The organism is Vibrio cholerae (assembly GCF_008369605.1).
Taxonomy (GTDB): Bacteria; Pseudomonadota; Gammaproteobacteria; order Enterobacterales; family Vibrionaceae; genus Vibrio; species Vibrio cholerae.
Map to the genome: position 1 here is coordinate 818874 of NZ_CP043554.1, position 115343 is coordinate 934216.

The 115343-nt window shown below is 47.9% G+C and carries 108 protein-coding genes and 2 tRNA genes (2 of these 110 cut by a window edge); 70 read left to right on the forward strand and 40 right to left on the reverse strand.

All coding sequences use genetic code 11. The features are described from left to right. From F0316_RS03925 to F0316_RS03990, 14 genes are all read left to right on the forward strand, one after another. Positions 1-328, forward strand: partial view of a ParA family protein gene (locus tag F0316_RS03925; protein WP_000637668.1) — the 3' end only. 449 nt of this gene lie to the left of the window's left edge; the window shows 328 of its 777 coding nt (coding positions 450-777); its start codon lies beyond the left edge, outside the window; it ends in the stop codon at positions 326-328. Next, positions 321-1337 carry a chemotaxis protein CheW gene (locus F0316_RS03930; protein ID WP_000092962.1) on the forward strand — a complete coding sequence of 339 codons (1017 nt, stop codon included), beginning with the start codon at positions 321-323 and terminating at the stop codon, positions 1335-1337. The genes F0316_RS03925 and F0316_RS03930 overlap by 8 nt, the downstream gene beginning before the upstream one ends. Before the next feature lie 38 nt (positions 1338-1375). Then, on the forward strand, positions 1376-1870 hold the full coding sequence (locus tag F0316_RS03935) for a chemotaxis protein CheW (RefSeq protein ID WP_000075896.1): 495 nt from the start codon (positions 1376-1378) through the stop codon (positions 1868-1870). Next, the gene (gene flrD, locus F0316_RS03940; RefSeq protein WP_001881776.1) at positions 1846-2349 is read left to right on the forward strand and encodes a flagellar transcriptional regulator FlrD; all 504 of its coding nucleotides are present in this window, start codon (positions 1846-1848) and stop codon (positions 2347-2349) included. Before F0316_RS03935 ends, flrD begins: the two co-directional genes overlap by 25 nt. Positions 2350-2712: 363 nt before the next feature. Further along, positions 2713-3336: a cytochrome c biogenesis heme-transporting ATPase CcmA gene (ccmA, locus tag F0316_RS03945; protein WP_000895173.1), complete on the forward strand. Its 624-nt coding sequence runs from the start codon at positions 2713-2715 to the stop codon at positions 3334-3336. Continuing rightward, positions 3333-4001, forward strand: a complete 669-nt coding sequence (ccmB, locus tag F0316_RS03950; RefSeq protein ID WP_000986584.1) for a heme exporter protein CcmB — start codon at positions 3333-3335, stop codon at positions 3999-4001. The genes ccmA and ccmB overlap by 4 nt, the downstream gene beginning before the upstream one ends. 90 nt (positions 4002-4091) lie before the next feature. Continuing rightward, positions 4092-4844: a heme ABC transporter permease gene (locus F0316_RS03955; RefSeq protein WP_000266111.1), complete on the forward strand. Its 753-nt coding sequence runs from the start codon at positions 4092-4094 to the stop codon at positions 4842-4844. Continuing rightward, positions 4844-5050 (forward strand): heme exporter protein CcmD, encoded by a 207-nt coding sequence (ccmD, locus tag F0316_RS03960; protein ID WP_000545344.1) that lies wholly within the window; start codon positions 4844-4846, stop codon positions 5048-5050. The genes F0316_RS03955 and ccmD overlap by 1 nt, the downstream gene beginning before the upstream one ends. After that, positions 5047-5529: a cytochrome c maturation protein CcmE gene (gene ccmE / locus F0316_RS03965; RefSeq protein ID WP_001069621.1), complete on the forward strand. Its 483-nt coding sequence runs from the start codon at positions 5047-5049 to the stop codon at positions 5527-5529. The genes ccmD and ccmE overlap by 4 nt, the downstream gene beginning before the upstream one ends. Then, positions 5526-7481: a heme lyase CcmF/NrfE family subunit gene (locus tag F0316_RS03970; protein WP_149560227.1), complete on the forward strand. Its 1956-nt coding sequence runs from the start codon at positions 5526-5528 to the stop codon at positions 7479-7481. Before ccmE ends, F0316_RS03970 begins: the two co-directional genes overlap by 4 nt. After that, the gene (locus F0316_RS03975) at positions 7482-8036 is read left to right on the forward strand and encodes a DsbE family thiol:disulfide interchange protein (protein ID WP_001035062.1); all 555 of its coding nucleotides are present in this window, start codon (positions 7482-7484) and stop codon (positions 8034-8036) included. A 29-nt stretch (positions 8037-8065) separates the two neighbouring features. Then, positions 8066-8509 (forward strand): cytochrome c-type biogenesis protein, encoded by a 444-nt coding sequence (locus F0316_RS03980; RefSeq protein ID WP_002053208.1) that lies wholly within the window; start codon positions 8066-8068, stop codon positions 8507-8509. Between the two features lie 2 nt (positions 8510-8511). Next, positions 8512-9726: a c-type cytochrome biogenesis protein CcmI gene (gene ccmI, locus F0316_RS03985; RefSeq protein ID WP_057567925.1), complete on the forward strand. Its 1215-nt coding sequence runs from the start codon at positions 8512-8514 to the stop codon at positions 9724-9726. Between the two features lie 67 nt (positions 9727-9793). Next, positions 9794-10540, forward strand: a complete 747-nt coding sequence (locus F0316_RS03990; RefSeq protein WP_000233065.1) for an MlaA family lipoprotein — start codon at positions 9794-9796, stop codon at positions 10538-10540. A 12-nt stretch (positions 10541-10552) separates the two neighbouring features. Here F0316_RS03990 and F0316_RS03995 read toward each other — a convergent pair whose 3' ends face one another. From F0316_RS03995 to sodB, 3 genes are all read right to left on the reverse strand, one after another. Next, entirely contained in the window at positions 10553-11176 is a 624-nt protein-coding gene (locus F0316_RS03995; protein WP_233447423.1) for an SDR family oxidoreductase, read from the reverse strand. Between the two features lie 418 nt (positions 11177-11594). Beyond that, positions 11595-12098 carry a VC2046/SO_2500 family protein gene (locus tag F0316_RS04000; RefSeq protein WP_001196007.1) on the reverse strand — a complete coding sequence of 168 codons (504 nt, stop codon included), beginning with the start codon at positions 12096-12098 and terminating at the stop codon, positions 11595-11597. A gap of 114 nt (positions 12099-12212) precedes the next feature. Next, complete coding sequence (sodB, locus tag F0316_RS04005) at positions 12213-12797, reverse strand: superoxide dismutase [Fe] (protein ID WP_000863548.1); 585 nt, start codon at positions 12795-12797, stop codon at positions 12213-12215. 251 nt (positions 12798-13048) lie between these two features. On the opposite strand from sodB, the gene F0316_RS04010 reads away from it, so the two are divergent. The 3 genes from F0316_RS04010 to F0316_RS04020 all read left to right on the forward strand — a co-directional run bounded on the left by F0316_RS04010 (position 13049) and on the right by F0316_RS04020 (position 16350). After that, the gene (locus F0316_RS04010) at positions 13049-13381 is read left to right on the forward strand and encodes a Grx4 family monothiol glutaredoxin (protein ID WP_000447541.1); all 333 of its coding nucleotides are present in this window, start codon (positions 13049-13051) and stop codon (positions 13379-13381) included. 84 nt (positions 13382-13465) lie between these two features. Continuing rightward, positions 13466-15409 carry a DNA topoisomerase III gene (locus F0316_RS04015; RefSeq protein ID WP_149560229.1) on the forward strand — a complete coding sequence of 648 codons (1944 nt, stop codon included), beginning with the start codon at positions 13466-13468 and terminating at the stop codon, positions 15407-15409. A 20-nt stretch (positions 15410-15429) separates the two neighbouring features. Further along, positions 15430-16350, forward strand: a complete 921-nt coding sequence (locus F0316_RS04020) for a histone deacetylase family protein (RefSeq protein ID WP_114733015.1) — start codon at positions 15430-15432, stop codon at positions 16348-16350. Positions 16351-16412: 62 nt separating this feature from the next. On the opposite strand, the gene F0316_RS04025 is transcribed toward F0316_RS04020, so the two are convergent. From F0316_RS04025 to F0316_RS04040, 4 genes are all read right to left on the reverse strand, one after another. Then, a tRNA-Ser gene (locus F0316_RS04025) sits at positions 16413-16503 on the reverse strand. A gap of 164 nt (positions 16504-16667) precedes the next feature. Further along, positions 16668-16744: transfer RNA gene (locus F0316_RS04030), tRNA-Pro, on the reverse strand. 63 nt (positions 16745-16807) lie between these two features. Further along, positions 16808-18610: a DUF3413 domain-containing protein gene (locus F0316_RS04035; protein WP_000228449.1), complete on the reverse strand. Its 1803-nt coding sequence runs from the start codon at positions 18608-18610 to the stop codon at positions 16808-16810. A gap of 34 nt (positions 18611-18644) precedes the next feature. After that, on the reverse strand, positions 18645-18860 hold the full coding sequence (locus F0316_RS04040; RefSeq protein WP_001123168.1) for a YejL family protein: 216 nt from the start codon (positions 18858-18860) through the stop codon (positions 18645-18647). An 84-nt stretch (positions 18861-18944) separates the two neighbouring features. On the opposite strand from F0316_RS04040, the gene yejK reads away from it, so the two are divergent. Beyond that, positions 18945-19946 (forward strand): nucleoid-associated protein YejK, encoded by a 1002-nt coding sequence (gene yejK, locus F0316_RS04045; protein ID WP_001891948.1) that lies wholly within the window; start codon positions 18945-18947, stop codon positions 19944-19946. 162 nt (positions 19947-20108) lie between these two features. Beyond that, positions 20109-21314 carry an Hpt domain-containing protein gene (locus F0316_RS04050; protein WP_001891949.1) on the forward strand — a complete coding sequence of 402 codons (1206 nt, stop codon included), beginning with the start codon at positions 20109-20111 and terminating at the stop codon, positions 21312-21314. 34 nt (positions 21315-21348) lie between these two features. Here the strand turns inward: F0316_RS04050 and nhaC are convergent, their stop codons facing one another. Beyond that, the gene (gene nhaC / locus F0316_RS04055) at positions 21349-22794 is read right to left on the reverse strand and encodes a Na+/H+ antiporter NhaC (RefSeq protein ID WP_000938463.1); all 1446 of its coding nucleotides are present in this window, start codon (positions 22792-22794) and stop codon (positions 21349-21351) included. A gap of 424 nt (positions 22795-23218) precedes the next feature. Here nhaC and asd point away from each other — a divergent pair, with 424 nt between their 5' ends. Then, positions 23219-24331: an aspartate-semialdehyde dehydrogenase gene (gene asd, locus F0316_RS04060; RefSeq protein ID WP_001263690.1), complete on the forward strand. Its 1113-nt coding sequence runs from the start codon at positions 23219-23221 to the stop codon at positions 24329-24331. An 89-nt stretch (positions 24332-24420) separates the two neighbouring features. Here the strand turns inward: asd and F0316_RS04065 are convergent, their stop codons facing one another. After that, positions 24421-25059 carry a YchE family NAAT transporter gene (locus F0316_RS04065; protein WP_001190428.1) on the reverse strand — a complete coding sequence of 213 codons (639 nt, stop codon included), beginning with the start codon at positions 25057-25059 and terminating at the stop codon, positions 24421-24423. Positions 25060-25686: 627 nt separating this feature from the next. Between F0316_RS04065 and adhE the strand changes: the two genes are divergently transcribed. Then, entirely contained in the window at positions 25687-28371 is a 2685-nt protein-coding gene (gene adhE, locus F0316_RS04070; RefSeq protein ID WP_001145580.1) for a bifunctional acetaldehyde-CoA/alcohol dehydrogenase, read from the forward strand. Positions 28372-28479: 108 nt separating this feature from the next. Here the strand turns inward: adhE and F0316_RS04075 are convergent, their stop codons facing one another. Further along, entirely contained in the window at positions 28480-29355 is an 876-nt protein-coding gene (locus F0316_RS04075) for a DMT family transporter (RefSeq protein ID WP_142549203.1), read from the reverse strand. Between F0316_RS04075 and F0316_RS20335 the strand changes: the two genes are divergently transcribed. Next, positions 29336-29470 (forward strand): hypothetical protein, encoded by a 135-nt coding sequence (locus tag F0316_RS20335; RefSeq protein WP_079993767.1) that lies wholly within the window; start codon positions 29336-29338, stop codon positions 29468-29470. The genes F0316_RS04075 and F0316_RS20335 overlap by 20 nt on opposite strands. A 2-nt stretch (positions 29471-29472) precedes the next feature. Here the strand turns inward: F0316_RS20335 and F0316_RS04085 are convergent, their stop codons facing one another. Then, complete coding sequence (locus tag F0316_RS04085) at positions 29473-31032, reverse strand: SulP family inorganic anion transporter (protein ID WP_142549202.1); 1560 nt, start codon at positions 31030-31032, stop codon at positions 29473-29475. Positions 31033-31385: 353 nt separating this feature from the next. After that, positions 31386-34544, reverse strand: coding sequence for a ribonuclease E (gene rne / locus F0316_RS04090; RefSeq protein ID WP_142549201.1), 3159 nt, complete (start codon positions 34542-34544; stop codon positions 31386-31388). Positions 34545-35155: 611 nt separating this feature from the next. Here rne and rluC point away from each other — a divergent pair. Further along, on the forward strand, positions 35156-36103 hold the full coding sequence (gene rluC, locus F0316_RS04105) for a 23S rRNA pseudouridine(955/2504/2580) synthase RluC (protein ID WP_001002870.1): 948 nt from the start codon (positions 35156-35158) through the stop codon (positions 36101-36103). Between the two features lie 107 nt (positions 36104-36210). Here rluC and F0316_RS04110 read toward each other — a convergent pair whose 3' ends face one another. Further along, positions 36211-36792 (reverse strand): Maf family protein, encoded by a 582-nt coding sequence (locus F0316_RS04110; protein WP_001181928.1) that lies wholly within the window; start codon positions 36790-36792, stop codon positions 36211-36213. Positions 36793-36939: 147 nt separating this feature from the next. Here F0316_RS04110 and yceD point away from each other — a divergent pair, with 147 nt between their 5' ends. The 14 genes from yceD to ptsG all read left to right on the forward strand — a co-directional run bounded on the left by yceD (position 36940) and on the right by ptsG (position 49348). Continuing rightward, complete coding sequence (gene yceD, locus F0316_RS04115; RefSeq protein ID WP_001174444.1) at positions 36940-37464, forward strand: 23S rRNA accumulation protein YceD; 525 nt, start codon at positions 36940-36942, stop codon at positions 37462-37464. Positions 37465-37498: 34 nt separating this feature from the next. Beyond that, complete coding sequence (gene rpmF / locus F0316_RS04120; RefSeq protein WP_000290732.1) at positions 37499-37669, forward strand: 50S ribosomal protein L32; 171 nt, start codon at positions 37499-37501, stop codon at positions 37667-37669. Between the two features lie 9 nt (positions 37670-37678). After that, positions 37679-38704, forward strand: a complete 1026-nt coding sequence (plsX, locus tag F0316_RS04125; protein ID WP_084981029.1) for a phosphate acyltransferase PlsX — start codon at positions 37679-37681, stop codon at positions 38702-38704. A gap of 5 nt (positions 38705-38709) precedes the next feature. Further along, positions 38710-39660, forward strand: coding sequence for a beta-ketoacyl-ACP synthase III (locus tag F0316_RS04130; protein ID WP_149560230.1), 951 nt, complete (start codon positions 38710-38712; stop codon positions 39658-39660). A 69-nt stretch (positions 39661-39729) separates the two neighbouring features. Further along, the gene (gene fabD / locus F0316_RS04135) at positions 39730-40653 is read left to right on the forward strand and encodes an ACP S-malonyltransferase (RefSeq protein WP_000032624.1); all 924 of its coding nucleotides are present in this window, start codon (positions 39730-39732) and stop codon (positions 40651-40653) included. A gap of 27 nt (positions 40654-40680) precedes the next feature. Then, positions 40681-41415, forward strand: coding sequence for a 3-oxoacyl-ACP reductase FabG (gene fabG / locus F0316_RS04140; protein ID WP_001925763.1), 735 nt, complete (start codon positions 40681-40683; stop codon positions 41413-41415). Between the two features lie 235 nt (positions 41416-41650). Beyond that, complete coding sequence (gene acpP / locus F0316_RS04145; RefSeq protein WP_000065130.1) at positions 41651-41887, forward strand: acyl carrier protein; 237 nt, start codon at positions 41651-41653, stop codon at positions 41885-41887. A gap of 88 nt (positions 41888-41975) precedes the next feature. After that, positions 41976-43220: a beta-ketoacyl-ACP synthase II gene (fabF, locus tag F0316_RS04150; protein WP_000044694.1), complete on the forward strand. Its 1245-nt coding sequence runs from the start codon at positions 41976-41978 to the stop codon at positions 43218-43220. A gap of 77 nt (positions 43221-43297) precedes the next feature. Continuing rightward, the gene (pabC, locus tag F0316_RS04155; protein ID WP_000289971.1) at positions 43298-44101 is read left to right on the forward strand and encodes an aminodeoxychorismate lyase; all 804 of its coding nucleotides are present in this window, start codon (positions 43298-43300) and stop codon (positions 44099-44101) included. Further along, complete coding sequence (mltG, locus tag F0316_RS04160; protein WP_000592350.1) at positions 44098-45114, forward strand: endolytic transglycosylase MltG; 1017 nt, start codon at positions 44098-44100, stop codon at positions 45112-45114. The genes pabC and mltG overlap by 4 nt, the downstream gene beginning before the upstream one ends. Then, entirely contained in the window at positions 45111-45749 is a 639-nt protein-coding gene (tmk, locus tag F0316_RS04165) for a dTMP kinase (protein WP_148548025.1), read from the forward strand. Before mltG ends, tmk begins: the two co-directional genes overlap by 4 nt. After that, complete coding sequence (locus F0316_RS04170) at positions 45742-46716, forward strand: DNA polymerase III subunit delta' (protein WP_149560231.1); 975 nt, start codon at positions 45742-45744, stop codon at positions 46714-46716. Before tmk ends, F0316_RS04170 begins: the two co-directional genes overlap by 8 nt. After that, entirely contained in the window at positions 46707-47474 is a 768-nt protein-coding gene (locus tag F0316_RS04175) for a TatD family hydrolase (RefSeq protein WP_000497154.1), read from the forward strand. The genes F0316_RS04170 and F0316_RS04175 overlap by 10 nt, the downstream gene beginning before the upstream one ends. 443 nt (positions 47475-47917) lie before the next feature. Then, positions 47918-49348, forward strand: coding sequence for a PTS glucose transporter subunit IIBC (gene ptsG, locus F0316_RS04180; protein WP_000475679.1), 1431 nt, complete (start codon positions 47918-47920; stop codon positions 49346-49348). 111 nt (positions 49349-49459) lie between these two features. On the opposite strand, the gene F0316_RS04185 is transcribed toward ptsG, so the two are convergent. The 3 genes from F0316_RS04185 to F0316_RS04195 form a co-directional block, all read right to left on the reverse strand. Then, on the reverse strand, positions 49460-49561 hold the full coding sequence (locus tag F0316_RS04185) for a MetS family NSS transporter small subunit (protein WP_000144235.1): 102 nt from the start codon (positions 49559-49561) through the stop codon (positions 49460-49462). Continuing rightward, complete coding sequence (locus F0316_RS04190) at positions 49561-51021, reverse strand: sodium-dependent transporter (RefSeq protein WP_000818002.1); 1461 nt, start codon at positions 51019-51021, stop codon at positions 49561-49563. Before F0316_RS04190 ends, F0316_RS04185 begins: the two co-directional genes overlap by 1 nt. 505 nt (positions 51022-51526) lie before the next feature. Beyond that, on the reverse strand, positions 51527-52117 hold the full coding sequence (locus tag F0316_RS04195; RefSeq protein WP_033931220.1) for a porin family protein: 591 nt from the start codon (positions 52115-52117) through the stop codon (positions 51527-51529). A gap of 135 nt (positions 52118-52252) precedes the next feature. On the opposite strand from F0316_RS04195, the gene cydH reads away from it, so the two are divergent. Both cydH and F0316_RS04205 read left to right on the forward strand, forming a co-directional pair. Further along, positions 52253-52342 (forward strand): cytochrome bd-I oxidase subunit CydH, encoded by a 90-nt coding sequence (gene cydH, locus F0316_RS04200; protein ID WP_000434306.1) that lies wholly within the window; start codon positions 52253-52255, stop codon positions 52340-52342. A gap of 18 nt (positions 52343-52360) precedes the next feature. After that, complete coding sequence (locus F0316_RS04205; RefSeq protein WP_172625956.1) at positions 52361-53518, forward strand: patatin-like phospholipase family protein; 1158 nt, start codon at positions 52361-52363, stop codon at positions 53516-53518. A 41-nt stretch (positions 53519-53559) separates the two neighbouring features. On the opposite strand, the gene pyk is transcribed toward F0316_RS04205, so the two are convergent. Next, complete coding sequence (gene pyk / locus F0316_RS04210) at positions 53560-55005, reverse strand: pyruvate kinase (RefSeq protein ID WP_000099572.1); 1446 nt, start codon at positions 55003-55005, stop codon at positions 53560-53562. Positions 55006-55449: 444 nt separating this feature from the next. Between pyk and mlc the strand changes: the two genes are divergently transcribed. Together mlc and F0316_RS04220 are read left to right on the forward strand one after the other, a co-directional pair. Next, positions 55450-56667, forward strand: a complete 1218-nt coding sequence (gene mlc, locus F0316_RS04215) for a sugar metabolism global transcriptional regulator Mlc (RefSeq protein WP_000281794.1) — start codon at positions 55450-55452, stop codon at positions 56665-56667. A gap of 104 nt (positions 56668-56771) precedes the next feature. Further along, on the forward strand, positions 56772-57716 hold the full coding sequence (locus tag F0316_RS04220; protein ID WP_000017256.1) for a chemotaxis protein CheV: 945 nt from the start codon (positions 56772-56774) through the stop codon (positions 57714-57716). A 73-nt stretch (positions 57717-57789) separates the two neighbouring features. On the opposite strand, the gene F0316_RS04225 is transcribed toward F0316_RS04220, so the two are convergent. The 6 genes from F0316_RS04225 to gap form a co-directional block, all read right to left on the reverse strand. Then, positions 57790-58146: a hypothetical protein gene (locus F0316_RS04225; protein ID WP_001068121.1), complete on the reverse strand. Its 357-nt coding sequence runs from the start codon at positions 58144-58146 to the stop codon at positions 57790-57792. Between the two features lie 139 nt (positions 58147-58285). Further along, positions 58286-59206, reverse strand: coding sequence for a ChaN family lipoprotein (locus F0316_RS04230; protein WP_172625957.1), 921 nt, complete (start codon positions 59204-59206; stop codon positions 58286-58288). Positions 59207-59283: 77 nt separating this feature from the next. Next, complete coding sequence (gene rlmA / locus F0316_RS04235) at positions 59284-60102, reverse strand: 23S rRNA (guanine(745)-N(1))-methyltransferase (RefSeq protein ID WP_000143338.1); 819 nt, start codon at positions 60100-60102, stop codon at positions 59284-59286. Positions 60103-60255: 153 nt separating this feature from the next. Continuing rightward, entirely contained in the window at positions 60256-61260 is a 1005-nt protein-coding gene (locus F0316_RS04240) for a DUF2860 domain-containing protein (RefSeq protein WP_095471515.1), read from the reverse strand. Between the two features lie 433 nt (positions 61261-61693). After that, positions 61694-62584 (reverse strand): D-hexose-6-phosphate mutarotase, encoded by an 891-nt coding sequence (locus tag F0316_RS04245; protein WP_000365091.1) that lies wholly within the window; start codon positions 62582-62584, stop codon positions 61694-61696. Positions 62585-62731: 147 nt separating this feature from the next. After that, entirely contained in the window at positions 62732-63727 is a 996-nt protein-coding gene (gap, locus tag F0316_RS04250) for a type I glyceraldehyde-3-phosphate dehydrogenase (RefSeq protein ID WP_149560233.1), read from the reverse strand. Between the two features lie 299 nt (positions 63728-64026). Between gap and msrB the strand changes: the two genes are divergently transcribed. Then, positions 64027-64470 carry a peptide-methionine (R)-S-oxide reductase MsrB gene (msrB, locus tag F0316_RS04255; RefSeq protein ID WP_001903554.1) on the forward strand — a complete coding sequence of 148 codons (444 nt, stop codon included), beginning with the start codon at positions 64027-64029 and terminating at the stop codon, positions 64468-64470. Positions 64471-64630: 160 nt separating this feature from the next. On the opposite strand, the gene F0316_RS04265 is transcribed toward msrB, so the two are convergent. Further along, entirely contained in the window at positions 64631-65455 is an 825-nt protein-coding gene (locus F0316_RS04265; RefSeq protein WP_001054630.1) for a DUF2989 domain-containing protein, read from the reverse strand. Positions 65456-65558: 103 nt separating this feature from the next. Between F0316_RS04265 and F0316_RS04270 the strand changes: the two genes are divergently transcribed. Continuing rightward, positions 65559-65846: a YeaC family protein gene (locus F0316_RS04270; RefSeq protein ID WP_000381017.1), complete on the forward strand. Its 288-nt coding sequence runs from the start codon at positions 65559-65561 to the stop codon at positions 65844-65846. 97 nt (positions 65847-65943) lie between these two features. Here F0316_RS04270 and ansA read toward each other — a convergent pair whose 3' ends face one another. Both ansA and sppA read right to left on the reverse strand, forming a co-directional pair. Continuing rightward, a complete protein-coding gene (ansA, locus tag F0316_RS04275; protein WP_149560234.1) occupies positions 65944-66957 on the reverse strand; it encodes an asparaginase in 1014 nt (337 codons plus the stop codon). A 116-nt stretch (positions 66958-67073) separates the two neighbouring features. Further along, positions 67074-68924: a signal peptide peptidase SppA gene (gene sppA, locus F0316_RS04280; RefSeq protein WP_149560235.1), complete on the reverse strand. Its 1851-nt coding sequence runs from the start codon at positions 68922-68924 to the stop codon at positions 67074-67076. Between the two features lie 229 nt (positions 68925-69153). On the opposite strand from sppA, the gene F0316_RS04285 reads away from it, so the two are divergent. Then, positions 69154-71154, forward strand: a complete 2001-nt coding sequence (locus tag F0316_RS04285) for an NADPH-dependent 2,4-dienoyl-CoA reductase (protein WP_000283414.1) — start codon at positions 69154-69156, stop codon at positions 71152-71154. A 73-nt stretch (positions 71155-71227) separates the two neighbouring features. Here F0316_RS04285 and purU read toward each other — a convergent pair whose 3' ends face one another. Further along, complete coding sequence (gene purU / locus F0316_RS04290) at positions 71228-72061, reverse strand: formyltetrahydrofolate deformylase (protein ID WP_000412706.1); 834 nt, start codon at positions 72059-72061, stop codon at positions 71228-71230. 269 nt (positions 72062-72330) lie between these two features. Between purU and F0316_RS19830 the strand changes: the two genes are divergently transcribed. The 8 genes from F0316_RS19830 to rnd all read left to right on the forward strand — a co-directional run bounded on the left by F0316_RS19830 (position 72331) and on the right by rnd (position 80122). Continuing rightward, positions 72331-72534 carry a hypothetical protein gene (locus F0316_RS19830; protein ID WP_000356701.1) on the forward strand — a complete coding sequence of 68 codons (204 nt, stop codon included), beginning with the start codon at positions 72331-72333 and terminating at the stop codon, positions 72532-72534. A 91-nt stretch (positions 72535-72625) separates the two neighbouring features. After that, positions 72626-74566, forward strand: coding sequence for an ATP-dependent DNA helicase (locus F0316_RS04305; protein WP_032474876.1), 1941 nt, complete (start codon positions 72626-72628; stop codon positions 74564-74566). Further along, positions 74563-75276 carry a tRNA (adenosine(37)-N6)-threonylcarbamoyltransferase complex dimerization subunit type 1 TsaB gene (gene tsaB / locus F0316_RS04310; RefSeq protein WP_000111650.1) on the forward strand — a complete coding sequence of 238 codons (714 nt, stop codon included), beginning with the start codon at positions 74563-74565 and terminating at the stop codon, positions 75274-75276. Before F0316_RS04305 ends, tsaB begins: the two co-directional genes overlap by 4 nt. A gap of 59 nt (positions 75277-75335) precedes the next feature. Beyond that, positions 75336-75641 (forward strand): hypothetical protein, encoded by a 306-nt coding sequence (locus F0316_RS04315; protein WP_000253640.1) that lies wholly within the window; start codon positions 75336-75338, stop codon positions 75639-75641. 16 nt (positions 75642-75657) lie between these two features. Beyond that, positions 75658-76215: a Slp family lipoprotein gene (locus tag F0316_RS04320; RefSeq protein ID WP_000784639.1), complete on the forward strand. Its 558-nt coding sequence runs from the start codon at positions 75658-75660 to the stop codon at positions 76213-76215. Next, positions 76212-77066, forward strand: a complete 855-nt coding sequence (locus tag F0316_RS04325) for an alpha/beta fold hydrolase (RefSeq protein WP_148523525.1) — start codon at positions 76212-76214, stop codon at positions 77064-77066. The genes F0316_RS04320 and F0316_RS04325 overlap by 4 nt, the downstream gene beginning before the upstream one ends. 124 nt (positions 77067-77190) lie before the next feature. After that, the gene (gene fadD, locus F0316_RS04330) at positions 77191-78891 is read left to right on the forward strand and encodes a long-chain-fatty-acid--CoA ligase FadD (RefSeq protein WP_000360594.1); all 1701 of its coding nucleotides are present in this window, start codon (positions 77191-77193) and stop codon (positions 78889-78891) included. A gap of 109 nt (positions 78892-79000) precedes the next feature. Next, positions 79001-80122 carry a ribonuclease D gene (gene rnd / locus F0316_RS04335; RefSeq protein WP_069213134.1) on the forward strand — a complete coding sequence of 374 codons (1122 nt, stop codon included), beginning with the start codon at positions 79001-79003 and terminating at the stop codon, positions 80120-80122. A gap of 108 nt (positions 80123-80230) precedes the next feature. Here the strand turns inward: rnd and rrtA are convergent, their stop codons facing one another. After that, complete coding sequence (gene rrtA / locus F0316_RS04340) at positions 80231-80788, reverse strand: rhombosortase (RefSeq protein WP_149560236.1); 558 nt, start codon at positions 80786-80788, stop codon at positions 80231-80233. Between the two features lie 3 nt (positions 80789-80791). Between rrtA and F0316_RS04345 the strand changes: the two genes are divergently transcribed. Continuing rightward, positions 80792-81394, forward strand: coding sequence for a tRNA-uridine aminocarboxypropyltransferase (locus F0316_RS04345; RefSeq protein ID WP_044126398.1), 603 nt, complete (start codon positions 80792-80794; stop codon positions 81392-81394). On the opposite strand, the gene F0316_RS04350 is transcribed toward F0316_RS04345, so the two are convergent. The 3 genes from F0316_RS04350 to F0316_RS04360 form a co-directional block, all read right to left on the reverse strand. After that, complete coding sequence (locus tag F0316_RS04350; protein ID WP_095461977.1) at positions 81388-82713, reverse strand: anti-phage deoxyguanosine triphosphatase; 1326 nt, start codon at positions 82711-82713, stop codon at positions 81388-81390. The two genes, F0316_RS04345 and F0316_RS04350, sit on opposite strands and share 7 nt — an antisense overlap. Positions 82714-82769: 56 nt before the next feature. Further along, positions 82770-83354 carry a 5'-deoxynucleotidase gene (gene yfbR / locus F0316_RS04355; RefSeq protein WP_029627364.1) on the reverse strand — a complete coding sequence of 195 codons (585 nt, stop codon included), beginning with the start codon at positions 83352-83354 and terminating at the stop codon, positions 82770-82772. Between the two features lie 152 nt (positions 83355-83506). After that, on the reverse strand, positions 83507-84721 hold the full coding sequence (locus tag F0316_RS04360; protein ID WP_001179458.1) for a pyridoxal phosphate-dependent aminotransferase: 1215 nt from the start codon (positions 84719-84721) through the stop codon (positions 83507-83509). Between the two features lie 214 nt (positions 84722-84935). On the opposite strand from F0316_RS04360, the gene F0316_RS04365 reads away from it, so the two are divergent. The 6 genes from F0316_RS04365 (at position 84936) to menE (ending at position 92117) form a co-directional block, all read left to right on the forward strand. Further along, entirely contained in the window at positions 84936-86243 is a 1308-nt protein-coding gene (locus tag F0316_RS04365; protein ID WP_149560237.1) for an isochorismate synthase, read from the forward strand. Beyond that, positions 86240-87952, forward strand: a complete 1713-nt coding sequence (gene menD, locus F0316_RS04370; RefSeq protein WP_095477196.1) for a 2-succinyl-5-enolpyruvyl-6-hydroxy-3-cyclohexene-1-carboxylic-acid synthase — start codon at positions 86240-86242, stop codon at positions 87950-87952. Before F0316_RS04365 ends, menD begins: the two co-directional genes overlap by 4 nt. After that, complete coding sequence (gene menH / locus F0316_RS04375; protein WP_095477197.1) at positions 87942-88733, forward strand: 2-succinyl-6-hydroxy-2,4-cyclohexadiene-1-carboxylate synthase; 792 nt, start codon at positions 87942-87944, stop codon at positions 88731-88733. The genes menD and menH overlap by 11 nt, the downstream gene beginning before the upstream one ends. A 24-nt stretch (positions 88734-88757) precedes the next feature. Continuing rightward, entirely contained in the window at positions 88758-89624 is an 867-nt protein-coding gene (menB, locus tag F0316_RS04380; protein ID WP_001918720.1) for a 1,4-dihydroxy-2-naphthoyl-CoA synthase, read from the forward strand. An 88-nt stretch (positions 89625-89712) separates the two neighbouring features. Beyond that, positions 89713-90711 (forward strand): o-succinylbenzoate synthase, encoded by a 999-nt coding sequence (gene menC / locus F0316_RS04385; RefSeq protein ID WP_095477198.1) that lies wholly within the window; start codon positions 89713-89715, stop codon positions 90709-90711. Then, entirely contained in the window at positions 90687-92117 is a 1431-nt protein-coding gene (gene menE / locus F0316_RS04390; RefSeq protein ID WP_149560238.1) for an o-succinylbenzoate--CoA ligase, read from the forward strand. Before menC ends, menE begins: the two co-directional genes overlap by 25 nt. Before the next feature lie 31 nt (positions 92118-92148). On the opposite strand, the gene F0316_RS04395 is transcribed toward menE, so the two are convergent. Next, on the reverse strand, positions 92149-93309 hold the full coding sequence (locus tag F0316_RS04395) for a benzoate/H(+) symporter BenE family transporter (protein WP_172625958.1): 1161 nt from the start codon (positions 93307-93309) through the stop codon (positions 92149-92151). A gap of 93 nt (positions 93310-93402) precedes the next feature. On the opposite strand from F0316_RS04395, the gene F0316_RS04400 reads away from it, so the two are divergent. Then, positions 93403-93948, forward strand: a complete 546-nt coding sequence (locus tag F0316_RS04400; RefSeq protein ID WP_000133005.1) for a helix-turn-helix domain-containing protein — start codon at positions 93403-93405, stop codon at positions 93946-93948. Positions 93949-94000: 52 nt separating this feature from the next. Here F0316_RS04400 and F0316_RS04405 read toward each other — a convergent pair whose 3' ends face one another. After that, positions 94001-96016 carry a methyl-accepting chemotaxis protein gene (locus F0316_RS04405; protein ID WP_320205345.1) on the reverse strand — a complete coding sequence of 672 codons (2016 nt, stop codon included), beginning with the start codon at positions 96014-96016 and terminating at the stop codon, positions 94001-94003. Here F0316_RS04405 and F0316_RS19835 point away from each other — a divergent pair. After that, complete coding sequence (locus tag F0316_RS19835; protein ID WP_000231302.1) at positions 95931-96122, forward strand: hypothetical protein; 192 nt, start codon at positions 95931-95933, stop codon at positions 96120-96122. The two genes, F0316_RS04405 and F0316_RS19835, sit on opposite strands and share 86 nt — an antisense overlap. Positions 96123-96230: 108 nt before the next feature. Here the strand turns inward: F0316_RS19835 and F0316_RS04410 are convergent, their stop codons facing one another. Together F0316_RS04410 and F0316_RS04415 are read right to left on the reverse strand one after the other, a co-directional pair. Next, complete coding sequence (locus F0316_RS04410) at positions 96231-98102, reverse strand: MFS transporter (protein WP_172625959.1); 1872 nt, start codon at positions 98100-98102, stop codon at positions 96231-96233. A 12-nt stretch (positions 98103-98114) separates the two neighbouring features. Further along, positions 98115-98705: a TetR/AcrR family transcriptional regulator gene (locus F0316_RS04415; protein WP_000113994.1), complete on the reverse strand. Its 591-nt coding sequence runs from the start codon at positions 98703-98705 to the stop codon at positions 98115-98117. 193 nt (positions 98706-98898) lie between these two features. On the opposite strand from F0316_RS04415, the gene F0316_RS04420 reads away from it, so the two are divergent. Both F0316_RS04420 and F0316_RS04425 read left to right on the forward strand, forming a co-directional pair. Next, positions 98899-99774, forward strand: a complete 876-nt coding sequence (locus F0316_RS04420; RefSeq protein ID WP_000825368.1) for a Tim44 domain-containing protein — start codon at positions 98899-98901, stop codon at positions 99772-99774. Positions 99775-99929: 155 nt separating this feature from the next. Then, positions 99930-100253, forward strand: coding sequence for a DUF1244 domain-containing protein (locus F0316_RS04425; RefSeq protein ID WP_000046692.1), 324 nt, complete (start codon positions 99930-99932; stop codon positions 100251-100253). 81 nt (positions 100254-100334) lie between these two features. Here the strand turns inward: F0316_RS04425 and F0316_RS04430 are convergent, their stop codons facing one another. The 4 genes from F0316_RS04430 to minC form a co-directional block, all read right to left on the reverse strand. Then, on the reverse strand, positions 100335-100823 hold the full coding sequence (locus F0316_RS04430; protein WP_000748182.1) for a copper resistance protein NlpE: 489 nt from the start codon (positions 100821-100823) through the stop codon (positions 100335-100337). 289 nt (positions 100824-101112) lie between these two features. Further along, a complete protein-coding gene (gene minE, locus F0316_RS04435; RefSeq protein WP_000054416.1) occupies positions 101113-101376 on the reverse strand; it encodes a cell division topological specificity factor MinE in 264 nt (87 codons plus the stop codon). 4 nt (positions 101377-101380) lie between these two features. Continuing rightward, positions 101381-102193, reverse strand: a complete 813-nt coding sequence (gene minD, locus F0316_RS04440) for a septum site-determining protein MinD (RefSeq protein ID WP_000086775.1) — start codon at positions 102191-102193, stop codon at positions 101381-101383. Positions 102194-102213: 20 nt separating this feature from the next. Beyond that, on the reverse strand, positions 102214-102876 hold the full coding sequence (gene minC, locus F0316_RS04445) for a septum site-determining protein MinC (RefSeq protein ID WP_000042149.1): 663 nt from the start codon (positions 102874-102876) through the stop codon (positions 102214-102216). Positions 102877-103075: 199 nt separating this feature from the next. Between minC and F0316_RS04450 the strand changes: the two genes are divergently transcribed. The 7 genes from F0316_RS04450 (at position 103076) to F0316_RS04480 (ending at position 113658) form a co-directional block, all read left to right on the forward strand. Beyond that, positions 103076-103354, forward strand: coding sequence for a YcgL domain-containing protein (locus F0316_RS04450; protein WP_000882651.1), 279 nt, complete (start codon positions 103076-103078; stop codon positions 103352-103354). A gap of 24 nt (positions 103355-103378) precedes the next feature. Then, positions 103379-104350 (forward strand): lytic murein transglycosylase, encoded by a 972-nt coding sequence (locus F0316_RS04455; protein ID WP_000735487.1) that lies wholly within the window; start codon positions 103379-103381, stop codon positions 104348-104350. 176 nt (positions 104351-104526) lie between these two features. After that, on the forward strand, positions 104527-105474 hold the full coding sequence (locus F0316_RS04460) for a LysR family transcriptional regulator (protein ID WP_000457165.1): 948 nt from the start codon (positions 104527-104529) through the stop codon (positions 105472-105474). A gap of 342 nt (positions 105475-105816) precedes the next feature. Beyond that, a complete protein-coding gene (locus F0316_RS04465; protein ID WP_000096605.1) occupies positions 105817-107022 on the forward strand; it encodes a NupC/NupG family nucleoside CNT transporter in 1206 nt (401 codons plus the stop codon). Positions 107023-107286: 264 nt separating this feature from the next. Next, on the forward strand, positions 107287-109827 hold the full coding sequence (locus tag F0316_RS04470; protein WP_002044329.1) for an Ig-like domain-containing protein: 2541 nt from the start codon (positions 107287-107289) through the stop codon (positions 109825-109827). 266 nt (positions 109828-110093) lie between these two features. After that, on the forward strand, positions 110094-111188 hold the full coding sequence (locus F0316_RS04475; RefSeq protein WP_172625960.1) for a NapC/NirT family cytochrome c: 1095 nt from the start codon (positions 110094-110096) through the stop codon (positions 111186-111188). Positions 111189-111210: 22 nt separating this feature from the next. Further along, entirely contained in the window at positions 111211-113658 is a 2448-nt protein-coding gene (locus tag F0316_RS04480) for a molybdopterin guanine dinucleotide-containing S/N-oxide reductase (RefSeq protein WP_149560242.1), read from the forward strand. A gap of 89 nt (positions 113659-113747) precedes the next feature. Here F0316_RS04480 and F0316_RS04485 read toward each other — a convergent pair whose 3' ends face one another. Further along, a protein-coding gene (locus tag F0316_RS04485) for an L-tyrosine/L-tryptophan isonitrile synthase family protein (protein WP_148527238.1) crosses the window boundary here: on the reverse strand, positions 113748-115343 show its 3' portion. It continues 231 nt past the right edge of the window; the window shows 1596 of its 1827 coding nt (coding positions 232-1827); its start codon lies off the right edge, out of view — the gene reads right to left on this strand; it ends in the stop codon at positions 113748-113750.

Sequence of the window (115343 nt, forward strand, 5' to 3'; positions counted from 1 at the left end):
TGTGCAAACCGAATTTCTGGCGATGAAAGGTTTGGAGCGTATGGTTCGCACTTTGGCAATTATGCAGAAATCGCGCAGCCGTGAGTTTAAAGTGACTATCGTGCCAACCATGTACGATAAGAGAACGCGCGCTTCGTTGCAGACATTGAATCAACTGAAAAAGGACTATCCAGACAAAGTTTGGACCTCTGCAGTACCGATTGATACCAAATTTCGTGATGCCAGTTTACAGCGACTCCCCGCTTCGCATTTTGCAGAGGGGAGCCGTGGCGTTTTCGCTTATAAGCAGCTTCTGCTTTTCTTAGAGAGGCTCGCTATCGATGAGTAGTGCATTGATATCCAGCGAACAAGCGCTGAACGATTATTTTACGGCGTTACTGGATGAAGAAACGGCCGAATTTGAGTCCACTCTCAAGCCTGAACCGGTGTGGGAGATGGCTCCTGCCATCCAGTCTGTGCCAAATAAAAGTTATTTTGATGCCGAAATTGAAGAGCTTGAGCTGCCTAATCTTGAAGATGTGCAGCGTTTGCTCAGTCAGTTGGAATCGAGTAATCCAGTAGCCGATCTGGATCTGGAACAGATTCTCGAAGAAAACACGGCTAAAATCGCTAAAATCGACCCCGTTGTTCAGCCCTGTAGCGTTGTTGAAGAGATCCAAGAGTGGGAAATCGAAACCAGCTATGTTGAGCCGGACATCGAGACGCCAGAGAGTGTTATTGAAGACGATCTCGAACCAGAGTCTGTGGATACTGAGGCAGAGCGTGAAATTGCGATAGAAACCAACATCGAGGAACCTGTCGCTGAGGTACCGGTTGTTGAGGCGCAAGCCGTTCCAGAAACACAAGCTGGGCGCAATAAACTGGGCACTTGGACCAACACGATCCGTGAAAAAGATTTCCAAGTCCTCTATTTTGATGTCAATGGTGTCACTTTCGCAGTGCCACTCGATGAGTTAGGTGGGATTCATCGTATGACCACACTTAACCATTTAATTGGTCGTCCGGCTTGGTATTTAGGCTTACAAACCAATCGAGATTCACAACTTGATGTGGTTGATACAGCAAAATGGGTAATGGCTGAGAAGCTGCATGATGAGAGTTATAAGCAAGCTTATCAGTATATTGTGATGTTGGGAGAAAGTGCGTGGGGACTTGCCAGCACTCAACTCATGGGCACAGAGTTACTCAGTACAGAAAAAGTGCGATGGCGTGAGCAAGTCGGTAAACGGCCTTGGCTCGCGGGCATGGTGAAAGAAAAAATGTGCGCTTTGATCCATGTTCAAGCATTGATAGCTATGCTTAATGCAGGGCTTGATGTAAAAGCACTGGAAAATTAAAACATTGGGTGTCGGAAACGACTCAGAGAGGGAAAGGTATGTCTCAGGCGAATGAAGTGAAAGTCAGAAAAGAAAAGTCGAACGATGAAGTACTTCAATGGGTGACGTTCCAATTGGAAGAAGAAACGTACGGCATTAACGTAATGCAGGTACGTGAAGTACTGCGCTACACTGAAATTGCTCCTGTACCGGGAGCGCCTGACTATGTATTAGGTATTATCAACCTGCGTGGTAACGTCGTGACGGTTATCGACACTCGTTCACGTTTTGGTTTGATGCAAGGCGAAATTACTGACAATACCCGCATCATTGTGATTGAGTCAGAACGCCAAGTCATCGGTATTCTGGTAGATAGCGTGGCCGAAGTGGTTTACCTACGTTCATCAGAAATTGACTCAACCCCAAGTGTGGGCACCGATGAAAGCTCGAAATTTATCCAAGGTGTGAGCAACCGTGATGGCAAACTACTGATTCTGGTGGATCTGAACAAGTTCCTGACCGATGAAGAATGGGACGAAATGGCTCATATGTAATGGTTGATTTGATTTGGTTAACCCCTCCTGTAATCGCAGGAGGGTCGGTTTTTGTTGTTTTGTGCATCATGCTGGCATTGTGGCGTCTTAAACGTGGTCAGCATCGTCAAAGTGAAACCTTGCGCCAACAAATTCGCAATCTGGATCGTGAGCTGCAGAAATCCAACAAACAACTACTTGAAGTGCGTTCGGTGATGGTCGGGCTCGGACAAAAAGTCAGTGAGCAACAAGATATCATTCGCCATCTCAATGAGCGTTTACTTGAGCTGGAAAATACTGACGCGGATGCGCGTTTGTACACTCGTGCCAGTAAGATGGTGCAACTCGGTGCCGATCTCAATGAACTCATCCAAGAGTGTGAGTTGCCCAAGGCCGAAGCGGAATTGATGATGTCTTTGCAAAATAAACTGGCGGGTAAGGAATCGATTCCTCCGCTAGAGAGTCATCCCGAAGTTCGAGCCAACAAAGCCAAATCATAGTATGGCTTATTTCCTTGAAGCCTACTGGTAGCCAAGCTTCAATTAGGAAAAAGATAGTCATTTGGATATGGCTCATGACTGAATGAGTTTTTGAAGGAAGCGTAGGCTTCCTTTTTTTATTCTTCATCGACAGGAACGGATGAATCGTTGAGATGAGGGTTTAGCGCGTTTGATATTGTGATATCACGCATGTTTCTCGTTATGGATGGATTATAGTTGTAACTACAAAGGGTTAGATGCGAACAAAACGCGTGAATTTTTAATAGATTCTTACTTAGTTTCGTGATTAGTAATAGAGTTCGCGTCTTTAGTCTCCCCCTCGCTGTGTTAATATAGCCGTCCCAACGCTCTTAGTAGATAAGCATGTTAGAAGTTAAAAATCTCACCGCCATACGTGATGAACGGATTTTATTCGAATCACTCTCTTTTGAGATCCATGCTGGCGAACTCGTTCAAATCGAAGGTCGTAATGGCACAGGCAAAACGACCTTGTTACGTATTATTGCGGGTCTTGGAGAGTGTGAGTGTGGGGAAATCCTCTGGCAACGGAGCAAAATTCAAAGTGACCGCGAAAGTTATCATCAAGACTTGCTGTTTTTAGGCCATCAAACCGGCATCAAGCGAGAACTCACCGCACTGGAAAATTTACGTTTTTATCTGGCGGTTCATCAACAAACGGTGGATGAACCCGCGATTTTTCAAGCGCTAGCCAAAGTTGGATTAGCTGGGCGTGAAGATGTGCCGGTTGCACAGTTGTCGGCAGGGCAACAGCGTCGAGTTGCCTTGGCAAGATTATGGTTAAGTAAAAAGCCACTGTGGATTTTGGATGAACCGCTCACCGCCATCGATAAGCAAGGAGTGAGTGTGCTTGAGGCGCTCTTTTTAAGCCATGCGCAGCAAGGGGGGATAGTGATACTGACGACTCACCAAGACATGTTTGCCGATAACCCTAAACTGCGCAAAATTCGCTTGGGTGATCCGAAATGATGTCTGCTTTTATTCAGTTTATTCATCGTGAACTTTTAATTGCTTTTCGCCGTCAGGCGGATGTGTTTAACCCTCTGTGGTTTTTTATCATCGTGATTACCCTGTTCCCGCTCAGTGTGGGGCCAGAGCCTGCTCTGTTAGCACGAATTGCGCCTGGGATTGTTTGGGTGGCCGCTTTATTAGCGGCATTGCTCTCATTGGAGCGTTTATTTCGTGATGATTTTCAAGATGGTGCATTAGAGCAAGCGATGCTGACACCATTACCGCTCTCAGTGGTGGTACTGGCTAAGGTGACGGCTCATTGGCTACTGACAGGCTTACCGCTGATTTTAATTAGCCCACTACTGGCGATCTTGCTTTCATTTGATAGCTCAACCTGGCTTGCGGTAGTGCTGACTCTGTTGCTGGGGACTCCAACACTGAGTTTTATTGGGGCAATCGGGGTGGCACTCACCGTGGGTTTGCAAAAGGGTGGGGTGCTATTGAGCTTATTGGTTTTGCCGCTCTTCATCCCAGTTTTGATATTTGCGACCTCGGCGATTGATGCGGCGGCATTGGGAATGCCGTATAACGGCCAGCTTGCGATTTTAGCGGCTATGCTCATGGGTTCGATGACTCTAACGCCATTTGCGATCAGCGCGGCGTTACGAGTAAGTGTGCATTGATTGTTTTCGATCAAGCACGAAAATACTGCGTTAGATAAATTATAACAACTTAGTTAAAACTCAATAATTTGAAAGCAAAGTGAGATAAACATGTGGAAATGGCTTCATCCCTATGCCAAACCTGATGCCGCTTACCAGCTGTGTGGTAAGTTGTTGCCTTGGTTTGCCAGTTTAGGATTCCTGTTTCTTGCGGTAGGAACGGTGCTCGGTTTGGCCTATGCACCTGCGGATTACCAACAAGGAGACAGTTTTCGAATCATCTATATCCATGTTCCCGCAGCGATATGGTCGATGGGCGTTTACATGTCGATGGCCATCGCCGCATTTATCGGGATAGTCTGGCAACTGCGCATTTCGGATATGGCCGCGTTAGCCATGGCACCCATCGGCGCGGTGTACACTTTTATTGCCCTTATCACTGGTGCTATTTGGGGCAAACCGATGTGGGGAGCATGGTGGGTGTGGGATGCGCGTCTCACCTCTGAGCTTGTTCTGCTGTTTCTCTATTTAGGGGTTATTGCGCTTTATCATGCGTTTGATGACCAAAAAACTGCGGCAAAAGCGGCGGGCATATTAGCCATCGTCGGAGTGATTAACCTGCCTATCATTCACTTCTCCGTTGAGTGGTGGAACACCTTGCACCAAGGTGCCACGATCACTAAGTTTGCCAAACCATCGATCGCACCAGAAATGTTATGGCCACTGCTCGCTTGTATCTTGGGTTTTGCGTTCTTTTTTGCCGCATTGACCATGATCCGCTTACGCAATGAAATTTTGAGCCGAGAAAGCCATCGTCCTTGGGTGAATGAGCTTGCCAACCAAACCGTGCGAGGAAATCGGTAATGCATTTTGACTCTTTCAGTGATTTTTTAGCGATGGGCGGTTATGCCGCTTACGTTTGGAGTGCTTTCGGTTTGACTTATCTTTCCATGGCGATGTTGTGGATCGTCAGCGTTCGACGTAAAACCAAGCTACTCAACCAAGTGCGCGATAAATTGGCGCGTCAGGCGCGTATTGATGCTGCGAAACATATGGAGAACACACTATGAACCCAAGACGTAAAAAGCGGCTCGGTGTTGTTTTGGCCATTCTATTTGGCCTTAGCGCGACCATTGGGCTCATCATCTATGCCTTGAATCAGAATATGGATCTCTTCTATACCCCGACTGAGCTCGTGTATGGTAAAGAGGGGAAAAAGCCGGAAATCGGCCAGCGGTTACGTATTGGCGGTATGGTGGTGGAAGGTTCGGTAAAACGTGATCCGAACTCATTGAAAGTCAGTTTTGATCTGCACGATGTGGGACCAAGTATTACCGTGACCTATGACGGTATTTTGCCCGATCTGTTCCGAGAAGGTCAGGGTATCGTAGCACAAGGGGTGTTAGTGGAGCCGACCAAAATTGAAGCGTTTGAAGTGCTGGCAAAGCATGATGAAAACTATATGCCACCAGAAATTGCAGAGGCGATGAAAAAGACCCACGCTCCACTGCAATACTCGCAAGAACAGAAACAAGGAAGCGCCCAATGATTGCTGAAATTGGCCACTTTGCACTGATTGTATCGCTCAGCTTAGCGATATTACTCAGTGTGCTGCCATTGGTTGGGGCGTCTCGCAACAACACACTATTGATGAACACGGCTCGCCCTTTGTCATGGGGTATGTTCTTTTTGCTGTCGATCTCGTTTGCGGTTTTGCTGTGGGCGTTCTATATCAATGATTTTACAGTGCAATATGTGGCAAGTAACTCCAATAGTGAGCTGCCTTGGTACTATCGCCTCACTGCTGTATGGGGCGCGCATGAAGGTTCATTACTGCTTTGGGTGCTTATCCAAGCGGCTTGGACTGTGGCTGTCGCGAGTTTTAGCCGCGGTATGCCACAAGAATCGGTAGCGCGTGTGCTTGCGGTGATGGGGATGATTACTGTTGGGTTCTTACTCTTCATCATTCTGACGTCTAACCCGTTTTTACGCACCTTGCCTTATTTTCCGATTGACGGCCGTGATTTAAATCCGCTGCTGCAAGACCCCGGGTTAATCATTCACCCGCCTATGTTGTACATGGGGTATGTGGGATTCTCAGTCGCCTTCTCGTTTGCGATTGCTTCTTTGATGACAGGCCGTCTCGATACGGCATGGGCACGTTGGTCACGACCTTGGACAACGGCCGCTTGGCTCTTTTTGACGCTGGGTATCGTACTGGGTTCATGGTGGGCTTACTACGAACTTGGCTGGGGCGGTTGGTGGTTCTGGGATCCAGTGGAAAACGCCTCTTTCATGCCTTGGCTTGCCGGAACAGCGCTGATGCACTCATTAGCGGTGACTGAAAAACGCGGCACGTTCAAAGCGTGGACGGTACTGCTGGCGATTTCTGCATTCTCGTTGAGCCTATTGGGCACCTTCTTAGTGCGCTCAGGCATCTTGGTTTCGGTGCATGCTTTCGCCTCCGATCCGGCGCGCGGTATGTTCATTCTCGGCTTCTTGATTGCGGTGATTGGTGGTTCACTACTGCTATTTGCGATCAAAGGCGCTTCAGTACGAGTGCGTGGTAATTTTGAGCTGGTATCTCGTGAAAACAGCTTATTGGTAAACAACGTGCTGCTGATGACCGCACTCGCGGTGGTACTGATTGGTACCTTGTTGCCTTTAGTGCACAAACAACTGGGTCTTGGTTCCGTCTCTATCGGTGCGCCTTTCTTTAATATGCTGTTTGCCTGGCTGATGATTCCTTTTGCATTTTTTATGGGAATTGGCCCACTGATCCGCTGGAAGCGCGATCAAATCTCCACACTCTTTAAACCTATGCTCATCACAGCGATGGCATCGTTAGTGTTGGCAGCATTGATGATGTGGCTGAATGCTCCGACGTTTAGCCCAATGGCTTATCTTGGTTGGGTCATGGCGTGGTGGATCTTACTGTTACACGCTTATGAACTGCACACGCGAGCGACTCATCGTCACCGCTTCATGGTTGGGGTGAAGAAACTGCAACGTAGCCACTGGGCGATGATGCTTGGTCATGTTGGTTTAGCGGTGAGCATCATTGGTATTGCTATGGTGCAAAACTACAGCATTGAACGTGATGTGCGTTTGGCTCCGGGAGATAACTTCCAACTTAATGAGTACAACTTTTACTTCCAAGGTGTGCGTGATAAAGATGGACCGAACTACGATGGCTACATTGCTGATTTTGAAATCACTAGCCAAGGCCAATATGTCAATACATTGCATGCAGAGAAACGTTTTTATCGCACCGCAAAGTCAATGATGACCGAAGCGGCGATCGACCGTGGCATTACGCGTGACCTTTACATTGCGATGGGTGAGCGTTTTGATGATAACCGCTCTTGGGCTGTACGTATTTATTACAAACCTTATGTGCGCTGGATTTGGGCTGGCGGCTTGCTGATGGCCATCGGTGGTGCCTTAGCCATCAGTGACAAGCGTTACCGCTTTAGAAAAAACGCACATCAGGAGGCTTAAGTGAATAAGAAGATTTTATTTATCCCGCTAGTGGCGTTTTTGCTGTTGGCTGGTGTGTTTGCTACCCAGTTAATGAAAAACTCCGCAGGGGATGACCCAACCAAGTTGGAATCGGTTTTGGTGGGAAAAACCGTTCCTGAGTTTCGTCTCGAAGATCTGGCAGAGCCCGGTAAGTTATACGATCAGTCGATTTTCAAAGGTGAGCCTTTACTGCTCAATGTGTGGGCGACCTGGTGTCCAACTTGTTATGCCGAGCATCAATATCTCAATGATTTGGCCAAACAAGGAGTAAAAATCATCGGTCTTAATTATAAAGATCAGCGAGATAAAGCAACTCAATGGCTAAATGATTTAGGCAATCCTTACCTGATCAGCTTGTTTGATGGCAATGGTATGTTGGGGCTGGATCTTGGGGTCTACGGCGCTCCAGAAACCTTCTTAATCGATGCCAATGGCGTGATTCGCTATCGTCATGTTGGGGATGTTAATTCGCGCAACTGGCAAGAAACACTCGCGCCACTGTATGAAAAAATGCTGGCGGAGGCGAAACAATGAAAAAGTGGTTGTTTGCGGTCTGTGCCGCCATGCTGATTTCTCTCTCGGCGTTTGCAACGATTGAAGTGTATGACTTTGATACCCCAGAGCAGGAGAAACAATTTCAAGAATTGGGGGCGACCTTGCGCTGCCCGAAATGTCAAAACAACACGATTGCCGACTCAAACGCTGAGTTGGCACAAGATCTGCGCCAAAAAGTGTATGAGATGACCAAAGAGGGTAAATCGAAATCGGAAATCGTCGACTACATGATTGCGCGTTATGGCAATTTTGTGACCTACAATCCGCCATTTACCTTAGGTACCGCTGTTCTTTGGCTTGGGCCTATTTCAGTGCTAGTGATTGGTTTCACTGTGATTGTGTTACGCAGTCGTCGTAAAGCACGTGATGCTGCGAATAATGTCGAGTGGAATGAAGAGCAAGAAGCCCGTTTGAAAGCATTGCTAAAAGAAGAGCAAGAGGGAGAGAAGTAATCATGTGGATGTTTTGGATCTCGACCCTATTACTGGTGGCGATTGCGGTGGTTTTCGTCATCATTCCGTTTATTCAAAAGCGTGCGAATAACGATCAGGCCTTGCGCGATGAGCTGAATAAAGCGTTTTACAAAGACCGCTTGAAAGAGCTTGAAGAGGAAACCGAAGAAGGCATTGTTGCCGATCAACAAGATTTGATTGCCGACTTAAAACAGACTCTGCTTGACGACATTCCAACCCAGCAAAAACATCAGCAGGAAAATCGTGTTTCACTGTGGATGGTTGCACTGCCTTCAGTGTTGTTGGTGGTCGGATTGAGTTATGCGCTGTACGCCAAGTTTGGTCACTATCAGCATGTTCAGGCTTGGCAGCAAGTGTCAGCACAACTGCCTGAATTGTCAAAAAAACTCATGTCGCCACAAGCGGAACTCAGTGACGAAGAGATGAATGATTTGACGTTGGCACTGCGCACTCGACTGCATTATCAGCCTGATGATGTTACCGGTTGGTTGTTGCTGGGTCGGATTGGCCTTGCTAATCGCGATCTGGAAACCGCGATTGGCGCGATGAAGAAAGCTTTTGCTCTGGATAATCAAGATCCGGATGTGAAATTTGGTTACGCACAAGCTTTGATGCTTTCGAATGATCCTGTCGACCAGCAAGAAGCGAAGTCGATTCTGCTCAAGTTAGCCCAACGTGGTTATGCTGATTTACGCGTCTATTCATTATTGGCGTTTGATGCTTTTGAAAGTGGAGATTTTCCTGCTGCAATCAAGTACTGGAGTTTGATGCAACAAGCGATTGGTCCTGACGATGCTCGTTATGAGATGCTCAGCCGCAGTATTGAAAGCGCTCGTAAGAGAATGGGCGAGGGCATGGCAGAGGGGCAATCGGTGAAAGTCACCATTAATCTAGGCGAGCAGGTTAAGGTTGATCCTAACGCAGTGTTGATCGTATCTATCCATGCTCCCGGTTCGCCAATGCCTGTTGCTGCAGCCCGTTATCCGCTAGGTGAGTTTCCAAGAACCGTGGTGTTGGATGACAATAACAGCATGATGGAAGGATCAAAATTGTCCAGTCTTGAGTCGTATGTGGTACGCGTGCGTATCGACAGCGATGGTAATGTGGCGACGAAAAGCGGTGACTGGTATGCCGAAAGTCCCACAATGAAAACAGGTGAGCCTGTTGACGTTGTGCTTGATAAGCAGTATGAATAAAATCAGCTGAAAAATAATATAACAATAAGGCCGATGGGATCATCGGCCTTTGCACATGGAATTACGTATGGTTGGCCGCTTATCTTGGATTACGCTATTCACACTTTTTTTAGTTGGGTGCAGCAGTGCACCTGATGACTCCTCCCCTCATTCGCAGGTGAACGATCCTCTGGAAAGTTTCAACCGGCAAATGTGGATAATTAACTATGACTACCTAGATCCTTATGTGGTGCGCCCGGTCTCTCTATTTTATGTCGGTTATGTACCTAAGCCTGTACGCAGTGGCATTGCCAACTTCCTCTCTAACTTAGACGAGCCTGCCAGCATGGTGAATAACCTGCTGATGGGCAATGGGACAAAAGCGGTCGATCACTTTAATCGTTTTTGGATTAATACCAGCTTTGGTTTACTCGGTTTGATTGATATCGCTTCTGAAGCCGGCATCAAAAAATACGATGATAAGGCGTTTAGTGATGCGGTAGGCCATTACGGTGTGGGCAATGGCCCCTATTTAATGGTGCCAGGTTATGGCCCCTATACGGTACGCGAAGTGACCGATGTAGTGGATGGCATGTATTTCCCGCTTGCCTATCTCAATATCTGGGCTGGGATAGGCAAATGGGCACTTGAAGGCATGGAAACGCGCGCTGCGTTAGTCTCGCAAGAGGCCTTATTACAAGACTCGCCTGATCCTTACAGTTTGGCTCGCGATGCTTATCTTCAACGGCAAGCTTTCAAAGCGGAGATCCAAGTGGATGACTATGACCCTGAGGAAGAAGAGTATCTCGATGAGTATTTAAATGAAGGGTTATGATCGCCTCTGAAATCAGGCTGACATAACTCTGCCGCTAAAGTATTCATTGGAAACAATATACTCTGTATTACGGATCAGCTCTTCCCGCATTTCTGACCAGTGTACGATTTCATCGTTGGCGCTAGCGATTTGAAGGACAACTCCCCCCACTCGAATATTAAACGGGGTAAGCTCTTGAGCCCAGCTCTGAGTAAACCCCGATACCATCGAATTGGCACTCACAATACCGGATCTATCTTGTACTGTGTTGTAACACACCACATTGACGATGACCCCTTTGGTTTGCCGTTGGCGCATCCTAACAGAGCAAGCATGACTGAAGTTAAACAGTGAAGACGCAATAGCCGCGAGCTGCTGAATAAACTGCTCGCTAGGTTTTTCATCGACCAGTGACGGCAATGGCGCAGACGGTAAGTTATTGATCAGCACATCGGGCGCACGCTCAAATTTTTGCTCGACCATATCAAGCAGCGTCTCAATACTTTCTGGGGAAAAATCCTTGAGATGAAAGTAGGCAACTTGATCTGAGAGTGCATGACAGCGCCAATAGGTATCGACTAATCCTTGTTGATCGCGATCGCAGAGGATTACTTTGGCTCCTAACTTCACAAAATGTGTTGCCAGTGTGCTACCCAAGGCTGAGCTTGCAGAAGTAATTAATATTATTGCACTTTTTATGTCCATGAGTGCCACCTTACCTTATTTTTATCTGCCTTTTTAACCGTGAGGTTTCGTAGGGGGTTTGGACAGCATGGTTGATTACATGTGTATACAGTGTGAATAAGTTCAAATAACTTTGGATTAACCAAACTGAAACTTAATACTTTGCATCCATTCACAAAAAATATTAAACAGAATCCTTGTTTGCAGTATGCCTTATGTATATCCCCTTCCTACTTGAAACTCAGGGGGCTAGGTTGGCTTCCCAAGTGTAGAGTCACTCTATGCACATAGTGCTACCTAGTGGCCGCTTACCTGCAACTCACTGTAGTTTGGACATAGAGCGAATGGCTTTCTTGCAGAGGAGAAGAAAGGCGAGAACAGAAGGTCAAGATTAACTAGCAGTACGTAATTGATCTTGGCGATAGGCGGTGGCGAGACGATGATAAAAGTCTTTTGCCAATAGCGTCGAGGGTTGCTTATCTGCGAGGTGACGCCGTTCGTGCCCTGAGAGGTTCAAGTACACCTCTTCAGGCAAACCTTGAGTATCCTGTGGACGATAAGTAAGCACTTCCGGTGTGAGATAGTGGCTGAGCTTTGCACTGGCCATGCCACCTTGATGAAAGAGTGCGGCTTGTCTGGCGGAGATTTGATAGGAGCTCTCATCATTTTCTAGGCGTTGAGGCTCTGCGAGTTCAAAACGCTGACGCAATACTTGTTCCGTTGTCGGTGGAACCTCAATTTTATCTACTGGTGTATTATCACGGACATCATTAGAGAACAGGGCCAAGAGTAAGGCAAAGTCGGCACGACGCCCATGCGTCACTGCTTGGCTAATTCCTTGGCCAAAATGCAGTTCGCTAATGACACCGGCTTTATCTAATGTATGGACTTGCATGACACTCTCCCCTTGATGTCCATATAACGGCACTAGAGCAGAAAACTTGAGGTGAACAAATGAAAAAAGCCTGCAAAATTGCAGGCTTATGACGATTTATTAAGCAGTGTCAGCTTATTTTGCTAGGTTCTGAGCAACGAAGTCCCAGTTAACCAGAGCCCAGAAACCATTCATGTAATCTGGACGTACGTTACGGTAGTCGATGTAGTACGCGTGTTCCCACAGGTCAACCGTCAGCAGAGGGGTTACACCTTCTTCAGTCAGCGGTGTTGCTGCGTTTGAAGTGTTAGTGATTGCCAGAGTGCCGTCCGCTTTTTTCACCAACCAAGTCCAAGATGAACCGAAGTTGTTGATGGCTGAATCAGTAAATTTTGCTTTGAAGTCAGCAAAAGAACCGAATGCTGCATTGATTGCTTCAGCAACTGCGCCAGTTGGCTCGCCACCACCGTTTGGTGACAGGCAGTGCCAGTAGAAAGTGTGGTTCCAAACCTGCGCAGCGTTGTTGAAAATACCGCCAGTTGAGGTCTTGATGATCTCTTCTAGTGATTTGTTTTCAAACTCAGTACCTGGGATCAGACCGTTCAGTTTTACCACATAAGTGTTGTGGTGCTTACCGTGGTGGAAATCCAGAGTTTCTGCTGAGATGTGTGGTTCCAGTGCGTCTTTCGCATAAGGAAGAGCGGGTAATTCAAATGCCATTGCTCGATTCTCCGTTGAGTTTAAAGAGTGGATTCTCTTTATGTCATTGCTTCCAGTGTATTATTTTCTTCGTCGTTACGACTGACTTGCCAAGTATTTTAGCAACTTTTTACTTTATTAAAAGCCTGAAGGCAGAAAAAGATCCAGCAACGCCAAGTCGAGCGTATATCCATATTGAGAATATGCTTTTTATTCTCGGTTATTCCTTTAGAATGTGCCCATATTTGATGACATCCATTAACGAGGAAGCGATGGAAACTATTGACAAAATCAAACAGCAAATCGCCGAGAACCCGATTCTGCTTTATATGAAAGGCTCACCGAAACTGCCAAGCTGTGGTTTCTCTTCGCAAGCCGCACAAGCTCTGATGGCTTGTGGTGAGAAGTTTGCTTATGTAGATATCCTACAAAACCCAGACATCCGTGCAGAGTTGCCGGTTTACGCGCAGTGGCCAACGTTTCCACAACTGTGGATTGAAGGTGAGCTGATTGGCGGTTGTGACATCATGCTGGAAATGTTCCAAAAGGGTGAACTGCAAACTCTGGTAAAAGAAGCGGCTGCTCGCTCAGCAAGCCAAGAGTAATACTGGTTAAATTTACAGTTTTTCTTGATTTCATAAGGCCACATTGAGTAATGTGGCCTTAATTTTATCTCGTCAGCGATTTCCATGACCCGGTTATTTATTGCAGAAAAACCTAGCCTTGCGCGAGCGATTGCCGATGCACTACCCAAGCCTCATAAAAAAGAACAAGGGTGTATTCGCTGCGCTAATGGCGATATCGTGACTTGGTGTATTGGTCACCTTCTCGAACAAGTCGAGCCAGACGCTTATGATGAGCGCTACAAAAAGTGGAATATGGCGGATTTGCCTATCATTCCACAACAGTGGCAACTGCGCCCAAGAAAATCCTCCTCTCAACAGCTCACCGTCGTTCGTAAGCTACTCAAAGAAGCAACGCAGATTATCCATGCCGGAGACCCCGATCGCGAAGGGCAACTGTTGGTGGATGAGGTGATCGATTATTGCAAAGTGCCGAAGAGCAAAAAAGAAACCGTGCAGCGCCTTTTGATCAGTGATTTAAACCTTTCGGCAGTCAAGCGTGCCTTACAAGGCTTGCGCAGTAATCGAGAGTTTATTCCACTCTCTGTTTCGGCTTTAGCGCGTTCACGCGCTGACTGGCTGTATGGTATGAATATGTCTCGAGCTTATACCCTGCTTGGGAAAAAAGCCGGTTATCAAGGCGTGCTCTCCGTAGGGCGAGTACAGACGCCAGTACTGGGTTTAGTGGTGCGACGGGATGAAGAGATCGAGCATTTTATCTCGCATGATTATTTTACTCTTGATGCTTTAATTCCATACCAAAATGGCACCGAACACTTCGACATACGTGCCCGTTGGAAACCAAGTGAGGCCTGCTTACCTTGGCAAGATGAAGAAGGGCGGATCATTAACCGTAAATTGGTGGACAATGTCGCCAGTCGCATTGCGAATCAGCCCGCGACTGTGACTGAATCAGAGCAAGATCAAACCAAGCAAGCAGCACCTTTGCCCTATTCACTTTCAGCGCTGCAAATTGATGCGGCAAAACGGTATAACTTCAGCGCACAACAAGTGTTGGATCTGTGCCAGTCTCTTTATGAAAAGCATAAATTGATCACTTATCCGCGATCTGATTGCCGATACTTACCGAAAGAGCATTTAGCTCAGGCTCCCGACGTGGTAGCGGCGATTGCCAACAATGCGCAAGAGATGGTCACCGCAGTGAATGATGCGGATTTATCACTACGCTCCAAAGCATGGAATGACAGTAAAGTCGACGCGCACCACGCCATCATTCCAACGCCGAAGAAAGCGTCGGTTAATGCGCTGTCAGGGCATGAAATGAAAGTGTATCAACTGATTGCGCGTCAGTACCTTATGCAATTTTATCCTGCGGCGATTTATGCAGAAGCCAAACTGGTCTTTAACATCGCTGGCGGTATTTTTATTGCCAAAGGGCGTCAACTGCTCAGTGCTGGATGGAAAGTGTTGACCGGTCAGCAAGATGAGCAAGAAGAGGGCGTGGATAAAGTGCCTCCTTTGCCTGTTGGCACCGTACTGCAGTGTCGAGAAGGGGACATAAAACAGAGACAAACCGAGCCGCCACGCCATTTTACGGAAGCTACATTACTGCAGGCGATGACGGGGATTGCCCGTTTCGTGGCCGATAAAGAGCTGAAAAAAATTCTGCGTGAGACGGATGGTTTAGGCACTGAAGCCACACGAGCAGGGATCTTGGATACCTTGTTTAAGCGTGGATTGCTGCAGCGTGATAACAAGCTCATTAAAAGCACGCCAGCTGGCCGAGGTTTGATTCATGCGTTACCCAGTGAAGCCACCTATCCCGATATGACGGCACATTGGGAACATCAACTGCAAGCGATCGCGGAAAAGGGGCAAGCTTATCAACCCTTTATGCAGACTCTACAAGGCCGCCTCGAGCAGTTAATTGAGCAAGTTCAGGTCGCACCGGTTCCTGTATCATTGCAAGCTTTGCCAGCGGTGAGTAAACCTGCCTTTAAGCGCGCACACCGTGCACCAAAGAGTAAATCCAGAACGTATCAAGCTTAATAAACCCAGAGCAGAGTAAAATGATCCCACTGATTTACCATCCTATTTATTCACAACTGGATTTGCCTGTGGGGCATCGTTATCCGATCAATAAGTATCGCCTGCTTTACGAAGAGATTTTGTGTCAAAGAGAGCAAAGTGAAGCATGGCAAGCGAGCTTCGAGTTTCATACCCCCATTGCGGCCGAGCTTTCACGCATCACGCCATTGCATGACCCAGATTATGTGCAAGCTTTGCTCGAGGGGACGTTGCCTGCGGCTAAGATGCGTCGAATCGGATTTCCTTGGAGCAAACCACTGATTGAGCGTACTTTGCACTCGGTGGGAGGAACCTGCCTCACGGTTGAGCAAGCGTTGCAATCAGGGGTGGCAATTCATCTGAGTGGTGGTTATCACCATGCTCACGCCGATTTTGGTAGCGGTTTCTGTCTGTTCAATGATCTGGCGATAGCCGCGCACTTCGCACTCTCTTTGCCTAGTGTTGATAAAGTTCTGATCATTGACAGTGATGTACATCATGGTGACGGTACAGCAACCTTGTGTGCGGAACGTGACGATATCATTACGCTCTCTTTTCACTGTGATAAGAATTTTCCGGCGCGTAAGCCTGCCTCTAGTATGGATGTCGGATTTGCTAACCAGACGGGCGATGAAGAGTTTTTGTCCACCTTCATCCAAGTGGTGGAAATGGCGGTCAATCTCCATCAACCTGATCTGATCCTCTATGACGCCGGTGTGGATATTCATAACGATGATGAGTTAGGTTATTTATCCATTTCACAGGCCGCTATCGCGCAACGAGATCGTTTTATGTTAGGTTTGGCAAAGCAGGAGAGCATTCCAATCGCTTGTGTCATAGGTGGTGGGTATCGTAAAGACCACGCGGCACTCGTGCCATTGCATCTTGAGTTACTGAAAGCGGCGTTAAGCGCAGGATATTGAAGTGACATTGTGGAGATACGTAAAAGCAAAAAGCCGCTGAATTATCAGCGGCTTTTCTAATGTGGCGGAGAGATAGGGATTTGAACCCTAGGATAGCTATTAACCATCGCCGGTTTTCAAGACCGGTGCTTTCAACCACTCAGCCATCTCTCCGTTATGGGGCGCATAATATCGACCCTAAGTTCGATTGTAAAGCCCTGAAAATACTGTTTGCTTTAATTATGTACACTTGGCCGCTATTTTTATGACTAAGTGCTATTTTAGACATTAAATAAAACGGAAAAGGGGAGTTTCTAAGAAACTCCCCTTTAGGTGTATGGTCGGACTGAGAGGATTTGAACCTCCGACCCCCGACACCCCATGACGGTGCGCTACCAAGCTGCGCTACAGTCCGATGCGCGTAATCTAATGACTTTTACTAGATGCGTCAACCCTGAACCGACTTAAAATAATGAATTTAATTATCTTTTGCGTAAAAACGCTGCAATTCGGTCAAACCTTGCATTAATACAGGCAGTGTTGGGTTGGTTTCTTTAAGACGTTGGTAATCGCCATCGTAGACTTTGAAATTACCAAACTTATCTAAAACCGTAGTTTGTGTATCTGTAATCAAGGCGAGCTCACGAGCATCGCCCGCCAAAATCCATTTGCGCTTACTTTCGTTAAACAGATTTTTACCGCTGCTGTAGTCAACCGGATTAGAGGAAACACCGAGCAAATCTTGCATAAGTGTTACCGAGAAATCGAGATGACTAGAGCGATGAGCATAGGTTCCTGCCACTTTGCCAGGCCAATGAATAACCATAGGGACTTGCAGTTGGTAGCGACTGTAGTTGGTGTTTGAACCCCAAGTATTGGTTTTGGTTTCATTAAACTCCGTGCCATGATTGGAGGTGATCACTACCACAGTGTTATCCATAAGTTTCAACGAGTTCAGTTGTTCAAGAACGGTGTTGATGACTTGGTCGGCTTGGGTCACGGACAGGTTGTATGCACTGCGTAAACGATCCTCCGCTGACTCTTGAGCACTACTGAGTTCTGAAAACTCTTCTACGGTCGTCAGTTCTAAATAACTAAACCAAGGCTGTTTTTGACCGACATTTAGCCATTCTGCCCAGCGTTGTACCGCTTGTTCATCTGGGCTGCTCTCATCGTTCGTAACAGCAATCGCCTCTATCGGTAAAGAGCGGAACATGGTTTCTTTATAGAGTGGATCTGCAAAGTTGTTGCCGCTAAATAAGCCAAACTGATAGTCATTTTTCTTCATCACATCAATCAGTAGCGGCGCATTGCCTTGCACTCGCACACTGCTGGCATAGGTACTCGGTAAGCCGTAAAACAGACCAAATAAGCCAAACATATCGTTGCTTGAACTGTAATGATTGGTGAAATTGAGATTCTCATTCGCAAACTGATAAGTATTTGGCATGAGTTCAGGGGTCAGGGCATCTGCACGCAAATTATTGATGCTGACTATCAGCACGTTCAAATTATTGGCTCTACGACTGAACTCTAACGGTTCGAGTGGGTAAATCAGACCGTCAATATCACTATTCTGTTCGGCAAGGCGCTTGCTGTACTCTTCTTTATCGAGCAAGCCGTGCTTTTCCATAAAGGATTTTGCCGTCATTGGATAAGAGAGCGGGAAATTCGCTCGCTGACTGGTGACCGGGGAATAGAGATATGCATCCGACCACACATAAATCAGATGGCTGGCGATGAAACTGAAGAAAAAGACGGCCGCTAGAGGTCGCCCGATGCGTTTGTGTGACAGTTTACGCTGCTTGCGCCAAACCCATTCTGATAAACCGAGCTCAAGGAGAAAAATGAGGGGCAGTACCACAAACAAATGCTGCAAATCCGCACTGACGCTGCTGGTTTCATCGCTGAATAGCAGTTCCCACACCACTGGATTAAGGTGCAGATTAATAATTTGGTAGGCCTGAGTATCAATCAGTAAAACAGTGAGGCCTAACGTCGAGAAGCATACGGCCAAAAAGCGGAATAAGCTTCTCGATGGAATAATGAAAGTAAGTGGAAAAAGCACTAATAGGTAGAGTGCGAAAACCAAAAAGCCGAAATGTCCAACCCAAGACAGCGCAAGGTAGAGCTGCCCAAGCAAGGTTTCTGGCCAGGGTGATTGAGAGATATATCGTGTGCCAATCAACATGGCAGCGATGATATTAAAGAAGGCAAACCAGTGCCCCCAACCTACTAAACGAGATACCCGATCGCCGTATGTATTTCCGCTATCTACCATGTGCTTTTTCTATTTATGGGTTAAATGGGTCAATTTAGCTTTGCAAAGACGACACTAATGCTTGCGCGAATTTTTCAGCAATCACTTTACGTTGTGCAGCAGCAACATTTTGATTGATGACATTCGTTGCGATGTTGCCAACCACCATTAAGGTGAGCTCTGGCGAAGCATTATGTTTATTTAGTACCGCAGCAATTTCAGTCAGAATGGATTCAACGTGTTCGTCACTGTATTTAGATGTAATAGGCATATTGACTCTGATGATGATAGTAAAAGCGGCTTATGATAACCTACTATGCCTGACAACTGAAACCAGAACGATGATTATTTCACTATGAGCCTATTCCTTTCTAACGTGATTTTGCACCAACTCCGTAAAAATGATAACGATGAATTGGTGGTGAATTATCGCGCCGAATCTCTTCGCAATGATACGTCAACTGAAAACTTAGTCGCTGAGTTACATCGTGTTTTTAATGCAAAAGCCGGGAAAGGTTTCGGTTGCTTTAAGTCAGACAGTGAATTCCAGCTTTGGTTGCAAGAGATGCGTCGTGGAACCTTGCCATTCTATGAGTTTTCACAGCAAAGCGCTCAGCGCCTAAAAAATGAGTTAGCCAAGTATCCTTTTGCTGATGAAGGGATCTTAGTGATGGCTGAATATCAATCTTTGGCGACGGATCATCTCTTTATTGGTCTACTGCCTCTCAATCAAAGTTTGAAAGTGACAGAAGGGCTCGACATCAGTGCGACCGACTATCTAGACATCAACAAAATGGATATTGTGGCGCGTATTGATCTTTCGAGCTATGAAACCGACAAAGAGTCCAAACGTTACCTGAGTTACATCAAAGGTCGTGTTGGTCGTAAAGTGGCAGACTTCTTTTTGGACTTTCTACAGGCGGATATTGGCTTAGACACCAAACAGCAAAACCAAGTGTTGATGCAGGCGGTGGAAGACTTCTGTGCTGACGCGAAATTCGAAAAAGAGGAAGTGATCAGTTACAAAAAGCAGGTGTATGAGTACTGTAACGATCAAATCAAAGCGGGGGATGAAGTCAGAGTGCAAGAGCTCTCCGGCGAGCTACCTCCGAGTAATGAGGGCGTAAACTTCTTCGATTTCACCCGTGAACAAGGCTATCAGTTAGAAGAGAGTTTTCCTGCCGATCGTTCAACGGTTCGTAAGCTAACCAAATACGTAGGTGCGGGTGGCGGCTTAAACTTGAGTTTTGATAGCTTGTTGCTCGGCGAGCGAGTGTTTTACGATCCAGAAACCGATACGCTGACGATTAAAGGCACTCCACCTAATTTGCGTGATCAGTTAACTCGCCTACGTTAAACATCAGCCCGACGATCATGAGATAAGTCGGTAGGTTTCATTGAGTTCATTGAAAAAGAGAGCGATCACGCTCTCTTTTTTGTACGCAATTTATTGTGTGCACCATCAAGAGTCAAAATAGGGTATATGCTTGATCTGAAGTTCTAAACAGGATGATTAGGCATGACACAGACTTTATTGAATCAAGGTGTTAGGAAGAAAGTCGTGATGGCTATTTTCGCGGCTTGGAGTTTGGTCGCCGCTTTGGTGTTGTGGCAATTCTCCTTGATCTCTTCCTCCTCACGCAGTCTCGATGAACTCACCAATCGTTTGATGCATTTTCGTGAGACGCTCTATTTTGCGCAGCCCTATCGAGCCAATCAAGCTCCTAATTTGGAGCTTGAGCTGTCATTAGTCTTAGCTTTACGCATGCAGATTGAAGCTGAACAGTCGAGGATATGGATTCGGCGAGATGTGCAGCAGCTCTTGTACCAAACCGATCGATTTGTTGAACAAGCGCGGGCGTTTTTAACCATTGAGCTGCATCCAACGGAGTTGGCTGAGCGCTTTCGTGAAAGTCGTCAGCGTGTGCATGCCGATCCTCAGTTATTGTCAGCGTATTTCCAGTTAGGCGCGTTTAGCTTTGAAGCGTTGTTTGCGGATAATAGAAACAGTCCTGAAATCTATCGAAGTTTAGATCGTATTTTGCAAGATTCTTTAACCTTGCCCAGTCGTGAACAAGAATCGCTGCAAGTTGCTTTGGCACAAGTTTCTCGCTTACTGACGCAATACGCCGAAGGCGATAACCTCGTCGGAAAATTGCTCAATCATGCTGTCTATGAAGAGGCGAGTATGCTTGAAGAGGAGTATCACCATCAGCTCTGGATCATGATGGTGATTCTGGTTGGGGCTAGCTCGATAGCGATGCTCTGTTTTATCGTATTGCCATCCCGTCCCCAGTTTTTGCCTCGATCTGCTTCAAACCAAGAAAATACAAAATTTCACGAGCTAGGTGGCATGAGTCATCAAGTCAATATCGCTCTGGTAGAGCAAACGCTGAATGGCGACTTTGAAGCCGTTCGGCAGCTACTCAAAGTTTTTTTGGAAGATCATAAAAATGATGATGAGCAGATCCGTTCGCTGTTACTCAGTAATCCTGAAGCCGCGCAGCGACATTGTCATAGCCTAAAAAGTGTTGCGGCAAGTCTTGGTGCTGAGCGATTAAAGCAGGTCGCTGCTGAAATAGAGAGTCATTTGCGAGCGGGGCAGCTCCCAAGTGAAAGAGCCTTGGATAATCTTTCTGCTTATCTGGCTGAAACTGTGCGTGAGGCAGAGTGGCATGTATCGCGATTGCCTTCGGATAAATTATCAATAAAAAGAGCGCCTTAGCGCTCTTTAAAAGATAACAAGTGATGGAACGTTGTTATGCAGAAGCCGGTGCTTTCTGGATTTCCTCTGCCGTCACTTCTTGTTCATTCATGGCCTGTGTGGGTTCACATTTATCGACAAACCAACCACAGTAAGATGTGATGATAGTGACGAGAATACACACGAAACTTAACCACATAAACGGTGCATAAGAGAGAGTCGCCACACCCAAAATGCTCGCCATATAGATGCCGTTATCACTCCAAGGCACCATGCCAGAGGTCAGTGTACCGCCGAATTCTGCGTTACGAGACAAGTTCTTACGTTGATAGCCTAAACGATCGTAGTTCTTGGCACAGATTTTTGGGGTCAGGATCAGTGATACATACATCGCAGAACCAAATACGTTCCCCATAAAGGCGGTACCGATAGTGCTGGTCGCTAGCGAACCTGGGCTAGTCACTCGGCGCTCGAACAGTTTGGCGATGGTTTCTAGCACGCCGACTCTATCAAGCAGACCACCAAAACCAAGACCGAAGACGATAACCGCAACCGATCCGAGCATGGATGACATACCGCCACGGTTAAGAATTGCATCAATAAAGCTTACGCCAGATTCAATATTGTAAGGTGCCCATGCGGTGTTGAACGCTTGAAGGAAATCGACATCTTGGATCATCACAGCCCAAACGATACCGAGCAATGAACCAAAGCTGATCACTGGGAAAGAAGGCATACGCATTGCCAACAAACCAAGCACAATCAACACAGGCACGAAAGAATAAGGCGTGATGTAGAACTGCTGTTCCATCGCGGCAATGACCGTCTCTACTTGTGACATATCGACGTTGCCAGCGTAATGGAAACCAAACAGAGTAAACAGAATGCCAGTGATCACATAGCTGATCAGAGCAATCGGTAACATGCCTTTAATGTGTTCCATCACTTCAACGTTAGACATCGAAGAGGCTAAGATCACAGAGTCAGACAGGGGAGACATCTTATCGCCGAAGTAACAGCCTGACAGCACAGCACCAGCAGTGATAGGCGCTGGAATACCAAGGCCTTGTCCAATCCCCATCATGGCAATACCGGCTGTACCTGCCGCACCCCAAGAGGTTCCCGTTGCCAGAGCAGTCAATGAACAAATCACCATAGTGGCTAATAAAAAGATAGAAGGGTGAATTGCTTTTAGACCGTAATAGATGATGGTTGGCACAATACCGCCGGAAATCCACGTTCCGACAAGAGCACCGACCGCCAATAAGATCAGCACTGCGCCTAAACCATTTGAAATGCCATTTAGGGCAGCATTTTCTAAGTCTTTGTATTTATGTCCTAGGCGAATACCTAACGTCATGATCACGAACCAGCCAATATATAGAGCTAGTTGGATCGGTAAATCCAGTTTTGCGGTAAATGAAAACGCTAACAGCAAAAATAGGCCAAGCGAGACGATTACTTGAGTCAAACTTGGCAGGCGTTGTTGGGCTTGTAACATACTAAGAGCCTCTTATCCAATCGTTAGTAAGGAGTCAGGATATCCTTATTGAGTCGAGGTGCACTTTACCGTAGTTAAAATAATATATCGACATTAAAGCTCTTTGTTGTGATTTATATCGTTCAAGTGGTTAATTTGTAGCATTTGCTGTTTATTTTTTGAGTAATAAATGAAAGCAAATCTTTTGTGAGGTGAGTTTTTTGTGTTACAAGAAATGAGTTTTTTGGTAAAAATCTGACGTCAATACTCTAACTTGGTTAAAAAGTGAGAGTTTTAAGATGCTTGCCGTAAAAAAGCGAATAACCCCGAGAGAAGGATAAGAAAAAGTTGTCAGATTTGCTAAGAAAGGCTTGAGATTTCAGGCTGAACCACTTATAGATGGAGCCAGTGATTTGACATTGGATCTACACGGAGAGTAAGGGAAATGAGAGTAGGTTTAGTAGGTTGGCGTGGCATGGTCGGTTCTGTCCTCATGCAACGCATGGTAGAAGAGCGCGATTTTGATCTGATTGAACCGGTTTTCTTCAGTACATCGCAAATTGGTGTTCCTGCCCCTAATTTTGGTAAAGATGCAGGCATGTTGCACGATGCGTTCGACATTGAGAGCCTCAAGCAGCTTGATGCTGTCATTACCTGCCAAGGCGGTAGTTATACCGAAAAGGTCTACCCAGCACTGCGTCAAGCGGGTTGGAAAGGTTACTGGATCGATGCTGCATCGACATTGCGTATGGATAAAGAGGCGATCATCACTCTGGATCCCGTTAACCTTAAACAAATTCTGCATGGTATTCATCACGGTACAAAAACCTTTGTCGGTGGTAACTGTACTGTGAGCTTGATGTTAATGGCACTTGGTGGCCTGTATGAGCGTGGCTTGGTGGAATGGATGAGCGCTATGACTTACCAAGCAGCATCCGGAGCGGGCGCACAAAATATGCGTGAGCTGATTTCACAAATGGGTGTGATTAATGATGCCGTCAGCTCAGAGCTTGCCAATCCTGCCAGCTCCATTTTGGATATTGATAAGAAAGTGGCTGAAACCATGCGTTCGGGTTCTTTCCCAACCGATAACTTTGGGGTGCCGCTGGCAGGTTCACTGATCCCTTGGATTGACGTGAAACGCGATAATGGCCAAAGCAAAGAAGAGTGGAAAGCGGGTGTAGAAGCCAACAAAATTCTTGGTTTGCAAGATTCTCCAGTACCGATTGATGGTACGTGTGTGCGTATCGGCGCAATGCGTTGCCACTCTCAGGCATTGACCATCAAACTGAAGCAGAACATTCCTCTCGATGAAATCGAGGAGATGATTGCTACTCATAACGATTGGGTCAAAGTGATCCCGAATGAGCGTGACATTACCGCACGTGAACTGACACCCGCTAAAGTAACCGGCACGCTGTCTGTCCCCGTCGGCCGTTTACGCAAAATGGCGATGGGCGATGATTTCCTCAATGCCTTTACGGTTGGCGACCAGCTCTTGTGGGGGGCTGCTGAGCCGCTGCGCCGTACGCTGCGCATCATTTTGGCCGAGAAATAATCGTCTCTCTTGGCGACGCCACATCTCCTAACAAAAAAGCGCCGTTTGGCGCTTTTTTTATCGACGTCTTAAATCGAGTTATTCACGATTTACGCTAAGCCGGGAAACAAGTTACGTAGTCCATTGGCGATAAATTCAATACCGAGCGCACCAAGGATCAGGCCCATGATACGGGTGATTACGTTGATACCGGTTTGTCCGAGCAAGCGGACGATATACGGTGCTGAACGGAAAAGCAGCCAAGAGCAAAAACTGAAGGCGACAACGGTCAAAATGATCCCCAAGGTATCCAGCATATTTGGATAACGTGAGCCATAAACAATCGTTGAACTGATGGCACCAGGTCCGGCCATGAGTGGCATCGCCAGTGGGACAACCGCAATTTGCTCACGGCTGATGTATTCGGATTTTTCCTGTTTATTCTGCTTATCCTCACCGAGCTTACCGCTCATCATCGAAAAGGCGATGCTAAGCAGCAGTAAACCGCCTGCAACACGGAATGAATCGAGAGAAATACTGAAGAGGTCGAGCAGCATTTGACCCGCCAGTAAGGCGATGATCAAGATGATGGCCACGGCGATATTCGCGGTCGCTGCGGTTTTATTTTTCTCTTCCAGCGTCATGTGGCCAGTAAGAGAAACAAATACCGGCATAATGCCTACAGGGTTTACTGCAGCGACAAGGCCGAGAAAAAATTGGAGGAATATAGCAATTTCAAAGCTTTGCATGATGAAGTCTCGTAACCATCATAGGGACGTAAAGAAGCGTGCGTAATGTAAGTTAAAGATAGCAAAAGCACGAATGAAAAAAATTGAGTCGCTATTGATTATTATGTGAGAAAAACTAATTGATGAAGAATTATGCAAAGAGTAAGTGTCATGCTTGTGTCAAGTTTGTTTGCTCATAATGCTGCCTGTTAACATTCGCACATTTTTTGTAAAAACTTAGGCAATGGCTGGTGGTCGTAAGCATAACCGATATACTCTCAGTAGCACGTTAACCCCCCTCTTAAAAGTGGTGGTTGTGTTTAAAAATGAAACTTTTTTACAGGCTGTTGTAGTTTTTTTAGTTTTTGAAAGCTAAGTGCGGTTTTTTTAATCACGAGTGGTTTTTTGTTTAAATCGTTTAATTTCAATTGTTTAATTTATGTTTTTACTCTTGGGTACCACTTGTTAGGTAATTAGTTTTTCATAACTGATCTGAGTCAATTTTTTTCACAGTCTGAAATATTATACTCAGTCGTGAAAGCAATTTACTAAGTCGGTTGTAAGTTAAGTCTTTGAACCACAGTAAAAACGAACTGCAGCACACTTACTAAAGAGTTTTTAACATTTTTTTATTTTAGGAGATTCATTATGCCTGTTACTAATCTGGCTGAACTTGATGCTCTGGTTGCTCGCGTTAAAGCAGCTCAAGCTGAATTTGCTACTTTCTCTCAAGAACAAGTAGACAAAATCTTCCGCGCAGCCTCTCTAGCAGCAAACCAAGCACGTATCCCGTTAGCACAAATGGCGGTAGAAGAATCAGGTATGGGTATTGTTGAAGATAAAGTAATCAAAAACCACTTTGCTTCTGAGTTTATCTACAACAAGTACAAGGACGAAAAAACCTGTGGCATCCTCGAAGAAGATGACAACCTAGGTACTATGACTATCGCTGAGCCTGTTGGCATCATCTGTGGTATCGTCCCAACGACTAACCCAACCTCAACCGCGATCTTCAAATCACTGATTTCTCTGAAGACTCGTAACGGTATCATCTTCTCTCCACACCCACGTGCGAAAAACTCAACCAACGCAGCAGCGAAACTGGTTCTGGATGCCGCAATCGCAGCGGGTGCACCAAAAGACATCATCGGTTGGATTGACCAACCTTCAGTTGAGCTGTCAAATGCTCTGATGAAACACGATGGTATCGCACTGATCCTTGCGACGGGTGGTCCTGGGATGGTGAAAGCGGCTTACTCTTCTGGTAAACCAGCCATCGGTGTAGGTGCAGGTAACGTTCCAGTTGTTATCGATGAAACTGCAGATATCAAACGTGCGGTTGCTTCTATCCTGATGTCTAAAACGTTCGACAACGGTGTCGTGTGTGCTTCTGAGCAAGCGGCTATCGTAGTGAGCGAAGTTTACGACGAAGTGAAAGAGCGTTTCGCAACGCACAAAGCGCACGTCCTGAGCAAAGCGGATGCAGACAAAGTGCGTAAAGTGCTGCTGATTGATGGCGCTCTGAACGCGAAGATCGTAGGTCAACCTGCTGCTGCTATCGCTGAAATGGCAGGCGTAAAAGTACCTGCAGATACTAAAGTGCTGGTGGGTGAAGGTCTGGGCAAAGTCTCTTATGACGATGAATTCGCTCACGAGAAACTGTCTCCAACACTGGGCCTGTTCCGTGCTGACAACTTCGAAGACGCGGTTGCACAAGCAGTAACCATGGTAGAGATCGGCGGTATCGGTCACACCTCAGGTCTGTACACCAACCAAGACGTTAACGCAGACCGTATCCGTTACTTCGGTGACAAACTGAAAACTGCCCGTATTCTTGTCAACATCCCAACCACTCACGGTGGTATCGGTGACCTGTACAACTTCAACGTTGCACCGTCTCTGACTCTGGGTTGTGGTTCTTGGGGTGGTAACTCAATCTCTGAGAACGTAGGTCCTAAGCACCTAATCAACAAGAAAACTGTTGCGAAGCGAGCTGAAAACATGTTGTGGCACAAACTACCTAAGTCTATCTACTTCCGCCGTGGTAGCCTTCCAATCGCCCTGAGCGACCTAGAAGGTAAAAAACGCGCATTCCTAGTTACTGACCGTTTCCTATTCAACAACGGTTATGCAGACGATGTGGTTGCCCTGCTGAAAGCACAAGGCATGGAAGTTCAGACATTCTTCGAAGTAGAAGCGGATCCAACACTGTCTGTCGTAGAAAAAGGCGCTGCAGCAATGCAAAGCTTCCAACCAGATGTGATTCTTGCGCTAGGTGGTGGTTCACCAATGGACGCGGCGAAGATCATGTGGGTAATGTACGAGCACCCAGATACTCACTTTGAAGAACTGGCTATGCGCTTTATGGACATCCGTAAGCGTATCTACAAGTTCCCTAAAATGGGTAAAAAAGCAGAGCTTGTTTGTATCACTACCACTTCAGGTACGGGTTCAGAAGTTACACCATTCGCGGTTGTGACTGACGACAAGACTGGCGCTAAGTACCCACTGGCAGACTACGAACTGACACCACAAATGGCGATCGTAGATGCGAACCTTGTTATGAACATGCCTAAGTCTCTGACTGCTTTCGGTGGTTACGATGCGGTAACTCACGCACTCGAAGCTTATGTATCCGTTCTTGCGAACGAATACTCAGACGGTCAAGCACTACAAGCGCTGAAGATGCTGAAAGAGTACCTACCTTCTAGCTACGCGAATGGTGCGAAAGATCCTATTGCTCGTGAGAAAGTACACAACGCAGCCACTATCGCTGGTATCGCATTCGCGAACGCGTTCTTGGGTGTATGTCACTCAATGGCGCACAAAATCGGTGCTGAGTTCCACCTACCACACGGTTTGGCGAACGCTCTGCTGATTGCTAACGTAGTACGTTACAACGCGAACGACAACCCAACCAAACAAACGGCATTCTCTCAATACGACCGCCCACAAGCACGTCGTCGTTACGCAGAAGTGGCGGACCACTTAGGTCTGAGCCAGCCGGGTGACCGTACTGCACAGAAGATTGAGCGTCTGCTGACTTGGTTGGATGAACTGAAAGTTAACCTAGACATTCCAAAATCAATCCAAGCTGCAGGTGTAGCAGAAGCAGACTTCCTTGCAAAAGTGGATGAGCTAGCGGTTGAAGCGTTTGATGACCAATGTACTGGTGCAAACCCACGCTACCCACTGATCGCTGAGCTGAAAGAAGTTCTGCTGGCTTCTTACTACGGTAAGCCATTCGTTGAAGGTCAAACTTTCGAAGGCACCACTGTTATCGTAAAGAAAGCAGATCAAGAAGCGGCGAAAGCGCCAAAAGCGAAAAAGTAATGTGATTGGTTTTCGCTAGCACGAAACAAATCGGGAAATACAAACCCTCCGCAAGGAGGGTTTTTTATGCCATGACTTTAGGAAGAGTCAGTAAGATGGCCACTTGAGTTAGGTCCACATCACCAAGATAGCGGCCAGAGCCACTAAGATAAGCCCGAATCCATCTTTAATTCGCACTTTTTGACCTAGCCAGAAGATGGAAATCAACATAGTGAAAAAGATCTCCACTTGGCCAAGCGTTTTCACATAAGGCACGGCTTGCAATGACATGGCGCTAAACCAACCTATCGAGCCTAAGCAACTGCTCACACTGGTCAGCATGACTAACCTCGGGCGTTGCCAAAGCTTGTACAAGGTCGATCTCTCTTTAATGAGCAAGTATCCGACCAAACAGAGTGTTTGCAGCGAGATGACCAACAACAATACCCAAGCTGCGCTGTAAGGGAAGGGGAGTTGTGAGGCGAGACTGGCTTCACGAACCCAGAGTGAAGTGAGAGCAAATGCGCTACCGCTGCTCAAGCCAAGAAGTACGGTCGGGAGTGAAAGCTGTTTAAAACCGCCGTGACTGCTCAGCATAAAGACTCCAACCCCGCCAATCACTACACCAAGCCAGCCTAATACCGTGAGTTGAGTGCCGAAAAACAGCATACCCAAGATTGCAGCCACCAAAGCTTCGCTTTTAGCCAGCCCAGCACCAACCGCGTAGTTGTTGTATTTAAAAAGCTTGACCATTAACGCGGTAGCCAGGATCTGCATGAACGATGCGCTGACCACATAATGCCAAAATGCACTGGAGAAGGTGGGTAATGCGGCAGGTTGCCATTGATAGAGTGCGATCAGATACACGCCAGCAATCGGGCTTGCCCAGAGAAAGCGTGCGAGGGTCACACCTGCTGTTGTCACATCGCCAGATAAACGGCTCTGGAATGCGTTGCGCCATGCTTGCATAAAGGCAGCAAACAGGGTGAGAAAAATCCATGTCATGGTGTGCTCCGGAAGAAAGTGGAAGCACCATGCTAGAGAAAGGCTAAATTATCAGCAAGTTAAATCATCTATGGCTTGCCATCGTGAACAAGGCAGCGCGAGGCTGCCTTGGTGATATTATCCCGCCAAAACATCACTAGCGACTTTGTAGATTGGATCTTCTTTAAGATTGATTTCCACTAAGCTGCCTGCTTTCTGTAATAGAGCGCGGCAGTCTTGACTTAAATGGCGCAAGTGCAAGGTTTTACCAACGGCGGCATAACGTTCCGCTAAGGTTTCTATCGCATCAATCGCTGAATGATCGGCCACGCGTGAGCGAGCGAAATCGACAATCACTTCTTTAGGATCATTGTGCGCATCAAACAATTCAAGGAAGTTCGCGGCCGACCCAAAGAAAATGGGGCCATGAATATGATATTCCTTATGCCCATCAGGATTGATATGGCTGGCTGCGTAAATATGCTTGGCGTGCTCCCATGCAAACATCAACGCAGAGGCAATCACACCGACTGCGACCGCGATCGCTAAATCGGTAAATACGGTGACCACTGTCACCAACACAATGACGAAGAAATCTTGTTTCGGAACTCGGCGCGCTAATTTGAAGGTAGCCCATTCAAAAGTGCCAATCACCACCATAAACATGACGCCGACTAATGCCGCAAGCGGGATCATCTCAATCAAAGAAGCGGTAAACAGGATAAAGCACAGCAGCAATACGGCTGCGACTATCCCCGATAGACGACCACGTCCACCAGAGTTAACGTTGATCATCGATTGCCCAATCATGGCGCAGCCACCCATGGCACCAAACATGGAGCAGGTGATATTGGCTAAGCCTTGCCCCATACATTCACGGTTGGATTGGCCGCGAGTGCCAGTCATTTCATCTAAAACCGTCAGCGTCAGCAGTGACTCTATCAAGCCAATCGCAGCGAGAATTAAAGCATAAGGGAAAATGATCTTTAGGGTTTCCCAAGTCAGAGGTACCGCGGGAATCGAAAAAGAGGGAAGAGAGCCCGCAAGAGTTGCCGCATCATTCCCCGACATAGCCCGCAGAAAATCCACGACGGTACGAGTTTCCAAGCCTAAACCTTGAACCAGCAGAGTGACAGTGACTATCGCCGCCAATGAAGAAGGTATCGCGGTGGTGAGTTTGGGTAGGAAATGGATGATTGCCATCGTTAAGGCAACCAGCCCTAACATGAGGAGCAATTCCTTTTGTGGTAGCCAAGTCATGACTCCGTTGAGATCGGGAGCTTTAAATTGGCCGAGTTGAGCTAGAAAAATCACAATCGCTAGCCCATTCACAAAACCAATCATCACTGGATGCGGTACCATGCGAATAAATTTGCCTAACTTAAACAAGCCTGCTGCGACTTGCAGTAAACCCGTGAGAAGAATCGCGGCAAATAAATACTGCACACCATGGCTTGCGACTAAGCTCACCATCACTACTGCCATTGCTCCGGTTGCCCCAGAAATCATACCGGGCCGACCACCAAAAATGGAGGTAATCAGGCCGACAATAAACGCGGCATAAAGGCCAACCATAGGATCGACCCCCGCGACAAATGCAAAAGCCACCGCTTCTGGTACCAGAGCCAGTGCGACCGTCAACCCAGATAACACATCATTTTTTATTGAGTGCTGCGAGAAAAAAGGGAATTCAAACATGGGCAAAACCGTGTTCCGTATTTGTGCTGCTCATGAATGATGAGCATGAAGTGAACCGAGCCGCTTAACATAAAGTGAAAGATCAAGGTGTGACTAAGCGGGTTAATTTTGAACTGCGGATGCTACAGAATTGAACGGTAGGGTGCAATCATCAATTACAGTGTGAGCCCATATCACCAGCGTGAATAAGGTCATCCCCTTGCTACTTGAGCTTTAGCGTTATTGGCTGCAACGCCAAGTAGTATGTACGCAAGGCATCTACGCAAGAGATGGTGCAAGGCTGTTGGGAAATATAAGAATCACGGGTAAAAGAAAGGGCTGCGTTGGCAGCCCTTATCGTATGGTTTCGCTATTTAGAAGCTTTGCGGCTTACTCATGCCCGCACTGGCTTGATTACGTGCGACTTGACTACCCGCACCACGCGCTTGGTAACGTTCAGCACGTAAAGGCGCGGCGTTAACCTGCACTTCACGGATGTCATCTGAACCTGGTGCTTTAGTCATCGGCGATGAGGCGTACGGCTGTTGGATGACCGCTTTCGCGGTGAGTGATGTTGCACTCACTGTCACTGGCTTAACAACCTTAATTGGTTCTGCCATTTTGTCTGCGATCACTTCAACCGTCGTTTGTGCGACAACCTCGTCACTGATTGTGGCTGGCTCTTCGACTTCAGCGACTTTCGCCACTACGGTTTCTAGCGCAGCAGTTTCTGTTGCTGACTCTTCAATTACCGGAGCTTCAATCACTGCAGCTTCAACCACGACCGGCTCAACGGGTGAGATGAGTGTCTCTGCGATAACGTCAGTAATCACTGGCTCTTGCACTACTGGCTCAGGTTGAACCGCAGCAGTTTCACGACGTACGATGACTTTACCCATCGCCATTTCTGGGAAGGCAACGCCTCCGAGTACACGTGGCGCTGCCACTTTTTCGCTTTCTACTACTGCAGTTGCTGCAGTCGGTGTTACATGAGTCACATGTTGAGCACCTTCAGCAGTTTCATGGCGCGACTGTGGACGCGGCGCTAAGTCGTAGCGAGGCATCACTTTACCCATGGCCATCTCAGGAGAGGCAACCCCACCTTTACGCAGACGGAATGGGTTAGGGCGACGATCACGACCGCGACGGCGACGCTGGCCGCTGGCGCGCAGATGACGTGGCGAGCGGCGATTACGACGCTGCTTCTGATCATCTTGCTCGTTATCCTCTTGAGCCGAATCCGCAAAATCATCGGTTGCAGGCAGATTAACTGGCGCTGGAGCGTCGAACGCATTGTCAACAGGAGCTGTAGACAGGTTGTCTAACTCTTCTGCGGCAAGCTGATCTTTGACTCGAATTTGCTTCGAGAGCTTACGACGTTGACGACGTTCTTTAACAACCGCGGCTTTCTCTTCTTTAGGCTCAACGGCTTTAACTTCTTGTTGTGCTTCAGCCGCTAATTGGCGACCTTGCTCAAGCAATTTAGCCGTTTTGCTTTCATCTCGTTTATTACGACGATCTTGACGTTCTGGACGCTCCGTTTCTGGACGTTCATTGCGGTCATTACGTTCGTTACGCTCACCACGCTCTTGCTTTGGCTTGCGCTCTTGTGGCTTACGGTTGTTGTTTGATGTCTCTTTATCGTTACGCTCGTTGTTTTCCTCATTACCGCGGCGACGGTTTTTGTCACGAGGGTTACGACGACGATCATTATTACGATCGTTACGTTCACGACGAGGTTTGTCTTGTTCACTGTTCTGCGTTACAGGTGCTTCTACTTTGGCCGCTTCCGGTGTCGCAGAGAATAGGCTCGCAATCGCTTTAAACACACGGCTAAAGAAACCAGGCTGCGCAGGTTGCTGTACCTCTGCAACAGGTTGAGGTTCTGCTTTAGGTTTTGGTGTTGGAGCAGGAACCGCTTCCGCAGGCGCTGCAAAACCTTTCAGTACTGGCTCTTCAATACGTTTTGGTTTGAGCTCAACATCGACCACTTCTTTGCCTTCCGCTTCTTTCATCGCTTCCAGCTTTTTCGGGATCAGGTAAGAGAGAACATCTTGCTCTTCACCTTCACGCACACGGATCACTTCAAAGTGCGGTGTTTCCATATCGGAATTTGGCACGATAGTAATGCGAACTTGCTGCGCTTTTTCAATGTGATTGATTGAGCGACGCTTCTCGTTTAACAGATAAGACGCGATAGAGACAGGTACCACCGCAAGCACTTGCGATGTGTTGTCTTTGAGTGCTTCTTCTTCAATTAAGCGCAGAACAGAAAGTGCCAAAGATTCGTTGTCACGAATCACGCCGGTTCCTTTACAACGAGGACAGATGTGATGGCTTGCTTCTGCCAGAGAAGGGCTCAAACGTTGACGCGACATTTCCAGCAAACCAAAGCGAGAAATACGGCCAATTTGAACGCGAGCACGGTCAACACGCACTGCTTCACGTAGACGATTTTCCACCTCACGCTGGTGGCGAACAGGGGTCATATCGATGAAGTCGATCACCACAAGACCACCGAGGTCACGCAGACGCAATTGGCGTGCGATTTCATCTGCAGCTTCTAGGTTGGTATTGAGAGCGGTCTCTTCAATATCGCCACCTTTGGTTGCGCGGGCAGAGTTGATGTCGATGGAAGTCAAGGCTTCGGTTGGGTCAATAACGATTGAGCCACCAGAAGGCAGGCGAACTTCACGTTGGAAAGCCGATTCAATCTGGCTTTCGATTTGGAAATGGCTGAACAGCGGTACTTCGCCTTCGTATTTTTTCACACGATTGACGAAATCTGGGCGCACTAAACGAATATGCTCAAGAGCACGCTCGTAAATGCTGTTGCTGTCGATAAGAATTTCACCAATATCACGACGCAAGTAATCACGGATCGCACGAACAATCACGTTACTTTCTTGGTGAATAAGGAAAGGTGCAGGATTTGAATCAGACGCTTGTTTAATCGCACTCCAGTGCTTAAGCAGTACATTTAAGTCCCACTCTAGCTCTTCAGCGCTTTTACCTACGCCTGCGGTACGAACAATTAAGCCCATACCTTGTGGCAGTTCTAGTGAGCTGAGTGCTGATTTCAGTTCAGTGCGCTCATCGCCTTCGATACGACGAGAAATACCGCCAGCACGAGGGTTATTTGGCATCAGAACTAAGTAGCTGCCCGCTAGAGAGATAAAGGTGGTTAGGGCTGCACCTTTGCTACCGCGCTCCTCTTTCTCGATTTGCACGATCACTTCCTGACCTTCGTTCAGCACATCTTTGATGTTTGGACGACCTTGGTAGCTATAACCATCAGGGAAGTATTCACGAGCGATTTCTTTGAGAGGGAGGAAACCGTGTCTTTCAGCACCGTAGTCAACGAATGCAGCTTCAAGACTGGGTTCAATGCGGGTAATGCGGCCTTTGTAGATATTTGCTTTTTTCGATTCGTGTCCCGGACTTTCAATATCCAGATCGAACAGACGTTGGCCATCGACCAACGCGACACGCAACTCTTCTTTTTGAGTTGCGTTAATTAACATTCTTTTCATTTAGAAATCTCATTTTCTTATATAGTTTTGATTCTTGTTTTTGTTGCCGAGTTTCGTTTTCACGGTGCCAGATCCCATGGCTTATTCGATACAGCCTCCCGGCTGGAGGGGATGCTCTGGGGCACATCAGTATTCACAAGCCAACGATTGCCTGTGATCCGCTATAAAGGCGGTGGGTACTCAACATGAAAAGGCGACGAGTAGAGCAACAAAAAGCCTCAAACAGTGTGTCTTACGCCGTGTGCTGCACCTTGTTTTCGACTGACTACTCATTAATTTGCCAGAAATTGAACGGTAAAGAACAAAATGCCACCAGTTCAGCTCTTGCAGCTGTGAACTATAGCAGTGACTGCCAAAGTCAGCAATCAGCTTTCCAATGTAGCGCAAATTATTTGCGGGAGATTACAAAAAACCAACAATCTAACTTATTGTTAAATAAAGATAAGGTGATTGAAATGTTAGACTTGGAGCATCCGTGCGACCAAATTAGGTAGTGAGCCCAAGGTTAACTTGGTTAAATTGTCGGCAAATGGGGTTGATGCTAATGAAAAATGGCTTTTTTTGTTGCTAAGAAAATGTGACTTTAACTCGATTCCAGATAGAATAGCGCCATGAACGAAATCAGAACTCAAGTCCAGTTCATCGACATTGATGAAGACATGGCTGGTCAGCGCATTGATAATTTTTTGCGCAACCAATTAAAAAATATTCCCAAAAGCGTGGTTTATCGAATTCTACGTAAGGGAGAAGTGCGCGTGAACAAAAAACGCGTAAAAGCAGAATACAAGCTCGAAGCGGGCGATGTGGTGCGTGTGCCTCCCGTCACCGTGGAAGTCAAAGAGAACGAGCCTGCTCCACCGAGTACCAAACTCAGTAAAGTGGCGGAATTAGAACACTGTATTGTCTATGAAGACGATCATTTACTCATCCTCAATAAACCGTCAGGTACGGCAGTGCATGGTGGGAGCGGTTTACACTTTGGTGCCATTGAAGCCTTGCGCGCCCTGCGCCCCCAAGCGCGTTTTCTTGAGTTAGTACACCGTATTGACCGTGATACCTCTGGGATTTTGCTGGTGGCCAAAAAACGCTCGGCACTGCGTCACTTACAAGCTCAGTTTCGCGAGAAAACAGTGCAGAAGTACTACTACGCTTTAGTCATGGGACATTGGGATGCAGAGTGTAAAGTGGTCAATGCGCCGTTGCTGAAAAATGAAGTCAACAGCATAGTGCGCGTGAATCCCAACGGTAAGCCGTCGGAAACCCGATTCCGTATTCTTGAGAAGTTTGCTGAAGCGACGTTAGTTCAAGCGAGTCCTGTGACTGGGCGTACGCACCAAATCCGTGTACACACCCAGTACATGGGGCATCCAATCGCGTGGGATGATCGTTATGGTGATCGCCGCTTTGATGCTTATACAGCGCAATTTGGGATTGAGCGCCTGTTTTTGCATGCGGCAAACATCCAATTTGTGCATCCTGCCAGCGAGAAAAAGTTGGAAATCCATGCGCCACTCGAAGCGCATTTGGAGCAAGCTCTGGCAAAAATGCGTCAGGCTTAACCGTAAACCGGATGTCTAAACAAGAAAAGGGCGATAATTCGCCCTTTTCTGTTAGTTTTTTCGTGATAAAACCTTGCGGTGTCCGTTGTGCAATGCCAACGCAAAAGTCAAATGACATTGAGCCCTTCATTTTCTAACAACTGAATGAGCTTAATCAGGGGTAAGCCGATGAGCGAATTGGGGTCGTCGCCTTCCAAGCGTTCAAACAAGGCAATGCCTAATCCCTCACTTTTAAAGCTACCTGCACAGTGCAGTGGTTGCTCAGCCTCGACATAACGTCTAGCCATACTCTCGGATAAGGTTCGAAAATGTACCGTAAAGGTATCGCAAAGCACCTGTGTTTGCTGAGTTTGGTTGTTAAAAAGCGCTAAGCCAGTATAAAAGGTAATCGCTTGACCACTTTGGCGTAAAAGTTGTTCAACGGCTTTTTCAGTAGTTAAGGGTTTACCGATGATTTGGTTATCGATCACGCAGACTTGATCTGACCCAATCACTAAGCTCGGGTCTGCTAAAAAGCAGCTACGCGCTTTGTTTTCAGCCAAGCGCATCACTAAGTGTTCGGGGGTTTCTCCGATTAACGGCGTTTCGTCGCAATCAGGTTTTGCAGTGACGAAAGGCAGCTTTAATTTCGCCAGAATTTGTTGGCGAAATGGAGAGGTAGAAGCTAAAACTAGTTGGTAATTTTGCATTTTACTTTACAATCATCGCGTGTTTGACAGCAGCATAACGTATCCTAATGCGCTGTTCATAATGCTCTCTGTGGAAAGGGAAAAAAAACCAAGTTTTTTGCCTTTTTCTTTGACTAAATCTGTTTTGGAAGATAATATTCGCGCCCTATGCAAAAGGTAAAAATACCGCGAACGGTTGATCCGGCTAAAGCCGCTCAGAAAAGATTAGACTTTGATGGCATCATCCAAGTTAATTTGTTCAAGCGCTTAGAGGAGTCAGTCGCAGGCGTTAAACGCGACGCTGAAGTTTCATTGTCATTTGAGATTGATGAACAGCAACTGGTTGTTATCTCTGGTAAAGCTAACATCGAAGTTGATTTAGAGTGTCAGCGCTGTAACGAGGTTTTCGCACATGAGTGCGAAGTTGAATTTACTTATACCCCTTACTTAGGTCGTAAAAGTGAAGAAGACGCCCCAGACGAGTATGATTTGGTAGATCTAAACGAGTTTGGTGAGGTTGACCTAGTTCAGTTAGTTGAAGACGAGTTCATCTTAAATTTGCCTCAAGTTGCGATGCATGACGAAGCGGATTGTAGCGTTGATTCAGACAATTTGGTGTTTGGTGAACTTCCAGAAGAAGTTTTGGAAGAGAAGCCGAATCCATTCGATGTTTTAAAAAGCTTGAAGAAGTAATTCGCTAAGCATTCTTAACATAGGAGTAGGGTCCATGGCCGTACAACAAAACCGTAAAACACGTTCAAGACGTGGCATGCGTCGTTCACACGATGCGCTAACTGCTGCAGCGCTATCTGTAGACGCAACTTCAGGTGAAACTCACCTGCGCCACAACGTAACCGCTGAAGGTTACTACCGTGGTAAAAAGGTTATCAACAAGTAAGGTTGACCTTTGCAAAATTTAACCGTTGCACTTGATGCAATGGGCGGGGATTTCGGTCCACGCGTAACAGTGCCTGCCGCCGTGCAGGCACTGTCACATTTCCCAGAGCTAAAAGTGATCTTAGTGGGTGATCAACATCAGATCACTCAACAACTCTCTCTTCTTGGTTATTCGGCCGATACGCGTTTAAGTATTGTGCACAGTGACCGTGTCATCTCCAACTCCGAAAAACCTTCGCTTGCTTTACGTCATAGTGCTGGCAGTTCTATGGGCATGGCGATTGATCTTGTTGCTGAAAATCAAGCGGATGCGTGTGTCAGTGGCGGAAATACCGGCGCTTTGATGGCGCTGTCGCGTTTTCGTCTCAAATTGCTACCGGGTATTGATCGTCCGGCGCTGGTTTCTGCTCTGCCCACTATTTCTGGCCGCAAAACCTGGATGCTCGATCTGGGCGCGAATGTCTCAAGTGATGCCGATTCTCTGTTTCAATTTGCGGTGATGGGCGCCGCGCTTGCTGAGCAGCATCTGCAGCAAGCTCCACGAGTGGCAATTTTAAACATCGGTGCAGAAGAGATTAAAGGCAATGATCTGGTTAAGCGCTGTGCGGAAATGCTGACCCAAACTAAGGCGATCAATTTCATTGGTTATATTGAGGGTAATCAACTGTTAACTGATGCGGCAGATGTGATAGTGTGCGATGGCTTTGTCGGGAATGTCTGCCTTAAAGCGTGTGAAGGAACAGCGCAACTCTTTATCGATAAGTTAAAAAAATCGCTTTTAGCCTCATCCATAAAGGGTTGGATTGCAAGAAAACTGTTTTCTGAGCTCTTTACTGAATTAAAAACCCTGAACCCCGACCAGTATAACGGCGCAAGTTTGCTAGGATTGCGCGGCATTGTCATTAAGAGTCATGGAAGTGCTGATGTATCCGCGGTCGTGAATGCGATTTCTGAAGCGGTGCATGAGGTGAAACGACAAGTACCCAGCCGTATAAGCGATCGTTTGGAAGCGGTTTTACTCGAGAGGCATTATTAGTCTTCATGTATAGCAAAATTTTAGGTACTGGCAGCTACTTGCCATCTCAGGTGCGTACTAACGCAGACTTAGAGAAAATGGTAGAGACCAGTGATGAGTGGATTGTTGCTCGTACTGGTATTTGCGAGCGTCGTATTGCGGCTGACAATGAAACCGTTGCCGATATGGCATTCTTCGCTGCGCAAAATGCCATAAACATGGCCGGTATTGATAAACACGACATCGATATGATTATTGTGGCGACCACCAGTGCGAGCCACACTTTCCCATCAGCCGCTTGCCAAGTGCAAGGCAAACTGGGAATTAAAGGATGTCCAGCGTTTGATTTGGCCGCAGCGTGTTCTGGTTTTATGTACGCGCTCTCTATTGCTGATCAGCATGTCAAATCTGGCATGTGCAAACATGTTTTGGTGATTGGTGCGGATGCGTTGTCCAAAACCTGTGACCCCACAGATCGTTCGACCATTATCTTATTTGGGGATGGTGCTGGCGCGGTAGTGGTGGGTGCAAGTAACGAGCCGGGCATTCTTTCTACTCACATCCACGCGGATGGCGAGTTTGGTGATTTACTGAGCCTTGAAGTGCCGGTTCGTGGTGGTGATAGCGATAAATGGCTGCACATGGCGGGGAACGAAGTGTTCAAAGTCGCAGTAACTCAACTATCTAAACTGGTAGTTGATACGCTAAAAGCTAACAACATGCACAAGTCTGAGCTCGATTGGTTGGTACCACATCAAGCGAACTACCGGATTATCTCAGCAACCGCGAAAAAACTTTCGATGTCGCTCGATCAGGTGGTGATTACCTTAGACCGTCATGGCAACACCTCTGCGGCGACTGTGCCTACAGCGTTGGATGAAGCCGTGCGTGATGGTCGTATTCAGCGTGGGCAGATGCTCCTGCTCGAAGCTTTTGGTGGCGGTTTCACATGGGGCTCTGCTCTGGTGAAGTTCTAAACGCACAATGAATTTTGACTTTAAGGAGTCCTAGGACTCCTTATCCATTCTTAGATGAAGGAAAGATTTATGAGTAAGTTTGCTATCGTATTTCCAGGTCAGGGCTCGCAAGCAGTAGGTATGTTGGCTGACCTTGCCGAGCAGTATGCTGTGGTAAAACAAACATTCGCCGAAGCTTCAGAAGTGCTTGGTTACGATCTGTGGGCTCTGGTTCAAGATGGCCCAGTGGAAGATCTCAACCAAACTTTCCGAACTCAACCTGCGTTGCTTGCCGCCTCTGTTGCGATTTGGCGTGTATGGCAGCAACTGGGTCTTGAGCAACCTGCGGTTTTAGCCGGTCACAGCTTGGGTGAATATTCAGCACTGGTATGTGCGGGCGTGATTGATTTTAAACAAGCGATCAAGCTGGTTGAGCTGCGTGGTCAATTGATGCAACAAGCGGTGCCTGCCGGTACGGGTGCAATGTACGCGATCATCGGTTTAGAAGATGAGGCGATTGCTAAAGCCTGTGCGGACGCGGCGCAAGGTGAAGTGGTTTCTCCTGTAAACTTTAACTCACCAGGCCAAGTGGTTATTGCTGGTCAAAAAGATGCGGTTGAGCGTGCGGGCGTTCTATGTAAAGAAGCGGGCGCGAAACGTGCTCTGCCTCTGCCAGTTTCCGTACCATCACACTGCGCGTTGATGAAGCCTGCTGCCGATGAATTGGCAAAAACTCTAGCAGAGCTTGAATTCAATGCACCACAAATTCCGGTCATCAATAACGTTGATGTTGTGGCTGAAACGGATCCGGTAAAAATTAAAGATGCGTTGATTCGTCAACTCTACAGCCCAGTTCGTTGGACTGAATGCGTTGAACAAATGAGCGCACAAGGTGTCGAAAAGCTGATTGAAATGGGACCGGGTAAAGTATTGACTGGTCTAACAAAACGTATTGTAAAAACCCTAGAAGGTGTCGCAGTCAATGACGTGGCTTCTTTGGATGCGGTGAAATAACAACAGGAAGAAAACATGAGTCAATTCATGAATCTAGAGGGCAAAGTTGCTCTTGTGACTGGCGCAAGCCGCGGCATTGGTAAAGCGATTGCTGAACTCTTAGCTGAACGTGGTGCCAAAGTGATTGGTACGGCAACCAGCGAAAGCGGTGCGCAGGCGATCAGCGACTACTTGGGTGACAAAGGCAAAGGTATGGCATTGAATGTGACCAATCCTGAGTCGATTGAAGCGGTTCTGAAAGCCATTACCGACGAGTTCGGCGGCGTTGACATTCTGGTGAACAATGCTGGTATCACTCGCGATAACCTGCTGATGCGCATGAAAGAAGAAGAGTGGTCAGACATTATGGAGACCAATCTGACGTCGATTTTCCGTCTGTCTAAAGCCGTTTTGCGTGGCATGATGAAAAAACGTCAAGGTCGTATCATCAATGTTGGCTCTGTTGTTGGCACTATGGGTAACGCAGGTCAAGCTAACTACGCGGCAGCAAAAGCGGGCGTAATTGGCTTTACTAAGTCAATGGCGCGTGAAGTTGCATCACGCGGTGTGACCGTCAACACAGTTGCACCAGGTTTTATCGAAACTGATATGACAAAAGCGCTGAATGACGAGCAACGTACTGCTACACTAGCGCAGGTTCCAGCAGGTCGACTGGGGGATCCTCGTGAAATTGCGTCTGCGGTTGCTTTCCTTGCATCACCAGAAGCGGCATACATCACCGGCGAGACACTGCATGTCAACGGCGGTATGTACATGATCTAACAATTTTGCCTTATTGAGCGATTGAGCAAATTCAGCGCTCGTGAGGCAAATTTGTGTGAAAAATGTAAGTAACATGCATAATATTTATGCATGATTTATATCAAAAATGGTGTGAATTTCGGTTAAAATCGCCTAATTTGTGGTTAGACCAGAAACCTCACGCTTGCAACTTTCCCTAGTTCGAATAAACTACGGAATCATCGCATTAGGCGAAATCTGTAAAGGAAAAGAAAAAATGAGCAACATCGAAGAACGCGTAAAGAAAATCATTGTTGAACAGCTAGGTGTAGACGAAGCAGAAGTAAAGAATGAATCTTCTTTCGTTGAAGACCTGGGTGCTGATTCTCTGGACACTGTTGAGCTGGTAATGGCTCTGGAAGAGGAATTCGATACTGAGATTCCTGATGAAGAAGCAGAGAAGATCACTACTGTTCAAGCTGCGATCGATTACGTAACCAGCAACGCTCAGTAATCTCTCCTCAGGCGGCTCACTGGCCGCCTGAATTTTTCTTAGTTCTCAACCCTCTCTCATTTCAATTTCAATTCCGGAGAATATTATCGTGTCCAAGCGTCGCGTTGTTGTCACTGGCATGGGTATGTTGTCACCGGTAGGCAACACTGTAGAGTCATCTTGGAAAGCCTTGTTGGCCGGCCAAAGCGGCATCGTCAACATTGAGCACTTCGACACTACCAATTTTTCTACTCGTTTCGCAGGCCTGGTAAAAGGTTTTGACTGCGAACAGTACATGTCAAAAAAAGATGCTCGCAAAATGGATTTGTTTATCCAGTATGGTATTGCTGCGGGCATTCAGGCTTTGGAAGATTCAGGCCTAGAAGTTAATGAAGAAAATGCTGCACGCATTGGTGTAGCCATTGGTTCGGGTATCGGCGGCCTTGAGCTGATTGAAACCGGACATCAAGCTTTAATCGAGAAAGGCCCACGCAAGGTTAGCCCTTTCTTTGTACCCTCAACCATTGTCAACATGATTGCCGGTAACTTGTCTATCATGCGTGGCTTACGTGGTCCCAATATTGCGATCTCTACCGCCTGTACCACGGGCTTGCACAATATCGGCCATGCAGCACGGATGATTGCTTACGGTGATGCGGATGCGATGGTTGCAGGTGGTGCAGAAAAAGCATCAACGCCACTGGGCATGGCAGGTTTTGGTGCGGCGAAAGCACTGTCAACTCGTAATGATGAACCGCAAAAAGCGTCTCGTCCTTGGGATAAAGACCGTGATGGTTTCGTGCTCGGTGACGGTGCCGGCATCATGGTGCTCGAAGAGTACGAACACGCGAAAGCGCGTGGCGCGAAAATTTACGCAGAAGTGGTTGGCTTCGGTATGTCAGGTGATGCTTATCATATGACTTCACCGAGTGAAGACGGCTCTGGCGGTGCGCTGGCGATGGAAGCGGCCATGCGTGATGCAGGCGTGACTGGTGAGCAGATTGGTTATGTTAATGCTCATGGTACTTCTACCCCTGCGGGCGATGTGGCTGAAGTGAAAGGCATTAAACGTGCGTTGGGTGAAGCAGGGACTAAGCAAGTTCTGGTTTCTTCTACCAAGTCCATGACGGGTCACTTATTAGGTGCTGCAGGTTCTGTCGAAGCGATCATCACAGTGATGTCTTTGGTGGATCAAATGGTTCCACCGACCATCAATCTGGATAATCCTGAAGAAGGTTTGGGTGTGGATTTAGTACCGCATGTTGCCCGTAAAGTTGAGAACATGGAATACGCCATGTGTAACTCGTTTGGCTTTGGTGGTACTAACGGTAGCTTGATTTTCAAGCGCATGTAAAAACTTCATCACTCTTTACTTGAGTTAAGACGGCTTGATGCATAGCATTGAGCCGTTTCTTTTTATGGAGTGAGAGCATGTACTGGGTCAATGGTCAACGGCGTAATGAAGTGCCTATTCATGATCGATCATTTCAGTATGGCGATGGTTGCTTCACGACTATACTGACCAAAGAAGGTCAGGTGCAGCAATGGTCCTCACATAAGGCGCGATTACAGGCCTGTCTTGATATCTTGCACATACCCGAGCCCAATTGGGATCGGGTATGGCAGGGACTGCAAAGCATGATCCTGCCGCAGGAGAAAGCTGGACTGAAAATACACATCAGCCGAGGTTTGGGAGGGCGTGGTTACAGTCCTACTCAAGTGAGTGAAAGCAGTGTTACTATTAGCGCCTTTGCTTTTCCTGCCCACTATCAAGCATGGCGTGATAAGGGATTGGCTGTGGGGATTTGTCAGCAGCGAATGGGATTAAATCCTCTGTTGGCGGGGCACAAACATAATAATCGACTGGAGCAGATCCTACTCAAACGCGAGATGGATAACGCGGGATGGGATGATGGGGTCTGTTTAGACATCAATGGCAAGGTGATTGAAACCACCGCAGCTAATATATTTTGGTGTAGAGATGGGACGATGTTTACACCTTGTTTAAGACATGCCGGAGTCGCCGGTGTTGCGCGTCGACAGATACTCGAACTCGCGCAGCAACAAGAGATTCCTATTGTGATTGATGAATTTACGCTGGAAGACCTATTGAGTGCTGAGGAAGTGTTTATTACCAATGCCTTACTTGAGGTCGCTCCAGTCACACAAATTGGTCAACAACGATTGACGATAGGTAGCATGACGCGACGATTTCAGGAGAGTAGTAATTCGTGATTAAAAAGCTGGTATTGGTGTTGGTTGCTCTGATCGGTATTGTGGCAGGCAGCTACTTTTATGTTGTTAAGCAGATGGATCAGTATCTGGCTCAGCCTTTGATGATCCAAGAGGCTCAGCTCGTCACGATCGCCTCAGGGACCACTCTCAGTCGAGAGCTGGCCCAGTTAACCGAACAAGCTTGGATCCAAGATAGCTTTGTTGCCGAATGGGTACGTCGTTTTCATCCTGAACTCTCCAAAATTAAGGCAGGAACTTACAAGCTACAACCTGATATGTCTTTAGAGCAGGCTTTGGCGCTATTGGTTTCTGGTAAAGAGCATCAATTTTCCATCACCTTCGTGGAAGGCAGTCGTTTTCAAGAGTGGCGGGATATCCTCGCAAGCAACGAAAACATCACCCAGCAACTGACGGGTCTGAATGAAATCGATATTGCGAAGGCTTTAGGCATTGAGCATGAAAAGCTGGAAGGTTTGTTTCTTGCCGAAACGTATCATTTTACGAAAGGAACCAGCGATGTAGAGATCCTCAAACGAGCTAATCAGAAATTGGAAAAGTTTCTGCAAGTGACTTGGGAGCATCGCCAAGAGGGACTGCCGATCCAGACGCCTTATGAGGCCTTAATCCTTGCCTCGATCATTGAAAAAGAAACCTCAATTGCCGAGGAACGCGAACGCATTGCGGCCGTTTTCATTAATCGTTTGAATAAGCGCATGCGCTTACAAACGGATCCAACAGTGATTTACGGGATGGGAGAGACCTACGATGGCAATATCCGTAAGAAAGATTTGCGTGCCCGTACACCATATAACACCTATGTGATCAATGGGTTACCTCCAACGCCTATCGCAATGCCCGGAGAAGCGTCAATTTATGCCGCACTCAATCCTGAACAGAGTGATTATCTTTACTTTGTGGCAAGCGGTGAGGGTGGACACAATTTCTCTAAGACACTCGCAGATCATAACCGTGCTGTGCGTGCTTATCTCAAAAAACTTAGAACAAAACAATGAACGCAAAATTTATCGTAATTGAAGGTCTTGAAGGGGCGGGCAAAAGCACGGCGATTCAAGTAGTGGTAGAAACCTTAATGCAAAATGGGATTGATCACATCACTCGCACTCGTGAACCCGGCGGTACGCTGTTGGCTGAGAAGCTGCGTGCGTTAGTGAAAGAAGAACATCCGGGCGAAGAGCTTAAAGACATTACTGAGTTACTCTTGGTGTATGCCGCGCGAGTACAACTGGTGGAAAATGTTATTAAACCCGCGTTAGCAAGAGGTGAGTGGGTGGTCGGTGATCGCCATGATATGTCCTCTCAAGCTTATCAAGGTGGTGGCCGACAAATTGCACCAAGCACGATGCAAAGCCTCAAACAGACCGCGCTTGGGGATTTCAAACCCGACTTAACCTTATATTTGGATATTGACCCTAAGCTTGGTTTGGAACGTGCTCGCGGCCGTGGTGAGTTGGATCGCATTGAAAAAATGGACATCAGCTTTTTTGAGCGTGCTCGTGAGCGTTACCTTGAATTAGCCAATAGCGATGATTCTGTGGTTATGATTGATGCAGCACAGTCGATTGAACAGGTCACGGCCGATATTCGTCGTGCTTTACAAGATTGGTTGAGTCAAGTTAACCGTGTCTAATCTCAATTCTCTTTACCCTTGGTTAGTTCCCGTCTGGCAGCCTTGGCAAGCGGGATTAGCTGCAGGAAAAATCTCGTCAGCGACGTTAATTCAAGCACCAGAAGGATTAGGCGTTGAGAGTTTGGTTGAACTCATGGCCCGCACCTTGATGTGTACGAGTAGCCAAAGTGAGCCATGCGGTTTTTGCCATAGTTGCGGTCTAATGCAATCGGGAAATCATCCCGACTTTCATGTTGTTAAGCCTGAAAAGGTCGGGAAATCGATCACGGTGGAGCAAATTCGCCAGATGAATCGTATCGCCCAAGAGTCGTCCCAGCTCTCCGGTTATCGCTTGATTGTGATTGAGCCTGCCGATGCGATGAATGAATCTTCCGCCAACGCGCTACTGAAAACGCTCGAAGAGCCTGCACCAAACTGTCTATTTATTTTGGTTACCTCTCGGATTAAGCATCTTTTGCCGACGATAGTTAGCCGTTGCCAAAGATTAGTGATCCCTGCGCCAACCACTGCGTTGGTGGTTGAGTGGCTAAAAGGGCAGGGGGTCACGACGCCTGCTTACGCCTTACATCTTTGCGCGGATTCACCGCTCAAAACCCGTGCCTTTATGCTAGAAGGGGGCGCGGAAAAATATCATGAGCTTGAAAGCCAACTGATGAATGCGCTGAGTGGCGATGTGAATGCGCAACTTAAATGTATCGCACTCATCGATGCCGATCTGACCACGCATTTGTATTGGGTTTGGTGTGTTTTGACCGATGCGCAAAAAATTCACTTTGGTGTGCAGCAAGACTATTATCCCCCAGCAAGTGCCGTATTAGCTGGCCGTTTTACCTATTCTAAACTTCATGTGCAGACAGCGAGCTTGGAAAGGCTGATGGAACAATTGAACCAGTTCAGTGGATTGAATACAGAACTGCTGTTGCTGCAATGGTTATATCAATTTAGTGATGAGGAAACATGTTTGTAGATTCTCATTGTCATCTCGACAAGTTGGATTACCAAGACTTACACGCGGATGTCAGCGATGTGCTCGACAAAGCGCACCAAGCCAAAGTGGAATATTTACTCTCGGTTGGCGTTACGCTTGATTCTTTCCCTAAGATGCTCGCGATGATCGAGCCTTTCTCGCAAGTGTATGCTTCTTGTGGTGTGCATCCACTGGATGTGCAGAGTGATTTCTCGCTCGACCTTTTCCACCAATATGCACAGCATCCTCGAGTGGTTGCGATTGGCGAAACGGGGTTGGATTATCATTACCAACCTGAAACCGCCGATTTACAAAAACTGCGTTTTCGGCAGCAGATTGAGACTGCAGTGGCTCTGAATAAACCGCTGATCATTCATACTCGTAATGCTCAACAAGATACCCTTCAATTACTGAGAGAAGGAAAAGCGCAGCAGTGTGGTGGTGTGATTCACTGTTTCACAGAGGATCTTGCTTTTGCTCAAGCTGCGATGGAGCTGGGATTCTACATCTCTATTTCAGGGATTGTGACTTTCCGACAAGCAACCGATCTTAAAGAGGTTGTGAAAGCTTTACCTCTGGATCGTCTCTTAATTGAAACGGATTCACCTTATCTCGCCCCAGTACCGCATCGTGGTAAAGAGAACCAACCTGCTTATGTGGTCGAAGTCGCTGCCTATATTGCCGCTCTAAAAGGCGTTTCTTTGACAGAAGTTGCGCAAAAAACAACACAAAACTTTCAAAATCTTTTTTTGCGATGAAAATCATATTTAGATAAAAAAGCGAGCGTTTGCTCGCTTTTTTATTCGTCAAATAAATAAGAAATTCTAAATAAGCAGGTGTTTACTGTATTTGTTGAAAAATAGAGCGGAATTCCTCAAATTGTAATTTTGTTACTAAAAATAACATGCGTATCTATTTTATTTACCCAGTAAAATTAATGCTATCAATAATTAGTTCTATATAAAACATATGTTTAGGTTGATTTTTGAGTTGAAAATGAAAGGTTGCCGATTGTGATCTAATTAGTAATTTGAAACTTAATTTCGTCGCAAACTAGAAAATTTGAGGGGTATCAAGATATATTTAGAGCCGGAAAATATAATGCAAAAAGTGGTTACATTTTCACTGGGTGCTAACATTTAGGCTACGGGGGTATGCCGTTAGTCCCAGCAATTCTAATAACTTAATCAGGAGCATAAACATGTTTAAGAACGCTTTTGCGAATCTGCAAAAGGTCGGTAAGGCGCTGATGCTGCCAGTATCAGTTTTGCCTGTCGCCGGTATTTTGCTAGGCGTGGGTGCCGCTAATTTTAGCTGGCTACCAGAAGTGGTATCACATCTCATGGAACAGGCGGGTGGTTCAGTCTTTGGTCAAATGCCATTGCTATTTGCGGTCGGTGTTGCCCTAGGCTTTACTAACAACGACGGTGTATCTGGTCTGTCTGCTATCGTCGGTTACGGCATTATGGTTGCGACTTTAAAAGTCATGGCAACTGTGATGGGCGTGAGCGGCATCGATACTGGTGTTCTGGGTGGTATCCTAGCTGGTGGTGTTGCAGCTTGGTCATTCAACCGTTTCTACAAAATTCAACTGCCTGAATACCTGGGCTTCTTTGCAGGTAAACGTGCTGTTCCAATCATCACTGGTTTTATTTCGATTGCACTGGGTGTGGTTCTGTCATTCATTTGGCCACCAATCGGTTCTGCGATCGCCACTTTCTCTGACTGGGCGGCAAACCAAGATCCTGTAACCGCATTTGGTATCTACGGTATCGTTGAGCGTTCACTGATCCCATTTGGTCTACATCACATTTGGAACGTACCTTTCTTCTACCAAGCTGGTACTTGTGTGAATGGTGCGGGTGAAACCGTTAACGGCATCATGACTTGCTTCCTAACAGCAGACGATGCTTCTCGTGCGGCAGGCAATGGCTTCGGTCAATTGGCAGGTGGCTACTTGTTCAAAATGTTCGGTCTTCCAGCCGCTGCATTTGCTATCGCTCACTGTGCTAAGCCTGAAAACCGTGCAAAAGTAATGGGTATCATGGCTTCTGCTGCTCTGACTTCATTCCTAACAGGTATTACTGAGCCAATCGAATTCGCATTCTTGTTCGTAGCTCCAGTACTGTACGCTATCCACGCTGTATTAGCAGGTCTGGCTTACGTTCTGACTAACGCGCTGGGCGTGGTTCACGGTCATACCTTCTCTAACGGTTTCATTGACTTTGTTGTTCAATCACCACGTGCAGATAACATGTTACTGCTGGTTGGCTTAGGCATTGGCTACGCTGTGCTGTACTACGTAGTATTCACATTCGTTATCCGTGCTCTTAACCTAAAAACACCAGGTCGTGAAGACGAGAGCGCTGATAAATCGGCATCAAGCGGTAATGAGCTGGCTGGTGATCTGGTTGCCGCATTCGGTGGTAAAGCGAACATTACTAACCTAGATGCGTGTATCACTCGTTTGCGTGTATCGGTAGCCGATACTGCTCTGGTTGATCAGGATAAGCTGAAAAAGCTTGGTGCAGCAGGTGTGGTTATGGTTTCTGGTGGTGTACAAGCTATCTTCGGTACTAAATCAGACAACCTGAAAACTGAAATGGATGAGTGGATCCGTAACAACGGTTAATCTCATTCTTCCCCCTAGAGAAAAGGAGACCTTAGGTCTCCTTTTTTATGTTTTGAGGAATCTGCCATTGAGCCACAGATTCCTCGTCGTTCTGTATCCGTCTTTACGTGGTTAGGATGAAGCCTTGTCCATCGCTTTCTTTATGCAGATGGCTGCGCCACCCCATGTGATCCCAAGACCGATAATCATCATGATAATTGCACTGAATGTCATTAGTATGCTTCCTTACGTGAGCCTGCATTGATCAGAATCCCGATCACCAATAGAGCAGCGATAATCGCCCAGCCAAGTGTTAAATCGTAGCCACCGTAACCTTCGGTGAAGAGAGCTTGCAGTTTAGTAGCGACGATAATCGCCAAGATAACGGGTGAAACAAAGCGCAGGCAGATATCAAACCAAACTCCAACGCTAAAATCAGAGATGCTGTTGACGTATTTACGAACATCAGAAATCTTCAATAGCCAAGTCATCAATACCAGTTCCACCAAACAGCTGGCCATGATGCCCACGTTGTTCGCAAAGTGGTCAACCAAATCCAGTAGTAGCAAGCCGCCATTGGTTGCAAAAGCCATGGAAACTAAAAAGCCAATACCAATAACGATGTTTGCGGCTTTCTTACGGCTCCAACCGAGCTTATCAATCAGCGCAGAGGTGACGGCTTCCATGATGGAAATGTGTGAGCTCAAACCTGCAACAACCAAGGCTAAGAAGAACAAAGGACCTAAGATGTATGGGATTGGCAACAAGTTGATCGCCGCTGGTAAGGTAACAAAAGCAAGACCAACACCGGCTGAAACGACTTCCGTCAATGGTTTTCCTTGTTCTTGAGCCATATAGCCCAATACCGAAAAGATCATGATCCCAGCCAGTACGGAGAAACCACAGTTAATCAACACGGTCATAAAGGCGTTGTTGGTAATATCGGATTTCTCAGGTAGGTAGCTTGAATACGCTAGCATGATTGCGAAGCCGATACTCAGAGTAAAGAAAATCTGCCCATAAGCGGCTGCCCAAACTTTTACATCCCAGATTTTGCTGAAATCGGGCTGGAACATATAGTTCACGCCATCCAATGCACCGGGTAGGAAGATCATGCGAGCGATCAGAATCAGCACCATGATAAATAGAATCGGCATCATGATTTTTGATGCACGTTCAATGCCTTTTTTGACCCCACCCACAATGGCTGCATAAGTGATGACCCAAGCAATCAACATAGCAAATGCGATGTGCCATTGAATGCTGCCTAAATTTGTGGGCGAGTTATCTCCTAACTTCAGGTATTCGCTGAAGAAATAAGCGTTAGTGTCGCTGCCCCAACTCTGGGTAAACGACATACCAAAGTAGGAAATAGCCCAACCAATCACCGCGACATAATAAACAGCAATGACGGCTGCGATACCAACTTGGAACCAGCCTAACCACTCAAATTTTGAGTGAATTTTGGCGAGTGTCGTTGGCGCTGAACCCCGATGTTTCTGACCCATACTGAACTCTAGGATCATAAACGGAATGCCTGCAGTGACCATGGCGAAAAGATAAGGGATGAAAAATGCACCCCCACCATTTTCATAGGCCATATAAGGGAAACGCCAGATGTTACCAAGGCCAATTGCTGACCCTACGGCGGCTAATACGAATCCAACACGGGATCCCCATTGTTCTCGCTTCATAAACAACTCCTTGTAATATCCTAGGGTATGAAGCTTTTCGTCAGCAGTCGCTGAATCTGGGGGAAAAGGAGGCAAAGTTATCCGTACAATATTTGCGCGGCCAACTTTTGCTCTATCATCCATGATTCCGCAAAAAGTTAGTTATATATATTGGTTGCTGTCCGAAAACCTAGAATTTAATTCTTAGTTACGCGATGTGTGTTTGCGAAATCTGAAATAATCAGCTACGCAATGGTTCGAGACTACCGTTTTATTTTGTAGGTGGCAATAGATTATATAGGTTGCTCGTTTGTTAATTGTAGGTTGTATTCTTTGGGTTTGGGTGACTTTATCGAGGATTATGGTGTTTGATTGGTGAGAGTTAGTGAATCTCACTGAGATCGGTAAATTGAACTGATAGAACTATCTAATATAAAAGAAAGAGTGTCTGTCTAAAAAACAGCCACCCTTTAGAGGATATGCCCAGTTTTGCGAGTTTGTTAAAATTTGGGACTAAAAGCGGTCATCAGAAGCGAATGGTAAACCCGACATAGGCTGAGGCTTGGTTTAGCCAATCGGACTTAAATTTCACCACGCAGCTTTCTGACGAAGGCAGGGTGCATATCGCGCTTGAATCATTATCAACCATGGTGCCCAACCAACGTAATTGAGCATTCAGTGCGACGTTGGAGGCAATGCGGTATTCAACACCACCAAATGCGCCAGCAGAAAAACCGAATTTCTTATCTGCCCATGCTACATCGGTATAAGCTCCGCCAATACCCAGGCCAATGAAGGAAGAGAGCTTTTCTGCTACTGGATAGTAAATGCTGCTTTGAAAATGCAGATAATGAATAGAGGCATCTTGATTGACTAAAGTTTGGACTTCGGTAGGTTGCGTAGAATAAAACAAGCCAATTCGGCCGTTGTCGTAGGTAGTTTCAATAGCTAAAGCGTAGCTGCTGGAGTTCTCAAGATCATATTGACGGCCAGCTTGATCGAGAACTTTGCCTCCCAAAGTGTAACCGACGGAAGGCGTCACCATCCACTCTGCAGCAGAAAGTGGCGCAAAGAGCAGAAATAACGTGTTGAGAATAAATAGACTTATTTGACGCATATGCAGATCCTAGCCAAGTGTTTGACGACCAAGGTATTGTGATAGTAACTGCATAATCGTGCACGAAAAATCAGCAAATCTTGAAGATACTTCACACCGATGTTATTACTTTGTTGTATAACCAAGGAGGTTTCTATGGAACAAGATCTGAAGTTTGCGCTAGCAATTGTTGCGATCACCTTCACTGTGTTGATCGGCTTTGGAGTGATTGCAATTACACACTAGTCTTGGGTGGTCCTGCAAATGAAGAGTGGTGGAGTTGTTTCTGATGCAAGGACTGAGCTCGATACTCAGCGTCTAGCCAAATACATTGGTGGTAAACATGCACTGGTTGCCCAAGGGGGCGGCCAAAGAGGTATTTTTACGGCTGGTGTACTGGACGCTTTTCTATTATCTAATTTTGACCCTTACCATGAGTTTTATGGCACTTCAGCTGGTGCCTTGAATTTGTGCGCCTTTTTATCTCGCCAAACCGGGTTAAGTAAAGCCTTTATTTTAGAGCTGACCACTCGCGCAGAGTTTTTCCATCTATTTAGCTACATCCGACGTAAACAATATATGAATATGCAGTGGGCGCTGGATCGGATCGGTGAATACCCTTATCGCTTAGATTTGGACATGGCACGTCAGGCTTTAGGTAAGCGCAAGGCTTATGCGGCAGTCACATCTGCGGATGACTTAAAAGATGCCTATTTTCCTATGTTAGGCGCAGATTGGCAGCAAGTACTTTTAGCGACCTGTGCTATCCCTGGCCTTTATCCTGAGCCTGTTACGCTTGCGGGGAAGCAATATATTGATGGGGGTGTTTCAGCACCAATTCCGGTGCAAGAAGCGTGGCGTAAAGAGGCTCGCTTTATCACGGTGATCCGTACTGAATTTATGTCGAAGGAGGAAGAAACGCCATCGCCCTCAGCGACAGAATTACCACTGTGGTTGCGTGAGCCACTGAGCCATTTTCAACACCAGCTGCAGCATAAGTGGTCAGGATGGCGTCAAGAGTGGAATGAATTCCTGCAACAACAAAAGCGGCGTGCAAAAGAGCAGAAAAAAGAGCAGAAGCATCTGGATGCCCTGAATGGTGGGCGCTGGTTATTTGGGGCTGATGATATTTATCGGCTCAGTCATTTATTGGGTAGCAAGTTTGATGCGGGGCTGGCGGATTTATTAATGGTCCACTATCAAACCTATACGCTGACTTCTGAGTTTCTTGACGCACATCATGACGATACATTTATCGCGCAAATTATGCCAAGTGAGCCTTTGCACTCGAATTCGTTATTGAGTTCACCAGAGGCGCTGCAATATGACTATGAGCTAGGACTGAAAGCGGGTTACCGCTTTTTAAAAACGTATAGTGAAGCTGAGACTTTCCGTAAAGCTCTCCCTCACAACCGGATGTGAGGTAAAGAGAAGAAGGCTATGCAGCCTTCTTCTTGCGATGACTAATAGACAGGTAAGATGCGCATACAGTTGGTGGAGCCTTCGACTCCCATAATATCGCCTTGGGTAATGATCACGAGATCCCCTTCTTCGAGTAGGTTTCGCTCTTTGAGGGCATCTAATGCTGCAATGGCTGCTTCTAGACCACTGGCTTGTTTGGTATCGAAGTAGAAAGGGATCACCCCGCGCAATAACGCGCAGCGATTGAGGGTTGCTTGGTTGGCAGACATCGCAAAAATCGGGAATACGGAATTGAGCCTTGAGGTCATTAATGCGGTGCGTCCTGATTCAGTGAGCGTGACCATGGCTTTAACGCCTTCTAAGTGGTTGGCTGCATAGATAGTCGACATAGCAATCGCTTCTTCTTCCGTGCGGAACACACTTTTAATGCGATAGTTTTGTTCATTCGACTCAATCATCTTTTCTGCACCAATGCAGACTTCAGCCATCGCTTTGACGGTTTCAACCGGATATTTGCCCGCAGCCGTTTCTCCCGACAACATCACAGCGTCAGTGCCATCGAGCACCGCATTCGCCACATCCATGACTTCGGCACGGGTTGGCATAGGGTTACTGATCATCGATTCCATCATTTGCGTTGCGGTAATCACCACACGGTTGAGTTTTTTCGCGCGTGAAATCAGCTTCTTCTGTACGGCGATGAGTTCGGGGTCACCGATTTCCACTCCGAGATCACCCCGTGCGACCATGATGACATCCGAGGCGCGAACAATATCATCAATGTTTTCATCACAAGAGACGGTTTCTGCGCGTTCAACTTTCGCGACCATACGCGCATGAAGCCCAGCTTCTTGGGCAAGACGGCGCGCGAATTTCATGTCTTCACCATTGCGAGGGAAAGACACCGCGAGGTACTCAACTTGAATTTCTGCCGCAAGTCGAATGTCATTTTTGTCTTTTTCAGTCAAAGCATCTGCCGATAAACCGCCGCCTTTTTTGTTAATCCCTTTATTGTTGGAGAGAGGACCGCCGACCAAGACTTTGGTGTGGATTTTATTGCCTTCAACTCGCATAACTTGTAACTGCACACGGCCATCATCAAGCAGCAAAATATCGTCGTTACAAACATCTTGCGGTAGCTTTTTGTAATCAATCCCCACGCTTTCTTGCGTGCCTTCCCCTTTGGCTAATTCCGCATCAAGAATGAAGTGTTCCCCTTCATTAAGGATAATTTTGCCTTCTTTGAAAGTAGAAACACGAATTTTTGGGCCTTGTAAATCACCTAATAAGGCGACGTGGCGACCGAGTTTGGCGGCAATTTCGCGAACTTTCTGCGCACGGTTTTTATGGTCTTCCGCGGTGCCGTGTGAAAAATTCATCCGAACGACATTGGCTCCTGCTCGGATAATGGCTTCGAGAATTTCTGGGCTTTCTGTGGAAGGACCTAAGGTGGCGACGATTTTTGTTCTACGCAAAGTTGAGCTCATATCATTGTTCCTTCGATGTGACAGTAAGGTATACCCTTCCTACTTAACGTTGCTGCGGTGTTGGCTGCCTTTGTCCACCTAATCACATGGAATGTCTATGCTCATGGGGCGATGAAAGTCAGCTTTGATTCTCAGCCAACGCCTCTGGTGGCTGCGCAAATGTGCCGCCTGCCTGCAACTTCAAGTAGTTTGGATATAAGTATAGTGGCTTAGGGAAATTATTATCCTGTTTATACCTGTTCTGCTTGCTGTTTCTGATGGTGTTTGTTCTGTTTGGGTATATCGCACCCATCAATAAATGGCAGCAATAAAGGCCAATATTTGGATATAAAACACAAACTTCTAGGTATATGCGTGATATTTGTCACGGCTATCTGACAAAGAACTTCACAATTACTTCGCAAAGTAAAAAAATTGGTCTGTCGTTGAATTCCGGAGCGCCGCATGTACATGGCTCAACCCGGCCATATTGATCATATTAAGCAGATCAATGCGGGCCGCGTATACAAACTAATAGACCAAAAAGGGCCAATCTCTCGCATCGATTTATCGAAAGAGAGTGAGCTTGCGCCAGCCAGTATTACCAAAATTACCCGTGAATTGATTGATGCGCACTTGATTCATGAAACGACGGTTCAAGAGGCGATCAGTCGAGGTCGACCTGCTGTTGGCCTTCAGACCAATAATCTTGGTTGGCAGTTTCTCTCAATGCGGCTCGGTCGAGGTTATCTCACCATTGCTCTCCACGAGTTGGGTGGAGAAGTGTTGATTGATACCAAAATTGATATCCATGAAATCGATCAAGATGATGTGTTAGCCCGGTTATTGTTTGAAATTGAAGAGTTTTTTCAAACCTACGCCGCGCAGTTAGATCGTGTAACCAGTATTGCCATTACGTTGCCGGGATTGGTTAATTCTGAGCAGGGTATAGTGCTGCAAATGCCGCACTACAATGTCAAAAATTTAGCTTTGGGACCAGAAATTTATAAAGCCACTGGATTGCCTGTGTTTGTTGCAAATGACACGCGGGCTTGGGCTTTAGCAGAGAAATTGTTTGGTCATTCACAAGATGTCGATAATTCTGTGTTGATCTCCATTCACCACGGACTTGGTGCAGGTATTGTGCTCGATGGGCGTGTATTGCAAGGTCGCCATGGCAATATCGGTGAGCTAGGGCATATTCAAATTGATCCGCAAGGTAAACGTTGCCATTGCGGAAACTACGGCTGCTTAGAGACCGTGGCGTCTTCACAAGCGATTCGCGATCAGGTCACGGCGCGCATTCAAGCCGGAGAGCCTAGTTGCCTCGCGACAGTGGAAGAAATTTCGATAGAAGATATTTGTGCTGCTGCCGCAGATGGGGATCCGCTTGCTGTAGATGTGATTCAACAGTTGGGGCGTTATTTAGGTGCTGCGATCGCAATTGTGATTAACTTATTCAACCCAGAGAAAATCTTAATTGGCGGTGTCATTAATCAGGCGAAATCGATTCTTTATCCCTCTATTGAGCAGTGTATTCGTGAGCAGAGTTTGCCGGTTTACCATCAAGATTTGAAGTTGGTCGAGTCGCGTTTCTATAAACAAGCGACCATGCCCGGTGCAGCTTTGATCAAGCAGGCGCTCTATGATGGTCTACTCTTAATGAAAGTGGTCGAAGGATAATCTGCCATTCCCATACAAGAAGTAAGAATTTCAGCTTTGCTTACATTTACATTTATACCTAGCGGCTATACTGTTACCTAGGTAGTCATTTAACGGAATTTCGTATGTCAGGTGTTTTGAACACGGTAGACCAGCGTACTAATCTGGTCGGCGAAAACCGATTGGAGCTGTTACTGTTTAGCCTCAATAGTCGTCAAATTTTTGCGATAAACGTTTTTAAAGTTAGAGAGGTGATCAAAGTCCCTCTACTGACCAAAATGCCAGGCTCGCATCCTCATATCACTGGTGTTGCGTCATTACGTGGTGAACCAGTGCCCGTTATCGATTTACGATCTGCCATCGGTTTTCCTCCTCGCCGTGTTCAAGATACGGAACAAAACCTAATCATTACTGAGTATAACCGGACAATACAGGGCTTTTTGGTGGGGCAGGTGCGCAACATCATCAATACCGCATGGACGGAAATCCAGCCGCCACCTAAGTCGGCCGGAAGGGCAAACTATCTAACGGCATTCACGCATGTCAAAGAACAAGACAAGACACATATTGTTGAGATCATTGACGTGGAGAAGGTATTAGCAGAAATCGTCCATTATGATGCCTCAATATCCAAAGAAGTATTGGATGAGAGCCTACTCAACCATATGGATGGTCGAACCATATTGATTGTCGATGATTCTTCAACAGCACGAAATCAAGTGAAAGATACACTGTCCCAATTAGGTTTAAATATCATCGAATGCCATGATGGCTTGCAGGCGTTGAATTTATTGAAATCTTGGTGTGATGAAGGTAAAGACATCTACAGTGAATTACTGATGATGATTACGGATGCTGAAATGCCGGAAATGGATGGTTATAAGCTGACTTATGAAATTCGTAATGATCCGCGTATGAAGGATCTCTTTATCACACTCAATACCTCGCTCAGTGGCAGCTTTAATGAAGCCATGGTGCAAAAGGTAGGCTGTAACCGATTTATTTCTAAGTTCCAACCTGATTTGCTCGTACAAGTTGCTCAGGAAAGATTGCGAGAAGTGCTTTCCTAAGCATATAGGTTGAACCGATAGCATTAAAAAGGCACTCATCGAGTGCCTTTTTAAATGGTGTTGATTGGCGAGTTTACAATACGGCTAACAGAATGCCGCCTATGGTTGCCGCAGCGGAAAGATATTGCCCAGCAGAGTAGGAGGTGTCCTCAACTTCTTTCACTTTTTCGGGGTGATCCATGCCCAAAGCACCATAAGTGAAAGCTTCAACTTTATCGCCGACAGTTTTATCTTTGCTTTCTAGCGCTTTACCTTCTTTTTCAATTTCCTGTAAAGCGGCAAGCAGCGCTTTGCCTTCCTCAGACAAGGTGACTTTGTTCTGCTCTACTTTGAGGGGAGCAGGAGCCGTATCTGGCTTAGTAGGTGTCTGAGATTTAAGCGTAGTGTTGGATGGCAATGTGTGCACGGATCCTGCGCCTATTGGGTTCATACATCTCTCCTAAGTCATCACTCTGAAACTATATCGACCACAAACTAAAAAACTTGCGTGATTTTTACACTTTATGTGTGAAAAACAGACAAGCAAATGCTGTGCCTGTTTTGAGTGTTTGACGGCTAAGAGGAGATGTTTATTCGCAAACGAGATCTGTGTTGCGATTTTTCAATGCATTAATCGCTTCGGCTTGATGCGCTTTTTGCACATAACGCACAGGTGGCGTGAGTACTTGCAGTTGATAATCATCACTTTGTGGCGAAAGTTCACCGACAGGAGTGATGATGACAACTTTGAGATTTGGGTTGCGACGCAAAATCGATGCCGCCGTGCCTAAACCCTGCTGAGTATGGAACATGCCAGCGATGTGTAGAACTTTGCGTTCAGGATTGGCCGCAAGATAGCGCACAATGCTTTCCGCCATGGTCTCATCCCAAGTGACTTGCGCCGCATATTGGTTCTCATTTTGTGCTGGATTGCCATGGTGCATTGAAGCCATAAAGGTGCTCTTGTATGGCGAATCTTGAATGTTAACTTCGGTTGCGACCCATTGGCGCTGTTCGGGGTTTAAACGGTCAAGATAATCAATCCCTACTCGGCCAATGCAACGCACGATAGGCTTTGGGGCATTGGCAGCAATCACGGGCAACTGTTGGCTTTTCGCAAACTCGACCAAAGGGCGGTAATCACTTTCGTAATTAGGCCAAGCATTCGCCTTTTGGATCAGATACTGCTCACCAATTTTCCCAGTGAGATAGTCATCCATCAAGGGCTGTGCATCACGGGTAAACTGTTCCATCGACAGTGCCATCGGATGGCCATTTTCCGTCATCTGCTTAAGCAAATCAGTCTGGAAACGGTGGATACCTGCGTGGGTATGCCATTCACCGACCAGGATCACGTCAGCGTTTTCGATTTCAGCAGGCAATCTTTGTAGGCTGATCCGCTCACCAGTTGGCGTCGCCAATTGATAGTCATAAAAGGTACTGACTTGCGTTGGAGTGGCTGAGCAGCCGAGTAAGCTGAAAGAAAGGAAAAGTGCCGCAATAGTGCGCATAAGAAAGGCCTCCATAAAAATTGCGCTCATGGTAATGGAGGCGACTGACTTATGCAATCAATGAGAATCGTTATCAGTTATTTTCTGCGATACACTCGGAGCATAAAATCGGCTTCACATTCGAAAGTATCACTTTGACTAACACGGTGTTTAAAATCCTCACTGGCACGCCATGCGAAAGGAGTCATTTGCAGCAAGTCTGCCGCTTCTGAGCCATTGAGTGCCATAGGGTAGTGTAGTTTACACTCTTCAACCAATTCAAAACCCGACAGAGTTTCTGGTTGCTCTTCATGTAAACGCACCTGATCGTAGATGCCTTGTTTAAATTGATACAGGTGACGCGCCGCTGGCGTGACGGTGATAACGATGCCGCCTATTTTGATACAACGCTCCAATTCGGTGTCTTTGCATGGTGCGTAAATACGGATCACGCCATCTAGACTCTGATTGGCAAAAGGTAAGCGGTGGCTAGAGGCTACGGCAAACTGGCACTCTGGGTAGCGTTTGGCCGCGTAGCGTATGGCGATTTTGGAAATATCGAGCCCCAAAATTTGTGCTTCACTGTCTTGCTGGCGCAAAGCCTTGGCAAAAAAATCGGTGTAGTAGCCTTCACCGCAACCAATATCGAGCAGCGTTTGCTGGCGGCCAGTCAAATAGGTTTGGCACAATTTGGCAACTTTTTCACGCATGGGCGCGTAGTGGCCTGTGTGTAAAAAACGGCGACGAGCCTGTGTCATCTCTTTGTTATCACCGGGATCTTTGGAGCGCTTATGCTGAACAGGCATCAGATTGACGTACCCCTCTTTCGCTACATCAAATTGATGACGATTGATACAGGCGTAAGTATTTTGGTTTAGCGTTAGGGGATGCTCACACAGCGGGCACAAAAAGGTCATGGTGGTCTCAATCAACAAAATAGAGGCGTAAGTTTAACGGCAGCCGCGCGAAATACAAAGCGCAACCCAGTCTCTTAACGCGGTTGATGTTGACTGCTCGAGGGATAAAGGCCGCTCAAAGGCTTGAACGGCCTTACAGTAAAGAGATCAACATTAAAAATTGAAGGCGACACCCGTTGAAAAGAAGGTCGATTGTTGATCAAAAAAGTTCACCGCATCATCGGTTTCACTCAGTCCTGCCATCGCGTTAATCGAGACATTTTGCCAACCAAAGGGCGCGCGATAGACATACAGCGCAAAGGCGCTCCAGCGGTCGGCATCACGGGTTTTCGCAAAAATCGGGTGTGCGGTATCGTACTCTTCTTGTCCATAACTCAGGGTTAAAAACAGCGCTTGAGGGCCGAAAAAGGTATTCACACCGAGTTGATAGTCCAGCGCCGTAAAATCAAACGCATCCCCTTGAGCATCACGCTGGGTATAGGTGATTTGCGGGACTAAAGACCAAGAGCGGCTCAGAGGTAAAGAGATTTCAGCCGATACTTGTTGATACTCACTGTTACGATTGAGTAACGCACGTTGCGTATTATTGAGGCCGGATGTTGCACCGCTTTGCTCTTCATCGACTTTGTAATCTAAGTAGGCATAACGCAGAGTAATTGGAAGCGCGAAAGGCGCAGTATAAGCAAGGCGTCCTCCTTGCGCGCTGATGTCGGTCGCCGCTCTTGCCGTCTGCGTTAAATAGGGATCGCGCCAAGTTTCATTAATCCCAGGCAGCGAAGGAAAATAAGCGAGTGTAATTTCACCCAGTTTCTCAAATCGGTGGGTGATACCCAGTTCCGCTTGTAGTTGTCCCTCGATCACTTGGTCGGTACTTTGACCGGCAAAAAGCTGAGTATTTCCCGAGGCAAAGGTGTATTGCACATTCCCGAGTGGTGCAAACAGGAGCTCGGAAGTGGAGGTACCTGATTGCTGTAAATCCGTGGTGATCGCGTTGTCATCATTGGTGTTCATTTGCGATTTATCACGCACGTAAAAGCTGTTAAGACTCAGTGTGACATCCCAACCAGGCTGATTTCTATCGGTTGGGCCTTGAGCATAAGCCGCTGGTGGCAAAGAGGCGACAAGCAAAGTGAGTAGACTGGGGTAAATAATGTTCATTAGGCTTCCTTACCAAATGTATGCGTTATCCCCTTCCGACTTGAAGCTGCAGCGGTGTGGGCTACGTTCGTTCACCCCAATCACATAGTTTATCTATGCTCATGCGGATTGACTCACTTGTCGCCTACCAGCAACTCTAAGTCGTTTGGGTATATATCAAGAGGCACAATTATACCGAGCTAAGTCCTGAATGCCATGACGAAAAGATGAACAGAATGCGGATCGCTCAGTAAATTTGTCAAAAATGAAATAAGCAGCACCCGCGTTGCAATCCAGAATGGATATACCCTTCCTACTTGAAGCTGCAGCGGTGTTGGCCGCATTCGTTCACCCCAATCACATAGCGTATCTATGCTCATGGGGATTCACTCATTTGCCGCCTACCTGCAACTTCAAGTTGTTTGGGTATAAAGTTCTGCTTATATCGAGAGGACTATTGAGCTTGACTAGTGATTTGAGTGACTAGCTGATGATTTTGCCCCGGCTGTAAGGTGATACCCTCTGCCAAAGACGGCGCATGCAGTGTTGATTCCACACACAAAAAGTGTAAGTAACCCTCGTCATTCATGTCGGCCATCGATTGAGCACCTTGTTGCCAAGGATTCCACAATACCGCGGAGTTATGACCTTGATTTTCAACGGTTAGTGTGCGAGCTAATGCGGGGTCTTGCACTGTGATCAAGGGTTCGGGTTGCGTGTAAACACGGTCTATCGTGTCAGTGAGAGTGAGCAAACCGTGCTGAGTACATAGACGACTGTTTTGTAGGCTATCAATATACTCCGTTCCCACACCTGAGGTTTGCGTTTCACGAATATCACCCACGTGCAGATAAGTGTGCAGAGCCCCAGAGAAGGTCCATGCTTTTGAATCCGTGTTAGTCACATCAAGTGTCACAGTCAAGCTCTCACGGATTTCCACGTGCAATCGAACGTCAAATTGATATGGCCAAATGGCTAAGCTCTCTGGCGTGGCTTGCAAGCCGAGAGTGACGATAACGCCTTGCTCATTTTCCCTGTGTTCGATCAGTTTCCATTCTTGGTTACGCGCAAAACCATGTGCCGGGGCGGCAATACGACCAAACCATGGCCAGCAAACCGGAATACCACCGCGTAGCGCGGCTTTGCCATCGTAAATAGCTTGTGAGCTCATCCACAGCAAGTCAGCTTGGCCTTTTGGCTGAAAGGAGAGGACATGACCACCGTGCAGTGAGATAGCGGCGCTGGCTTTGTCATGAATGACGCGTACGATTTTGACTTGATCTTGCTCAGCTATGGTGACGCAATCAGATAATGTTGTGACGGTTTTCAAAGAGAGTAAATCCATCTTAGTTTCCTTGAGTCTGCGTTTTGGCTAGCTCTGAGATTTGGTGAAATAGCGAGCAAAAGACTCGGAAACACCAATACTCAGATACCAAAAAGGCGACCCTAGAGTCGCCTTTTTGTCTAACGAATTTCTTCGCTAATCACTACATTACTTAGAGATGTGAGCGATCAGGTCAAGAACTTTGTTTGAGTAACCGATTTCGTTGTCGTACCAAGATACTACTTTAACGAATTTGTCAGTCAGTGCGATACCTGCGTCAGCATCGAAGATAGAAGTGCGAGTGTCACCGTTGAAGTCAGTAGAAACTACTGCATCTTCAGTGTAGCCTAGGATACCAGCCAGTTCGCCTTCAGAAGCTGCTTTCATAGCTGCTTTGATGTCGTCGTAAGACGCTGCTTTTTGCAGGTTAACAGTCAGGTCAACTACAGAAACGTTAGCAGTTGGTACGCGGAAAGCCATACCAGTCAGTTTGCCGTTCAGTTCTGGAAGAACAACGCCTACTGCTTTCGCTGCGCCAGTTGAAGATGGGATGATGTTTTGAGAAGCACCACGGCCACCGCGCCAGTCTTTTGCTGAAGGACCGTCAACTGTTTTTTGAGTTGCAGTTGTTGCGTGAACAGTGGTCATCAGACCAGACTCGATACCGAAGTTGTCGTTCAGTACTTTAGCGATAGGCGCCAGACAGTTAGTAGTACAAGAAGCGTTAGAAACGATGTCTTGACCCGCGTAAGTCTTGTGGTTAACACCCATTACGAACATTGGAGTCTTGTCTTTTGAAGGACCAGTCAGAACAACTTTCTTCGCGCCTGCTTCGATGTGTTTACGAGCAGTTTCGTCAGTTAGGAACAGACCTGTTGCTTCAGCAACAACGTCAACACCGATTTCGCCCCATTTCAGGTCAGCTGGGTTACGTTCTGCAGTTACACGTACAGTTTTGCCGTTAACGATCAGGTTACCGTCTTTAACTTCAACAGTGCCGCTGAAACGACCGTGAGTTGAGTCGTACTTCAGCATGTATGCCATGTAATCAACGTCGATCAGGTCGTTGATACCTACAATTTCGATGTCATTGCGCTCTTGCGCAGCACGGAAAACGAAACGACCGATACGGCCAAAACCGTTAATACCTACTTTGATAGTCATTATAGTTGCTCCACAACTTAATTTCTGATTAAAGATAACTGGTAGTAAAATTACAGAATCCAGTTAAAAGCTGCAACAGATAATCGGACTTAACTTGTTTAAAGTCAAAAAAAAGCGTCGCTTTTTTTCACAATCGTTTGCAACTGATTAACTTTTAAACTTGAGCCTGCTTTTTATGCTTACCAATTGACGTAGAATGTGGCGATGGTTGAGTACCGCACACACTAAAAAATCTTGCTCAAAATAGAGTGAAAAAGTATGTGCCACAAACTCTGAATTAGGCAAGTTTTTCACAAAAAATGGTCAGTAAAGCGATAAGTAAAAAGGAAAGAGAAAGGGTGAAATTCGAATCAAAAGATCTGCACAAGCCTGATGAATACTGGCGTGAGCACCTGACGGAAGAGGCGTTTTATGTCTGCCGCCAACAGGGTACAGAAGCACCATACTCAGGTAAGTTGTTACACAATAAAGACACGGGCCTTTACCACTGTACCTGCTGCCAAAGCGCTCTGTTTAGCTCTGAAAATAAATACGATTCGGGCTGCGGTTGGCCAAGTTTTGATGCGCCGATTAATGAACAGGTGATACGCTTTTTGGATGACTTTAGTCACGGAATGGTGCGTACCGAAATTCGTTGTGCAGCCTGTGATAGCCACCTTGGACATGTTTTTGAAGACGGTCCTAAGACGACAGGATTGAGATTTTGTGTTAACTCGGTGTCGTTAATTTTCAACAAAAAGTGAATATTGCCAGACGACTTGGAGTGGTAGGTTGGCGCTAAGTGAGTTCATCCCCGAGCACCAATAGGTTATGCGATGAGAAATAAACGCCGTCAACAGCGCAGCATCTTTAAGTCGGAAGGGGTCAGCGGCCAAGAAATTCGCCGCTGATTTCCGAGGCACTTCACCCTTCGTTAGGTTTAGGCAGGGTAGTCTTGGTGTAACTGCCGTTACGGATCGTTTTAGCAATTGTGCTGGCAGTATCATCCAATGCGGCAAACTTCTCTTGGCTAAAACCGTAAAGCCGTTTCATTTCTGTTGTGGACGCAACCGAAACCCCAAATTCTTTGCCAATCATTGCCCACAGATAAGCATGCTCTTTATCATGCAGAGCATGGTAGTTACTGGCTAAGGCTTTCAATATCTCAATATTGACGGGTTGACCATTGCTGAGCTCAAGTGTTTTATGCAGCAGCTCGATGGTTTTCGGTTTATCGCGGTCAGTGTAAAAAGTGGCGAGGGCGTACTGCATCTCGGCCGTTTCTAATTCAGGCTTACCTTCCAACTGCAAAAAGGCACGCCGCGCCGCGTGATCACCAATCTGACTCCACAAGAAATAGAGTGCTTGTGGTGAATTGGATTGTTTCAGTTCAGCCACGATACGTTCTTGCTCTTTGCCTGAATTGACCAAAGCATTAAAGCGATTCTCTTTTAGCTTCGTTTGATCAATCGCTTGGATTTGCGAAGCAAGCTCAAGACATTTTCGATAAGCACTCACCAAATGGTATTCTTTGATGCTTTTTTCATCGCTCGGTGATTTCAAAATTTCAAAGCGGTGCCATATCAGATCGGTTCTGGGAATGCGGCATTGCCCATCATCCATATTGAGCTGTTCACAGCGCAGATTGGGGTTGTCGGCACAGAGCTTTTCGGTGTTCTTGCGATTCTCGAAACAGCCACTTAACAGCACTAGGCTTGCGAGAATAAGTAATGGTTTAGTCAAATTCATGATATCGGCTTGTGATCAAATACACTTATTTATTTAGCTGTTCTTGACGCATTACGCTAGCTCGTTATGTTGACGCCACATCACTTTTGAGCAGGATGAGATCATGGACACCCAACAACTGATTAATGCGATTACGCCTGAAGCTTATCAGCGCCTACTGTACGCTGTAGAAACGGGCAAGTGGCCTGAGGGTACACCACTTTCACAACAGCAGCGAGATTCCTGTATGCAAGCTGTGATGTTGTATCAATCTAAGCATAATACACAGGCAGACCATATGTCGGTTGGCGTGGGAGGCGAGGTGGTTTTTAAATCCAAAGCGGAACTGAAAAAGCGTTTTTCGGAAGGGGAAGAGGATATTCTGCGCGTTAACCCCAACCAAGAGGCATGAGTAATTCCCAACCTAACAATGAGCCCCGCATTACGCGAGGCTCATTGGCAACCATGTTAAATGGGGGAGATCGCTTTTCGATCTTCTGCTTCAACCACTACAGCGTCATTTCACCACGTAACACTTGCTGCATTTTGGCTTTCACTTCTTCATAGGAGAGGTTCTGGCTGAGTAGATAATGCAGTTTGGCGAGCGCCGCTTCAGGCGTCATGTCATAGCCACTGATCACGCCCGCATCAGCCAGTGCACAACCTGTGGCGTAGCCGCCCATATTGACTTTGCCCGCAAGACATTGGGTCAGGTTCACCACAATCACCCCACGTTCAGATGCCGCTTTGAGCTGAGCCAGTAACTCAGGATTCTGCGGTGCATTGCCGACACCGAAGGTGAGCAGGATCATCGCGTTCACAGGTTGCAATAGGGTATTGCGGATCACCTCATGAGAAATGCCGGGGTACATGGTAATTACACCAATCGGTTGTGGCGTGATCGGGTTGACTTTGAACGCACCATTCGGTTTTTCATCCACTTTGACGTTGGTGCTCAATTCAATATTGATGCCTGCTTCCAATAGAGGTGGTAGGTTTGGCGAGCTGAAAGCACTAAAACCGTCGGCGTGTGATTTGCGGCTGCGGTTGCCACGCATCAAACGATTATTGAAGAACAGAGTCACTTCATTGATTGGGTAATTGGCTGCGACGTGCAAGGCATTGAGCAAGTTGGCTTGGCCGTCTGAACGCAGATCCGCCAGTGGGATTTGTGAGCCTGTGACAATCACAGGTTTGCCTAAGTTTTCGAACATGAACGACAGTGCTGAAGCTGTGTAAGCCATGGTATCCGTACCGTGGAGGATTACAAAGCCGTCGTATTTGTCGTAGTTGGCCGCAATATCGTCAGCAATAAGCTGCCAATCAGCAGGCGTCATGTCAGATGAATCCATCAAAGGATCGTATTCATGAATGGTAAACAGAGGCATTTCTGGACGGTGAAACTCGGGCATGCTGGCTAATTGCTTTTCCATAAACCCTGCAACAGGAACGTAGCCGTGATCCGATTTTTTCATGCCAATGGTGCCGCCTGTATAGGCGATATAAATATGTTTTCTTGCCATAGCGAGAAATCACTCAGTGTAGGGAACAGAGCGGCGATTATAGCGAAAACTCTTGCAATAAAAAGAGGCGCTTCTTGCAAAGCGCCTCGGTATATCAAGGGTTGTGACCGCGTAGACTATTCTACTTGGCAGGGCAGACAGAACGCATATTGCCCTTTAGGATCATTCAATTGATTGAGCAGCGACGTTTGTTGTTGCCACTCTACTGCCAAGGGTTGCAGTGATTTTGGCAAGAGAGTGGAGACATCCAAACCTAAGCTGACACGTACTTGTCCGAGCAGATCTTGTAAAAATTGCTGGGCTGGAGTGAGTGGCTCTTCAACCCAGTACAGGTTGTATTGATCCAACTGTGCCAGATCCGCTGCCAAATGTACGGCATCATCAAAATCACCCAACTGATCGACTAAACCGAGGGTTTGTGCATCTTGTGCAGTCCAGACTCGGCCCTGAGCCAGTTCATCCACTGCTTTTAAGGTCAGGCCACGTTTCTCTGCAACCAAAGAAATAAAGCGCTGATAACCGTGTTCAATACCCAGTTGAATCGCATCTTTTGCACCTTGGGTGAGCCCCGTGGTCAGGCCTTGTCCTGAAAAAGGCGTTGTACCAACACCATCAGTATAAATACCAAGGTTGCTCAGCCCTTTCTCGAAGGTAGTGATGACGCTGAAAATACCGATTGAACCTGTCAGTGTGGTCGGTTGGGCGACAATCTTATCTGCGCTCATCGAAATCCAGTAACCACCGGAAGCGGCAAGGCTTGACATCGACACCACCACAGGTTTACCCGCCGTTTTCAGAGCTTCAATTTCATTGCGGATCACTTCGGAAGCAAACGCGCTGCCTCCTGGGCTATCGACACGCAGTACGACCGCTTTTACATTGCTGTCGTTACGAGCTTCGCGCAGTAATCCAGACACGGTATCGCCACCCACGGTACCACGTGGTTGTGAGCCATCCATAATCGCACCGCTCGCGACGACAATCGCAATATCGTTGGCATCGGTCAGTGTCGTTGGCTTAATGGTGGTTTTATATTCGTAGTAACCGATAGCGTTATAACTGTCTTTTCCATCGCTACCAAAAGTTTCTGCTAACGTTTGGCGAACTTGTTGACGAGTGGCTAGCTCATCGACGAGACCGACTTTTTTGGACAGTGCAGCTAAGTCACCATTCACTTCTTTCAACTGAGCGACAAACTGCTCCATGCTTGGAGTAAGGGTTTTGATCTCAATTTGGCGATTGGCCGCGACATCATCGACGTACGCGCTCCACAACTGAGTGAGCCAGCGAGAAGCGGATTCACGAGCCGCATCAGACATATCATCACGCACAAAAGGCTCAATTGCCGATTTGTAGGTGCCGACACGAAAGACGTGAGTGGTGACATCCAATTTCTCAAGCAGAGTTTTGTAGTACATGGAGTAGGCGCTGTAACCTTTTAGCAGTACGGCACCATCTGGAGCGAGGTAGATTTTGTCCGCATAACTCGCCAAATAATATTGGCTCTGATTATAAAAATCCCCAACCGCAAACACAGGCTTACCAGAGGCTTTGAATTCGTTGATCGCTTTGGCGATATAACGCAGCTTAGTCAAGTTGGTTTCTGGCATGTCTCCTAAAGCCAACACAAGCCCGGTGACATTGTTGTCATTTTTCGCATGGCGTAAAGTTTCAACAATATCAAACAGTACGTTTTCGCGGGGGAGCTCTTCACCAAACACGGAGCCCGTAAAGGAGTCCATCGGGTTGATGTGCGTACTCTGCTCAACAATCGGGCCAGACAGATTGAGCACCAGTGCCGAGGATTTATCCATGGTGGGTAGCGGGGCGTCAGCGTGGACATAAATAAAGTAAATAATGCCAATACTGAGTAAGAAAATAAGGTTAGTCAGTGCCAGCCTGATGAAGGTGATCGCTTTCCAAATCCCTTTCAAAATCAGCCCAACAAAACGAAATAGTGATTTCATGGTATCTCCAGACCAACGGAGTGGCACAACACTCCAAAGCTTCAGATGTCTAGTGCATATCAGCGCACAACGAACCACATCCTACGTTATCTGATCGGGGCAAACAACAATCTTGCAAACCAGCGTAACCTTGATCGCTGTTACACAAATGTAAACACTTGTTTGATTTTTGTAATTGGCAAGAATATTCTGGTCAGACCATATCAATAAGAAGCAAAGTGAAGTCGCTATGTACCCAAATCTATTTCAGCCTCTCGATCTTGGTTTTACTCAGCTCAAAAATCGTGTGTTGATGGGCTCTATGCATACTGGCTTAGAAGAAAATAAGGAAGGGCTGCACAAGCTGGCGGCCTTTTATGAAGAACGAGCCAAAGGTGGCGTAGGCTTGATTGTGACGGGTGGCTTTTCGCCTAACTTGCGCGGCCGTCTGCACCCATTCAGCGCTGAATTTAGCAAAACTAAGCATGCCAAAGCCCATAAAGTGGTGACAGAAGCGGTGCACCGTCATGGCGCTAAAATCGCTTTGCAACTGCTGCATGCGGGGCGTTATGCGATGCATCCATTTTCACAAAGTGCTTCCGCGATTCGTGCACCGATTGCCAAGTTTGCCCCGAGTGAAATGAGCACTCGCCAAATCCGCAATACCATCCAAGACTTCGCCAATAGCGCCGAGCTTGCACAACTGGCGGGCTATGATGGCGTCGAAGTGATGGGGTCAGAAGGTTATTTGATTAACCAGTTCATCTGTAAGCGCACCAACATGCGTTACGACGAGTGGGGCGGCAGTTATCAAAACCGCATTCGTTTTCCAGTTGAAATTGTTAAAGCTATCCGTGAAGCGGTTGGCAAAGAGTTCATCATTATCTTTCGTCTGTCGATGCTCGATTTGGTGGAGCAGGGCAGCACTTTTGAAGAGGTGGTGGTGCTTGCCAAAGCCTTAGAAGAGGCGGGTGTCACCATTATCAATACCGGGATCGGCTGGCATGAAGCGCGTATTCCCACAATAGCGACCCAAGTGCCGCGTGCCGCTTTTAGCTGGGTGACGGAGAAGATCAAACCCTATTTAAAAGTGCCTGTCGTGACCTGTAACCGCATTAACACGCCGGAGCAAGCGGAGAAAATTTTGGCGAGTGGTCAGGCGGATATGGTGTCGATGGCGCGCCCGTTTTTAGCCGATGCGGACTTTGTACGCAAAGCGCAAGAAGGGCAGAGCGCGCTCATCAATACCTGTATTGGTTGTAATCAAGCTTGTTTGGACAACGTCTTTCGTGGCAAACGTGCGAGCTGCTTGGTGAACCCGCGCGCTTGTTATGAAACTGAGATTGTGGTTAAACCCGCGCAGAGCAAAAAAATTGCGGTTGTCGGTGCTGGCCCTGCCGGTTTAGCGTTTGCGACGACCGCTTCAGAGCGTGGTCATCAAGTGGATCTGTTTGAACGAAACGACAGAATCGGTGGCCAATTCCGTCTTGCGATGCAGATCCCCGGCAAAGAAGAGTTTCGGGAAACCATTCGCTATTTTGCTAACCGGATTGATCAAACTGGCGTGAAGTTGCATCTGGGTTGTGAAGTGCAATTTAGCGATCTGCGTGGCTACGATGAAGTGGTGATCGCCACGGGCGTGACACCTCGCAAAATCGCCCTAGCGGGGCTGAGTGAATCATCAAAAGTAGTTGATTACCAAACCTTAATTCGCGAAAAGACACCCGTAGGCCAAAAGGTCGCGATTGTCGGCGCTGGCGGTATTGGGGTGGATGTGGCGAGCATGCTCACCGAGCCGAAAGATCAAACTTTAGATGATTGGTTATACGAATGGGGGATTGATAAAGCCATCGAGCACCCCGGCGGTTTGTACCCATATCCTGAGACAACCAGTGAGCGTGAAGTCTGGCTGCTGCAACGGCGCAAAGGCGCGGTGGGTAAAGGGCCGGGTAAAACCACGGGCTGGATCCATAAACGCACGTTAGAAAAACGCGGTGTGCATTTGGTTGGTGGCGTGCAGTATCAGAAAATCGATGAGCAAGGTCTGCATATTGAGCGTGATGGAAAATCAGAGCTGATTGATGCTGATAGTGTGGTGATTTGTGCAGGTCAAGAATCCGTGCGTCCTTTTGAGGCGCAGTGGGCTGAGCTGGGAGATAAGCTGCATGTGATTGGTGGGGCGGATGTCGCCGGAGAACTGGATGCTGCGCGCGCGATTCGTCAAGGTGTGGAACTGGCGGTGCGTTTGTAACTTGTTGAGTGAAAACCATGAACGGCAAAGGGCACTTCAGTGCCCTTTGTTGTTTCCGATTGGAAAATAGAAATTACAGAATGACAGTTTTGTTGCCGTAGACAAATACATGATCATTCAGCACTTTATTGAGTGCTTTGCTGAGCACATTTTTCTCCACATCGCGCCCAGCTTGCGCCATATCTTGCGCGCTAAAGGTATGATCGACCGGAATCACGTCTTGCTTGATGATCGGTCCTTCATCGAGATCGTTCGTCACAAAATGCGCTGTTGCACCAATGATTTTTACACCGCGCTCATAGGCTTGCTGATACGGCTTCGCACCGATAAAAGCGGGCAAGAAACTGTGGTGGATATTGATGATTTTATGGTGAAAACGCTCCACAAACGCAGGTGTCAGCACACGCATATATTTGGCGAGAACCAGATAATCTGGCTGATATTGGTCAATCACATCTAACAGTGCCTGTTCGTGAGCTTCACGCGACAAACCTTCATGGGACACACAGTGGTAAGGAATATCAAAACGCTCAGTCAAACGTTGCAGCGTGTCATAGTTGCCGACTACCGCAGCAATATCCACATCGAGACTACCATCGTAGTTTTTCATCAAAATATCGCCTAAGCAGTGAGCTTCTTTAGTCACCAGAATGACGATGCGTTTGCGGCTCGAACTGATCAGTTTACGCCTAGTACCTTGAGGTAGAGCATGGTCGAGGTCGGCCAGCAGCGTTGCGTCATTGAAATAACCTTCCAATTCGGTACGCATGAAAAAATGACCGCTGGCATTATCCACGAATTCATTATTGTGGATGATGTTGAGTTGATGCTTGTAACAAATATTGGTGATCTTGGAGATCAGTCCCGGCGCATCAGGACAATGCGTCAGCAGGGTTTTTTTTTCCATTGATAACAACTTCCATGCAAAAATAAAAATCCCCTTTCTCTTTGAAATAACAAGGCTATTTTTTGCCATTTCAGCCAGTCTGGGGCTAGCGAATTTTTTCATTCTAAAAAACAAATCGGAGGCGGCTGAACGGTGAGCCAGCCCGCAAATACGCACCTATAATTAATCTATTATCAAGATAGATTCAATCGCTTTAGCCAAGTAATACTTAGGTTCATTGTGCATTGAGTAGGTAGTTTCTTATTGTTGAGAGTAGTAAGGGGTTGGATATGGATAAAGAACTTCTCGCACGTAAATTGTATGTCGAGCGGGTAGAGGCACTGCTCGGGGATCAGCCTATGGATGAGCATATTTTGGAAGAGATGTGGGAAAACCGCGCCTCTCCTTCTGAAGCAGCCAAAGCCATGACCATCACCCCGACATCGGGTTATGATGCTCCACCTTGGCTTGCCCGTTATCTCAATCGCAAGTAAATCTTTCTCTGCGGTGTGAATGAGATTGTCATTCGCACCGCTGCTGAAAACCTGCCATAATCGCGCCATTTCCGTTGCACAACGAACTGGCATGATTGAAAAAACCTTTTCCCAGCAAGGCGCTTTAGGCCAAGCCATTCCGGGCTTTCAACCCAGACAAGCACAAGTCGATATGGCGAAAGCGGTCGCCAGTGCTATCACCAACCAATCTCAATTAGTGGTTGAAGCGGGTACCGGAACCGGCAAAACCTTCGCGTATTTAGTGCCTGCGCTGCTCAGTGGCAAAAAGGTGATCATCAGTACCGGTTCTAAAAACCTGCAAGAGCAGCTTTTCCATCGCGATTTGCCTTTAATGGTCAGTGCGTTAGGCTTTTTCGGCCAAGTCGCTCTGCTCAAAGGGCGTGCAAACTATCTCTGTCTTGACCGCCTAAGTCGGCAAATGGTCGAAAGCCATACCCCCGAATCTGATCCCACGCTGCTCACTCAACTGGTGAAAGTACGCAGCTGGGCATCCAGTACCCAGAGCGGCGATTTAGGTGAATGTGATGATTTGGCGGAAGATAGCCCGATCATCCCAACCATTACTTCAACCAACGACAACTGCTTAGGGAAAGAGTGTGCCAGCTACCAAGACTGCTTTGTTTCCAAAGCGCGTCGTCGCGCGATGGATGCCGATGTGGTCGTGGTGAACCATCACCTATTTCTGGCCGATTTGGCGATCAAAGAGACGGGCTTTGGTGAGTTAATTCCTGAAGCCGAAGTGTTTATTTTCGATGAAGCGCACCAACTGCCGGATATCGCGAGCCAATATTTTGGTCAGTCGGTATCGAGTCGCCAAGTGCAAGAGCTGGCGAAAGATATTGAACTCGGTTATCGCACCGAAGCGAAAGACATGCGCCAGCTACAAAAAGTGTCGGATAAGCTAGTGCAGGCTGCGATGGATTTGCGCATTGTGCTTGGCGAGCCGGGCTATCGTGGCAACTGGCGTGAAGTGCTGAAAGTGCCGACCGTCGCAAGGGAAGTGGAACGGCTCAATGAAGCGCTGCAATTTGCGTTGGATGTGCTCAAGCTGGCTTTGGGGCGCAGTCAGCTTCTGGATACGGCATTTGAACGTGCAACTTTGATCTTAGGCCGCATTCGCCGTGTGTGTGATGTTTCTGTCACTGGATATTCCTATTGGTATGACACCACGCCGCGCCATTTCAGTTTGCACATTACCCCACTGTCGGTAGCAGATAAATTTCGTGAACAGATTGCGCTAAAAGAGGGCGCGTGGATATTCACTTCCGCCACCTTAGCGGTCAACGAAGATTTCAGCCATTTTACTGAGCGGCTAGGGCTGACGCCGAGTGCGCAGTTTTCGCTGGTCAGCCCATTTGATTATCAGCAGCAAGCGGTCTTGTGCGTGCCGCGCTATTTACCCGAGCCGAACAGTCCCGGCCTTGCTGAGAAACTGGTACGCATGCTCGCGCCAGTGATCGAACATAACCAAGGGCGCTGTTTCTTTTTATGTACCTCGCACAGCATGATGCGCGATCTAGGCGAGCGTTTTCGTGAACGTTTGACCTTGCCAGTGTTGATGCAAGGAGAAACCAGTAAGCAGAAAACGTTGGCTGAATTTATGGAGCTGGGCAATGCCCTGTTGGTGGCAACTGGCGCTTTCTGGGAAGGGATCGATGTGCGAGGCGACACTTTAAGCTGTGTTATCATCGACAAATTGCCGTTTACCGCACCGGATGACCCGTTGCTCAAAGCGCGGATTGAAGATTGTCGTTTGCGCGGTGGCGATCCATTTGCGCAGGTGCAACTGCCCGAAGCGGTGATCACCTTAAAGCAAGGTGTGGGGCGGTTAATCCGCGATAAAAATGATAAAGGCGCGTTGATCATCTGTGACAATCGACTGGTCACACGCGATTATGGTGGCGTGTTTCTCGCCAGTTTACCGCCAATCCCGCGCACGCGGGATCTGGACGTCGTCACCACTTTTCTACAACAATTAGCTATAACTGAAATCAATCAGAGAGACTCATGAGCGTAAAAATTCTCGCCTTAGATACGGCCACCGAGCGCTGTTCCGTCGCGCTACTCATCGGCAATACCGTTTATTCACGCAGTGAAATCGCCCCGCGTGATCACACCAAAAAAGTATTGCCTATGGTGGACGAAGTCTTAAAAGAAGCAGGCGTAACGCTTCAAGAATTGGATGCTTTGGCTTTTGGCCGTGGCCCGGGAAGTTTTACTGGGGTACGGATTGGCATTGGAATTGCACAAGGTTTAGCCTTTGGGGCAGATCTGCCGATGATTGGCATTTCGACCTTAGCGGCGATGGCGCAAGCGGCGTATCGCTTGCAGGGGTTAACCCATGTTGCCAGCGCGATTGATGCGCGCATGGAAGAAGTGTATTGGGGGCGCTATGTGCGTCAAGAAGATGGCAGTTGGCAAGCCGCGGAAGCGGAGTGTGTGATTGCACCTGCGCTGTTAGCGCAGACCTTGACCCAAGATGATTTAACCCAAGATGAGCAGATTTGGGCGACCGCCGGAACGGGTTGGGATGCTTATCCCGCACTGGCGGATCTGCCGTTGCAACTGCAAACCAGCGAAGTGCTTTACCCTGATGCGCAAGATATGGCTTATTTGGCTCAGTTCGAATTAGCGCAAGGCAATCAAGTGAGTGTGGAGCAGGCAAGCCCTGTGTATCTGCGCGATACTGTGGCTTGGAAAAAACTGCCGGGTCGCGAGTAAGGCTAAAACCGTCAGGCAGAAGATGAGCGCTTACTCACTCGCAAACGAATAGGAACAGTATGGTTTCAATTAATGGATTACCTCCGGCGCGACTGCCTGGCACCAATAAAACCTCGAAAACGGGGAAAAAGGGCGAGGTCAGTCAGAGCGAGAGTGGCAAAAGCGTTTCATCGACCAGCAAAGTCGCGACGGCGGTAGCGGAATCGATCCGTCAGGTCAATGAGTCGGACATCCATCGCGCGCAAGTGCAGTACGATTTGCCTGAAGGGCGGGGTCGTAAAGCGATGGAAGAGTACCTGAATATAATGAATCAAGCGCGCAAAGAGGAACTTGCGCAGCTACTTGGGGTCGATATCTACATCTAAAACTGAGGTGAATTCGATGAAGATGACTGTGCTGAAATTACTCATACCTACCATGGCTCTGCTGCTGTCTGCTTGTGCGAGCTTGCCACCTGAGTTGGGCAATCCCGATGATAAAAGCGTTGTGACTCAATATTCGGCTTGGCTTGAGCGCGATCCAGCTACGCAATCACCCGTTCGAATGGGCGGCGTTGTTGCCAACATCAGCAACCAAAAAGATCGCACCCGCGTTGAGCTGGTCAACTTACCGATTGATAGCGCAGGGCGTCCCAACATCCATCAAGAGCCGCAAGGTCGCTTTGTCGCTTACGTGCCGGGATTCTTGGACCCAATCACTTATGGGGAAGGTCGCTTGCTCACGCTTTATGGTACGACAGCGCCATCTGAACAAGGCAAAGTTGGTGACTATGAACATACTTATCCGGTGATGAATGCGCAAGGTTACCATTTGTGGCGAGTGGAAGAGCGAGTCGAAGTCGATGATATTGGGCCTTACATGTTCCCTTGTCGCGGTTTCTACTGTTGGCCAAGGACGATGCCTGAGCGGGACGGTAAGATCATTCAAGAAGTTAAATGAACTCTATTTCAACCACTTATCAGCTCGAACAAGGCCAATTAGCGGCCATTGAAGTGGGCAATGCAAAAATGGCCGAAGTCTCGGTCATTTTTATTCACGGCTGGCTGGATAACGCCGCGAGTTTCTTGTCACTGATGCCTGCGCTACATGCGCTGGCGCCTAAGCTACATCTATGCGCGGTTGATCTGCCCGGTCACGGTTTCTCTAGCCACAAAGCGGGTTACTCTGCATTTCACGACTATATCGATGATCTCGATCAGCTGTTGCTCAACTTATCGCCAAACAAACCAGTGCTAGTGGGGCATTCGCTTGGTGCTTTAATCGCAAGTTGTTATAGTGCCGCCTTTCCCGAGCAAGTCAGCGGTTTAGTGCAGATAGAAGGCTTCGGACCACTCTCTGAACCTGCCACGCACAGTGTCACGCGTTTGCGGCAAGGGATACGCTCGCGCCATGCGTTGCGCAACGCTAAACCTCGTGGGTATGCCAGCTTTGAACATGCACTGCGTCATCGTGCTTTGGCCAATCAGTTACCGGCTGAATTGCTGCGTCCGTTGGTCGAACGTGGCACTTATCAGCATGACGAGCAGTGGTTCTGGCGGCATGATCTTAAGCTCAAGGCGGACTCTTTATATCGCATGACGCCGGAACACGCCGCGCAGGTGCGTGAATCAATCCGTTGTCCGCAGCAGGTGATTTTGGGCTCGCAGGGGTTTGCCACACTCAAGCAACAAGCACAAAACCCAGAGTTTGCGACCATCCCCATAGCAACGGTGACGGGCGGGCATCACTGCCATTTAGAGCAACCTCAAGCGGTCGCGGAATTGATTTTTGGCTTAGTTAACAAAATTTAAACAAGTGTTTGAGAGTTACGTGCTCAAGCACCTCGGCTGTGCTGTAATAGCGGTCAGCATTTGCATGACTACTGCATGATGACAACAACAAGAATAGCGCCAGCCAATAACGAGGAGTATTACCGTGGATAAACCTTGGCTTTCACGTTATCCGAAAGACGTACCGGAAACCATTAATCCTGACCAGTACCCATCACTGGTCGAAATGTTTGAACAATCGGTACATAAGTACGCGGATCAGCCAGCCTTCATGAACATGGGCGCGGTGATGACATTCCGTAAGCTGGAAGAGCGCAGCCGCGCCTTTGCGGCTTATTTACAAAACGATCTCAAGCTGAAAAAAGGTGACCGTGTCGCTCTGATGATGCCGAACTTGCTGCAATACCCTGTGGCGCTGTTTGGTGTTCTGCGTGCTGGCATGATCGCAGTGAACGTCAACCCACTTTACACTCCGCGAGAGCTAGAGCATCAGTTGAATGATGCGGATGCGCGCGCGATTGTTATCGTCTCAAACTTTGCTAACACCTTAGAGCAGATCGTTGCCAATACACAGGTCAAGCATGTGGTGCTGACCAGTCTTGGACAGATGCTGCCACGCGCCAAAGGCACAATTGTCGATTTCGTGGTGAAATACGTCAAAGGCATGGTACCTAAGTACGATCTACCGGGCGCGATTTCGATGCGTAAAGCGCTGCACAAAGGCCGCCGTCTGCAATATGTGAAGCCGTTTATGTCCGGTGAAGACATTGCCTTCCTGCAATACACCGGCGGTACAACCGGTGTGGCGAAAGGCGCCATTCTGACGCACCGCAACATGGTCGCAAACGTGCTGCAAGCCAAAGGCGCTTACGGCCCTGTGCTGCAAGAGGGTCGCGAGTTGGTGGTCACCGCATTGCCGCTGTACCACGTGTTTGCTTTAACCGTAAACTGCTTGCTGTTTATTGAAATGGGTGGCCGCAACTTATTGATCACTAACCCGCGTGATATTCCGGGCTTTGTGAAAGAGCTGCAAAAGTACCCATTTACAGCCATTACCGGTGTAAACACCCTGTTTAATGCGCTGGTGAATAACGAAGATTTCCACGAGCTCGACTTCAAAAATATGAAGCTAGCAGTTGGTGGCGGTATGGCAGTACAACGCGCTGTTGCCGAGCGTTGGAAAAAGACTACCGGTGTCCATTTACTCGAAGGCTATGGTTTGACCGAGTGTTCGCCACTGGTTACCGGCAACCCATACGATTTGACGGATTACACGGGCGCGATTGGTTTGCCAGTACCGTCAACCGAAGTGCGGATTGTGGATGATGCGGGTAATGTGGTGCCTAACGATCAAGTTGGTGAGCTACAAGTGCGTGGTCCACAAGTCATGCAAGGTTACTGGCAGCGCCCTGAAGCGACCAAAGAAGTGCTCAATGCTGAGGGATGGCTTTCAACTGGCGATATCGTGAAATTCGATGATCAAGGTTTGATCCACATTGTTGATCGTAAGAAAGACATGATTCTGGTTTCAGGCTTTAACGTTTATCCGAATGAAATCGAAGATGTGGTGGCGCTGCACGGCAAAGTGCTAGAAGTCGCAGCGATTGGTCAGGCTAACGATGTTTCTGGCGAATTGGTGAAGATTTATGTGGTGAAGCGCGATCCAAGCTTGACCAAAGACGAAGTAATTGCTCACTGTCGTAAGCATTTGACTGGCTACAAAGTACCAAAACTGGTTGAATTTCGTGACGACCTGCCAAAAACCAACGTGGGCAAAATCCTGCGTCGTGTGCTGCGTGAAGAAAATGACGCACAGTTGGCAGCAAAGGCGAAGCAAAGCGCATAAGCTGTATCCAGCTGCGAGTGTTTTTTAATTTTAGAATGCCGGCCTTAGCTGCCGGCATTTTCTTTCAAAAGAAGTCTCTCTTCTTTTGAGCAACAACTGCGAGTTATCTGTGAATTATCAAATTATTAGCCAACTTGGCGATCTACAACGAGTCTGTCTTGCTGCCCGTGATGCGGATGTGGTGATGCTGGATACCGAATTTGTCCGTACCCGCACCTTCTTTCCGCAACTGGGGTTGATCCAGATGTTTGATGGGGAAAACCTATCGCTGATTGATCCCACCGTGCTGGATGAAATGACGCCGTTTGTCGAGTTATTGCAAGACACTTCGGTATTGAAAGTGCTGCACGCCTGTGGCGAAGATTTGGAAGTGTTCCAGAATGCGTTTGGCTGCACGCCTTTCCCTATGGTGGATACTCAGATTATGGCCGCGTTTTTGGGCTACGGTTTATCCACTGGGTTTGCGGCGTTAGTGCAAGACCAACTGCAAGTTGAGCTAGACAAAAGCGAATCGCGCACCGATTGGTTAGCGCGCCCTCTGAGTGACAAGCAACTGGAATATGCCGCGGCCGATGTGTTCTATCTGCTACCGATGTACGAAAAACTGGTCGAGCGAGTGACCCAAGCCGGCTGGTGGGACGCGGCATTGCAAGAAAGTGAACTGCAAGTCGCCAAGCGCACTAAAGTCAGCAACCCAGAGCTCGCTTACTTAGACATCAAAGGGGCTTGGCAGCTTAAACCTAAAGAGCTGGCGATCCTCAAACCCCTAGCAACATGGCGTTACCATGAAGCGGTAAATCGAGATTTGGCGCTGAACTTCGTGATTAAAGAAACGGACTTACTGACCATTTCGCGTTTGGCGCTACGCAGTCCGAAACGCATGGAAGAGGAGGGGGTTGATCCGCACGCAATCCGTCGTCACAGCAGCAAAATTATTGCTATGGTGAAAACGGCGCTGGAAACTCCAGCCGATGCTTACCCGCCAGAAATCGTACCGATCATGGAATACCCAGGTTACAAGCAGTTGTTCAAACGTTTGAAAGATGAAGTAAAGAGTGTTTCGAACACCAGTGGCCTTGCGACCGAGTTTCTGGCCTCGAAAAAGCAGCTTAACCAACTGCTAAGTTGGGTGTGGAAGCGCGACCGCGATCCAGCCCGGTTGCCTGATTTAATGCAAGGGTGGCGTTTGCCATTACTTGGCGAGAAGCTCAATACGATCGTCTCGAAATAATCCCCTTCCGACTTGGCGCAGCGTTTTTGGTGACGTTTATTCGCTTCCCTACCGCGCCAAGTGGTTTTGAATATGAATAGCTAAACGATGTAGGTGTGAATTGAAGTCCTAGTCTTTTTTTCGCACTCTCTTTCGCAAGCTAAACAGCATGACGCTGAGTAATAAGCCACTGATTAAACCGGACAAATGGGCTTCCGTCGCTACTCGTGCGCCAATCAGCTCTGCGGTGCTAGCGGATGCGCCAAACCACAGTTCCCACGCAACTTTTCCGATAACGCCAAGCACTAACAGCCAACTGCTGCGTCGTCCATTAAGGGCTTCATTCAGCGCGTAGTAAGCAAAGAGACCATGCAAGGTGCCAGAGAGCCCAACATAAGACTGCATGTCGGAGGCGAGAATCATCACTCCCACCGCAAGACTAGTCAGTAGCAGAGGGATCAGCAGCTGACGAGCCGTGGGTTTAAACACAAAGCTGATGATCCATAATGCGGCAAGGTTCATCGCCCAGTGGGCAAAGTTGGTGTGTGCGAAGTTTCCTGTTAGGATGCGCCACCATTGACCTTGTTCTATGGCGCTGAAGTGCCACAGAGTCAGCTCATGCAGTGGTGGCCACTGCAAACTTAAACTCAACAGGCTTATTGCCAATAACAGCAGGTAAAGATTCACGTCATGTCTCGTTATTGTTCAGAGTGTGGTAAAGCGCGTAAAGCGTGCTTGTGTCCGTCCATTGTCGCGCTGGAAAGTGCGGTTGAGCTTATCATTCTTCAGCACCCAACGGAACAAAAGCGCCCACTCGGTACCGCGCGCATTCTCAGCTTGTCATTGGCTAATTGTCGGCTATTGGTGGGCGAAGATTTTCGTGAGCATGACGAGTTAAACCAACTGCTGGCAGAGCCGGATGTGGACCACTATGTGCTTTATCCGAATGAACACGCGCAAGAGTGCACAAAGATAAGCCTCACGACAGCGCGCAAAACGCGGGTGATTTTGCTCGATGGGACGTGGAAAAAAGCCTACAAGATGTGGCAAATCAACACTCAACTGCATGACTTACCGAGCCTACATTTGCCGGACGAGTGTGTTGGACATTACCGAATTCGTAAAGCGCCGGATGATACCGCGCTTTCGACTGTGGAGGCGGGGTATCATCTGCTCCAACAATGGCAACCTGAGCGTGACTTTTCACCACTGCTCAAGGTGTTTGATGCCATGATTCAATATCAGATCGATCAGATGCCAGAAGGCGTTTTCGAGCGAAATTACTGTCAGTAATGACTCTGCGCCGAGAAGAGCTGCTGATGCAGTCGCTGCGCGTACGCATCCGTCATCGCGGCAATATAATCGCAGATCACGCGCATGCCTTCGTCTTGTTCTTGGGCTTTGCGCCACTTTTCGCCGGTGGCTTGTGGCAGTAGTCGCTCAGGGTCAGCACTTAACGCTTCAAACAAATCCATGATCAGTTGCTGGCCTTTGTATTCAAAGCGCTGTACCTGCGGAATTTGAATCACGTATTGACTCACAAAGTGTTTGAGTACTTCAAGCGCATTGCCCATGTGCGGCTCGATATAAGCATTGAACGCCAACAGTTCATTATGGAAGGGCGCTTCAACTGGCTTAACGCTGATACTGGTTAAAAGCGCATTCACAATGCCGCCAATCGCATCTTTGCGCACATAGTGTTTACCAGAAAACAGCATCTCACTGAGCTCGGCAATATGCTCTTCAAACCAAGGATCGCCGCACTCGGCAAGCTGCGCTGCTGCGGCTTCTTGCCACTGCGCGCGGGTTACCATACCCAGCACAATCGCATCTTCCAGATCATGCACGCCGTAAGCGATGTCATCCGCCAGTTCCATGATCGAGCAATCGAGCGATTTAAAGCGAGTTTTACGGTGCTCTTTGGGGGAGCTTGGTTCTGCGCGCATTTGTCCCAACAATTCACGATCACTTTCACACAGCGGCTCCAGCACCCAGTCCAAGCTCGCGAGATCACAATCGTAGATGCCTTTTGCGGGCGACCAATCTTTAGCTTTCAGTTGGCGTTGGTGGGCGACCGAAGGCGGTGGTGTAGCGGCACGCGTGGCACTCAGCAGAGCTGGGTATTTCAAAAGCCCGAGTAGCGTGCGGCGCGACAGGTTCATGCCGTGATGTTCAGTGTAAGGTTCTAAGCTGGTGACGATCCGAAAAGTCTGCGCATTGCCTTCAAAGCCACCGTGATCGCGCATCATATAATTGAGGGCAATTTCACCGCCATGCCCGTAAGGAGGGTGGCCGATATCGTGCGCAAGGCAGAGCGAATCAATCAAGCTGTCAGAGGGTAATAGCTCACGAAATTCCGGTTGTTTGAGTTTAATTTGCGCGACGATGCCGGTACCGATTTGCGCTGCTTCCAGTGAATGGGTGAGGCGAGTGCGATGAAAGTCATTCAAGCTCGTTCCGTGGACTTGGGTTTTGGCTTGCAAGCGCCGAAAAGCCGCCGAATGGAGGATACGCGCGCGATCGCGCTGAAATGGACTGCGATGATCGTTGCGGCGAATTTTGTGCTCATCGTTGTTACGAGCTAACCACTCAGGGTTTAGGGATACTTGCATCGCGTTACTCCTTGCACAGTTTTGTTTTAATTTACAATGTCTTAAGTTATAGCGACTTAGCTGATTTCGTCCAGTGTTAATTCAAAACTCGGGGCAAAGGTTTGTAGGAAATAGTCCATCTCTTCGCTGTGCCGTTCACGTAACGTCACATCAAGGCGCTTTTTCGCTTGAGCGTATTCGTGGTTACCTGCGCTGAGCTCTTCCAAACATTTCAAATACGCGCAAATCGCATCGGCTTGCTTAACGATGGCGCTTTCATCGGGATCGGCCGTATTGGAGATAAGAAACGGGCGAAAATCGTCGCGCAGTTCTTCTGGGAGCATCTCTAATAAACGCCGCTCGGCCGCTGCTTCGATTTTTTTGTACTCTTTAGCGATCTCGGGATTGAAATATTTGATGGGCGTGGGCAAATCCCCGGTCAGCACTTCACTGGTATCGTGATACATGGCAAGCAGCGCAATGCGCTCAGGGTTGAGCGTTCCACCAAATTTTTTGTTTTTGATCACCGCCAGCGCGTGAGCGACAAAGGCGACTTGCAGGCTGTGTTCAGAAATATTTTCACTGGAGATGGAACGCATTAATGGCCAGCGCTGAATCAGTTTCATGCGCGCGAGGTGGGCGAAAAAATGGCTCTCTTGCATAGCACTCTCACTTCCTTGCTGATGGATTGGCTTTTCAGCGGCCGATGGCGCTGAAAAGAAGATAAAAAAACAGGCTCTCTTCAGTGTATCGAAAGAGAGCCTGTTTCGCCTACCTACAATCGCAAGTCATTTTGCGACTTGCTGCCAATCTATTATTGGCTGTAAGTGGTGATAAAGCGTTCAAAGCGACTGATGGCGATTTCCAGATCTTCCACATGTGGCAGAGTCACAATGCGGAAGTGATCCGGTTTTGGCCAGTTAAAACCACTGCCTTGTACCAGCAGCACTTTTTCTTGCACTAGGAAATCGAGCACCATTTTCTGGTCATCTTTGATCGGATACATTTTGGTATCAATTTTCGGGAACAGGTACATCGCGCCTTTTGGCTTCACGCAAGAAATCCCCGGGATCTGGTTAATCAGCTCCCATGCGCGATCACGTTGCTCCAGCAATCGACCACCCGGCAAAATCAGCTCATTGATGCTTTGATAGCCGCCAAGCGCCGTTTGAATCGCATGTTGCATTGGCACGTTGGCACACAAGCGCATCGAGGCCAGCATATCAAGCCCTGCAATGTAGCCTTGTGCTTGCTGTTTGGGGCCAGTCAGGAACATCCAGCCACCACGGAAACCACAAACACGGTAAGCTTTGGATAAGCCGTTGAAGGTGACGACTAATACATCATCCGCTAAGGTGGCGATTGAGGTATGCACGGCGCCGTCGTACAGCACTTTGTCGTAAATCTCATCGGCGAAAATCATCAGCTTGTGCTTGCGAGCAATCTCGATGATTTCCAGCAAGAAATCACGACTGTAAACCGCACCGGTTGGGTTATTGGGGTTGATCAGCACAATGCCACGGGTTTTCGGGGTGATTTTGCTGCGAATATCATCGAGGTCAGGATACCAATCGGCTTCTTCGTCACAGATGTAGTGCACGGCTTTGCCGCCAGAAAGTGCTACCGCGGCTGTCCACAGTGGGTAATCAGGGGCAGGTACCAGCATTTCATCGCCATTGTTCAGCAGGGCTTGCATCGCCATCACGATAAGCTCTGATGCACCGTTGCCGATGTACACATCTTCGACGTCCAGACTGCGGATACCTTTTTTCTGGTAGTACTGCACCACCGCTTTACGAGCGGAATAAATGCCTTTCGAGTCACAGTAACCTTGTGAAGTAGGTAGGTTACGGATCACATCGACTAGGATCTCGTCTGGGGCGTCGAAACCAAACGGGGCAGGGTTACCGATGTTAAGCTTCAGTATTTTATGCCCTTCTTCTTCCATGCGTTTAGCATGTTTAAGTACTGGTCCTCGAATGTCATAGCAGACATTATCGAGTTTTGACGACATCCCGATATTTTGCATTGTAATATTCCTGAAAATAATCTGTTTTCTTGATCAAACTACACTAACTTGCCATTTTTTAGAATAAAAATCTAAGACAACCTGGTTTTAAAATCAGAAGACATGTTGCCTCGATCACTTGCCGAAGTAAAAGATACCCCATAACCTTGATTTCATAAGGCTCTCTCAATAGAGTAGCCGCAGTTTACCGAATCTCTCCCCGTACGAGGTCGCTTTGTTGCATTTTTATCAGGCCGTTGCTCAATTGATGGAGCACATCCGTGGCGCGAAGGATCATGATGTTCGTTTTACTCAGCCGTTGGCCGATAAGCCTCCCTTTGCGCTGATTGACTGGCTTGATGCCCAACCGATTTTCCCCAAATTTTACTGGCAATCGCGTGATATTCGTGAAGAAGTGGTCGCGCTCGGTCAGGTGTACACGTTTACCGATCCTGCTCCGGCGTATGCGATTTTAGGCGATGAGCAGCGAGTATGGGGTGGACGCTCCTTTGATGGGCATACCGCCAAAAATCCGCGTTGCATGTCTTCCTTCTTCTTTCTACCACAGATTGAACTGATTCGACGGGATGAACAGTGGTTACTCGCGGTCAATATCAACAATGAGCCGCAGCGCACGCTGACCGCACTGCAAAAACTGCTGGTGGAAGTGCCCACTTTGCGTTCGATGACAGCGCACGTCACTCGTGTCGAACACACGCCAACGGCGGCTAAATGGCATGATTTGGTGGGAAAAGTGCTGGCGGGGATCACCGAACAACAGTTCAAAAAAGTGGTGTTAGCGCGTAAAACTACCCTGACGTTGGATGCATCGCTCAGTGCGGCGCAGCTGCTCAAAGCTAGCCATGCCCAAAATCACCACAGCTTTCACTTTCTTTTGGCTCTCGATTCTCGCCACAGCTTTATGGGGTCAACCCCAGAGCGACTCTACCTACGCCATGGACAGAATCTGGAAACCGAAGCTTTAGCGGGCACGATTGGCCGGGGAGCTAATGCGACGCAAGATATGGAACTGGCTCACTGGCTGACGCATGACAGTAAAAACCTCAATGAAAATCAGTTGGTGGTAGAGGACATTATCGAAAGCCTCGCGCCACACGCCGAGCAGATCTATACCCAGCGAGAAGCGCAACTGGTGCGATTGCGTAAAGTGCAGCATCTGAAAAAACGCATTGATGCACAGCTTAAATCTGGGGTTAATGGCGTGCAGTTACTGGGCGCATTACAACCTACCGCGGCGGTTGCGGGGTTACCTCGTCAAGCGGCACTGGCTTTCATCGCGGAAAATGAGCCTTTTGCACGCGGCTGGTACGCAGGCTCCATGGGTTACTTTAGCCATGCGCAAGCCGAGTTTTGTGTGGCGATCCGCAGTGCTTTAGTGGTGGATAAACAAGTTCAGCTCTATGCAGGCGCTGGCATTGTGCCGGGCTCGATGGCTGAGCATGAATGGCAGGAGCTGGATAAAAAGCTCTCTACCTTATTGAGCTTGATAACCGACCGCTTACCACTGGGAGTGGCATCATGAACCACGATCAAGCTTTATTGAACCGCCTTTGGTCGCGAGTGTTACTCGAAGAGTTAAGCCGTTTGGGGGTGACACAAGTGTGTGTGGCTCCGGGCTCTCGTTCAACCCCGTTGACGCTTGAGGCTAATGCGAATACGGCTTTCACGTTACATACTCACTATGACGAGCGCGGCTTAGGGTTTATGGCGCTTGGTTTAGCGAAAGCTAGCCAACAGCCTGTCGCGGTGATTGTAACCTCGGGCACTGCAGTGGCGAACTTATTACCAGCCATTGCTGAATCCAAACTCACCGGTGAACGTTTAGTGGTACTTACGGCGGATCGTCCGCCTGAGCTGGTGGGGTGTGGTGCCAATCAAGCCATTGTGCAATCTGGGATTTTTTCATATCATGTCACGGCATCGCTGGAACTGCCTAGTCCTGCTATCCATCATCCACTTTCTTGGCTACTTACTTCGATTGATGAAGTCATGACGCGTCAAGCCCTATTCGGTGGAAGCGTACACATCAATTGCCCATTTCCTGAGCCCTTGTACTCGGCTGGGGATGAGGCGATTTATCAACCCTATTTACAACCTGTTCAGCGTTGGCGTGAGCAAGCTCGGCCGTATACCCAAGTTCATCAAGGATTAGTGCGGAGTGTTCCCGCAACAATCGATGGCTTGCTGACTAAAGGGGTGGTGATAGTTGGCTCGCTGAGCTTGCAAGAGGCTCAAGCGGCAAAGCGTTTTGCCAAAGCGATGGGCTGGCCGCTACTATGCGATCCGCAATCAGGCATCAGTAGCCAATGGGCACATTTTGATCTCTGGCTGCAGCATCCCAAAGCACGTGAACAGCTCAATCAAGCTCAATGTGTGGTTCAATTTGGTTCGCGGATTGTCTCCAAACGTCTGTTGCAGTGGTTAGAAGCGTGGTGCGCCGCGGGTCTTGGCGAGTATCATTACATTGCGCCGCACAGCGCACGCAATAACCCTTGGCACGCCATGCAGCAGCAGTGGGTGTGTGAGATTAGCCACTGGGTAGACGTTGTGCTCAGCAAACGCTTAGCGGGTCAACATACCCAGCAAGGTTGGGCCGATGAGTTAACCCATTATGCGCAGTCGGTTCGCCAACTGGCGCAACTGCATTTCTCCTCTTCTTCTCTGAGTGAAGTCGCACTGGCGTTAGATTTGACTGAGCGCGCTACGCAAGCGGATCTGTTTTTGGGCAACAGCCTGATTGTGCGTTTGGTGGATATGTTCAGCGCGCTTGATGGGCGTGAAGTGTTCTCCAATCGTGGTGCATCCGGCATTGATGGTTTAGTCGCCACAGCGTCAGGGGTGCAACGTGCGCGGCAAAAGCCATTACTGATGCTGCTGGGAGATACCTCGCTACTGTACGATCTCAACTCGCTCGCGTTGATGCGCAATCTTGCGCATCCGACCGTGATAGTCGTGACCAATAACGACGGCGGAGCGATTTTCGATCTCCTGCCTGTGCCGAGTGAGCAGCGCGAAGCGCTCTATCAAATGCCGCATGGAATGGACTTTGCTCACGCCGCATCACAATTTGGTTTAGCGTATTGCGCTGCACAAACCTTAGAGCATTACCAAACCTTGGTGGAAGAACATTTCGCGCAAGGTGTTGGTACTTTGCTGATCGAAGTGAAAACACCACCGCAGCAAGCTTCCATGCACATCAAACAACTGACATCGCAACTCCATGCTCTCTAACCAACTGCACTTTGCCAAGCCTACTGCGCGAACACCCTTGGTGGTGTTGGTGCACGGTTTGCTTGGCAGTGGTGCGGATTGGCAACGGGTTCTCTCTCATTTAGCGCGCACTCAGTGCGCAGCATTGACGCTGGATCTTCCCGGCCACGGCGCAAATCCAGAACGGCATTGTGATAATTTTGCCGAAGCGGTCGAAATGATCGAGCAAACCGTACAAGCCCATGTTACTCCTGATGTGCCAGTCATTTTGGTTGGCTATTCGCTCGGCGGGCGATTAATCATGAATGGATTAGTGCAGGGAGCTTTTTCGCGTCTTAATCTGCGAGGGGCGATCATCGAAGGTGGTCACTTCGGGCTGCAAGAAAATGAGGAAAAAGCAGCGCGTTGGCAACATGATCAGCAGTGGGCGCAGCGCTTTAGTCAGCAACCGATTGAGCATGTGTTGAGCGATTGGTATCAACAAGCGGTATTTAGTTCACTAAATCATGAGCAAAGACAAACTTTGATTGCGCAACGTAGTGCTAATCTTGGTTCATCAGTAGCACATATGTTACTGGCAACAAGTCTGGCTAAGCAGCCCTATTTATTGCCAGCGCTGCAGGCTCTTAAGCTCCCCATCCATTACGTGTGTGGTGAGCAAGACAGTAAATTTCAGCAACTCGCCGAGAGTAGCGGGTTAAGTTACAGTCAGGTTGCGCAGGCGGGACACAATGTCCACCACGAACAGCCGCAAGCGTTTGCCAAGATTGTACAAGCGATGATCCACTCAATAATCGATTGAGTGATAACGACAATGGGAACCACCATGGCTAAAACTACAGGCATTTCTGAGCAAGAACTCTACGCACCAGTGATTTGGCAAGACTGCACCGGTGACTATCAAGATATCCACTACCACAAATCCGACGATGGGATTGCCAAAATCACCATCGCCAGACCACAAGTACGCAATGCGTTTCGTCCATTGACCGTCAAAGAGATGATCCATGCACTAGCGGATGCGCGTTATGACGACAAAGTGGGTGTGATTATCCTGACCGGTTTAGGTGAAGATGCCTTCTGCTCCGGTGGCGATCAGAAAATTCGTGGTGACTACGGCGGTTACCGCGATGATTCCGGCACTCACCACCTCAACGTGCTCGATTTCCAACGTCAGATCCGGACTTGTCCAAAGCCTGTGATTGCGGCTGTGGCTGGTTGGGCGGTGGGCGGCGGTCATGTACTGCACATGATGTGTGACCTGACCATCGCAGCAGAAAATGCACAATTTGGTCAAACGGGCCCGAAAGTCGGCTCATTCGATGGTGGCTGGGGCGCTTCTTACATGGCGCGTATTGTCGGCCAGAAGAAAGCCCGCGAAATTTGGTTCCTATGCCGCTTCTACAATGCCCAAGAAGCCTTGGATATGGGGCTGGTGAACACGGTTGTGCCAGTGGAAGAGCTGGAAAGAGAAACCGTGCGCTGGTGTCGTGAAGTGCTGCAACACAGCCCGATGGCGATTCGCTGCCTAAAAGCCGCACTTAATGCCGACTGTGACGGCCAAGCGGGTCTACAAGAGCTGGCTGGCAACGCGACCATGCTGTTCTACATGACTGAAGAAGGGCAAGAAGGCCGTAACGCGTTTAATGAAAAACGCCGTCCGGACTTCAACAAGTTCCCACGTAACCCATAATGCTTTTCAGAGCGGCGTCCTGCCGCTCTTTCTCTTTGAACATAAACGTCGGTTTATGTGAATGGATTGGATATAGGAAGAGATCCACATGCGTCATGCAACCCTCTATCGCTACCAACTGCCGATGGATAGCGGTGTCATCCTTCGCAATGAGAAACTGACTCAGCGTGAAGGTTTTATTGTCGAACTGACCGAAAACGGCCGTACTGCACGCGGCGAGATTGCACCGCTGCCCGGCTTTAGCCGTGAAACGTTGGAAGAAGCGGGCGTACAAGCACAAGCGCTGCTTGAGCTTTGGGTCAATGGTCACGCTATCGAGTGGGATGCACAGCACCCTTCGGTCGCTTTTGGTCTTTCGATGGCACACTACGAGCTAGAACAAGCGCTGCCCGCACAAGGCAACTACTATGTTGCGCCGCTGTGCACGGGCGATCCGGATGAGCTGCTGCCGGTATTGAACAACTTACCGGGGCAGAAAGTCGCTAAGGTTAAAGTTGGGCTGTATGAACCGATTCGGGATGGCATGCTCGTCAATCTATTCTTGGAATCGATGCCGGATTTAACGCTGCGTTTGGATGCCAACCGCGCGTGGACTCCAGCCAAAGCGCTCAAGTTCGCTCAATACGTTGCGCCGTCTTTGCGTAGCCGAATTGCGTTTTTGGAAGAGCCGTGCCAGTCGCCAAGCGAAAGCATCGCATTTTCGATTGATACCGGGATTGCGATTGCGTGGGACGAAACCTTACAAGAAGCGGTTCGCGATGCGGATTTTGCTTTAGAGAATCTGTTAGGTGTCAAAACCATTGTCATCAAACCAACCCTAATTGGCTCGGTGTATCGTGTAGAGGCTTTGATCGAGAAAGCCAAAGCACTTGGGCTACAAGCTGTGATCAGCTCTAGCTTAGAGTCGAGCTTGGGCTTGAACCAGTTAGCGCGTTTGGCGCATAAACTGCTGCCTAATGAAGTACCGGGACTGGATACGATGGGATTATTCCGAGCTCAGCTCGAAACGCCTTGGCCAAATAGCTCACTGCCTGTGGTTGCCCTGCAAGAGCAGCAAATCGTATGGCGCTCGGAATCTTCCCTGTGAGCCTTTGGCAGCCTTGGCTTGAGCGTGACCCCAAGCAGGTTGCGCTGAGTCATGCTGGGCAAACCCTGACTTGGCAAGTATTAGATAGCCAAGTAGCGCACTACGCTAAAGCGCTGCGTGAGCAAGGGGTTCGGTCGGGGGAAGTGGTGACGCTGGTCGGGAAAAATCACCTGCCCACTGCGCTGTGGTTTTTGGCTTGTACTCAAGTGGGCGCGCTGTGCGCCTTTCTTGCGCCTCAACCTTTAGCTCGTTTGCAGGAAAAGCTCGCCACACTCTATGCCGAGCAAAGTCCGAAGCACCTTTGGCTAGCGCCTTCTTGCACGCTGAGTGAAGAAGAGATTACGGCGCTTAATGCCCATCGCCTGAGTTTGCCCGATGAGCGGGATGAATCCGTTGGTGGCGAGAAAGTCTCTAGCCAGTTCTTTGCTGAACAACTGGCGACGTTAATATTCACTTCTGGTTCGACGGGGACACCTAAAGCGGTGGCACACACTCATCAGCAACATTTGGCTTCGGCGCGCGGCTTACTGAACAAGTTTGCTTTTACCGAATCAGACAGTTGGTTACTGAGTTTGCCACTGTACCATATTTCTGGTGTGGCCATTCTCTATCGCTGGCTTGCAGTGGGTGCCACACTCAAGATCGGCACTGGCGATCTGCAAAACGATATTGCTGGCGTCACTCATGCTTCATTGGTGCCTACTCAGCTTAAACGTCTGTTGGACGGTCGCTCTCGATTGACACTCAAACGTGTTTTGCTCGGCGGCAGCCATATCCCTGTTGAACTCGCTCAAATGGCGGCAACGCGCGGTATTGATACTTGGCTGGGCTATGGCATGACCGAAGCCGCCTCCACCGTGACGGCAAAGCGAGTCGATGGACTTGCAGGTAATGGTGAGCTTTTGGATCATCGTGAGCTGCGTCTTGTTGATGGGCGGATTTTCATTGCTGGGAAGACGTTGGCACAAGGCTATTATCGGCAAGGTCAGCTAGTGCCGCTCACTAATGAGCAGGGTTGGTTTGACAGCAAAGATCTCGGTCGCTGGCAGGGCAATAACCTGTTGATTGATGGCCGAGCGGATAATCTTTTTATCTCTGGCGGTGAAAATGTTCACTGTGAAGAAATAGAAGCGGTGTTAAACCAGCACCCTTATGTGCAAGTGGCGATCGTAATACCCGTTCAAGATAGTGAGTTTGGTGCGCGACCCGTCGCCGTGATTCGTAGTGAGGCCGAGTGGTGTCAAGCCATCGGTGATACTTGGTGCCAAGCTAAACTCGAAAAATTCAAATGGCCTATCATGTACTTTTTACTCCCCGATGCTTTGCTGGATGGGGGAATTAAAGTCTCTCGTGCGGCGGTGAAAGCGTGGTTGGCCGCCAACCAAACGCAGTTCACTCCGCTATAAGATTCACTTACTTATCCGCTGCTGGGTGAGTTTATGGTCGTGGGCGAGTCGTTAACCGTAAGTACGCCAATCCGATCACAAGGCCAATCAGCGTCGCGCTCATTCCAAACAAGGTGGCACCAGAAAGCGTGATCACAAAAGTGAGTAGCGCAGGCTCGCGGTACTCATCGATTTTAAACGCGCTCTGCAAACACATCATCAACGTACCGAGCAGCGCTAAACCAGCGAGCATGGCTGAAATAGGTTTGGGTAGCGCGAGGAAGAGATTGACGACAAGGGCAGCAAAAATCCCTGCCAATAAATAAAATCCTCCAGCCCAAAGTACCGCACGGTAGCGTTGTGCTTTGTCTTGATCGACATCCTCATTCATACAGATGGCGGCAGAAATGGCGGCTAAGTTGACGCTAAAGCCGCCAAAAGGCGCGCTCATCAGGGTCGCCAATCCCGTGCCCACCAAAATCGGTTTGATTGGTGCGTCATACTGATAGCTTTTGAGCATCGCAATCCCCGGTAAGTTTTGCGAAAGCATAGTGATGAGGTAGAGCGGCAGGGCAAGGTTGAGCATGGCGAGCCAATCAAATTCCGGCGTCACCCAGATTGGCGTGGCGATCCGCAGCGCCAGATCTGCATGCTGAAAGCTTCCCAAGGCGAGAGCACTGCCAAGACTGACCAGCAAGAGCACCAACATGGTGTATCGAGGAACAAAGTGCTTAGCCAGTAAGTAGCTAGTAAATAAAAGCGCAAAGAGTGCAGGAGTATCGGTCAGCGGGGTGAAGGCTTTGGCACAAAAGGGCAGCAAAATAGCACCAAGCATAGCCGTACCTAGAGGAACTGGGATTTTACTCAGTGCTCGTGTCAAAGGTGCGAGCATGCCCGTCAAAGTAAACAGTGCGCCAGAGAACATAAACGCGCCAATCACCACGGGTAATGAATATTGTCCCGCCGATGCCGCCAGCATGACTGCCGCAGGTGTTGACCACGCCGTGACAATTGGCGTTTTGTAAAACCAAGAGTAGAGGATTGACGTTAGCCCCATCACCACGCCTAGAGTCAGCAACCAACTTTCGATTTGAGTTGGATTGGCACCTGAGGCTGTGGCGGCTTGGATCACGATCACCACCGAACTGGTGTATCCCACCAAAACCGTGGTAAATCCCGCAGAGAGGTGACTAAGATTGAAGAATCCTTTCATCATGATTTCCTTTTCAGGTAAAGTCGTCGTGCGTAATAGCGCACGTTCCGAGTATAGCTCTGTGCGTTATAGCGCACAATAAGGGGTTTTCGCATGACTGACGTGATGTTTAAGTCACAAATTGCTAATCAATTAAAAAATCTGCGCAAAAGCAGAGGGTTGAGTTTGGATGCCACTGCTCAACTTACTGGGGTATCTAAAGCCATGTTAGGTCAAATTGAACGTGGTGAATCCAGTCCCACCATTGCGACACTTTGGAAAATTGCTAGCGGCCTTGAGGCTTCATTTTCCGCTTTCTTTGCCAATGATCCGCAACTTTTGTCGAGTGAGCGTTCTTTCCCTGACGATCTCAACATGAAAATCCACACCTTATTTCCTTATGCCGCAGATACAGGATTGGAAATATTTGAAATTACACTGCTCGATCACCATCAGCAGATGTCATCACCTCATGCTTTAGGGGTCATTGAATACATTCATGTATTGGAAGGGATTATGAAGGTGTTCTTTGATGAACAGTGGCATGAGTTGCAACAGGGAGAGCATATTCGTTTTTTTAGCGACCAACCTCACGGGTATGCGGCGGTGACAGAAAAAGCAGTGTTTCAAAATATTGTTGCGTACCCAAGGCGCGGCTAACAGGTGCAGTGGGCGGTTTTGGCATAGGTAAGTCACCCACTGCCAGAGGATACTAAATTTTGAATTTACTCATCTTTAGCGCCAAATCTTCTTGTTTTAGCTTGAGTGCTGAAATGGTGTGCTCACTCTGTTGGATTTTTTCTTGGGCACTTTGGCAAAGTGCTTGTAAGTGAGAAAGGCTAGAAGCAATACTGGTCACCGATTGCTCTTGATGAGTAATCGCCTCAGAGGTCTGCTGGTTCATCTGCGTTAGTCGAGAGATTTCAATCGCGACTTGATGTAAGGACTCTTCAGCCTGTGATGTGATCTCTGTGGTTTGAGTACCTTTTAACATGCTGTTGTTAATAACTCTTACCGATTCATCGGCGCTGCTACGCAATTGAGTAATGCTCTGCTGGATGGTGTTGGTACTGCCTTGTGTTCGTGTAGCAAGTGAACGCACTTCATCGGCAACCACCGCAAAGCCACGCCCTTGTTCTCCCGCACGAGCGGCTTCAATCGCTGCATTAAGTGCAAGCAAATTAGTTTGTTCTGCAATGCCATTAATGTCGGCTAAAACTGGCTCGATACTTGTGACATGATTTTTTAAGGAGTTGATGGTTTCAGTTCCTTGTGTCACCTCTGCAACCAGTTCATTGACCGATTGAGCGGCTTGTCGAACATTGCTGAGTGTACTTTGCGCGTTTTTATCTATGTTAAGTACCGATTGGCTTATCTCTCGCGCGCCACTGATCACTTGCGAAGAAATGGCGGTCATCGCCGTGGTCGCGTTCGAAATAGTATTCACTTCGAATGTCTGTTTATTGACGGCTTCTGCGGTCACTTTAAACGTGGCAGACAGGTCTACCGCCGCGGTCTTAGCGAGATTGGTAGATTGAGTGATGTCAGCAATAAGATTCTGTATTTTTTCGATAAATTTATCGAATGATTTGCCCAATTCTCCAAACTCATCTTGGGTGGTGATGTTCACTCGCAGGGTTAAGTCACCATTACCTTCAGAGATATCGGTTACTCTCTCCTGCAAACGTTGTATAGGCGATAGAATTTGGTTCACAAGGATCCAACCCAACAACAGTAATACAAGCAAAGCGATAATGATCAATACCTTAAATGAAGATATCGCCCATGCTTGTCCATCTAAAATAAGCACGGCTTGCTGCTCTACTTTACTGTCTGCGAGTTCTTCTAATTCGGCAATGAAATCCAGTAATGCCAGTGATGTTACTGTGTACTCTTGGTAGATTTGACGATAGTTCCGATAGCTTTCAATGACCGCCATCATCGCCTGTTCATGCTGCGAGTTTAATTGGGAGAATACTTCTTCATAACTTGCATTTTTCCATTCCTCTCCTGCCGATATAGTAAATCGGCCAGTCGAGAACATTTCGCTGTTGGCTTGTTTTTGAAATTCAATCGCTTGTTCAATGGCTTTAATTTGAGTGGCATCATCTTGACCATCCAGCAAACGTTGTGTGTAGTAGAGCTTCCATAGCAAGCCTATATTGGATTCCATACCGCCATCTGCGGCTTGCCAGCGTTCCATAACATCACTTTGCCAAGTGATGTTCCGATCAGGTTCTCGTTCTAATTCCTCAACGGCACTATCACCTAATGTCTCTAGTTTTTCACCAAAATCGACAAGGACTTGCGTTGCTTTATCGTAGGATTTTTTGGTCTCGATATAGTTCTTGTAGCTAGTAATCAGTGCGTTTCTTGATTGTTGATACTGTGAGTTGAATTGAGAAAATTGTTGTGTCTGAGCCGCACTTAATAGACCCGCTTCGATCATGCGGGAAGAGGACGTATCGACTTCTGTAATGGCAGTATTGAGTATTTGTTCAACCCGTTGGCTATCTTCGCCTAGGATGAGCCTATTGACGGCAAGCATCTGAGCTTCAATCTGTATGGTGGTTTCCATCGCCCCATCTGCCGTATCCCAAGCGGGGCCAACAATGTAGCTCAACCCCGAGGAGCTTGAGTACATGGTTTTTATTGTCCAAATGCCTAAAGCAGTAACTAAAATACCTACGACGCTGAATGTGACTAATATTTTTGTTTTTACTCTCATGAAAGAGTCCTCTAACCCATCATATTTACCGGATGACACTGTTGGTGCTAAACGAAAGGCTGAAAAAGTCGGTAATGTGACTTTGAGTCTAGAACAGTTTTGGTGATGTTATTGGTTAATTGGGAGGATAAATAATGGGGTTATGAGGAGAAGTTGCAGCGCGATTGACTGCAACTTCAAAACATCATGAATAATAGAGGAAGAAGGTGTGGGATTAACGCCAATCGCCACGCAATTGTGCTACTTTTTCGTGCATCACCGTCGAGTTGGCTTGCTCTGGGGCAACTGGCACTCCCGCTTCAATCTCTAACTGTGAGCGAAAACGGCGTGGCACACCTTGGCAAGCTCGGCCTTTGTAACGGCTGAAATAACTGCCCCATAACCCTTTGAGTGCCAGAGGAACCACAGGAACAGGGCTGCGGTGTAGGATTAAATCTAAGCCACGCATAAATGGATTCATTTCACCATCGGCGGTAAGTCGACCTTCTGGGAAAATGCACACCAAATTCCCTTCGTTGAGTGAGTGTTCAATATCCGCAAATGCGCGGCGAAGAGAGGCTCGGTTGTTGGCAGAAATCGGGATCACCCCTGCGCGTTTCAAGAAACGTTTCAGCAGTGGCAGGTTGGCGTACTCTTCTTCCATCACAAAATGAATCAACCGCGGACAAACCGCACTGAGCAATAGGGCATCCATATAACTGACATGGTTACACACCAGCAGTGCGCCACCTTGCTCTGGAATATGGTGCAAGTTTTTATGGCGCACTCGGTATAGCGTATGAGTGAGGATCCACACCAGAAAGCGTACGGCAAAAATCGGCACTTGTAGGAAAATATACAAAGCCACCAAGACGTTAAGCACGGCCAGTAGTGCAAATAACTGCGGAATACTCATCTCCAATACACTGAGGCACATAATGCCAAGCGCGGCACTGCCGACCATAAACAGCGAATTGTAGATATTGAGAGCCGCGATCACTTGCGCACGTTCAGTGACTTTAGCGCGTTGCTGCAACATGGCGTAAAGCGGAACGATGAATACGCCACCAAACACGCCAATCAGTAATAAGTAAGTAAAGAGCGGCCATAGCGCGGAGTAAGTAACAAAATCCGCAAAAGTGCTGAAAACGGGGAGATCGGCGGGAATGCTGGTCGCCATCAGATACCCGAAGAGGCTGATCCCCACACTGCCCAAGGGTACAATGCCGACCTCAATCCGGTGTCCGGAAAGCTTGTCACACGCTAGTGAGCCGACGGCAATACCGACGGAAAATAGCGCCAGTAGGAAAGAGACCGCGGCTTCATTACCGTTGAGGTGCAGTTTAGTGAAGTTAGGAAACTGAGTAAGGTACACCGCGCCGAGAAACCAGAACCAACTGATCGCCATAATGGACTGGAAAATGGCGCGATCACGTTTGGCTATGCGGAGTGTCTGCTTGGTTTGCGTAATTGGCTGCCAACGAAATTCGAGATGCGGAGCACTCGCAGGTGCGAGTGGGATAGCGCGGCTAGAGAGATAACCAAGCACGGCGAAAATCACTACCGCAGCCGCGGCGAAGTAGTGCGCGTTATCAGCGGAAGCAATCAGTCCAGCCCCTAAGGTGCCTAATAAGATCGCCAGAAAAGTACCGGTTTCTACTAAGGCATTACCGGGGACGAGCTCTTCCGATTTCAGTTGTTGTGGTAGCAATGCGTATTTCACTGGACCAAAAAAGGCCGATTGCGTACCCATCAAAAACAATAAAAACAGTGAGATTCCGTAGCTTTGAGTGATAAAACCTATCGCTCCACACAGCATGATGGCGATTTCAAGCAATTTAACCCAACGGATATACCGAGATTTTTCTAGCTTATCCGCTAAGACTCCCGCGGTCGCAGAGAAGAGGAAAAAAGGCAGAATAAACAGCCCAGCAGCGAGATTGATGAATAAGTTGCTTGAGATCGGTAACGCTTGAGGGCCTGCAAACGCAACAAAGAGTAACAAGACATTTTTAAAAATGTTGTCGTTAAAGGCACCAAGAAACTGAGTGATGAAATAGGGTAAAAAGCGGCGCTCAGTTAAGAGAGCCGTAGTTGGGTTTGCCATCTTGTTCATCCATTACCAGTTAGCCAGATAGTGATTCAGCAGATTATTAATCAAAGCATTACCATCAATCGGTTCATTGGCAAAAAATTTATCATCGACACTCAAGATAGTGATGCCATGCACGCCAGACCACAATACGCGGCTCGCCTGCAACACTTCTTGCTCTGAACGCAAAGGCGCAATCACTTTCAGCAGATCTTCTAACATGCTGGTCATGTTATTAATGCGTTGAGCTTGCCACTCGGGCAGCATCTCCCCATTCATATTGTGCTCAAAAATTAACTGCCAGCGATAAGGATTTTTTTTCGCAAAATCATGGTAGCAATAAGCGAGTTGATAGAGTGCATCTTTCGGATAAGTGGTGGATTTCACCGCTTGCTGGGCTTCTTGCGCCAATTCATCAAGGGTTTGCGCCACTACATGCAATAGCAACAAATTGTAATTGCCAAACACGTTGACTAAGGTGCTGGGCACGTAGCCAATCATAGTGGCGACTTTACGTAAGCTCAGCTCATGATAGGAGTGAGTATCGAGGAACTGTTTGACTCTATCTAAGGTGAGAGCCACCAGCTCTTCTCGGGTATGATCGTTTCGTCTAGCCATGATTTGGATTCAATAATGAACAACGTTCGATAGTCTAAACATCCCCTATAGGAGCGTCAACGAATCGATTTGCAATATTCTGATACATGTCGATAAATGCAAAACGTTTCCATTGCGAGATGAACTGGCTATAGTGACTTTGAGAAGATAGATCGGCTGCAAAGCCCCATAACATCGAACCCTAAGGAAGTGTATGAAACGTTTGTTTTCGCTTATTGCGTTAATCATGGTTTCGGTTGCGGTAACTCCGATTGCTGAGGCCAAAAAATTCGGAGGTGGTAAGTCGTTTGGTAATAACAGTTACAAAACGGCTCCGGCTCCTAAACAGCAACAACAAAAAAATGACACCGTGAAAAATGATGCGGCGAATCCAGCCAGCTCGGCGAAGAAAGGCTTAATGGGCGGTTTGCTCGGCGGTCTACTGGCAGGTGGTCTGCTTGCTGCCTTCTTTGGCGGTGCATTTGAAGGTATCCAATTTATGGATATCCTGATCATGGGGCTGATTGCGTTTGTGATCTTCAAGCTGATGCGTGCTTTTCTGGCATCGAAGCAAGGCAGCATAAACCAGTCTCAGCAGCAGCCGGCCTACAGCGGCATGAACCGCACGCCGTTTGAGCAACCTAACGTACACAACTTTGAACAGCCACAATCTATGGGTGGTGGTTTTGGTAGTGCCGCTCAGAGCGATGTACCCCACAATTACCCAGCCGGTTTTGACCGCGTGGCGTTTGTGAATGGTGCACGTGAACACTATCGCATCTTGCAAGGGGCGTGGAACCATAACCAACTCGAAACGATTCGTGAGTATGTCTCTCCAAGCTTGTTTGAAGATCTTAAAGCCGAGCGTGCGAATTACGAAGGCGATCAACATACGGACGTCATGTACGTGGATGCAGAGATTGTTCGTGCAGACTACGATGCAAACCGCGCTCAGCTCAGCTTGCAGTTCAGCGGTCGTTATCGTGACGCTGTCGAAGGTATTGAAGAGAATATCGAGGACGTATGGCACTTAGAACGTGATCTGACAGTCCCCAATGCTCCTTGGTTGATTGTTGGTATCCAAGGTTAAAAAACAGACCAACGCCCAATTTAGTCATGATATTCAACACCCAGCGAAAGCTGGGTGTTTTTTTATCACGAAAATCCGAAGCCTGCCTCAACTGCAATCTGCCGATGTTTGGGTATATACTGGTCGCCTTCAATATGGCACAAAAGGAAAGTGACGTGGCGCAATTCAAACATCAACAACTCAGCCAAGCCGAGCAAGATAAACTCGATGCCGCAGTGTTTCGTCAATTGCTACAACATCTTGATCAACATAAAGAAGTTCAGAATATCGACCTGATGATTTTGGCGGATTTTTGCCGCAACTGCTTGTGTAAATGGTACGCTGCTGAAGCGGAAAAACAGGGGTTGGATTTGAATATTGATGATGCGCGTGAGCGCGTTTACGGTATGACTTACGATGAGTGGAAGGCAAACCACCAGCCGCCTGCGACGCCAGAGCAACTCGCCGCCTTTGAAGCGAAAACGAAAAGCAAAGCTTAAATGTAGGCAATAAAAAACGCGCCCAATGGATGGCGCGTTTTTCGTAAACCGTATTTTTGTAAAGCGTATAAGCGACTCAGTTTATTGCTTGCTTAGCACGTAAAACTCAGCCAGCTCACCTTCGATAACCTTACCTTCCATATCCAGATGGGACAGCGTGTTTTCACCCACCATGAATTGTCTGCCAGTTTGGTCGCCTGTTTGCAGTGTTACGATATTACCAGCTTCATTCCAAACGAAAGTACCTTGAGAGGCAAAAGGTTCACCTTCTTTATCGAGGTATTTTTCTGTTAGCGCGTAGGTGCCATCCGCGTTCAGCGTCAGCTCTGTTTCAATGCCACCGCAATCAGCACAAGGCAGAGTGCCTTGATAGATGCCAGCCCAATCTAGGCTGTTTTGAGCATTGTGCGCTGCATCAACGCTTGCTGTTGATGGTTGAGCCGCAGATTGCTCAGCCGGTGCTGCCGCAACATCAACGACTTTTTCTACTTCCACTTTTGCGTCTTGTTGGTTGTCGCAACCGACAAGAATGAGAGTCAGCGCGCTCAGGGCAAAAATACTTTTTTTCATCATAGATCCTTGGTTAAGAAAGGTTGACCATCACAAACACGACTAATATGAACTCATGCCGTTAAGTCCTAGTCAAACGCGCGTCATTTTAGCGACAAGTTGTGTGTGATCTAGCTCAATAAAAGCGATATTTCCCAACAGATAATAAATAGTCATTTGCTAGTGGAGAAGGATACCCCTTTCCTACTTGCCGCCTACAGACGACAACGCCAAATCGTTTGGAGAGAGCCTGGTGAGCAGAGACAAGGGAGATAATAAAAGACCCTCATCGATGAGGGTCTTGAAGGGGTTATTTTTCGTCATCCGGCAGTTTGACGTTGAGCTCAAGCACCGAGATATCATCGCCTTTATGCTCAAAAGAGAGTTCGACCATGGATGGGTCAATCGCGACGTATTTGGCAATCACTTTCAGAATGTCTTCTTTGAGTTGTGGCAAATAGCTAGGTGCAGGATCGTTTTGGCTACGACGCTCAGCCACAATGATCTGCAGACGCTCTTTGGCAACGCTCGCGGAAGTCTTCTTCTGTGGGCGGAAAAATTCCAGCAATGACATAGCGTTAACCTCCGAATAAGCGTTTGAAAATACCTTTCTTCGCTTCAGTCAGGAAACGAAACTCAACTTGTTCACCAAGTAGACGTGCCACCGTATCTTGATAAGCTTGGCCTGCATCGGATTGATCGTCAAAAATTACTGGAACCCCTTTGTTCGAGGCGTTCAATACGGCTTGGCTTTCTGGAATCACACCGAGCAGCGGCACATGTAGGATTTCTTCGACGTCTTGCACACTGAGCATTTCACCTTGAGTGACGCGTGCAGGGTTGTAGCGGGTGAGCAGCAGATGCTGTTTGATCGGCGCTTGGCCTTGCTCCGCACGCATCGATTTAGAATCGAGAATGCCTAGAATACGGTCAGAGTCGCGCACTGACGATACTTCAGGGTTGGTGGTGACAATCGCTTCGTCGGCGTAGTACAACGCCATCAGCGCGCCTTGCTCAATCCCTGCTGGTGAGTCACAAATGATGAAGTCAAAACCCATCTCTTTGAGATCATTGAGCACGCGTTGTACGCCATCTTTGGTTAGTGCATCTTTATCACGAGTTTGAGAGGCCGGCAGGATGAACAGGTTTTCGTTGCGTTTGTCTTTAATCAAGGCTTGGTTGAGCGTGGCTTCACCGTTGATGACATTGACAAAATCGTACACCACGCGGCGCTCACAGCCCATGATTAAATCGAGATTACGCAGACCGATATCAAAATCGATCACAGCGGTTTTTTTGCCTCGCAGCGCGAGACCTGAAGCAATTGCAGCACTGGAGGTGGTTTTGCCAACCCCGCCTTTTCCTGACGTGACGACAATAATGCGCGACATGTTATTTTTTCCTTTCAATCTTAAATCGTGAGCGTTTCGAGATAGAGCGATTCGTCAGTCATACTGAGCATCACCCTCTGTTGCCAGAACTGACTTTCAATTTGATCACTTAACCAATAGCGGCCAGCGATGGAAATCAATTCCGCTTGCAAATCATGACAAATAATTCGTGCTTCTCGTTGACCACTCGCTCCGGCAATCGCCCGGCCACGTAACGTGCCATAAATATGGATTGAACCATCGGCGATCACTTCAGCCCCCGCACTGACGTGACTTAAGATCACCAGATCGCCGTCTTTGGCATAAATCTGTTGACCCGAACGCACTGGGGTACGAATCACTTTGGTCGGGGCCATTTGCGCTGGGGCTTGGGCTGGGGAGTTTGTGGCGGTCATTACTGCAAAACCGGCTTCGACGGCAAGGTTTTGGCTACGTTTGTCTTTACATCCTGTGACACCGACGGGGATTAAACCCGCTTGGCTGATCCCTTGTTTTAACGCAGGATAATCAAGATCGCCCTCGACTTTCGCCACATTGATCACCACTGGCGCATTGGCAAAAAAGGCCGGGGCTTGCGCGATCTTTTCTTGAAGAAATTGAACAGTATGCGCAATTTGGTTGTCAGAAAGGTGTAATACCGACAAAGTAAAACTACTACCTTTCAGGTCAGGGTTTTTCGACATGGTAACGTTGACCTCAATAAACTCTATGCCTTACGGAGAGAGCATTGGCTGAGAACAGGGCTGTCATGTTATATTCAGCGCCAAAGCACAGCAAGTTCTCTTGCGGTGAAATAAGTGATTTGGCATCAATTTTGATCAAAGTTAACTGAATTAAGACAAAATGCCCTAAGTGGTCAATAATCGAAATAAAAGGCTTGTCATGCTTTGCTCTATTTACAAAAGTCCTAAAAAAGAAGGCACTTATCTCTATATTCCGAAACGGGACGATTTTTCACAGGTTCCTGACACCTTAAAACAGATGTTTGGTAAACCTATTTTTGTCATGCTGGTTAATCTTGAGCAGCGTCAGTTGGCGCAAGTGAATGTGGAGAAGGTGAAACAATCCATGCAGGAACAAGGTTTCTTTTTGCAGTTACCGCCGCCACCAGAAAATTTGCTGGAACAACATAAGGAGCGCAAAGCGCGCCAAACTCCCTGATGAAGATGGCTCAAGGAGGGCATCTTGAAAAAATTATTATCGATAGTACTGGGCCTAGCGTTATCGGCACCCGTACTCGCCAATGAAGTCAGTTTTGAACAATATGTCGAAAGGCTAAAGCAGCAAGCGCGTGAAGAAGGTATTTCCGAACGCATCCTCAACGAAGCGTTTCGTGATGTGGAATACAAGCCTCGTTCCGTCGTCGCGGATAAAAATCAGCCAGAGAAAAAGTTGACGCTGGATGAATACATCCCGCGCGCTGTACCAGAGTGGAAAGTAAAGCAAGCACAATCTCTGTATGAAAAACACTACACTGAGCTGCAACGCATTGGTAAGCAGTATGGCGTACAACCGAGATTTATTGTTGCCTTGTGGGGGGTTGAAAGTAATTTTGGTGCGTTCACGGGTAACTTTCGGGTGATTGATGCGTTATCGACGCTGGCCTATGAAGGCCGCCGTGAAGAGTTTTTCCGCAAAGAAACCATGGCCGCCTTGCAGATCCTCGAACAAGGTCACATTGCCCCTGAAGCCATGAAAGGCTCTTGGGCGGGCGCGATGGGGCAGTGTCAATTTATGCCAAGCTCGTTTTTGAATTTTGCCGCTGATGGCAACGGCGATGGCAAAAAAGACATTTGGGGAACACGTTCAGACGTATTTGCTTCTACGGCTAACTATCTCAGCCAATCAGGCTGGGATGATAAGTACACTTGGGGACGCCAAGTGAAAATCCCCAAAGGGTTTGACCATGCTCTAGAAGGACGTCAGCCTGAAAAAGGCAAAACGTTACAAGAGTGGAGTAAGCTTGGGGTCACTCGTTATGATGGTAAACCGCTGCCAGCGCTTTCTGATGATATTAAAGCGTGGCTCATCATGCCTGATGATGAAGCAGGGCGAATTTATCTTGTGTATAACAACTACAATGTATTGATGAAGTGGAATCGCTCTCATTACTTTGCGTTGGCGGTCAGCCATCTGGCGGATCGGATTGCGTTCTAACCTGTTGGATTGGCGCAACGGATTGGCATAACGGATTGACAATTAGCGAACAGAGGGCTCTCATTGAGCCCTCTGTTTTTTCTGTTTGTGAGCAACGGGTTTTTAGGCATTTCGGTAATCGGGATGTGTTGATGAAGAAGGCTGTGATGGGGAGAGTTTGCTGATGGAGATGCGATTTGTTTGCTGAACGCGCGAGCCAAATGGCTTTATTTGCGGTGTTAATCCAACATCAAAGTTTTACTGCTGCTGCGCACGCGCTAGGCGTGTCGGTGTCTCATGTCAGTAAACAGCTCGCCGCGTTAGAGGCCTCGCTGGGCGTTAAACTGGTGCAGCGCACCACGCGCAGCTTTACTCTGACGGATGCTGGGAATCTGTTTTATGCCCAGTGCCGTGAACTTTTAACGATTGTGACCAATGCACAAAGTGAAATGGAAGATCAGCGTGATGAAGTGGTAGGGCTGATTAGACTTGGTTTATCGCAATCTTTTGGCACCTTGCATGTGTTGCCTGCTTTGGAGCAGCTTCGCCAACAATATCCTGAGTTGAACGTCGAAGTGCATCTGTTTGATCATAAAGTCGATATGCTCAAGGAAGGGTTGGATTTATGGATCACCAGTAACGAGCAGCTACCAGAGGGTTATGTGGCGCAGCGCATTGCCGATTGCCGTTTTGTGGTGGCCGCATCGCCAGACTACCTGCTGCGTTATGGATCACCCACAGAACCTATGGCCTTAATGGAGCATAACTGCTTGATTTATCGAAGCTGGGAGCGCGATTACACCCGTTGGTCATTCAGCCGAGATGGACACAATCAAACCATTAAAGTGGCCGGAAACTACTCGGTCGATCTGGCGGAGGCGGTACGCGATGCTGCCGTGGCAGGATGGGGAATCGCTTATTTGGCGACCTATTTGCTGCGAGATGAATTTCGCACAGGGCAGCTTATTCAGCTGCTGCCGGAGTGGTCCGCCAATCAACAGATGCCGTTTTATGCGGTGTATCCCAGTCGTCAACATATGCCGAAAAAAACATCGGCGGTGATTGAATTTATCAAACAGCGGCTCGGTACGCCTTGTTACTGGGATACTCGTTTACAACCTTATGTTCGTTTTGCAGCAGAATAGCTTCTGGCGACTTAACGCCGTAGCCGTGTGGATCATGTTTGCTCTCCTTAATGACGCCGCCTTTCGATACTCGGTGAGATTAGCTCACTGGCTTGCTAGTGCAACAGGAGATCGCTGGGGATATATTCCATGAGGATTATTGCTGTTTTTAAAAAGATATTTTCCCAATGGAAAAGATAACTCAAAAGCAAACGTTTAGGTTTAATAAAATCAGCAAGTTATGAAAAGACGTATTTTGATTACCGGTTTGGTAATGAGTGATTAACAAACTCACCTTGCGCATACGATTTCCTTCACTAAAATCGCCGCCTTTCCTGTTCTACTCACAATTTGGGCGGCGTTATGTCATCACTCCTCGGTATGGGCGCAATTTTGCTGGTTGCGTGGCTATTTTCTACCAATAGAAAAAATATCAACTTGCGTACAGTTTCTTTAGCGTTACTGCTGCAAATCTTCTTCGCCTTACTGGTGCTGTATGTACCTGCGGGTAAAGAGGCACTCAATCGTGTGACGGGCGCGGTGTCACAACTGATCAACTATGGGCAAGATGGTATCGGTTTTGTGTTTGGTGGCCTCGCCAATGGCAGCGTAGGTTTTGTGTTTGCGATTAATGTCCTTGGCATCATCATTTTCTTCTCTGCACTGATTTCTGGCCTTTACCATTTAGGCATCATGCCGAAAGTGATTAACCTCATCGGTGGTGGTTTACAGAAATTGCTTGGCACAGGCCGTGCAGAATCCCTTTCTGCTACCGCAAACATTTTCGTGGGTATGATTGAAGCGCCGCTGGTGGTGAAACCTTATCTTCATAAAATGACCGATTCGCAATTCTTTGCAGTGATGACGGGCGGCTTAGCGTCGGTTGCTGGCGGTACTTTGGTTGGTTATGCCTCTTTAGGTGTGGAATTGAACTATCTGATCGCGGCGGCTTTCATGTCTGCCCCTGCGGGTCTCTTGATGGCAAAAATCATGTTGCCAGAAACCGAACACGTCGATGCCGCGATTGCGCAAGATGAGTTGGATCTGCCGAAATCCACTAACGTCGTCGAAGCGATTGCGGATGGCGCGATGTCGGGTGTGAAAATTGCTGTTGCGGTAGGGGCGACTTTGCTCGCCTTTGTGAGTGTGATTGCTCTGTTAAACGGCTTGCTCGGTTGGTTTGGTGGCTGGTTTGGCATCGAGCTGAGCTTTGAACTGATCATGGGGTATGTTTTCGCTCCAGTAGCTTGGCTGATAGGTATTCCATGGCATGAAGCGATCATGGCAGGTTCTTTGATTGGTAACAAAGTGGTGGTGAACGAGTTTGTCGCTTTCATTCAACTGATTGAAGTGAAAGAGCAATTGAGTGCGCATTCACAAGCGATCGTGACTTTCGCGCTGTGCGGTTTTGCCAATATTTCTACCATGGCGATTTTGATTGGTGGTTTGGGTAGCCTTGTACCTGAACGTCGCTCTTTTATCTCCCAATACGGCTTCCGTGCGATTGGCGCAGGCGTATTGGCTAACCTAATGAGTGCATCGATCGCTGGGGTGATTTTGTCTTTGTAATCTTTGATTCAGCAATAGGGGCCAGCGACTACGCTGGCCTTTTTTTTGTCATTCATAAATCACCGCTTTTAGTAGTGGTGATTGTTTTAAAGATCTCCTTTTCATTTCGTGAATCGCGCCGAAAAAGAATTGAAAGCGATGATTAACCGCAGAAGAAGCAGTGACACTGTGCCGAGAACGGTAAACTATTCCATTGATTAACATGCAAATCTTTCACTCTGGAGTATTAGTTATAAGCGACATTATCTAATACAGGAGAGAAACATGAAGCGCTATTGTTTAGCCGCCGTGATTACCGCCAGTTTGGGGGTAAGTTACTCAGCACAAGCCTATAACTGTGCCGGAGTGCCAGTGTGGGACAGCAGTACAGTGTATGTTGGCAGTGATAAAGTTCAAAAAACCAACACCGCTTACCAAGCGCGTTACTGGACTCAGGGTAACGATCCGGTAACCCATTCTGGTCAATGGGACGCATGGCAAATTCTTGGACAGTGTGACGGAGGGGCGAATAACCCACCTCAAGTGTCCATTCAATCACCACTCAATAACGCCAAGATCCCACAAGGCTCCGTCGTCGGATTACAAGCCAATGCCTCAGATAGTGATGGCAGCATTACTCAGGTGGAGTTTTTAGTCGGCACACAGCGTATCGCGATTGACCAACAAGCCCCATACCAAGTGGATTGGACGGCAACGCTAGGAGCCACTTCAGTGACCGCGATTGCGACCGATAACCAAGGTGCAACCACCAGCAGCACCGTAAATATCAGCGTAACGCCTACCGGTAACCCAGTTCCGCCAACTGTGACGTTGACTAGCCCGACGGGCAGTGAACAGCTAACCGTGGGCGATGTTCTAGCCGTGGCCGCAAATGCCACTGACAGTGATGGCACTGTCAACGCTGTTGAATTTTATGTTGATGGTCAACTTGTTGTGACCGATAGCTCTGAGCCTTACCAGTTTAATTGGAATGCCGCTGTCGGCAGCCATACCTTTAAAGCCAAAGCGATTGATAACGACAACCAGTCTACCCTGAGCCAAGAAGTGACTTTAACGGTCGGCAGTGGCTCGAATGCAGGTTGCGCGGGTTTACCTGTGTATTCGGCGGGAACCGCGTATTCGGCAGGGCAGTTGGTACAAAATAAGAACCAAAAATATCGCTGTGATATCGCCGGTTGGTGTTCTTCCAGCTCCGGTTGGGCGTATGAGCCAGGGGTTGGAAGTTATTGGAAAGAAGCATGGAGTGGTTTAGGCGCTTGTTCAACGCCACCTGTCGTGACATTAACCAACCCGACGGCTAACCAAGTGATTCTTGCTGGCTCAACCGTCAGTGTGGCGGCGCAAGCCAGTGATGCCGATGGCTCGGTCACGCAAGTGGAGTTTTTTGCAGGCAACAACAGCTTAGGCGTGGTGACTCAAGCGCCTTATGCGGTTAACTGGATAGCCACCACTACAGGGAATCAAACCCTGAAAGCAGTCGCAACCGACAACGACAGTAACACCAGTGAAAGCGCAGTCAGCGTGACGGTGAGCGATCAAGATCTGGTGGTTTCACTGACTTCGCCGACATCCGGCCAAACCGTTGGTCTAGGTAAACCGGTCAATATTGCCGCCGATGCTACGTCACTAACCAATAATGTGGCGAAAGTGGAGTTTGTGGTCAACGGCGCAGTAGTTGCAACGGATACAACAGAGCCTTTTGCTTACAGTTGGACGCCAAGTGCGATTGGTAACTATACCGTTGCCGCGAAAGCGACTGACGCAGCAGGAACGAGCGTGACCTCTTCTGCTGCCGCAATCAGCGTGGTAGAGCAAGCGCAGAAGAAACATCGCTTGATTGGTTACTGGCATAACTTCGTCAATGGTGCGGGTTGCCCAATTCGTTTGGCGGATATGTCACAAGCGTGGGATGTGATTGATATTGCCTTTGCAGAAAACGATCGCAACAGTACCGGAACGGTACATTTCAACCTGTATGCCGGTGATATTTACAGCAGTTGTCCTGCGCTCGATCCTGCGCAATTCAAGCAAGATATGAAAGCACTGCAAGCGAAAGGTAAAGTATTTGTCCTTTCCTTAGGTGGCGCTGAAGGCACTATTACCCTTAACACTGATCAAGATGAAGCCAACTTCGTGAGCAGCCTGACTGCGTTGATCAAAGAATGGGGCTTTGATGGGTTGGATGTGGATCTCGAAAGTGGTTCAAACCTTGTTCATGGCTCACAAATTCAAGCGCGCTTAGGCCGAGCATTGAAGCAAATCGAGAAAAACATCGGTGGTGATATGTTCCTCACTATGGCGCCTGAACACCCTTATGTGCAAGGTGGTATGGTTGCCTACAGTGGAATTTGGGGCGCTTACATTCCGGTGATTAACGAAGTGCGCGATACGCTTGATATTCTGCATGTTCAGCTCTACAACAACGGTGGTTTACCTAACCCATACACACCGAGCGCGGCACCAGAAGGCTCAGTGGATATGATGGTCGCTCAATCAAAAATGTTGATTGAAGGCTTCACTTTAGCCAACGGGACACGCTTTGAACCATTGCGTGATGACCAAGTAGCCATTGGTTTGCCATCAGGTCCAAGTTCGGCAAATTCGGGTCAAGCTCCAACCCAAAATATCCTTGATGCGTTGGATTGTTTAACCAAAGGAACCCGCTGCGGCACCATCAAACCAGCCTTTGCCTACCCCAATTATGCAGGCGTGATGACCTGGTCAATCAACTGGGATAAGCACGACGGCTTTAATTTTTCCAAACCGGTTGGGGATAAACTTAGCCAGATGAATAATGCTCAGTAAATCCGTTCGTTGAGTTTCTTTTATCGCCAAATTCACCTCAGTTACGCTGGGGTGAATTTTTTATGGCACTTGTTTAGAGAGTTACCAATAAGTAAAGAGGTTGGTTGAAATCCGTGGAGGGGCAGTGAAGATAGTCCGCGATAGGTTTGACTCAACATCACATAAGCACGCTTTTCGTAGCACGTATATGATGCGGATCAATATCTCATACCCCAAAAGGGGTAGGATGATCGCATATTTATAAATGTAAAAGGATGTGTAAGCTTATGTCGATCAAAAAAAGGTATGTTGCACTGCTTGTTGCCATTGGGGTGGCAATTGGCTGGGTCACTTTAGGTGGCAGTGCTGCAGTGATGCATTACACCTCAAGCACCGAGTTTTGTCTCTCCTGCCATTCTATGGAGATCCCTTTTAAGGAGTATCAAGGCTCTGTTCACTTTTCCAATGCGAAAGGCATTCGCGCCGAATGTGCCGATTGCCATATTCCGAGCGATCCCATCGGTTATCTCGTCACTAAGGTACGAGCGACCAAAGACATCTACCACGAATTTGTAACAGGTAAGATTGATACGCCTGAGAAGTATGAGGCGCACCGACAAGAGTTAGCGGAGATGGTATGGCAGCAGATGCGCGGTAACGATTCGGCAACGTGTCGCTCTTGCCATGATTTTGATGCCATGGAGCCGTTTGAGCAGTCACACGAAGCGGTGAAAATGCACAACTACGCCAAAGCTAATAACCAAACCTGTATTGATTGCCACAAAGGTGTCGCGCACTTCGCACCTGAAGCGGAGCTTGATAGCAAAGCCTTTGAAACCTTGATGGCCTTTACCGAAAAAACGGCCGCTGACGCGCAGCGAGTTTACCCCGTCACCACGATTGCGATGGGTGAACTGGGTACGATCAACCCGACGACTGCTCTGGATGTTGTGAGTACCAAGGGCACTGAACGTACCGTGCAAATCAACGCTTACCAAATGAAAGGCGCAGAACAAGTACTGTATATGGGTGAGGGGCAACGTGCGGTTGTCGCGACTTTAACCGAGCAAGGCCAACAAGCGCTGCAAGCACAAGACTACAAAACCGATGTTTACGGTAACCAATGGCGCGCGGTGAATTTAACCGCCACCATCACATCGCCTGTGGTGGATAGTTTAGAGCCGGTTTGGTCTTATGCCGAACAGCTTGATAACGTTTACTGTGCGACCTGCCATGCGAAAATTCCAGCCAGTCACTTTACCGTGAATGCTTGGGGGCCAGTGGCGAAAAGTATGGGAGAGCGGACGGATATTTCCGCTGAGAATCTGGAGATTCTCACCAAGTTCTTCCAGCACCATGCCAAAGATATGGTTAGCCACTGAGTATAAGTAGAGGGATAACGTTATGACTAAAATCACCCGCCGTGGATTTTTAAAAGGCACAGGTATGGCTGCCGGTGCAATGGCTTTCACTTCATTTTCACCACTCTCAGTTGCCAGTGATAACGCACGTGGTAAAGGCGTGTTAACGGCTGGACGTATGGGGCCACTTCTCTGTGGAGTGCAAGATGGCAAAATGGTGGCGACCAAAAATGCGCTGGCGCAAACCGTACCGAACAGCTTGCAATCGACAGGCCCCGATCAGGTATATACCCAAGCGCGGGTTAAATACCCTATGGTTCGCAAAGGCTTTTTAGCAAACCCATCCGCGCCGAAAGGAGTACGTGGCAGTGATGAGTTTGTACGCGTATCGTGGGATGACGCGTATCGCTTAATCCATGAGCAGCATATGCGCATTCGCAAAACCTATGGTCCAGCCTCGGTGTTTGCTGGCTCTTATGGTTGGCGCTCCAGTGGTGTGCTGCATAAAGCTCAAACTTTATTGCAACGCTATATGAGTATGGCGGGCGGCTATTCAGGCCACTTGGGAGATTACTCAACTGGCGCGGCGCAAATCATCATGCCGCACGTGGTTGGTTCGATTGAAGTGTATGAGCAGCAAACCACTTACCCCGTAGTGCTAGAGCACAGTGATGTGGTGGTTCTGTGGGGGTTAAACCCGATCAACACATTGAAAATTGCGTGGAGCTCGACCGATTGCGCAGGTCTTGAATTCTTCCATCAACTGAAAAAATCCGGCAAAACCATTATCGGTATTGATCCGATCCGCTCCGAAACCATCGAGTTTTTCGGTGAGCAAGCTCAATGGATTGCCCCACACCCAATGACAGATGTGGCGATGATGATGGGCATCGCGCACTCGCTGATCAAACAAGGTAAGCACGATAAAGCCTTCTTGGACAAATACACCGTAGGTTACGATCGCTTTGAAGCGTATTTGCTGGGTAAAGAAGATGGCGTTGAAAAGTCCGCGCAATGGGCAGAAGGCATTTGTGGCGTACCAGCCAAGCAACTAGAAACGCTGGCTGAGATTTTCAGCAACCATCGCACCATGCTAATGGCAGGCTGGGGTATGCAGCGTCAACAATATGGTGAGCAGCGTCACTGGATGGTGGTCACCTTAGCCGCGATGTTGGGGCAAATTGGCTTGCCGGGCGGTGGTTTTGGTTTCTCCTACCATTACTCGAATGGCGGGAACCCCGCGCGTGACGCGGGTGTACTGCCTGCCATTTCGGCAGCTATTGGTGGTGGATCTTCGGCGGGGAATGATTGGGCGATTTCAGGGGCGACGCAAAGTTTCCCGGTCGCGCGTATTGTGGAAGCGTTGGAGAATCCGGGCGGGACCTATCAACACAATGGTCACACGCTGACCTTCCCTGAGATCAAGATGATCTGGTGGGCGGGTGGTGCCAACTTTACCCACCATCAAGACACCAATCGTCTGATCAAAGCGTGGCAAAAGCCTGAGCTGATTGTGATTTCAGAGCCGTATTGGACAGCGGCGGCGAAGCATGCCGATATCGTACTGCCGATCACCACAACGTTTGAGCGTAATGACTTGACCATGACGGGTGACTACAGTAACCAACACTTGGTGCCGATGAAACAGGTGGTGGAGCCACAAGGCGAAGCGCGTAACGACTTTGATGTGTTTGCCGATATGGCGGAAATGATCCGTCCCGGAGGCCGTGATGTGTTTACCGAAGGCAAAACCGAGATGGAATGGTTGTACGGTTTCTACAAAACCGCGCAGAAGAGCGGCCGTGCAGCACGAGTGGCGATGCCGAATTTCAGTAAGTTCTGGGAAGATAACCAGCTGATTGAAATGAAGTGGAACGCGAAAAATGCTCAGTTTGTGCGTTACGCCGATTTTCGTGCGGATCCGATCCTCAATCCATTAGGTACACCGAGCGGCAAGATTGAGATTTACTCTAAAACTCTGGCGGGCTTTAATTTGCCTGATTGTCCAGCCCATCCAACCTGGTTGGCTCCTGATGAATTTACCGGTAATGCGAAGCAGGGCGAGTTGCAATTAATGACGGCGCACGCGGCGCACCGTTTGCACAGTCAATTCAACTACGCTCAATTACGGGAAGAGTATGCGATTGCTAACCGTGAGCCGATCTGGATCCACCCAGAAGATGCGGCATCACGCGGCATTCAAACGGGCGATTTGGTTCGTGCCTATAACCAACGTGGCCAAGTACTGGTCGGCGCTTTGGTGACGGATCGCATCAAACAAGGCTCAGTCTGTATTCACGAAGGCGGCTGGCCAGACCTTGATCCGCAAACTGGCTTATGTAAAAACGGTGGTGCGAATGTGCTGACTTCAGACATTCCGACTTCACGTTTGGCCAATGGTTGTGCGGCGAACTCCTCTCTGGTGCGTATTGAAAAGTACACAGGGCCAGCGTTGGAACTGACGGCGTTTATGCCACCGAAAAATGGCTAATCGCGAGTAATAAGACAACACCAATAGAAAGCCGAGGCGAGTGCCTCGGCTTTTTGCGTTCTTAACCGACTTGCTGCTTTGGCTGAAGCCTAAGCCGAGGTGAGTTCAGCTTGTTCAACAATACGATTGTGCGGCTGCCAAGGTGAGTTGATTGAGTCTGGTTGTAGATGAATAGACCAGTATTCGTTATGCATCGAACTCGTATGGCTCGCTTGCAAGGTGGTTAAATTATTCACCAACAGCAAATCGCCGGTTTGTAGCCTGTACTCAAAGCAAACTCTTGGGTCATGACATAACGTGTTGAGGCGTTGATAGATCCGTGACTGCTCGGTTAATTCGCTGACCCCTTCTAAATGAGTGAGGTAGCCCTGCGCATGCTGAAAATCTTGCCAACGCAGCACATCTTGGCGTGATGTCGAACAGTAACGGACGAGGGGGTGTAAAGTATTCCCGCCATGTTCAGGTGAAAAGTTGCTGTAGTGCATGATGGTGTTACGCAGCTGTTCGCGCTCTTGACCGTTGATGGTCAGGACGGCGAGTGCAGCGTCAACCACGGTCCAAGTATTCGAGTCAGGGGATGCAACGCTGTAAACCGCGTACTCATGGGGGGTGTAATCTTCATATTGATAGCGATGTGGGTGTACGGCCATATAAGCGGGTGGGCAGGAGAGCTCCCAATGTAAAGGTTGCTCACCAGCACTGCCTTTGAAGGCTTGTACGCTAACCTCATAAGCCCAAGTGACGGCAGAACGGTGATTGAGGTACCAAGTTTGTAGCTGTTCAGAGTCAGCCAGTGGTGCAAAACCGCGCAGCAGAACCGAGCCAAATTCTTTGACCAGTTGGCTGAGCTCTTTGGGAAGTAGCATGTCCAGTGAAGCGCGATTGGCTGGGCACTCTAAACGCAACCCCGATTTTTCGTGTTGCAATTCTGCCCGTATTTGGCGCAGCGCATGGGCGTGCACTTCATCGGATGCGCTCAATTGCAGGTAACACCAAGGCTTGCCATCATGAGTGACAGGCAAAATCACCCCAGAACGTTTTAAGTGATTTTCTTTACTATCAATAATGAATTCGCCGCGGCTGGCATCAAACAGCAAAGTACTGTGCCAAGGCGTTTTGAATTGGCGTTCATGGAACAGAAACAGCGAGTATTTCTTACCTATCATCGGATGTTCATGAATGCTTAATCGAATGCAATCGGCAAATTTTTGCTGCAAGAAGTTATCCAGCGCTTTGCCTTGCACCATCATCCCCTTAGCGATATCCGCAAGGCGACGTCGGCGATCTTTGTATGAGAGAGGAGCAAGAACGAATTTCTGATCCTGATTCATGAACTTTTTCAAACCCAGATAGGTTTGGTTCATCTTATTATTTTTTAATTTAAGTTCAGTGAAATTCTCTGCATAGTCAGGATCACCAAACTTCTCACGTAATCCATCAAAATATTCCGTGTCTTTCAGATCGGAAAATTCATCAAAATGTTCGAAATTGACAATTTTTAACGCATCGCTGCAATTCATGTTTGCTACCATTTTACGCAGATTGTCTGAGTAATCATAATGGTGGTCTAAGTCGACGGAGATATAATCAGAGAATGTATGATAGTCAGAAAAGATATAAAACGTCACACCCGGTTCATAAACGGATTCAATGTCACGGATGCATTGAACAAACTTTCTTAAAAC

What these genes read in the sequence shown, in the direction of transcription:
- F0316_RS03930 (WP_000092962.1), top strand. Translation starts at nt 321, where the DNA reads ATGAGTAGTGCATTGATATCCAGCGAACAAGCGCTGAACGATTATTTT.
- F0316_RS03935 (WP_000075896.1), top strand. Translation starts at nt 1,376, where the DNA reads ATGTCTCAGGCGAATGAAGTGAAAGTCAGAAAAGAAAAGTCGAACGAT.
- flrD (WP_001881776.1), top strand. Translation starts at nt 1,846, where the DNA reads ATGGGACGAAATGGCTCATATGTAATGGTTGATTTGATTTGGTTAACC.
- ccmA (WP_000895173.1), top strand. Translation starts at nt 2,713, where the DNA reads ATGTTAGAAGTTAAAAATCTCACCGCCATACGTGATGAACGGATTTTA.
- ccmB (WP_000986584.1), top strand. Translation starts at nt 3,333, where the DNA reads ATGATGTCTGCTTTTATTCAGTTTATTCATCGTGAACTTTTAATTGCT.
- F0316_RS03955 (WP_000266111.1), top strand. Translation starts at nt 4,092, where the DNA reads ATGTGGAAATGGCTTCATCCCTATGCCAAACCTGATGCCGCTTACCAG.
- ccmD (WP_000545344.1), top strand. Translation starts at nt 4,844, where the DNA reads ATGCATTTTGACTCTTTCAGTGATTTTTTAGCGATGGGCGGTTATGCC.
- ccmE (WP_001069621.1), top strand. Translation starts at nt 5,047, where the DNA reads ATGAACCCAAGACGTAAAAAGCGGCTCGGTGTTGTTTTGGCCATTCTA.
- F0316_RS03970 (WP_149560227.1), top strand. Translation starts at nt 5,526, where the DNA reads ATGATTGCTGAAATTGGCCACTTTGCACTGATTGTATCGCTCAGCTTA.
- F0316_RS03980 (WP_002053208.1), top strand. Translation starts at nt 8,066, where the DNA reads ATGCTGATTTCTCTCTCGGCGTTTGCAACGATTGAAGTGTATGACTTT.
- ccmI (WP_057567925.1), top strand. Translation starts at nt 8,512, where the DNA reads ATGTGGATGTTTTGGATCTCGACCCTATTACTGGTGGCGATTGCGGTG.
- F0316_RS03990 (WP_000233065.1), top strand. Translation starts at nt 9,794, where the DNA reads ATGGTTGGCCGCTTATCTTGGATTACGCTATTCACACTTTTTTTAGTT.
- F0316_RS04000 (WP_001196007.1), bottom strand. Translation starts at nt 12,098, where the DNA reads ATGCAAGTCCATACATTAGATAAAGCCGGTGTCATTAGCGAACTGCAT.
- sodB (WP_000863548.1), bottom strand. Translation starts at nt 12,797, where the DNA reads ATGGCATTTGAATTACCCGCTCTTCCTTATGCGAAAGACGCACTGGAA.
- F0316_RS04010 (WP_000447541.1), top strand. Translation starts at nt 13,049, where the DNA reads ATGGAAACTATTGACAAAATCAAACAGCAAATCGCCGAGAACCCGATT.
- F0316_RS04015 (WP_149560229.1), top strand. Translation starts at nt 13,466, where the DNA reads ATGACCCGGTTATTTATTGCAGAAAAACCTAGCCTTGCGCGAGCGATT.
- F0316_RS04020 (WP_114733015.1), top strand. Translation starts at nt 15,430, where the DNA reads ATGATCCCACTGATTTACCATCCTATTTATTCACAACTGGATTTGCCT.
- F0316_RS04035 (WP_000228449.1), bottom strand. Translation starts at nt 18,610, where the DNA reads ATGGTAGATAGCGGAAATACATACGGCGATCGGGTATCTCGTTTAGTA.
- F0316_RS04040 (WP_001123168.1), bottom strand. Translation starts at nt 18,860, where the DNA reads ATGCCTATTACATCTAAATACAGTGACGAACACGTTGAATCCATTCTG.
- yejK (WP_001891948.1), top strand. Translation starts at nt 18,945, where the DNA reads ATGAGCCTATTCCTTTCTAACGTGATTTTGCACCAACTCCGTAAAAAT.
- F0316_RS04050 (WP_001891949.1), top strand. Translation starts at nt 20,109, where the DNA reads ATGACACAGACTTTATTGAATCAAGGTGTTAGGAAGAAAGTCGTGATG.
- nhaC (WP_000938463.1), bottom strand. Translation starts at nt 22,794, where the DNA reads ATGTTACAAGCCCAACAACGCCTGCCAAGTTTGACTCAAGTAATCGTC.
- asd (WP_001263690.1), top strand. Translation starts at nt 23,219, where the DNA reads ATGAGAGTAGGTTTAGTAGGTTGGCGTGGCATGGTCGGTTCTGTCCTC.
- F0316_RS04065 (WP_001190428.1), bottom strand. Translation starts at nt 25,059, where the DNA reads ATGCAAAGCTTTGAAATTGCTATATTCCTCCAATTTTTTCTCGGCCTT.
- adhE (WP_001145580.1), top strand. Translation starts at nt 25,687, where the DNA reads ATGCCTGTTACTAATCTGGCTGAACTTGATGCTCTGGTTGCTCGCGTT.
- F0316_RS04075 (WP_142549203.1), bottom strand. Translation starts at nt 29,355, where the DNA reads ATGACATGGATTTTTCTCACCCTGTTTGCTGCCTTTATGCAAGCATGG.
- F0316_RS04085 (WP_142549202.1), bottom strand. Translation starts at nt 31,032, where the DNA reads ATGTTTGAATTCCCTTTTTTCTCGCAGCACTCAATAAAAAATGATGTG.
- rne (WP_142549201.1), bottom strand. Translation starts at nt 34,544, where the DNA reads ATGAAAAGAATGTTAATTAACGCAACTCAAAAAGAAGAGTTGCGTGTC.
- rluC (WP_001002870.1), top strand. Translation starts at nt 35,156, where the DNA reads ATGAACGAAATCAGAACTCAAGTCCAGTTCATCGACATTGATGAAGAC.
- F0316_RS04110 (WP_001181928.1), bottom strand. Translation starts at nt 36,792, where the DNA reads ATGCAAAATTACCAACTAGTTTTAGCTTCTACCTCTCCATTTCGCCAA.
- yceD (WP_001174444.1), top strand. Translation starts at nt 36,940, where the DNA reads ATGCAAAAGGTAAAAATACCGCGAACGGTTGATCCGGCTAAAGCCGCT.
- rpmF (WP_000290732.1), top strand. Translation starts at nt 37,499, where the DNA reads ATGGCCGTACAACAAAACCGTAAAACACGTTCAAGACGTGGCATGCGT.
- F0316_RS04130 (WP_149560230.1), top strand. Translation starts at nt 38,710, where the DNA reads ATGTATAGCAAAATTTTAGGTACTGGCAGCTACTTGCCATCTCAGGTG.
- fabD (WP_000032624.1), top strand. Translation starts at nt 39,730, where the DNA reads ATGAGTAAGTTTGCTATCGTATTTCCAGGTCAGGGCTCGCAAGCAGTA.
- fabG (WP_001925763.1), top strand. Translation starts at nt 40,681, where the DNA reads ATGAATCTAGAGGGCAAAGTTGCTCTTGTGACTGGCGCAAGCCGCGGC.
- acpP (WP_000065130.1), top strand. Translation starts at nt 41,651, where the DNA reads ATGAGCAACATCGAAGAACGCGTAAAGAAAATCATTGTTGAACAGCTA.
- pabC (WP_000289971.1), top strand. Translation starts at nt 43,298, where the DNA reads ATGTACTGGGTCAATGGTCAACGGCGTAATGAAGTGCCTATTCATGAT.
- tmk (WP_148548025.1), top strand. Translation starts at nt 45,111, where the DNA reads ATGAACGCAAAATTTATCGTAATTGAAGGTCTTGAAGGGGCGGGCAAA.
- F0316_RS04175 (WP_000497154.1), top strand. Translation starts at nt 46,707, where the DNA reads ATGTTTGTAGATTCTCATTGTCATCTCGACAAGTTGGATTACCAAGAC.
- ptsG (WP_000475679.1), top strand. Translation starts at nt 47,918, where the DNA reads ATGTTTAAGAACGCTTTTGCGAATCTGCAAAAGGTCGGTAAGGCGCTG.
- F0316_RS04185 (WP_000144235.1), bottom strand. Translation starts at nt 49,561, where the DNA reads ATGACATTCAGTGCAATTATCATGATGATTATCGGTCTTGGGATCACA.
- F0316_RS04190 (WP_000818002.1), bottom strand. Translation starts at nt 51,021, where the DNA reads ATGAAGCGAGAACAATGGGGATCCCGTGTTGGATTCGTATTAGCCGCC.
- F0316_RS04195 (WP_033931220.1), bottom strand. Translation starts at nt 52,117, where the DNA reads ATGCGTCAAATAAGTCTATTTATTCTCAACACGTTATTTCTGCTCTTT.
- cydH (WP_000434306.1), top strand. Translation starts at nt 52,253, where the DNA reads ATGGAACAAGATCTGAAGTTTGCGCTAGCAATTGTTGCGATCACCTTC.
- F0316_RS04205 (WP_172625956.1), top strand. Translation starts at nt 52,361, where the DNA reads ATGAAGAGTGGTGGAGTTGTTTCTGATGCAAGGACTGAGCTCGATACT.
- pyk (WP_000099572.1), bottom strand. Translation starts at nt 55,005, where the DNA reads ATGAGCTCAACTTTGCGTAGAACAAAAATCGTCGCCACCTTAGGTCCT.
- mlc (WP_000281794.1), top strand. Translation starts at nt 55,450, where the DNA reads ATGTACATGGCTCAACCCGGCCATATTGATCATATTAAGCAGATCAAT.
- F0316_RS04220 (WP_000017256.1), top strand. Translation starts at nt 56,772, where the DNA reads ATGTCAGGTGTTTTGAACACGGTAGACCAGCGTACTAATCTGGTCGGC.
- F0316_RS04225 (WP_001068121.1), bottom strand. Translation starts at nt 58,146, where the DNA reads ATGAACCCAATAGGCGCAGGATCCGTGCACACATTGCCATCCAACACT.
- F0316_RS04230 (WP_172625957.1), bottom strand. Translation starts at nt 59,206, where the DNA reads ATGCGCACTATTGCGGCACTTTTCCTTTCTTTCAGCTTACTCGGCTGC.
- rlmA (WP_000143338.1), bottom strand. Translation starts at nt 60,102, where the DNA reads ATGACCTTTTTGTGCCCGCTGTGTGAGCATCCCCTAACGCTAAACCAA.
- F0316_RS04240 (WP_095471515.1), bottom strand. Translation starts at nt 61,260, where the DNA reads ATGAACATTATTTACCCCAGTCTACTCACTTTGCTTGTCGCCTCTTTG.
- F0316_RS04245 (WP_000365091.1), bottom strand. Translation starts at nt 62,584, where the DNA reads ATGGATTTACTCTCTTTGAAAACCGTCACAACATTATCTGATTGCGTC.
- gap (WP_149560233.1), bottom strand. Translation starts at nt 63,727, where the DNA reads ATGACTATCAAAGTAGGTATTAACGGTTTTGGCCGTATCGGTCGTTTC.
- msrB (WP_001903554.1), top strand. Translation starts at nt 64,027, where the DNA reads ATGGTCAGTAAAGCGATAAGTAAAAAGGAAAGAGAAAGGGTGAAATTC.
- F0316_RS04265 (WP_001054630.1), bottom strand. Translation starts at nt 65,455, where the DNA reads ATGAATTTGACTAAACCATTACTTATTCTCGCAAGCCTAGTGCTGTTA.
- F0316_RS04270 (WP_000381017.1), top strand. Translation starts at nt 65,559, where the DNA reads ATGGACACCCAACAACTGATTAATGCGATTACGCCTGAAGCTTATCAG.
- ansA (WP_149560234.1), bottom strand. Translation starts at nt 66,957, where the DNA reads ATGGCAAGAAAACATATTTATATCGCCTATACAGGCGGCACCATTGGC.
- sppA (WP_149560235.1), bottom strand. Translation starts at nt 68,924, where the DNA reads ATGAAATCACTATTTCGTTTTGTTGGGCTGATTTTGAAAGGGATTTGG.
- F0316_RS04285 (WP_000283414.1), top strand. Translation starts at nt 69,154, where the DNA reads ATGTACCCAAATCTATTTCAGCCTCTCGATCTTGGTTTTACTCAGCTC.
- purU (WP_000412706.1), bottom strand. Translation starts at nt 72,061, where the DNA reads ATGGAAAAAAAAACCCTGCTGACGCATTGTCCTGATGCGCCGGGACTG.
- F0316_RS19830 (WP_000356701.1), top strand. Translation starts at nt 72,331, where the DNA reads ATGGATAAAGAACTTCTCGCACGTAAATTGTATGTCGAGCGGGTAGAG.
- F0316_RS04305 (WP_032474876.1), top strand. Translation starts at nt 72,626, where the DNA reads ATGATTGAAAAAACCTTTTCCCAGCAAGGCGCTTTAGGCCAAGCCATT.
- tsaB (WP_000111650.1), top strand. Translation starts at nt 74,563, where the DNA reads ATGAGCGTAAAAATTCTCGCCTTAGATACGGCCACCGAGCGCTGTTCC.
- F0316_RS04315 (WP_000253640.1), top strand. Translation starts at nt 75,336, where the DNA reads ATGGTTTCAATTAATGGATTACCTCCGGCGCGACTGCCTGGCACCAAT.
- F0316_RS04320 (WP_000784639.1), top strand. Translation starts at nt 75,658, where the DNA reads ATGAAGATGACTGTGCTGAAATTACTCATACCTACCATGGCTCTGCTG.
- F0316_RS04325 (WP_148523525.1), top strand. Translation starts at nt 76,212, where the DNA reads ATGAACTCTATTTCAACCACTTATCAGCTCGAACAAGGCCAATTAGCG.
- F0316_RS04345 (WP_044126398.1), top strand. Translation starts at nt 80,792, where the DNA reads ATGTCTCGTTATTGTTCAGAGTGTGGTAAAGCGCGTAAAGCGTGCTTG.
- F0316_RS04350 (WP_095461977.1), bottom strand. Translation starts at nt 82,713, where the DNA reads ATGCAAGTATCCCTAAACCCTGAGTGGTTAGCTCGTAACAACGATGAG.
- yfbR (WP_029627364.1), bottom strand. Translation starts at nt 83,354, where the DNA reads ATGCAAGAGAGCCATTTTTTCGCCCACCTCGCGCGCATGAAACTGATT.
- F0316_RS04360 (WP_001179458.1), bottom strand. Translation starts at nt 84,721, where the DNA reads ATGCAAAATATCGGGATGTCGTCAAAACTCGATAATGTCTGCTATGAC.
- menD (WP_095477196.1), top strand. Translation starts at nt 86,240, where the DNA reads ATGAACCACGATCAAGCTTTATTGAACCGCCTTTGGTCGCGAGTGTTA.
- menH (WP_095477197.1), top strand. Translation starts at nt 87,942, where the DNA reads ATGCTCTCTAACCAACTGCACTTTGCCAAGCCTACTGCGCGAACACCC.
- menB (WP_001918720.1), top strand. Translation starts at nt 88,758, where the DNA reads ATGGCTAAAACTACAGGCATTTCTGAGCAAGAACTCTACGCACCAGTG.
- menC (WP_095477198.1), top strand. Translation starts at nt 89,713, where the DNA reads ATGCGTCATGCAACCCTCTATCGCTACCAACTGCCGATGGATAGCGGT.
- menE (WP_149560238.1), top strand. Translation starts at nt 90,687, where the DNA reads ATGGCGCTCGGAATCTTCCCTGTGAGCCTTTGGCAGCCTTGGCTTGAG.
- F0316_RS04395 (WP_172625958.1), bottom strand. Translation starts at nt 93,309, where the DNA reads ATGAAAGGATTCTTCAATCTTAGTCACCTCTCTGCGGGATTTACCACG.
- F0316_RS04400 (WP_000133005.1), top strand. Translation starts at nt 93,403, where the DNA reads ATGACTGACGTGATGTTTAAGTCACAAATTGCTAATCAATTAAAAAAT.
- F0316_RS19835 (WP_000231302.1), top strand. Translation starts at nt 95,931, where the DNA reads ATGGTTTTTATTGTCCAAATGCCTAAAGCAGTAACTAAAATACCTACG.
- F0316_RS04405 (WP_320205345.1), bottom strand. Translation starts at nt 96,016, where the DNA reads ATGAGAGTAAAAACAAAAATATTAGTCACATTCAGCGTCGTAGGTATT.
- F0316_RS04410 (WP_172625959.1), bottom strand. Translation starts at nt 98,102, where the DNA reads ATGGCAAACCCAACTACGGCTCTCTTAACTGAGCGCCGCTTTTTACCC.
- F0316_RS04415 (WP_000113994.1), bottom strand. Translation starts at nt 98,705, where the DNA reads ATGGCTAGACGAAACGATCATACCCGAGAAGAGCTGGTGGCTCTCACC.
- F0316_RS04420 (WP_000825368.1), top strand. Translation starts at nt 98,899, where the DNA reads ATGAAACGTTTGTTTTCGCTTATTGCGTTAATCATGGTTTCGGTTGCG.
- F0316_RS04430 (WP_000748182.1), bottom strand. Translation starts at nt 100,823, where the DNA reads ATGAAAAAAAGTATTTTTGCCCTGAGCGCGCTGACTCTCATTCTTGTC.
- minE (WP_000054416.1), bottom strand. Translation starts at nt 101,376, where the DNA reads ATGTCATTGCTGGAATTTTTCCGCCCACAGAAGAAGACTTCCGCGAGC.
- minD (WP_000086775.1), bottom strand. Translation starts at nt 102,193, where the DNA reads ATGTCGCGCATTATTGTCGTCACGTCAGGAAAAGGCGGGGTTGGCAAA.
- minC (WP_000042149.1), bottom strand. Translation starts at nt 102,876, where the DNA reads ATGTCGAAAAACCCTGACCTGAAAGGTAGTAGTTTTACTTTGTCGGTA.
- F0316_RS04450 (WP_000882651.1), top strand. Translation starts at nt 103,076, where the DNA reads ATGCTTTGCTCTATTTACAAAAGTCCTAAAAAAGAAGGCACTTATCTC.
- F0316_RS04465 (WP_000096605.1), top strand. Translation starts at nt 105,817, where the DNA reads ATGTCATCACTCCTCGGTATGGGCGCAATTTTGCTGGTTGCGTGGCTA.
- F0316_RS04470 (WP_002044329.1), top strand. Translation starts at nt 107,287, where the DNA reads ATGAAGCGCTATTGTTTAGCCGCCGTGATTACCGCCAGTTTGGGGGTA.
- F0316_RS04475 (WP_172625960.1), top strand. Translation starts at nt 110,094, where the DNA reads ATGTCGATCAAAAAAAGGTATGTTGCACTGCTTGTTGCCATTGGGGTG.
- F0316_RS04480 (WP_149560242.1), top strand. Translation starts at nt 111,211, where the DNA reads ATGACTAAAATCACCCGCCGTGGATTTTTAAAAGGCACAGGTATGGCT.